Below are 110,067 nucleotides of genomic sequence, written 5' to 3'. Positions count from 1 at the left end.
GGAAGCCTGCGGCGGGGCGGACGGCGGGGACAAGGCGTCCCGGCTGTCCCGGACACCCGGACCGCGTACGGGCAGGTCAGCGCCCTGCGCGGCCAGTGTCCGGGACAGCGGCGGGTGTCGGCGCCGAGCCGCCGGTCCGGCCCCGCCGGCGGCTCGTTAGGGTCGGCCCCCACGAGGCGGGCCGTCATGTGGGCTGCGGGCGGCGAACCGGGCGCTTCACGGGCATCCGGCGATCGGTTGCCGTCGATTTCCGGCAGGCGTTTTCACGACGGTTCAAATCCCGCTCACGGGCCACCGGTTCACGCCACGCTCCGTAGACTCCTCGTCACGCTGCATCACAGTGGCGTCGCACTGCTGGGAGTTGATCCATGGCCAAAGGCAGGAACCAAGTGGAGTGGGAGTTCTTCGGGGAACTCCTGAGAGAGCGCCGCGAGGCGGCGGAGCTCTCGCGGAACGAGCTGGGCACGCTCGTCTTCGTGTCGGGTACGTACATCGGTCTCTTCGAGCAGGGCGTGCGCAAGCCGCAGCTCGATCTGGCCAAGGGGTTCGACGTGGTGCTCAAGACCGAGGGCATCTTCGAGCGGACCTGGCGCAAGCTCATCGACAAGTCGCCGTACGCGGTCTACTTCCAGGCCGCGGCGGACCTGGAGGACCAGGCGACGGCGATCTGCGAGTTCGAACCGATGGTGGTCCCGGGACTGCTACAGACCGCCGCGTACGCGCGGACCCTCACCCGCGCCAGCAATCCGTTCGCCACGGACGAGTTCGTCGAAGAGAAGGTCACCTCTCGGCTGGCCCGCCAGTCGATACTGCGGGACGCGAACCGGCCCACGTACTGGGTGATCATGCACGAGAGCACCCTGCGCATCCCCGTGGGCGGACCGGCGGTCATGGCCGAGCAGCTGAAGCACATCCTCGCGCAGGTACGGGAACACCGGGTTCTCGTCCAGGTGGTGCCGTTCGCGGCTGGCGCGCACCCCGAGATGGGTGCGTCGATCAAACTCATGGAGTTTGAGGACATGCCGCCAACTGCCTATACGGAAGCGCTGTTCTCGGGGAATCTGCTCGACGATCCGGCATTGGTGAAGCAAGTACAGGCGGCCTACGATCTGCTCAGGGCTGCCGCGCTGTCGCCGGAGGCGTCCCTGGCCCTGCTGGAGTCGGCGGCGGAGGAGTACCGGCAATGCGCGTCTACGACCTGAGCAACGCGAACTGGTTCAAGAGCTCCTACAGCGACGGGGACGGTGGCGACTGCGTCGAGGTGTCGTACGACTTCACCGGTGCCGCCTGGCGGAAGAGTTCCTACAGTGATGGCCACGGCGGGAACTGCGTCGAAGTCCTCGACGGCGTCCCCGGTGTCGTCCCCGTCCGTGACAGCAAGGTCCCGTCCGGGCCCGCGCTCGTCGTGCCGGCCGCCGCCTGGGCGGCCTTCGTCGCCGGTGTGAGGGGCTGACTCCCGGGTCCCAGTGGGCCCGCGCCCGGCCTCAGGCCGCGCAGCCCACCGGGATCCGCATGCCCTGCACGACCTCCGACCAGAGCTCGTGGACGGCCAGCGCCCACAGGGTGAGCGCCGCGTGCTGGTTCGGGCGCTCCAAGTGCCGTTCCAGGAGCCGCTGTACACGGTCCGCGCGCACCTTCCCGCCGAGCACGAGCCGGGCCGGGGACAGCAGTTCGCGCACCGTGTCGAGCAGCGGTCCGCCGGGCGCGATCATCGCGGCGAGGGGCAGGGTGAACGGCTGCTTCGGCCGGCTGAGCACCGCCCCGGGCAGCAGCTCCGCCCCCGCCTCGTACAGCGCCCGTTTCCCGTGCCGCGCCTCCGCCGGCAGCTCGCGCGCGTGCGTCACGACGGACGGCTGGCAGAACGGCATCCGGGCCTCCACCGCCCACGCCATCGACAAATGGTCGACTCGCCGCAGGTGGTACGCGGGCAGCCGCCACCGGGTCTCGAACGCGCTCATCGCCGTCGCCCGGTCCGTCCCCGCAGCCTCCGCCGAGCGCAGTTCCTGCTCGATCCGGTCGGCCGCCGAGCCGCGCTCGGCGATGTAGGCGGCATACCCGGGCGTGTACAGGTGCTCGCGCAGCACCCGGGGGGCCGCCGAGAGCGCGTCCGCGTAGGCGCTCGCCCAGTCCACGCCGGCCGGCGCGGCGAGGGCGGCGCGCATCCGGTCGTATCCGCCGAAGAGTTCGTCCGCCCCGTCGCCGGACAGCGCGACCGTGAAGCCGCTCTGCCGGACGGCCCGGAAGAGGGCGTACGTGGAGAGCGCGATCGGGTCGGCGTTCGGCTGGCCGAGGTGCCGTACGGTCCGGGTGAGGAGCGAGGGGATCTCGGACGGGTCGACGATCACCTCGTGGTGGACCGTGCGGGCCCGGCGCGCGACCGAACGGGCGTACACCGCCTCGGAGTCGGGCCACTTCCCGCGGTACGTGAGGTGGAAGGAGTGCAGTGGCGGCGCGTCGGTCTCGCGGGCGTGTTCGGCGGCGAGCGCCGTCACCAGACCGGAGTCCAGGCCGCCGCTCGTGACGACGCACACCGGTACGTCGGCGGTGGCGAGGCGGCGGACCTCGTGCCGCAGGACGTCCTGGGTGTCGCCGACCGGTCGCACGTCCGCGTGCGGGGCCCGGCGTCGTACGACGGGCGCGCGGCCGGGCCGTACCACCGCCGTCGCGCCGGGCGGCAGGACGGTGATGCCGTCGAGCGCGGTCTGGGTCGCGTACGAGGTACGGGTCGACAGGACGCCGTCGAGGGCGTCCTCGCGCGGGGCGATCCGTACGCCCTCGAAGGCGAGCAGCGCGGGGATCTCGGACGCGAAGCGGGTGGAGCCGTCCAGCGGGTCGTGGTGTACGTGGACCGGCTTCATGCCCATGTCGTCGACGGCGAGCACGAGTCGGGTGCTGCCAGGCCGCAGGTCGAGGACCGCGGCGGCGAACATGCCGTCCAGGTGCTCGGCGAACGCCGGGCCGTACTCCGCGTACAGCGCGGGCAGCAGCGTGCCGTCGCAGCGGTCCGGGAAGCGGTGGCCGCGGGCGGCGAGCCGGCGGCGCAGCTCGGCGTGGTTGTAGATCTCGCCGTTCAGGACGGCCAGGATGCCGGGGAGGTGCGGCAGCCGGTACGGCTGGCGGCCGCCGCACGGGTCGGTGACCGCGAGCCGGTCGCAGCCGAGCGACCAGCCGGGGCCGCTGAGGACGTGGTGCTCGTCGGGGCCGCCGTGTCGCTGGCGGGCCGAGACCGCCGCGAGTTCGGCCGGGTCGGGGCGGTCCGCCCCCGCGGCGAAGGAGCCGAGGATCCTGCACATGCCGGTCGCCTCCGGATCTCTGTTCCGTTCCCTTTTCACGTGTCGCGCCCAATGATTTGAATCTACCAAGCTTTTGGGTGGCGCGTAAGTGCCATGGCCGGTTCACGCCACGATGTGGCCTTGCGACGCCCCCCGCGTCCCCAACAGGCTGGCCCCATGGAGGACTTCGCGATCGACCCGACGATCCGCTGCGCACCGGAATCACTGCTGGTGGTGGCAGCGCACCCGGACGACATCGAGTTCTGTGTCAGCGGCACCGTCATGCAGTGGATCGAACGCGGCACCCAGGTCACCTACTGCATCGTCACCGACGGCGACGCGGGCGGTTACGACCCGAAGCTGCCCCGTCAGGCCATGGCGGATCTGCGCCGTGCCGAGCAGATGCACTCCGCGAAGCTCAGCGGCGTCGCCGACGTCCGCTTCCTCGGCTACCCCGACAGCTTCGTGGACGCCACCGTCGAGCTGCGCCGCGACCTGTGCCGGGTGATCCGCGAAGTACGGCCGCAACGCGTGATCATCCCCTCCCCCGAGATCAACTGGGCCCGGGTCGCCGACCTCCACCCCGACCACCGCGCCGTCGGCGACGCGTCGCTGCGCGCCATCTACCCCGAGGCCCGGAACCCCTTCGCCCACCCCGAACTGCTCAAGCGGGAAGGGCTGGAGCCGTGGATCGTCCACGAGCTGTGGCTGATGACCGGGCCGACCCCGAACCAGTACGTGGACGTCACCCCCGTCTTCGACCGCAAGGTCGACGCCCTGCGCATCCACACCTCCCAGACCGCGCACTTCGACGACCTGGCCGGGCTGCTGCGCGACTGGCTCACCGAGCACGCGGTGGCGGGCGGGCTGCCGGCGGGGCGGATGGCGGAGGCGTTCCAGATCGTGCACATCGACTGACGTCCGCTTCGGCGGAAGGGACAGGACGGGGGCAAGGGGCCGGGAAGGCCGTACGCCCCCTGCCGGACGGCCGGGCGGCACCACCCACCCGGCTGGTCGCAAGTGGGGGCCATGGTCCTCGCACCAAGGTCCGTTCGGCGCGGGAGCGCGCCGCACGCGAGGCGCATGCTGGGCACTGATCGCACCCGGACACCGATGGCAGCCGGGACGCCGTCCCCACCCGCCCTCCGGCCGGCCGCGCCGGCCCGCACCGCTGGAGCCACGACATGAGCGTGCTCACCCTCGCCTCGGACCCCCAGGACGCCCAAGCCCTCGACGACGCGGAGGCGCACCACGCCCGCCTCGCGGGCGAACTGGCCGTCCACGTCAAGACGTTGCTCGCCGCCGTGGACCGTGACCCGGACGGCGACGCCGCCAGGCCGCGCACCGCGCTCGTCTCCTTCTGCGACCGCGCGCTGCTGCCGCACGCCGGGGCCGAGGAGGCCGCGCTCTATCCCGCGGCCCGCGCCATGCCCGAGGCCCGGCTGCTCGTCGAGAGCCTGACCGGCGAACACCGGCGGCTCACCGCGCTCGTCGACGCGCTGCGCTCCACCGCGCCGGACCCGGTGCGGACGGCGGCCGACGCCGGGGCCCTGCAGGTGCTCTTCGAAGAGCACGTGGCGAAGGAGAACGGGCTGGTGCTGCCGTTGCTCGCCATGACGCCCGAGGTGTCCCTGGCGGAGTTGCTCGGACACATGCACCACGCGCTGACGGGTGCCGCGTCGGAGGACTCCGGGGAGGACGGCGAGGGCTCCGCTTCCGGGGAGGACGGCGAGGAGGCGGGGGGCTGCGGCGGGGCGTGCACCTGCGGCGGCGCGGAGGAGACGGCCGAACCCGAGCTGGACGTACGGGAGATACCGCACGCCCTGCGCCACGCCATGGTCCTCGGCGCCCTGGACGCCGTCACGGAGGGCACCGCGATGGTGCTGGTCGCGCCGCACGACCCGCTGCCGCTGCTCGCGCAGCTCGAACGGCGCCGGCCCGGCGCCTTCGCGGTGGAGTACCTGGAGCGCGGCCCCGAGACCTGGCGGCTGCGGCTGCGGCTCGGACACCGTACGGCCGACGCCTCCGACGACTCCGCCGGCCCCGCCCACCCCGACGGCCCCGCCGCCCCCGCCGACCGCTGAACCGCCCGTCGCGCCACCCGCACGAGGAAAGAAGGAAGCCCCGCCATGGACCGCCGATCACTCCGCCGGGCCCGTCTCCTGCTCGGCACGGCCGGCCTGGCCCTCGCGGCCGCCGGACCGGTCCTGATCGTCCGCGGCTGCGGGGGCAGGAAGGAGATCCGGACCGAACTCGCCGCCCAGAAGATCACCTTCCCCCACCACGGGCTGCCCGCCGGACTCGCCTCCCACGCCGGCCACGCGGTGGACTCCGGGCCCGAGGCACACGCGTACGCCCGGTTCATCCAGAGCAACGTCGACCGCGCCACCGGGGGCCGCACGTACGCCGAGATCACGGCGGAGGTGCACGCCGCCGGCGGTGACGACGAGAAGCTGGCCGAACTGCGCCAGATGGCGTTCATGGGGCAGTCGCTGCGCGCGTCGCTGATGTCCGCGTACCAGGCGTGGCACCTGACCACCCTGGTCACGGGGCTGGGCACCGCGCTGACCGGTCTGGGCGTCGCGCTGGCGGTGACGGCGGACGCGATCGCGCCGCGCGGCTCGGACGGCGCCTGAGCCGTACGGACGAGCAGGACGGACCGAGGGGGCTGACGGGCCCGGTGGGCCCGGTGGGCAGGACCATCGTCCCGGCCCGCCGCGGACCATCGGCCGTCACGGCGGCCACCGTCGCGGGTGGAAGCTGACGGCGACCGATCCGGAGGTCTCGCACACCGGCAGCGTCCACCCGAGCGGCTTCCTCCCGCTGAGCGCGGGCAACGTCCGCGAGGAGCCCCTGCCGTCGATCTACCGCACCTCGCCGCTGTTCACCGGCCTCCGCGACCCGGACCGGCTCGGTGGCCGCTGCGGGGCCTGCGAGTTCCGCCGCGTCTGCGGCGGCTCCCGCTCGCGCGCCTACGGCGTCACCGGCGACCCGTACGCCGAGGAACCGTGGTGCGCCTACGTCCCCGGCTCCTTCCCGTACCAGCGCGAACTGGCAGCGCTGGTCGGGTGAGTGGGCGGTCTCGCGGGTGTGGTTGTGTGGGCGGGGAGACCCCCGAGACGACCCTGGGAGAGCCCGCCGATGAACAGCCGCAACCCGCTCGACGTCCACGCGCCCGTGGCCGCGTACTCCCATCAGACGGAGGTCGGCCCGGGCGCGCGCTGGCTGGTGCTGTCCGGCCAGATCGGCATGCGGCCGGACGGCGGGGTGCCGTCCGACCCGGCCGAGCAGCTGGCCGTCGCGCTGGAGAACATCCGCCGTAACCTGGCCGCCGCCGGGATGACCGTGACCGACCTGGTGAAGCTCACCTTCTACCTGGTGGACGAGATCACCCCGGCCGAGCGTCGCAGCGTGATCACCGACTTCCTCGGCGCCCACCTGCCCGCCACAACCCTCCTCTACGTCAGCGGTCTGGCCTCTCCCGCCCTCCGCGTCGAGATCGACGCCTGGGCGGCGGCCGAGGACACGACGACCGCCCCGGGCCTCTGACCCCGGGGCGATCGCCACGGCTGCCGTCGGGCCGCGCCCCCTGATCAGCCGATGGGCACCCCGGCGGCGACCCGTCCCAGGTCGCGCCAGTCGCCGCGGCCGTCGCCGCCGCTCCAGGTCCAGGCGTACACGGCGTTGCTGACGGGGTCGGTGAGGACGTAGTCGGCGTGACCGTCGCCGTCGAAGTCGGCCGGGCCCACCCGGCTCTGGTCGGTGGTGAGGCCGACGGCCGTCCGGCCGAGATCCTGCCAGCCGCCGCGGCCGTCACCGCCACGGTTGAGGTACGCGTGGACGGAGCCGTCCTCGTTCAGGGCGGCGTAGTCGGCCCGGCCGTCGCCGTCGAAGTCGGCGAACCGCACCCGGCTCTGGTCCTTGGTGATGCCCGTGGCGACCTGGCCCAGGACCTGCCAGTCACCCCGGCCGTCGCCACCGCGGTTCAGGTAGACGTGAACGGAACCGTCCTCCTCGATGTGGATGTAGTCGGCCTTCCCGTCGCCGTCGTAGTCCGCGAACCGCACCCGGCTCTGATCGCTGGTGGTACCGGTGGCGACCTGCCCGATCCACTGCCAGTCACCGCGCCCGTCGCCGCCCCGGTTCAGCCACACGGACACCGCGCCGCTCTCCGAGAGGACGATGTAGTCGGCCTTGCCGTCACCGTCGAAGTCGGCGAACCGCACCCGGCTCTGATCGTTGGTGGTGCCGGTGGCGACCTGCCCGATCCCCTCCCAGTCACCACGCCCGTCGCCACCCCGGTTCAGCCACACGGACACCGCGCCGTTGCTCGCGACCGTGAGGTAGTCGGCCCGGCCGTCACCATCGAAGTCGGCGAACCGCACCCGGCCGGTCACACCCGACTCGTTCGCCGCGTTCGGAGGCTTGCCGCCCGTGGCCCAGCCGGAGGTGAACGCCTCGTCCAAGGGCGTGAAGAACGTCCGGGCCATCCGGTCGTAGCCCTTGTCGTTGGGGTGCAGCTCGTCGGCCATCTCGGAGCCGTCCAGGGCCGGGGCGTCGACGAACCGGAACTTGTTGCCGGCCTGCGCCTCGACGCTCTGCAACTGCCGGGCCTGGTCGTTGAAGACCTCCGGCGACAGTTTCAGCCCCTGAGTGGTCGGGACGACGCCCTGCATGATCACGGTGACGCCGGGCTTGTCGGCGTAGATCTGGTCGAGCAATGCCTTCAGCCGGTCTCCGGCATGGCCCGGATCGTCGCTGCGATCCAGGTCGTTGACGCCGATGTGCAGCAGTACGACGTCCGGCCGCGCCCCCGCCATCCACTGGTCGATCCCGTTCCGGATGTCGTCGATCATGTAGCCGGAGTGGCCTTCATGGCTGATGCCCGGAAGCCGGCCACCGACCTGGGACCCGACGAACCGCACGTTGTAGCGCGACTGCCCGGCGGCCAGATCCAGCAGGGGGCGGCGGTACGAGGAGGCAGTCGGGCTGCCGACGCCGGCGGTGATCGAGTCGCCCAGCGGCAGAACCCGCAGGGTCGGTCCGGTGAGGGTCGCGGCGGCGGCCGGGGAGGCGGTGGGGGCGAGCGCGGTGCCGACGCCGACGGCCGCGATGACGAGGCCGAGGCGGATACGTTTCTTCATCATGTCCCTCGTGACGGTGTGGTCGCTTCTTCCGTGGTGGCGCGAGGCTGGGTTCACCGAGAGCGGAGCCCGTCACGGACGGTGTCTCCGCTGAGCCGCGACGGAGCTTATGCCTCGTTCCGCCTCCTGTTGTGTGCACGGCGTGCAGCCTTCCTGCGCCCTGCGTGCACCGGGCCCCGCGCCGCACCGGGACACCCCGTCTCGCCCTCCCCTCGGGCCGGGCCGTCCTACGTTTCCGCTGGGGCCAGGGGCGCGACCGGCGCCCCGAGTTCGCACCACACCGTCTTCCCGCGCGGCCCCGGCTCGACCCCCACTGCAACGCGACCGCGTCGACCAGAGCCAGCCCCCGCCCCGACTCGGCCCCTGCCGCCGCCTCCCGCAGTATCGGCCAGGCGCGCGGGTCCGGATCGCTCACACCGACCCGCAGCCGGCCGGTGTGCGACGACGTCACCCGCACGGTGACCGGCGTCCCCTCCCCCACGTGCCGGATGACATTGGTCAGCAACTCGCTGACGCAGAGCCGCACATCGTCCCCCTCGACCATGTGCCGGACCTCCCCCACCGCCTTGGGCAGCGCGAGGAGTTCGAGCGCGAACGGCAGCCTCATCCGTCGGCCGCCTTCTTCAGCGCCTCGATGAGACGGCGCGCGTTCTCCACCGTGCAGTTGCCCAGCGCGACGAGCGGCGGCCGGACGGTCGCCCCGGCGAGAGTGACGACGTCCACGCCGAGGGAGGGGAGGGTGATGCCGTGCACGGCGAGGGCGGCAGCCAGTACGCCAACGTCTGCCTGGATGTCTTTGATTTCATCGAGCATGAGGGACAGGTCACTTTCGTAGCGCGGTGTGACGGACGCCTCACAGCCTGGAGTCTTGACGGCTACCTTGGAAGCGTTTCCCGCTCCACCACGCGAGGTGCGAAAGGCGGTCCCCGGTGGCTGCACGCAAAGAGATCGACGGCTCTGCCAGCGTCCCGCAGTTCTACGGGAAGGAACTCCGCTACAAGAGGGAGGAAGCGGGCCTGACCTTGGAGAAACTGGTCGACGGCAGCTTCTACAGCATCACCTACCTCAGCGAGATCGAACACGGCCAGCGCCGAATGCCGATCGACCTCGCCCGTCACGTGGACCGCAAGCTGCACACGGACGGCTTCTTCGAGCGCCGCTGCGACGACGTCCGCAAGGCAAAACAGGGCGCGCACGCCGCGTACTTCGCAGCCATCGCGGAGGCGGAGAAGCGCGCGCTGGTAATCGAACGGTGGTGCAACGCTCTCATCCCCGGTTTGCTCCAGACCGCTGCCTAAAAAACGCGAGGGCCGTCATTCGATCCACTCACCCTCTGGACACCCCCGCGGAGGCCCAAGCGAAAATCGACGCCCGGTTGGAACGAGCGCAGATCCTCGATCAGCCGAAGAAGCCCGAGTACTGGGTCATCCTTCACGAGTCGCTGCTGCGCAACAGTGCGCTCACGGCTGCCGAGATGGCCGACCAACTCGACCACATCACCGGTCTGGCACGGCAGGGCCGCATCGTTGTGCAGATCCTCCCGTGGAATGGACCGACGCAGCCCTTCATGGAGCTGTCCATGATGTTCATGGAGTTCGAGGACGAGCCGCAACTCATGTACATGGAGGGTCCGTACCACGGCCAGACGATCGACGATCCGGCCCTCGTGAAGAGGTATCGCAAGGCATACGATCGGCTGAGGGCCGCCGCTTTGCCGCCGGAGGTGTCCCTCGCCCGTATCGAAAGAGCGGCTAAGGACTACCGACATGGCCAGCAACGCCCTGGATCTGACCGCCGCCGTCTGGCGTAAGAGCAGCTACAGCAACGGCGACGGCGGGGAATGCATCGAAGTGGCCGAGGGGTATGCCGCCTGGCACAAGAGCAGCTACAGCAACTCCTCCGGCGGCAACTGCCTGGAGGTCGCCGACGACGCCCCCGGCCTCGTCCCCGTCCGCGACTCCAAGCAGCCCCACGGCCCCGTCCTCCTCGTCACCGCCGCCGCCTGGGCCCCCTTCATCGCCTCCGTGAAGGCGGTCTGAGCTACTTCACGTCGACGTAGTCGGCCGCGGAAGTCGCCGGCGTGGTGGTGGACGAGCCCGCGTAGACGTAGCGGAAGTCGCCGTCCGCCGTGGCCTTCGTCGTCGTCTTCAGGTTGCCCTTGCTGTCCGTCATGACGGTCTTGAGGGTCGTGTAGGCGCCAGCGCCCTTCTTCTTGAACTGGAGGTTGACCGGCCGGTTGCCATAACCGGCGTACTTGAACGTCTCCCAGTTGGCGCGGGTCAGGGCGCCCGTGACGGTGATCGTCTGGTTCTTCTTCACCGGTTCCGGCGACGCGTTGGCGGTCAGCTTGGCGTAGCGCAGGACCTTCACCTTGGCGGCGGAGTCCTTGGTGAAGTAGTCACCGTCGTTGGCCTGGACGTCGGCGCGCACGGCCCAGGTCCCGGCCGTGGAGTTGTCCTGGGGGTGGATGCGCGGATTCATCTTCATCGTGTACGTGCAGGTGGCCGTGGTGAAGCTCTGGCGCACGCACTTCCCGAGAACGTTCTCGGGCACCAGGAGACCGTAGTAGTCGCCGTTCTTGAGGGGCGTGTTCCACATGACCGGGTAGGTGAACTCGGTCCTGATGCCCGAGTTGTCCGTGGCGGTCACCGCGATGGTGAACGTCTTGACGTCCGTGGTCCCCAGGACGATGTCCTTGCCCCCGTTGACGACCACCTTCGTGATCTGGATGTCGCCCGAGAAGACGTCCGCGTGGGCGGCTGTCGGAATCGCGAGAACGGGCAGGACGAGGGCGCCGGCGAGGGCGGTCATCTTGGTGCGGTGGCGCATGAAGCTGTTCCCATGTTCGAGCGCCTCGGGGGCGTCCCGAAGCGCGGCCGACAAGGCCACCCGCCAGGCAGGTGGCACTGACATGACCATCGAGCTGGGCAAGTGGTTGCCCATTCGGTCGCGATGACCGGCCCGAACGCGGTGCGCACGCCACCTTCCGGCCCGACATGTCCCTGTCAGTCGCCGGTAAGATCCCCCTTCGCGACCGTGGAGATGATCATGGGGTGGGTTCCCCATGACCGGTGTCGAGGAGCAGCCCGGACGCGGACCATGGGCCGAGGTATCGGCCGTACGCCCGGCGGCACTTCAGGCCGCCGCCTCCGCGCCCGCTCCGCCGGGGCACCCCTCTCCCGGTCGTACGACGTGAACGCACGCGAGGACGCGTGCGACCGCACACGATGAAGGAGGGGATGCCATGCGTCGTCTCATCGGACTGCTGGCAGCGCTGTGCGCGCTGCTGGTCGGGATCAACACGCTGACCGTCACACCGGCCGGCGCGACGGAGATATCCGAGGACGCCGATGCCGTCGCCAAGTCGTCAGGCCAGAAGTGGGCACTGAAGTCGGTGGTGAACGGCAAGTACGTGTCCGTCGGCATGAGCGAGACCGACGACAAGTACGAGTGGAGTCTGCGGGCTCAGGGCGTCGCCCCGAAGAAGTGGGAGCTCTTCACGCTCCACACCAACCACGCCGCCAAGACGATCGGCCTGCGGTTCATCGCCACGGGCTTCTTCGCTTCCTCGGAGTTCTCGGACGCCGACCCGCGGACGGGGATGCTGCGGGCGCGCGGTGTGCGGCTGGGGCAGTGGCAGCAGTTCACCCCGCAGTACCTGACCGACGTCCCGCCGGCCGGGTCCCCCGCGGGTTCGGTCGTGGTGGCCCTCGGCGCGAAGGAGAACGCCACCGACACGGAGCTGACGTACGTCTCCGCCGACCTGAGCGCGACGGGCGACGGGCTGCTGCGTTCGCGCGCCACCCAGATCGCGTCCTGGGAGAAGTTCGTTCTGGAGCCCGTGGCGAACGAGACGGGTTCGGCCGACGAGTGGGAGGTCCCGCCGGCCGCCACCGCCGCGCCGGCCGGCCAGGTCAATGTGATGACCTGGAACGTCTGCGCCAACGCCAAGCAGTGTGCCTGGAGCGGAGGGCTGGCCGGCTACGCCGAGCTGACCGACGGGATCCAGGCCCGGCTGCACAGCCCCGGCAACGGACAGCTGCCGGACGTGATCTTCTTCCAGGAGTTCTGCGAGAAGCACGCCAAACGCGTCGAGTGGATGCTGGAGAAGCCCGTTCTGGAGGGCGGGACCGGACGCGGCTGGGACGTCCGCTTCGCGCCCATCCACCAGCAGGGGTCCGGCGGGCCGCTGGTCCAGAAGCAGTGCGCCATCACGGACAAGTACGACCAGCCGGTCGCCGACCGCGGTGCGTACGGGGTGGCCATCGCCGTCCCGGACTCCAACGCCTGGTACAAGCGGCACGACCTGCCCTCCCCGTCGTTCGAGAAGCGCACGGCGGTCTGCGCCGTCATGCCGGACCGGGGCCTCGCGGCCTGCTCGGCGCACCTCAGCTCGGGCTACGACGAGGACGACCCGAAGGGCACGTACCGCGAGGAGCAGGCGCGGAAGCTCGTCGAGATCACCCGGTCGTACGAGGACCGGGGCTACCGGGTCGTCTTCGGCGGCGACTTCAACCTCGTACCGCCGTACCCCGAGGCCGATGTGAACGCGGGCGGCCCGAGCACGGCGCTGAACGTGGTCTACGACCGGTACCAGGAATGCGGGCAGGGCGGCGATCCGAACGCGCTGCGCACCGGGAAGCCGACGGCCAACGGGGTCGACGGGCACCCCACCCGGAAGCTGGACTACATCTTCTCGCCGAGGAACGCGCCCGTCTCCGACTGCGCCGTCTCCGCCACCACGGGGAACTCGGATCACTGGACCCTGTACGGGAGCGTGCACCTGCCGAACGGCTGACCGGGCGGTCCGACCGGGCCGGGAGAGCCGCCGGAGCCGTCGGCCGGGCGGGGCGTGTGCCCCGGTCGGCCGACGGCTCCGGTGCGTCGGATCAATGGTCCCAGACGGCCGGGACGACGCGGAAGGTGTCGCCGTCGGCGCCGACGTGGCAGACGGACGGGAACGACAGGTGGCTGGCGAGCAGTTGGCCGCCGGTCTCCGACAGCTCGGTCAGCAGGCGGTGCCGGACCCGGATGGCCTCCTCGGGGTCGTGGTCGAAACCGTTGTGCCAGTCGGGCTTGTCGAACCCGGTCTGGAACACGGCGTCACCGGCGAACATCAGACGGTCGCCGCCCGACTCCAGGCGGATGATGCTGTGGCCGGGGGTGTGGCCGCCGGTGCGCTCCATCACCACGCCGGGCGCGACCTCGTACTCCTTCTCGAACGTCCGCAGCCGGCCGCGGTACACGTCCAGGAAGCGCGACGCGGTCTGCCGCAGCACGTCCGGCACCGGGCCCGGCATGACGGTCTTCGTGAAGTCGGGCGTGCCCCAGAACTCGGCCTCGGCGGCGGCCACATGGACGCGGACATCCTTTCGGAGCCGGCCCCGCAGACCCTCGACGAGCAGGCCGCCGACGTGGTCCATGTGCAGGTGGGTGAGGACCACGTCGGTCACGGACGCCGGGTCGATGCCGGCGGCGTCCAGGCGTGCGGCCAGCTGACCGGCGCGCGGGAAGCCCGGGAACTCCGTGCCCAGACCGGAGTCGACGATGATGGTGCGGTCGCCGCTGCGCACCACGGCCACGTTCAGGGGCCAGTCGCAGACCTCCTGCGGCAGGTACATGTCCTTGAGCCAGGCGTCCAGTTCGGCCCGCTCGACGTTGGCGGCCAGCGTCGAGGTGGTGATCGGCAGGACGCCGTCGCTGATCACGGTGACGTCGATGTCGCCGACCTTCAGCGCGTAGCGCGACGGAACGAGTTCGTCATGCCCCGTCGCGCCGGGGTGTGCGGTGTGGACATGGCTCATGGTGTTCTCCCCTTTGAGAGCGTTCTCGACCGGTGACGGATCGGCGCCATGGGGCACGCCGTCCGGTCGTCCCCTAGGACCGGGCAGCGGCCCGATGTGTGACAGCGGCCCCCCGCTCCCGCCGAAATGGTCGACGTCATCCCATCTATCCGCCGTTGACGTGCTGTTGAGCGCCGAACGGCCGGTGACATGCGGGCACAGGGCTGGAGCTACCACGACTACCTCGCCCCGGGCGAGTGCCTCGGGCCGGACACGTACATCGCCGGCCTCGCAGGCGTCGCTATGGATGCAGCGGGACGGCAACGTCGTGCTGTACACCCGTGGCTGGACGCCGATCTGGGCCCGGTTCGACGGTCCGCCCTCCCGCCCCCGCTGAAACGGTCCGTCCATGGCGTCGGCGGGCGGTCCGTGACGTCAGCGGGCCGTCCGTGCGCGGCGGCGCTGGACGAGGGCGAAGGCGATCAGCGCGGTCGTCGCCCCGGATCCCACGGTGAGGGCGTCGCCGAGGAAGCGGCCCAGGTCGTTCCGCAGCGGATCGAGCAGGACGAGCAGCGTGCCCACGCCGACGACGGCCGCCGCGGAGGCGGCGGCCCAGTCGCGGTGCCGCTGTCCGACCCACTGGCCCAGCGAGAGGACGAGGAGGGGCGCGAAGGGGAGACCGGGCTCGTCGAAGGCGGCGAGGAGGCCGTATCCGGCACCGGTGACCAGCCAGCTGCTTCCGGCCACGAACGCGACTTCGCCCCAGGAGACCGGCTCCTTCGACCCCTGCCTGGGCTTGGGCCCGGGACTCGGCTTCCCTCCCCGCCTCGGCCGCGTGCCCGCCGTCATCAACGGCGCGGCGGCCACCCCTGCCCCCCGCCCGTCGATCGGAGGAAGCTTCCTGCGGCGCGCGATCACGTCGTACTGCCCCTCACCCGGCTGGGGGAACACGTGCCGCAGCCAGCGCCGGGGCAGGACGGCGAACGCCGCGCACCCCGCCGCCACCGCGAACCCACCCACGAAGCCGAGGACACAGGCCCGACTCACCCAGAGGTACTGGTTCTCGTCGGCCCAGTCGCCGAGCACGGCGGAGCCGAAGGCGAACGCGGCCCCCAGGAGCGCGGCCGAAACGTAGAGAAAGCGCCGGAGCATGCGTGGATCTTCGCATGAACACGCATTCGAGAAATTCGAGGTGCCGACGCCCCGGTTCAGTCGCGCTCAGCCGCGCTCAGCCGCGCTCGGCGGCGTCGAACGCGGGCGCGAGCGGGGCCAGTGCCGCGCGGAGCCGGTCGGCCGGCGAGCCGGCGGGGACGACCAGTCCCCCGGCGGTAGGACCCTCGCCCGCCTCCGTGTCCCCGGCCGGCCGCAGCCAGCCCTCCAGCGCGATACGGACGGCCGCGGCCACGCTCGCCGCGAGCACCCGGGCCGTGGGCGCTTCGGCGTCACCGCCCAGGCGTTCACCCAGGCGTACGGCGAGGCGTTCGGCGAGGACGGCCGCGAGCGGGGGTTCGATGCCGGCGGTGGCGTCGAGGAACGCGTCGCGCAGCGCGGCGTTGGTGGTGATCAGCAGCAGGGCGCGCTGTTCGTGCTCGCCGGCGTGCGTGAACCGCTCGACCACCGCGTCGGTGACGGCGTCGGCCAGCCGTACGTCCGCGGGCCGGGCGGCGACCGCCGCCGCGATCCGCGCGTCCCGGTCGGCGGTCACGGCGGAGACGATCGCCTGCTCGCGGCTGGCGAAGTAGTTGTTGTACGTACGCGGCGACACCCCGGCCGCCTCGGCGATGTCCTCCACCCGCACCCGGTCCGGCCCGCGCTCCACGGCCAGCCGCAGGGCCGCCTCGCGCAGCGCCTCGCGGGTGGCCCGCTTCTTCCGCTCCCGCAGTCCCGGCGGTGGTGTCGTCATGCGCGTCAGCGTTCCACAGCGGACTGCGCGCACGCAAACTTGCGCGCCAGCAATCTTTCGTTCGAGAAATCTTGCGTGCGCGCATCTTTTCGTGTCAGCCTCGACCCACCCGAGACGATCGACGAGACGAGAAGAAGGGGCGGCACCATGCGCGCCAGAGGAATGACCTACGACACCGGCTTCGTCACGCACGGCCGGAACTCCCGCGAGCACTTCGACCCCGCCGTGGTACGGCGCGAACTCGCGATCATCCGCGACGACCTGCACTGCGACGCGGTCCAGATCATCGGCGGCGACCCCGGCCGGCTGGAGTCGGCCGCCGTCGCCGCCGCCGGACTCGGCCTGGAGATCTGGTTCTCGCCCTACCCGCTCGAACTCGAACCGGAGCGGATCCTCGCCCTCTTCCGCGACTGCGCCGAGCGGGCCGAACGGATCCGGCGGCGGGGAGCCGCGGTCGTGTTCGTCGCGGGGGTCGAGCTGAGCGTGATGAACCCCGGCTTCCTGCCCGGCGAGAGCCCCGAGGAGCGGGTCGAACGGCTGATGGGCCGGCCCGAGCGGCGGGCCGAGGAGATGCGGGCGCTCGGCGTCCGCGTGAACGCGTTCCTCGGCGAGGCGGCGGCCTCGATCCGCGAGCGCTTCGAGGGCGAACTCACCTACGCGGCCATCCAGTTCGAGCAGGTCGACTGGACGCCCTTCGACTTCGTCACGTACGAGCTGATCCGCTCCGCCGAGGTCGCCGACCGGTTCCGGGAGGCGGTACGCACCCTGGCCCGGGGCCCGAAGCCGCTGGCCATCACCGGCTTCGGCACGGCGGCGTACCGCGGCGCGGGCGACCGCGGCGGACGCGTCCTCGAAGTGGTCGAGCACGACCCGGAGACCAAGGACCCCGTGCGGCTGGACGGCGTCTACGAGCGCGACGAGGCCGGCCAGGCCGCATATCTGGGCGAACTGCTGGAAATCTTCGAGACCGAGGGTGTGGACAGCGCCTTCGTGTTCCTCTTCGCCCTGCCCGGCTATCCGCACCGCCCGGACGGCGACCCCCGCGACGACCTGGACCGGGCCGGCCTGGGCATCGTCAAACTCCTCGAAGGACGCCGGGGCCGCACCTACCCCGACATGGAGTGGGAGCCCAAGGAGGCCTTCGCGGCGGTGGCGGAGCGCTACCGCCGATAGCCCGGTTCCCGGCGGAGCCGCCCTCGCCGGCCCGCTCGGCGGCGCTACGTCCGCCGCCTCTTGTCCCGGGTGCGGAAGTTCCCCTCCGGCAGGCCCGGGGTGGGAGAGGATCGGGACATGGCGACGTACGTACTGATCCATGCCGCGGCGGTCGACGCGTGGCCGGACGTGCCGACCCGGTTCCCGCTGTCCTCCGGCGACCGCTTCTTCCCGGCCCCGTTCCTGCGCGCGGTGGTCGCCGAACGCCTCGGCATCGAGCCGGACGAGATGCCCGGCGACCACAGCCCCATGCTCGCCCACCCGGAGGACGTGGCCGAGCGCCTGGAGGCGTACCGCGCCGCGCTGTGACCGACGGCCCGACCGAACACGTGACCGGCCACGCGGCCGGTCAGGCCTTCAGCCGGCCGGTCGCGATCCGTCTGCCGCCCTCGAACAGCTCGACCGGATCGCCGGGCGCCGGCGCGTCCCGGTTCCCCGGCCGGAAGACCAGCTCCAGCTCGACCTCGTACTCCTGTCCCAGCAGGAACACGTCGTCCCCGATGTTGGACCGGACGATGCAGCTGGTGAAGCGGTCTCCGACCTTCAGCCGAGGCCGGATGCCGCTCATCGCCGGGGTTCTGCGGCCGCCCTCGGACATCGGCAGAAAGGTCACGCGCGCTCGCATCGGCCGCACCGGCCTCACCGCTCCAGGACGTGCAGGTGGCCGTCGTTCGGGTAGGCGGGCGGGGACGCCGGGAGGATCGCGCGCAGGGCGAAGCCGGACTTCTCGGCGACCCGGCAGGAGTTGACGTTGTCGACCTGGTGGAGGAGTTCGAGAGTCTTCAGACCGCCCCCCTCGACCGCGCCTTGGACCCCGCCCTCGCCGAAGGTCGCGAACGCCCACTCCGTCACCGCCGCCACGGCCCGCGGGGCGACCCCGCGCCCACGTGCCCGGGCCGCCGTCCAGTAGCCGACCTCGGCGGTCGACGACCCCGGGGTGACGCCCTTGAGCACCACTTGGCCCGCCAACTGCCCCGCCCCGCCGCCTTCTTCGACTTCGAGGACGGCGAACGCGAAGCGGTTGCCTTCCTGCCAGCCCCGCTCGCTGTCGCGGATCCAACGGTCGGCGTCGGCCTCGTCGTTCACCGCGAAGGTCGTACGACGGCGCAGCTCGGCGTCCTCGCCGCAGCCGACCAGGGCGGGCGCGTCCTCCGGGGACCAGGGCCGCAGGACGAGGGACGGGGCCGAGGGGGTGGCGGCGGCCGTGAGGCGCGCGGTGATCTCGTTCATGCGGCGAGCGTACGGAGCCGGTGCGGGCGGGAACAGGGGTTCGGCGCCCCCGGCCCGCCGTGCCGCCGTCGGCGGGGCTTCGCCGCCGCGGAATACGATCGGGGGGTCGACAGCTGTTGACGATGACACCATTCATTCGTAAGGAGACACCTCATGGCGCAGGTCGCGCTCAAGGGCAACCCCGTAACCGTCGACGGCACCCTGCCCACCCCGGGCAGCGAGGCGCCCGCGTTCACCCTGGTCGGCGAGGGTCTCGCGGACAAGTCGCTGAAGGACTTCGCGGGCAAGCGCAAGGTCCTCAACATCTTCCCGAGCGTGGACACCCCGACGTGTGCCGCGTCGGTACGCAAGTTCAACACGGAGGCCGCCGAGCTGGCCGACACCGTCGTGCTGTGCATCTCCGCCGACCTGCCGTTCGCCCAGGCCCGCTTCTGCGGCGCCGAGGGTCTGGACAACGTGAAGACGCTCTCCACCCTGCGCGGCCGCGAGTTCCACACCGACTACGGTGTCGCGATCGCCGACGGCCCGATGGCCGGCCTCACCGCCCGCGCCGTCGTCGTCCTCGACGAGAACGACAAGGTCCTGCACGCGGAGCTCGTCAACGAGATCGCCGAGGAGCCGAACTACGAGGCCGCGCTCTCCGCGCTGAAGTAGTCGCGCCCGGTCCGTGTACGGCACGTACGACGGGCTCCGCACGACGCACGCACGCATGTCGGCCCGCCCCTGTTCCGGGGCGGGCCGTCGTGCGTGCGTCGTGCGTGCGTGGGGCTCTCGCCCCCTCAGCGCCGGCGCCGGGGTCAGCGGCCCTGGTCGATCACGTCCTGGAGGTAGGCCACGGCCAGCTCCTCGGCGTGGTGGTGCCGCTTGACGGCCGCGCCCTCGCCGCCGCCCGACCACCGGCGGTAGAGGTCGACGGCGGCGAGCATCGCCCGTCCCGCCTCGTCGCGGTCGTAGCCGCACAGCGTCGCCTGGAGCTCGCGCGCCTCCTCGGGCGCCACGCTCTCCAGGTGCCGTACGCCCCGGGGCGGCGCGCCGGCCTGGCGGGCGGCCAGCGGGCCGAGCACGGCGTCGCGCACGAAGCCGAGGAAGCCGATGGCCTCGAAGAGCTCCCCGCGGCCGAGCTTCGTGGCGCCGTAGTGCACCCAGACCCAGAACCGGTCCTCGATCCACTGGAGGTCGAGTCCCGCGGGGGCCGGCGGGTGCCCGGCGAGCGCGGCGGCCAGGACGTCGTCCCGCTGCCAGAGGATCTCCGGGTCCTCGATCCGCTCGGCGAAGTCGGAGGCCCGGACGAACTTGAAGTCGACGTGCAGCAGCGGCGGCCCCACGAGGGTGATGATCAGGCGCGGCTCGCCGACGTGTTCCCCGGTGAAGCCGACCACCAGGGAGGTCCAGGAGCCGATCAGCGCGAGCCGCTCGCGCATGACCGCGTCGTGCGCGTCGTCGTCGACGACCACGATCAGGTCCACGTCCGAGTAGACGTCGGGGCGGCCTCCCACGAACGACCCGGTGACGGCCACACCGGCCACGCGCGCGTCCTCCCGGATCCGGGGAAGCACGTCGTCGAGGAACCGGCGGTGCAAGGAGGGAACGTCCATTCGCTTTCCTTCCGATCGGAACAAAGCGGATCAACGTAGCACTCGCTCCGGTGGTCGCCACAACCCGGATTTCCGGCCGGAACCGCCGGATGACGCCCGCCTGCGACCGAGGTTCGACCTGGGTTCGACCGGGATACGGCCGGGATACGGCCGGGGTACGGGGGACGGTCACCGTCCGCCGGAGGCCGGCGCGGGGTGCGCGGGGTGCGCGGGCTGACCGGCGGCGGCAGCCGCGTGACGCTCGGCGAGCAGCCGCTCGCGGTGGCCGCGGCGGCGGAGGGCGGTCACGACGACGATGACGACGCAGGCGACGAGTCCGAGGCCCGTGAGCAGGACGGCCACCATCAGCCTGCCCGCGAGGGAGAGGAAGCCGCCGGATTCCCCGACGGCGTACCGGGCCGGTTCCGGTGCCTGGCAGGTAAGCGCGTAGTCACCCGTTCGCGTGACCTCGATGGCGTAGCGCGGGTTCCAGGTCTGGCCGTAGGTGAGGAAGACGTCGATGCCCGGAGCGGTGACCTTCGGGTCGCCCGGCCCGGTGATGACGCAGGTCGAGTGGAACCCCGGGCCCGGATCACTGATCCAGACCGACTTGTCGCTGTCCGGTCCGAGCCGCACGGTGACGGTCTCGCCGTTGGCGAACTGATCGCCGTCGTCCACCGCGTCGGCCACGCCGGAGACCGCGTTCATTCCGAGGACCACGCCCAGCACGGTCAGGACGAGAGCGACGGCGGCCGCCGTGCCGTACCAGTGGCGGCCGGGCCGGATGTCCTTCGGCGCTATCGGCGCGGGCGGGGCAGGCTGCATCAACGCACCATGGTCCGCGCCGATTTGCCGGTGCCGCCCGGTCCGTGCGCCTCCTCGGGCAGCGGCGGCGGGGGCACCTCGTGCGACGCGCTCGCGGAGCGTACGGGACGGAGGGAGACTGGAGACGTAGCGCGGCCGTCCGACAGGGGTGCCCTGGAGGAGTCATGGGCGGTACGAGCGGCACGACCTACGAGACGCTGCGCGAACAGATGCGCGGCGAGGTGATCGCACCCGGCGACGACGCCTACGACGGCGCCCGGGAGATCTACAACGCCATGATCGACCGCCGGCCGGCGGCGATCGCCCGGTGCGCGGACACGACGGACGTACGGGCGGCGGTACGGTTCGCCCGCGACGGCGGCCTCGACCTGTCGGTGCGCGGCGGAGGGCACAGCGGCGGCGGGCTGTGTCTGGTCGACGGGGCGCTGATGGTGGACCTGTCGGCGATGCGGTGGGTACGGGTGGATCCGGCGGCCCGGACGGCGATGGTCGGCGGCGGCAGCCAACTCGGCGACCTGGACCACGAGTCGCACGGCTTCGGGCTCGCGACGCCCGCCGGGATCATGTCGACGACCGGCGTCGGCGGACTGACCCTGGGCGGCGGGCACGGCTACCTGACCCGGGCGTACGGACTCACCATCGACAACCTCCTCGCCGCGGACGTCGTCCTCGCCGACGGCTCCGTCGTGACCGCCTCGGCGGACGAACACCCGGAGCTCTACTGGGCGTTGCGGGGCGGCGGCGGGAACTACGGAGTGGTGACGTCCTTCACGTACGCCCTGCATCCGGTGGACACGGTCGGCCTCGCCGTCACGCTGTGGGATCCGGCGAACCTGGACGCCGTCCTGCGCTGGTACCGCGAGTATCTGCCGGGCGCGCCCGAGGAGTTGTACGGATTCTTCGCGCTGCTCGCCGTCCCGCCCGGGCCGCCGTTCCCGGAGGAGATCCACGGGAAGAAGATGTGCGGCGTGGTCTGGTGCTACACGGGCGTGGCGGACGAGGACAGCCTGACGAATACGTTCGCGGACGTGTCCGAACCGGCGCCGCCCGTCTTCCACTTCGCCGCCCCCGTCCCGTATCCCGCGATCCAGTCGACCTTCGACGGACTGATCCCGAAGGGACTCCAGTGGTACTGGCGCGGCGACTTCTTCGACCGGATCACGGACGGCGCGATCGACGTGCACGGCTCGTTCCTGGACAGCATGCCGACCGACCTGTCCACGATGCACCTGTATCCGGTGGACGGCGCGGCGCACCGCCCCGGGCCCATGGACACCGCCTGGGCGTACCGGGACGCGACCTGGTCCGGCGTGATCGCCGGCATCAGCCCCGAGCCGGCCGACGCGGGCGTGATCCGCGACTGGGCCGTCGGCTACTGGGACGCGCTGCACCCGCACTCGATGGGCGGCGCGTACGTCAACTTCATCGGCGCGGACGAGGGCGACGAACGCGTCCGGGCCACCTACCGCGGCCACTACGACCGGCTGGCCGCCGTGAAGGCGACGTACGACCCGGACAACGTCTTCCACCACAACCAGAACATCAGGCCCGCGGAGGGCTGATTCCCGCCGCTTCACACATACGCTCAGCCGCCGGGAATCAGCCGCCGGGACCCACCGGATAAACGTCGTTGATGTACCAGAGCCTCGCCACGCCCGCCACGAGGAAGAACACGGGCGGGACCAGCCACCCGTAGCCGAGTCTCCGCCGGCGCACCGGAATCAGCGTGATCAGCGCGGTGCCGAGACCCAGCAGAATCAGCAGCAGCGACGCGACCGAGATGCCGGTCAGATTGTGGTCGTCCCAGATGCCCGCCGGCGGGATCAGGAGCGCGTCGTAGGCGATGTAGGCGCCAAGCAGGTTCGCGAGGCCGAGGATCACCGGCCACGACCCTCGGGATGTGCTGGACGTGCTGGACACGGCTGAGATCCCCCTGATCCGTTCCCCTGGTCCGACTTCCGCCCGAGGCCGAGACTACGCCCGCGGGCCCGGCTCAGTGGACGACGTCGAAGATCTGCTTCTGGAGGCCGTTCGCGTACGCCTCGTGGGCGACCAGCTTCAGCTTCTGGGTGTCCTTGTCCGTGGTGCTGAAGAGCCGCTTGCCCGCGCCGAGAAGCAGCGGGAAGACGAGCAGGTGGTAGCGGTCGATCAGGCCGGCGTCGGAGAGGGCCTGGTTCAGGGTGGCGCTGCCGTGGACGATGATCGGGCCGCCCTCGGTCCGCTTCAGCGCGGCGACCTCGTCGAGGGAGCGCAGGATCGTGGTCTCGCCCCAGTTCGTGACGAGGTCGTCGTCGGTGAGGGTGGTGGAGACGACGTACTTCGGCATCTCCTTGTAGTCGGCGAAGTCCGCCATCTCCGGCCACACCTGGCTGAACGCCTCGTAGCTGGTTCGGCCGAGCAGCATCGCCGTGGCCTCCTTCTGCTCCTCGCCCTTGATCGCGAACGCCTCGGGAAGGAACTCGACGTCTTTGAAGGTCCACCCGGAGTTCCGGTAGCCGGGCTCGCCGCCGGGTGCCTCGACGACGCCGTCGAGCGAGACGAAGGCGGAAGTGATCAGGGTTCGCATGGCGGTTCCTCGTTCCGTGGTGTGCTGCTCGGTCGACGTGCGCGATGGTTTCAGATCCATAGACCGCCGCGGGGTGGGAAAATCATCGGTCCGACCACTGACATCGGACGAGGAGGCTCCGTGCCCAAGAACTTGGCCGCCATCGACATCGACATCGACATCGACATCGAGAACGATCGCGCGCGGGCGTTCCAGTGGCTCCAGGACAACGCCGAGGACTTCCTCGACTTCGAGTTCCTGGAGGAACTGGAACGTCTCTGATCGCCCTCTACGTCACCAGGCGCACCGCCAGGACCACGATCAGCGTGCTCGACGTCAGGGCCGTGGCCATGCGGCCGCGCGGGCCCGTCAGGGTGCGGCCGAGGAGGGTGCCGCCCATGGCCAGGAAGAGTTGCCAGGTCGCGGAGGCGAGGAAGGCCGCCAGGACGAAGGCGGTGCGGGTGGCGGGGGTGGCGGGTGCGTCGGGGCCCGTGGCGAGGACGAGGGCGGCGAAGTAGATCACCGTCATGGGGTTGAGGATCGTGATCCCCAGGAAGGTGAGGTACGCGCGGAGCGGGGTCGTCGTGCCGGAGCCGGGACCGGGACCGGGACCGGGGGCGATCCGGGGGTCCCCGCGGTACGCGCGTACCGCCGTCCAGGCCGCCCGGACCGCGAGGGCCACCAGGACCGCCGCCGACACCCGCCGCATGGGGGCCGTCACCGGCGTGAGGAGCGGGACGAGGGCGGAACCGCCCGCCACCGCCACGAGGGCGTAGACGCCGTCCGCCGTGGCGACGCCGAGGGCCGCGCCCGCGCCCGTACGCCAGCCGGCGCGGGCCGTGAGGGCGACGAGCAGGGCGCCGACCGCGCCGACCGGGATCGCGATGCCGAAGCCGGCGAGCAGGCCGGCCAGGGCCGCCGCGCTCACGGCGCGGTGGGGGTCGCTCCCGCCAGGGGGCCGGTCCGCTGCTGTCGGTGGTAGGCCGAGCCGTCCTTCGTACGGGTGAGCTGGCCGCCGGTGACGAGGTGGCGGCGCAGCGCCGGGAAGTCGTCGTGCACGGTCTTCAGGGCCTCGTTGACCTCGCGCTCCGTGTAGGCGCGGGCCGGCTCGAAGAGGGTGGCGGCCAGATGGTCGAGCAGCGCGGTGCGGCGGGCCGGCCGGCGCGGGATGGCCTTCAGACAGCCGTCGGACGCGAAGAGGTCGGCCGTGAAGCCGGTCGTCGTCGCCGTCGCCGCCGTCGACTCCGCGGAGTCGGTGGGTTCGGTGGGTTCGGTGGTCATGACGGTCACCCTGGACGCGAACCCGCCTGCCCCGCAACGCGATTACCCGCGCGGCGGGACCACCACCTCCACCGCCTCGTCGACCCTCGGAATGACCCCGCCGATCCCCATCTCCTCGTAGATCGGCCGCGCCTTCCGCTCGAACGCTTGAAACGCCTCCACCGAGTCCCAGAAGTCGATCACCCGGAAGCCGCCCGTGCCGTCCGGGCCCGCCGCGTGGGCGAGGAAGCCGGGCGTCGGGAACCACGGCGCGGCGGTGATCTTGTCGTGGGTGCGGCGGTAGAGCTCCTCGCTGCCGCCGGGGATCTCGATGGTGACGATCACGGGCATGGTGCGCTCCTGGTGGCGAGGCGTACGGACCGGAGACGTACGGATCGGATCGGATCCGGGGCGTACGGAACGGGGCGGGGTACCGGCCACCAGCACAGCAGCCGCTCCCCCGCCCCGCACCCACACCACGGCCGAACGGGTTGCCCCGGCGACCGCCCGCTACCTCCCCAACCGGTAGTGGATCTTCTTCACCAGCTCCGCCAGGTCCGGTGACCGCAGCAGGCTGTAGTGGTCGGCGTTCAGCTCCACCACCGTCGGCGGCCGCGTCGACCAGCCGCGTGTGCCCTCCAGGAAGGAGTAGTCGTCCCCGCGCGCCTTGAAGATGGTCACCGGGCAGGACACCGTCCGCTCGGTCAGCTCCTTGAAGCTGTACGTGAAGTCGAAGGTCTTCTCCACGATCGCGATGATCCGGGCCACCAAGTCCGGTTCCAGGGCCGGGAACTGCACGGTCACGTACTTCGCGAACGACTCCGCGTCCCGGGCCGGCACGTCGGCGAGTTCGCCCGCGAAGACCGAGTACAGGATCTGAGTGAAGCCCGGGTTGTCGTACGAGGCCCCGCCCGAAGCCGATTCGGCCCGCACCTTCGGCGATCCGGGCGCGATCAGGAACAGGTTCTCCACCTGCTCCCCCGCCTCCTCCAGGAGGTGCGCCGACTCGAAGGCGACGCGGGCGCCGAAGGAGTAGCCCCACAGGGTGTACGGGCCGGACGGCTGGCGGCGGCGGATGGCGGCCACGTCGGCGGCGGCCATCTCGCGGATGGTGTCGTACGGGGCCTCGCCCCGGTTGATGCCGTGCGCCTGCACCCCGTAGAACGGCCGGTCGACGCAGGCCGCCGCCGCCAGGTGGCGCAGGTTCATGGTGTAGCCGCCGAGCCCGGGCCAGCAGTAGATCGGCGAGCGGGCGCCCTCCGCGCAGAGCCGGACGAGCCGCGAGGCGGGGGCCGCGGCGGCGCCGTCGACGCGGTGGGCCAGTTTCTCGATGGTCGGGGACTCGAAGAGGATCTGCAGCGGCAGGCCGGCGCCGGTGAACTCGCGGTTGATCTTCGTGATGAGGGCGACCGCGATCAGCGAGTTGCCGCCGGACTCGAAGAAGTCGTCGAGTACGGAGACCGCCTCGACCTCCTCGTACTTCAGCGCCGCCGCCCAGATCTCGGCCAGCCGCTCCTCGGTGCGGGTGCGCGGCAGGACGTGCGGGCGGCCGTGCAGACCGGCGTTGACGACGGCGAGGTCGCCGAGCGCGCGCACGTCGACCTTGCCGTTCGCGGAGTGCGGCAGCCGGTCGAGGACCACGACCCGGTTGGGGATCATGTAGTCGGGCAGGTGCCTGGCGAGGTCGTCGCGGATCATCTCGGCGGGGCCGCGCATGTGCACGGTGTCCTCGTACATGCCCTCGCTGAGCCGCTGTTCGTCGCTGATCCTGCCGCCGACGAAGAAGTACGAGGGGCCGGTGGGCAGCCCGGCGGCGTCGAGCAGCTCGTCCATGCGGCGGGCGGCGGGCAGCGGGTGGCCGGACATCGAGCTGTAGCCGGAGGACATGAACCCGAGTCCGTGCTCACCGAGTTGGAGCCTCTGGAGAGCGCGGCCGAGATCGATGTACGCGCGCCAGCCGGCGTCGGGCGCGTCGGCGCGGGCGACGGCGGTGATGCCGAAGGAGGCCCGCTCGTACACCGCCTGGTTGATGGCGATGACGTGCTTCTTGTCCACAAGCCCGCCGGAGACCGGCGTCAACTCGCCGCTCTGGTAGGCATATTGGCCGGCCTCCAGGCCCGCGATCCGCTCCGGGTGGATCTGGACGTAGAGGTCGGTCCCGGTGTCGGCCGGCGACTCTTCGTCGTACGGGACGAGGTCGAAGAAGCCGAGGCCGGTGGGGCCCTCGCCGCCGCGCACCGGGCGGATGTCGAGGCCGAGCGGCGGCAGGATCTCCTCGAAGAGTCCGACCATGTGGCCGGTCTCGATCTCCAGGACCTCACGGATGTTGTTCTTGTACACCGGCTCGATGGCCTCCCACGAGCCCTCGAAGCCGAACCGGACCAGCGGCTCGCCCTCCTCCGCGCCGGCCTCCATCAGGTACAGCCGGTGGTGGACGGGGTGGTAGTAGTACGTGCCGGGCGCCAGGCCCGCGATGCCGCGCACCTCCACGTACAGCCGGGTCGCGTACAGCGCGCCGGGCGAGGCGTAGCCGTACTTCGGCAGCAGCCGTTCCTCGCTGTGGAACTGGCCGAACCAGCGCAGGATCTCGCCCAGGTCGGCCGCGGTCAGGGTGCCGAGCGCGCGCGAGCCGAGGCCCTCCGGGCGGCGGGCGAGCACCCGCAGCAGGTCGGCGCGGGTGACCGGGCCGCCGTCGTAGAAGCGGTAGGTCTTGCGGGCGAAGACGGCCCGCCGGGTGCGCGCGCTCGGGGTCCGTCCGGGCAGGCCGACCACGGGGCGGCCTGCGAGGGCGGCGTCGGCGAGCGCGCCGGCGTTGGAGAGCTGCGCCTTGACCTGGAGCTTGGACTCCTTGGACTGGTGGTGCGCGCCGTGATTGCCCTGGTCCATCAGGGCGGCTTCCTTCGGGGACAGCTCGACACAGGCCACGAGGTTCTGGAAGCCGGTGCGGGGCTCGTTCTTGACGATGACGGCGGCGTTGCGGACCCAGTCGTGGTCCTCGATGGCGAGGGCGATCTCGTCGAGTTCGACGCGGAAGCCGCGCAGCTTGATCTGGTTGTCGGCGCGGCCGGCGAACTGCACGGTGCCGTCGTCGTTGAGGGTGGCGAGGTCGCCGGTGCGGTAGCAGCGTTCGCCGTCGTCGCTGGTCACGAAGCGGTCTTCGGTCAGCTCGGGCCGGTCCAGGTACCCCCGCGCGACCTGGATGCCACCGATGCACAGTTCGCCGTCGCGTATGTGGAAGGTGGTGTCGCGCGCGGGTCTGCCGATCGGGATCGCGGCGGGGGCGTCGGCGACGGTGTCGCGGGTGACGGTGTAGGACGAGGCGTTGATGGTGCACTCGGTGGGGCCGTACAGGTTGACCAGTTCGGTATCCGGCAGCTCGCCGAGGAGCGCGGCGGCGAGGTTGCGGGAGAGGATCTCGCCGCCCGAGTAGACCCGGCGCAGGCTGGTGCAGGAGGCGAGACGCTCGGTGTCGACGAGGGCCTGGAGCAGGGTCGGGACGCCCTGGAGCATGGTCACGTCGTGCCGCCGGACCGTCTCGATCAGGCCCTCGGGGTCGCGGTAGACCCCGGGCGGGCCCATGGCGACGCGGGCACCGACACCGGGGGCGAGGATCTCCCACTGGGCGGCGTCGAAGCTCATGGGGGTCTTCTGGACGACGGTCTCGCCGGGGCCGAGCCGGTGCTCGGAGGCCATCCAGAGCATCTGCGAGACGATCGAGCGGTGCTCGATCATGACGCCCTTGGGCTTGCCGGTGGAGCCGGACGTGTAGATGACGTAGGCGAGCTGGGTGGGCGCCAACTCCGCGTCGTCCAGCGGCGCTTCGTCGCCGGCCGTGCGCCAGGCGTGCTGGACGGCGTCCTTGAGGGTGACGACGGTGGTGCCGGGAGGGGCGAGTTCGGTGACGCGGTCGCGGAAGGCCTCCTGGGTGAAGACGATCCGGGCGCCGCCGTCCTCGATCATGTAGCGGAGCCGCTCCTCGGGGTACTCCGGGGAGAGCGGGACGTACGCCCCGCCGGAGAGCACCACTCCCCACGCCCCGATCACCAGTTCGAGCGACGGCTCGACGTAGACCCCGACGCGCTGGTCGGCGGCGACGTCGAGAGTGCGGAGGTACGTGGCGAGGACCGCGGCTCCCTCGTGGAGTTCGCGGAAGCTCAGATGGTCGTCGCCGAAGACGACCGCGGTCTCGTCGGGCCGCGACGCCGCTTGGGCGCGCAGCAGCTGGTCAAGCGTGCTGGGCATGGAAGGGGTTCCTCTCGTGGGAAAGAACACGAGCCCCGGCCCGGCCCCCGTACAGACCCTGGACCGGGGCTCGCCGATGTGTCGGCGACCGGCGACAGGCCGGTCGGCGCTGGCTGCCCGACGACCGGCGGCTCGGCGGTCGTCGTTCGGTACACGGCCGGGCACGCGGCGACGCGCGCCCGGCACTCGGCGTACGGCGCACAGAACGCGCCGTACGACTCACGGCGAGCGGAAGCAGCACTCGCCGGACAACCCATGGCGAGCGGCACTCGCCGTACACGGCGAACGGAGCCGCCGTACCACCCGCGGCAGGCGAGACTCGCCGCACCGCACACGGCGCACAGCGCCCGCCGTACGCGACTCGCCCGCGGCGCACGGCGATCAGGCCCGCCGCGCACCGCGCACCACGTACCGGCGATGCCCGCCGGTCAGCGGTAGATGAGGAGTTCCTGCTCCGTCGCGCCGGTCAGCTCGTAGCGGGTGCGCACCAGCGGCCGGCCCGAGTAGATCCGGATCAGCGTGGCGGCGTCCCCGTTGAAGCGGGCCGGGGCGCGGCCCTCGATGGAGTTGCCGAGGGCCACCTCGCCCGGCCGGCCGGCGAGCACGCCGACCAGCCGCGGGGTCTCCCGCTTGCGGCTCGTCACCGAGAGCAGCGGCAGAGCGAGGTCGAGCGCGTCGCCGCAGTACGCGCCGGGGGCGCCGAACGCCTCCCGGACGTCCCCGGCGTGCACCCACTCGCCGAGGGCGACCGCGTCGAGCCGGCCGTCCTCGCGTTCGGCGATGACCGGGCCCGCCTCGGTCATGCCGCGTTCCAGTTCGTCGAGGATCCGGCCGAGCGGCCAGTCCTCGCGTTCGGCCACGTCGGAGGCGTTGGCGTCGGGCAGGAACACGCCCTCCTCCAGCCGGTCCTCGACGATCCGGACGAGCGCCGCCGCGCAGTGGGCGAGCACCTGCCGGGCGGTCCAGCCGGGGCAGGCGGTGCGGTTGGCGTACGCCCCCTCGGGCGTACGGCGCAGCAGCGGCATCAGCAGGTCGCGTTCCGTCTTCAGCAGACGGTCCGGGAGCCACGGGTCACGGTCGCGGTCACGCGCGCCGCCCTCGTCGTCATCGGACACTCCGGTGACGACCGGGTCCACCAGGACGTGGTGGTCGGCGGCGCCGTCGATACAGTCGCTGGGCATGGCGCCTCAGTAGCGGTAGTGGTCCGGCTTGTACGGACCCTCGACCGGGACACCGATGTACGCGGCCTGCTCCGGGCGCAGTGTGGTCAGCCGGACCCCGAGGGCGTCGAGGTGGAGGCGGGCGACCTTCTCGTCCAGGTGCTTGGGCAGCGTGTAGACGCCGACCGGGTACTCCGCGGTCTTCGTGAAGAGTTCGATCTGGGCCAGGGTCTGGTCCGCGAACGAGTTCGACATCACGAAGGAGGGGTGGCCGGTGGCGTTGCCGAGGTTCAGGAGCCGGCCCTCGGACAGCACGATGACGACCTTGCCGTCCGGGAAGGTCCAGGTGTGGACCTGCGGCTTGACCTCGTCCTTGACGATCCCGTCGATCTTGGCGAGCCCGGCCATGTCGATCTCGTTGTCGAAGTGGCCGATGTTGCCGACGATCGCCTGGTGCTTCATCCGGGCGATGTCGGACGCCATGATGATGTCCTTGTTGCCCGTGGTGGTGACGAAGATGTCGGCGGTCTCGACGACGTCGTCCAGGGTGGCGACCTGGAAGCCGTCCATGGCGGCCTGGAGCGCGCAGATCGGGTCGATCTCGGTGACGATCACGCGGGCGCCCTGGCCGCGCAGCGACTCGGCGCTGCCCTTGCCGACGTCGCCGTAACCGCAGATCACGGCCGTCTTGCCGCCGATGAGGACGTCGGTGGCGCGGTTGATGCCGTCCACGAGGGAGTGCCGGCAGCCGTACTTGTTGTCGAACTTCGACTTCGTCACGGCGTCGTTCACGTTGATCGCGGGGAAGAGGAGCGCGCCGTCGCGGTGCATCTCGTAGAGGCGGTGGACACCGGTGGTGGTCTCCTCCGTCACGCCGCGGATGCCGTCGGCGATCGTCGACCAGTCCAGGCCGGTGTCGCGCAGCAGCTCCAGGATGACCCGGAACTCCTCGTTGTCGGCGGTCGACGGGTCGGGCACGGCGCCCGCCTTCTGGTACTCCACACCCTTGTGGACGAGGAGCGTGGCGTCGCCGCCGTCGTCGAGGATCGTGTTCGGGCCGCCGGTGGGCGTGTTCGGCCAGGTCAGCGCCTGCTCGGTGCACCACCAGTACTCCTCCAGCGTCTCGCCCTTCCAGGCGAAGACCGGGATGCCGGCGGCGGCGATGGCGGCGGCCGCGTGGTCCTGGGTGGAGTAGATGTTGCAGGACACCCAGCGCACCTCGGCGCCGAGCGCGACCAGCGTCTCGATGAGGACGGCGGTCTGGACGGTCATGTGCAGCGAGCCGGTGATCCGGGCGCCCGCCAGCGGCTGCGCGGCGGCGTACTCCCGGCGGATCGCCATCAGGCCCGGCATCTCGTGCTCGGCGAGCGTGATCTCCTTGCGGCCGAAGGCGGCCAGGGAGATGTCGGCGACCTTGTAGTCGGTGAACGCCGTGTCAGACATGGACGAAGCTCCTTGACGCTAGGACGGTGCGGTGGATTTCGCGTGCCGCGGTGGACTTGTTGAGCGTGATGTAGTGCAGGCCGGGCGCCCCCTCGTCGAGCAGCCTCAGGCCCATCCGGGCCGCGTGCTCGACGCCGACGCGGTACGCCGTGGCCGGGTCGTCCTTCGCGGCCTCCAGGCGGTGCGCCAGGTCCTCGGGGAAGGCCGCGTCGGACAGTTCGGCGAAGCGCCGGATCTGCCGTACGTCGGTGGCCGGCATGATCTCCGGGATGATCGGGGTGTCGCAGCCGGCCGCCGCGACCCGGTCGCGCAGCCGCAGATAGTCCTCGGGGTCGAAGAACATCTGGGTGATCGCGTAGTCCGCGCCCGCCTTGCACTTGGCGACGAAGTGCGCGAGGTCGCTCCGCGGGTCCGGGGAGCGCGGGTGGCCCTCCGGGAAGGCTGCCACGCCGATCCGGAAGTCGCCCAACGACCGGACGAGTTCGACGAGTTCGTACGCGTACGTGAAGCCGTCCGGGTGCGGGTACCACGCGCCGCGCGGATCGCCCGGCGGGTCGCCGCGCAGCACCAGCACGTCGCGTACGCCGGCGTCGGCGTAGGCGCCGATGATCGCGCGCAGCTCGGCGACCGTGTGCCCGACGGCCGTCAGATGGGCGACCGGCCGCAGCGTGGTCTCGGTGACGATGCGCTTGGTCACCTCGATGGTGCGGTCCCGCGAGGAGCCGCCCGCGCCGTACGTCACGGAGACGAAGTCCGGCGCGAGGGCCTCCACCCGGCGGATCGCGTCCCACAGGGTCCGCTCGCCCTTGTCGGTCTTCGGCGGGAAGAACTCGAAGGAGAAGGTCGGGCCCGTGGCGGTCGGCGCCGGAGGCGCCGCCTGGGTCGTGGTCACGCTCATCGCCGGCCTCCCGCGTTGAAGTAACTCGCCTCCGGGTGATGGACGATGAGCGCGTCCGTGGACTGCTCGGGGTGCAGCTGGAACTCCTCCGACAGCTCGACCCCGATCCGCTCGGGCCGCAGCAGGGCGGCGATCTTCGCCCGGTCCTCCAGGTCGGGACAGGCCGGGTAGCCGAGCGAGTAGCGGCAGCCCTGGTACTCGGTGCGCAGCATCCCGTCGAGGCCGGCCGGGTCGCCACCCGCGATGCCCCACTCGCCGCGCACCCGGGCGTGCCAGTACTCGGCCAGGGCCTCGGCCAACTGCACGGACAGGCCGTGCAGTTCGAGGTAGTCGCGGTACGAGTCGGCGGCGAAGAGCTTCGCCGTCTCCTCCCCGATCCGGGAGCCGACCGTGACGACCTGGACGGCCAGCACGTCGATCTCCCCGGAGTCCTCGCCCCGGAAGAAGTCGGACAGGCAGAGACGGCGGCCCCGCTGCTGGCGCGGGAAGGAGAAGCGGGTCCGCTCGTCCCCGTCCTCGTCCAGGACGATCAGTACGTCACCCTTGGACACACAGGGGAAGTAGCCGTAGACCACGGCCGCTTCGAGGAGTTGATCGGTCTGCAGCCGGTCCAGCCAGCCGCGCAGCCGCGGCCGGCCCTCCGACTCCACGAGGTCCTTGTCCTTGAGCCCCCACTGCCCCTTGAACAAGGCGCTCTCGTCGAGCCATGACGCGTAGTCGGCCAGTTGGATGCCCTTGACGACCTTGGTCCCGAGGAACGGCGGTTCGGGTACGGGATTGTCCGCGGCCACGTCGCTGCGCCCGGCCGGCTCCGGCTCGCGCTCCCGTACGTCCACGAAGTCCGCCGTCTGCTCGGGACGCCGTGCCACCCGCCGCTGCTTCAGCTCCGGCAGCGTCGCGCCCGGCACCCCGCGCTTGACCGCCATGAGGGCGTCCATGAGGCGCAGGCCCTCGAAGGCGTCGCGGGCGTAGCGGACCTCGCCCTGGTAGATCTCGTGCAGGTCCTGTTCGACGTACGCCCTGGTCAGCGCGGCGCCGCCGAGGATCACCGGATAGCCGGCGGCCAGTCCGCGGCTGTTCAGCTCCTCCAGGTTCTCCTTCATGATCACGGTGGACTTCACCAGGAGACCGGACATGCCGATCACATCGGCCCTGTGCTCCTCGGCGGCTTCCAGGATCGCGGAGACCGGCTGCTTGATGCCGATGTTCACGACGTTGTAGCCGTTGTTGGAGAGGATGATGTCGACGAGGTTCTTGCCGATGTCGTGGACGTCGCCGCGCACGGTGGCGAGCACGATGGTGCCCTTGCCGACTCCCCCTTCGCCGTCGGCGGTTCTCTCCATGTGCGGCTCCAGATGCGCCACCGCGTTCTTCATGACCTCGGCGGACTGGAGCACGAACGGCAACTGCATCCGGCCGGAGCCGAAGAGTTCACCGACGGTCTTCATGCCGTCGAGCAGCGTGTCGTTGACGATGTCGAGCGCGGGCCGCGACTCCAGGGCCTCGTCGAGGTCGGCCTGAAGGCCGTTCTTCTCGCCGTCGATGATCCGCCGCTTCAGCCGCTCCTCCAGCGGCAGCGCCAGCAGCTCTTCCGTCTTGCCGGCCTTCAGCGACTTGGCCGTCGCGCCCTCGAAGAGTTCGAGGAACCGCTGCAGCGGGTCGTAGCCCTCCCGCCGCCGGTCGTGGATCAGGTCGAGGGCGACCTCGACCTGCTCCGGCGCCAGGCGGGCGATCGGCAGGATCTTGGAGGCGTGCACGATCGCCGAGTCCAGGCCCGCCTTCACGCACTCGTCCAGGAAGACCGAGTTGAGCACGATCCGCGCGGCCGGGTTGAGCCCGAAGGAGATGTTGGAGAGGCCCAGCGTGGTCTGCACGTCGGGGTGCCGGCGCTTCAGCTCCCGGATCGCCTCGATCGTGGCGATGCCGTCCTTGCGCGACTCCTCCTGGCCCGTGCAGATCGTGAAGGTCAGGGTGTCGATGAGGATGTCCGACTCGCGGATCCCCCAGTTCCCCGTGAGGTCAGCGATCAGCCGCTCGGCGATCCGGACCTTCTTCTCGACCGTCCGGGCCTGGCCCTCCTCGTCGATGGTCAGCGCCATCAGCGCCGCGCCATGCTCCCGTGCCAGGCCCGCGACCTTCGCGAACCGCGACTCGGGCCCGTCCCCGTCCTCGTAGTTCACCGAGTTGATGACGGCGCGCCCGCCCAGCTTCTCCAGGCCGGCCCGCAGCACCCCCAGCTCGGTGGAGTCGAGGACGATGGGCAGGGTCGAGGCGGTCGCGAACCGTCCGGCCAGCTCCGCCATGTCGGCGACGCCGTCCCGGCCCACGTAGTCCACGCACAGATCGAGCATGTGCGCGCCCTCGCGGATCTGATCCCGGGCCATCTCGACGCAGTCGTCCCAGCGGCCCTCCAGCATGGCCTCGCGGAACTTCTTCGACCCGTTCGCGTTCGTCCGCTCGCCGATCGCCAGGTACGCGGTGTCCTGCCGGAACGGCACATGCCCGTACAGCGACGACGCGCCCGGATCGGCCACCGGCGTGCGGGCCGGCACGGCCTCGCCCCGGACCCGCTCCACGACCGCCCGCAGGTGTTCCGGCGTCGTACCGCAGCAGCCGCCGACCAGCGCGGCCCCGTAGTCCCGTACGAACCCGGCCTGGGCGTCCGCCAGTTGGTCCGGTGACAGCGGGTAGTGCGCGCCGTCCTTCGTCAGCACCGGCAGGCCCGCGTTCGGCATCACCGACAGCGGGATCCGCGCGTGCCGCGCCAGATAGCGCAGGTGCTCGCTCATCTCGGCGGGCCCGGTCGCGCAGTTGAGGCCGATCATGTCGATGCCGAGCGGCTCCAGGGCCGTCAGCGCCGCGCCGATCTCCGAGCCGAGCAGCATCGTGCCCGTCGTCTCGACGGTCACCTGCACGATCAGCGGCACCTCGCGGCCCAGCGAGTCCAGCGCCCGGCGGGCGCCGATGACGGCCGCCTTCGTCTGGAGCAGGTCCTGCGAGGTCTCCACGAGCAGGGCGTCGGCCCCGCCGCGCAGCAGCCCCTCCGCGTTCTGTTCGTACGCGTCGCGCAGCGGCTCGTACGTCACGTGCCCGAGCGTCGGCAGCTTGGTGCCGGGGCCCATCGAGCCCAGCACCCAGCGCGGCCGGCCGTCCCCGGCCGTGTGCGCGTCGGCGGCCTCGCGGGCGATCCGCGCGCCCGCCTCGGACAGTTCGGCGACCAGGTGCTCGACGCCGTACTCGGCGAGCGCCGCGAGGTTCGCGCCGAAGGTGTTGGTCTCCACACAGTCCACGCCCACCGCGAAGTACGCGTCGTGGACCGAGCGCACGATGTCGGGCCGGGTGATGTTGAGGATCTCGTTGCAGCCCTCGAGTCCGGTGAAGTCGTCCAGCGTCGGATCGGCGGCCTGGAGCATCGTGCCCATCGCCCCGTCGGCCACCACGACCCGAGTCGTCAGCTCTTCCCGCAGCGAGGGCCTACCGCTCCCACGTTCCTGCCCGTGGCTCATGACAGCCCCCTCAGATGGGTGACCAGGGTGGCCGTGCAGCCCACCCCGTACGTCGTCCGGATCCGCTCCAGGAGCGGATCGCGCCGCAGCCGGTACTCCTGGGTACCCACGGAGTCGAGGACCGTCGCGGCGATCGCGCAGCCCAGCTCGGCCGCGCACCGCTCCGGCACGCCCCACAGCGTCCCGGCCAGGAATCCGGCCCGGAAGGCGTCCCCGACACCGGTCGGGTCCACCGCCTCGTCCACCCGCACGGCCGGCACCTCCAGCGTGGTCCGGCCCTCACCCCGGACCCGTACCCCGGCGGCGCCGTGCGTGGTGACCCAGGTGGTGACGTGCCGCAGCACCTCCGCCTCGCTCCACCCGCTCTTCTCGGTCAGCAGGGCCGTCTCGTACTCGTTGGTGAACAGGAACCGCGCCCCGTCCACCAGTTCCCGCACCTGTCCGCCGTCCAGTCGCGCCAGCTGCTGCGACGGATCGGCGGCGAACGGAACCCCCAGCTCACGGCAGGCGCGGGTGTGCCGCAGCATGGCCTCGGGGTCGTCCGGCGAGACCAGGACGAGCGCCAGCCGCCCGGACCGGGCCAGCACGTCGCGCAGCCCGATCTCCCGGGCCTCGGACATCGCCCCGGCGTAGAAGGTGGCGATCTGGTTCTGCGCCTCGTCGGTCGTACAGACGAACCGGGCGGTGTGGAGCGACTCGCTGACGCGCACCGAGTCGGTGTCCACACCGTGGTCCTTCAGCCACACCCGGTACGGCTCGAAGTCGGCGCCGACCGCGCCCACGAGGACGGGGCGCAGGCCGAGCACACCGAGCCCGAAGGCGATGTTCGCTGCCACTCCGCCGCGCCTGACCTCCAGGTTGTCGGCAAGGAACGACAGGGAGACCTGTTCGAGCCGGTCCGCGATCAGCTGTTCGCTGAACCGGCCGGGGAAGGTCATCAGGTGGTCGGTCGCGATGGATCCGGTGACAGCGATACGCATCTCCTCGGCTCCCCTCAGATCCCCGCGGCGCGCTTGAGCTGCTCCACCCGGTCCGTGCGCTCCCAGGTGAACTCCGGCAGTTCCCGGCCGAAGTGCCCGTACGCCGCCGTGGCCGCGTAGATCGGGCGCTTCAGGTCCAGGTCGCGGATGATCGCGGCCGGCCGGAGGTCGAAGACCTCGGACACGGCCTCCTGGATGCGCTCGTCCGGCAGGACGCCGGTGCCGAAGGTCTCGACGAACAGACCCACCGGCTCGGCCTTGCCGATCGCGTACGCGACCTGCGCCTCGCAGCGCTTGGCGAGACCCGCGGCCACCACGTTCTTGGCCACCCAGCGCATCGCGTACGCGGCGGACCGGTCGACCTTCGACGGGTCCTTGCCGGAGAAGGCGCCGCCGCCGTGCCGGGCCATCCCGCCGTACGTGTCGATGATGATCTTCCGGCCGGTGAGTCCGGCGTCGCCCATCGGCCCGCCGATCTCGAAGCGGCCGGTCGGGTTGACGAGCAGCCGGTAGCCGTCGGACTCCAGCGTCACGCCCTCCTCGACCAGCTCCTTGAGGACGTGCTCCACGACGTACTCGCGCACGTCGGGGGTCAGCAGGCCCTCGACGGAGATGTCGGTGGCGTGCTGCGAGGAGACGACGACCGTGTCCAGACGGACCGGGGTGTCCCCGTCGTACTCGATGGTGACCTGCGTCTTCCCGTCCGGGCGCAGGTAGGGGACGGTGCCGTTCTTGCGGACCTCGGTCAGCCGGCGGGACAGCCGGTGCGCGAGGGCGATCGGCAGCGGCATCAGCTCGGCCGTGTCGTCACACGCGTAGCCGAACATCAGGCCCTGATCGCCGGCGCCCTGCGCGGCCAGCTCGTCGCCATCGCCCTCGACCCGCGCCTCGTGCGCGGTGTCCACGCCCTGGGCGATGTCCGGCGACTGCGCGCCGATGGACACCGAGACGCCGCACGAGGCGCCGTCGAAGCCCTTGGCCGAGGAGTCGTAGCCGATGTCGAGGACGGCGTCGCGCACCAGCTGCGCGATCGGCGCGTACGCGGAGGTGGTGACCTCGCCGGCGATGTGCACCTGGCCGGTGGTGATCAGGGTCTCCACCGCGACGCGGGAGGACGGGTCCTCACGGAGGAGGGCGTCCAGGATGGTGTCGCTGATCCGGTCGGCGATCTTGTCGGGGTGCCCCTCGGTCACCGACTCCGAGGTGAAGAGGCGGCGGCTCATGCCTGTCCCACCTCGACCTTCGCGCCGAAGAAGTGCTGCTCGATGGCGGCGAGGGTGCGGATGGAGTCGACCTCCAGGGTCTCCATCTGGATCGCCGTGCCGCTCTCCTGCTCCAGGAGGAAGACGAACTCGACGAAGGACAGCGAGTCGATGAGGCGGTTCTCGATCAGGTCGAGGTCCGCGGCGACGTCGTCGCGCTCCGGGTGACGCTCCAGGATCCAGTTCTTCACCGTCTGCAGGCCGTCGGCCATGATTGCTCTCCTTTTACCTACTGCTGGTTACGGAAGGGGTGGGGGCGATGATCGGCGCGGCGACCGCGACCGCGTAGTCCACGTCGTGGCTGATGGACACGGTGATCTCGGAGATGCCGGACTCCTGGGCCATGCCGGCCGCGGGTCCGCGCAGCTCCACGAGCGGCCAGCCGCCCTCGGAGCGCCGTACGACGATGTCGGTCCAGGGCAGGAACCTGCCGCGGACCCGTAACGTCTTGAACGCCGCTTCCTTGGCCGCGATCCGGCCGCACAGGCTCAGGATGTCGAGCCCGTCGGCGGTACGGCAGTCGGCGAGTTCGCCGGGGGTGAGCATCCGCTCGAAGAACTTCTCCCCGTACTGGCCGATAAGCCTTCGCACGCGGTTGACGGACACGATGTCCATGCCGAGGTTCGCCCAGCCCAGGCCGCCCGCCGGCGGGGCGACGGGACGGGCCGGCACGTCAGATCACCGGCCCGGCCGCGAGACTCGCATCGGCGCGCATGCGGGCGTTCGCGTCGAGAACCGCTTCGGTGGCGGCCTCCCAGCTGCCGTAGCGGCGGGTCAGTGCCGACAGCCAGCGCTCCAGGCCGAAGGCGACACAGCTGGTGAAGGCCGGGCCGCCGGTCGACTCGCGCGAGATCGAGCAGCGATCGCCGAAGAAGTTCCGGTGCGTGTTGACGGAGGCGATGGCCAGGTCCTCGTACAGGAACTCGTGCTTCACCGGCGTCAGCCGCTGGAGCAGGGCCTTCGAACTCCCCTTGTCGAAGAAGGGATCGGTGGCGGCCTCCCGGTTCAGCGGCAGGTCGAGCGCGGCGGCGTACGCCCGCACCCGGGCCGTGAAGTCCACGAGGTGGGTCTCGGCGTGCTCCTGGGAGCCGATGGCCACGATCTCCCGCATACGGAAGCCGAGCTGGCGCCGCATGCCCTCGTAGTGCGTCTCCTTGCGGAAGCACCACGAACAGATCGTCACCAGCGTGTCGTCCGCGACCGACGTGCCCTGATGGGTGAGGTACACCGCGTAGCAGGACGCCGACGGCAGACCGAGGGCGGCCGGCTGCAGCGCCTCGGCCGGGAAGGTGCCGGAGTCGGGGGAGAACGGCGCGGTCGTCCGGCGCTCCAGATCGAGCGGGGCGGCGACGACGGCCTGGTGCGGGAAGTTGTCGTAGTAGTCGAGCCGGGCCAGGTCGGCGGCCGGGAGCAGCGGGGGCATGGTCATCGGGCGGGCGCCCGCGCCCACTCCCCAGCTCTCGAAGGTGTCGTCGAGGAGCCGCAGCAGGCGGGTCCCCTCCGGGCCCAGCGTGGGCAGGCCCCTGGTGGCCCCGACGTGCTCGGGGGTCGTCACGGTCATGGTCGGTGCACCTCTCAGGTGGGTTCGCGCACTCGGAGTTCGCGCCGCCGGGTCCGCGGAATCTCGGTCCGCGCACGCGGGGCTCGCGGACTGACGACTGCGCGCACTCGGGGTTCGCGGACTCGGGACCGGGTTCTCAGAGGACGGGAAGACTGTCGTCGGAGAAGATGCCGGTCTTCAGGAAGAAGGCGAGCGGCTTGCGGATCGCCTTGCGCTCGTGGGCGCGGCGGGACTCGTCGGCGATCAGCGCGTTGCGCAGACCGAGCGGGTCGGCGATGCCGGCGTCCTTGTACACATGCGGGTTGTAGAGCGAGTTGACGCTGTAGACGACGTAGCGCTTGACGTACGCCTCGACCTCGCGGACCCGTTCGGCGCTGACGGCCTCGGTCATCCGCTGGAACAGCAGCGAGACCAGCTCGCGGCCGAAGGCGATGTGGCGCGACTCGTCCTGGTGGTGGATCCGGTTGACCTCACGGATGGTGTGGCACAGCGAGGCGTCCTTCGCCATCCGGGAGTTGTAGTGGTCGACCAGCTCCTCGAAGAAGAGGATGCGGGTGAAGACGAGGAAGTTCTCGACCTCGGGCACCCAGACGGCGTCGGCGCGCATGCCGGTGGAGCCGTAGATCTTGCTGCCGTAGCGGCGGCAGAACTCCGAGAAGAACCACATGTGTTCGTTCTCTTCGCCGATGAAGTGGTGGAAGAAGTCCGAGGGGACCTCGAAGCCGGGCATGTGGATACGGCCGACGACCTCGATGAGGAGCTCGCGGATGCCGTGCACATTGAGGCTGTAGAAGTTGATGGACTCCCACCGCGACAGGCGCTGAAGCGTTTCCTCATCCAGGCGTTCGAAGTGCTCGGTGCCGTAGACGGTCAGCAGCTCCGGCGTCATCCAGTACTGCTTCTCCTCCAGGGCGTCGGGCCACTGGAAGGTCTGGTACGGGTTGTAGTAGTCCTCGACGGAACGCTCGCTCAGGCGCTCCAGGACCTCCATGAACCGGTCGGTGACGGGCAGCGGGGCGGTCACGCCCATGGCCTTACTCCCTCTTCTTCGTGGTCTGGCGGGTCGAATGGATCTACCGGGTCCGGAGGTCGGGTCAGGGGCGGACTTCGTAGACGGCGTTCACGGGCGTCTCGCTCGCGCGGCGCCAGCGGCCGAAGCCGGCCTCCTCCGCGATCGCGTGGAACGCCTTCTCGCCGGAGTGGTTGCCGAGCGCGTGCGGGCCGCGCTGGGCGACGGCGACGGGCAGGCACATCACGGCGGACAGGGCCATGAACATGCGGGCGGCCGGCGTCTGGGTGTCGATGTCGGCGGGCGACACGTTCGACTCGACCAGCATCCAGGTGCCGTCCGAATCAAGGGACTTGAGGACGTGCTGGGCGGCGGCCACCGGGTCGCCCATGTCGTGCAGGGCGTTGAAGAAGCAGACCAGGTCGTACCCGGTGCCCGGGTAGTCGTCGGCCGAGGCGACCTCGAAGACGACGCGGTCGGACAGGCCGGCCTCCTCGGCGAGCTGCCGGGCGATCGAGATGGCCTCTTCGGAGTAGTCGAAGCCGTGGATCGTGGCGTTCGGGAAGGCGCGGGCGATCAGCAGCGTGGTGTGCCCGACGCCGCAGCCGACGTCCGCGACGGTGCCGCCGTCCGCCAGCTTCTCGGTGACGTCGTGCAGCGACGGCAGCCAGTCGGCGACCAGCTTGTGCTCGTACGTCGGCTGGAAGAAGGAGCCCATGCCGGTGTCGAGGGCCGCGTCGTGCTCGGCCCAGCCGACCCCGTCACCCGTCTTGTACGCCTCGGCCAGCAGGTCCTCGGTGGCGTACAGCGCCTTCAGCGCGGTGAAGAACCCGGCGGCGAAGGTGACGGCCGTCGGATCGGCCAGCACCTCGACGTGGTCGGCGGGCAGGGTGTACGTGAGCGAGCTCGGGTGCCGCTCCACGTACCCGGCGGACAGCTGCGCGTGCAGCCACTCCTCGATGTACCGCTCGTTCGTGCCGGTCTTGCCGGCCAGCTCGGCTGCGGTCAACGGGCCGTGCTGGGCAAGGGCCTTGTAGAGGCCGAGGCGCTCGCCGAGCGCGACGGTCAGACCGCGCACGGCCGCGCCGGCGTCGGTGATGACCTTCTGGTGGAAGTCGTGGGCGGTCATGCGGCCGAGCCCTCCTCGTACGTCGGGACATCGCAGGTGAACAGGAAGGAGCGCGGCAGCCGCGGCACGGACCGGGCCGGCACCGGGTAGGGCCACCGGTCGAAGTGGGCGCCGTCCTCACCGGGCTGCTTGACCTCGCGTACGGCCCAGCCGCAGTCGGCGAGCAGCTCCTCGGGCTCCTCGGTGCCGAAGAGCCACGGGTTGCCGTCCTCCTCCAGTGCCTTCATGAAGGAGCGGGCCAGCGGGTTGCTCAGGGCGGCCTTGGAGATGACGTCGCCGAGCAGCACGGAGCCGGGCGCCGCGTGCGCGGACAGCGTCGAGATGAGGGTCCGGACGGCCTGCTCGGGCAGGAAGAACAGCAGTCCTTCCACCACCCACAGGACGGGCTCGTCGCTCTTCCATCCCGCCTCCTTGAGGGGGCCGGTCCAGTCCTGGGTGAGGTCGACCGGGACGGTGACGCGCGTGCGTCCGGCCGGCTGCGGCTCGTCCTTCAGCATGCCGGCCTTGGCCGCGAGAAGGGCGGGGCGGTCGAGCTCGTAGACGGTGACGCCGTCCGGCCAGGGCAGCCGGAAGAACCGGGTGTCCATGCCGGCGGCGAGGAAGACCACCTGGCGGATGCCGCGCTCCCGCACCGTCTTCACGATGGCGCGGTCCAGGTAGGTGGTGCGGATGGCGAGGAACGGCACGGTGCCGCCCCCGGCGTAGCGCTCGAGCAGATCGAAGCCGATCTGGTCGGCGACGGTGCGCGCGTAGGGATCGGCGAACAGCCGGTCCTCGCGCTCGGTCTCCAGGGCGCGCGCTGCGGCGGTCCACTGGGCGGTGCGGGATACGGCCTCCACAGGAGGGCCCCCTTCGCTGGTGGGTGAGTGGTGCGATCGACCGTGCTCAGGTGCCGTGCTCAGGTGACGTTCAGGTGCCGTGTTCAGATGTGCGGGGGGCGACCCGGACCAGGGGCGGACCCGGTCCGGGCCGCACGCCGGGGCGTGCGGGACGTGCGAGACGTCCGGGGTGTCGCTCGTACGGGGTGTCGCTCGCGCGTGGGCGCGAGTGCGGGCGGGTGTGTGCCGCGCCGCGTGGATCAGGCGCTCATCGCGGGGCTGCGGGTCTCCGCCGTGACGGCACGGTCGGACGTACGGCCGGACCCGCGGGCCGCGGTGTCCTTCGGCCCGCAGCCGCAGCAGCCCGCCGGGTCCTCGGACGCGGGCATCGACGACAGACGGCCGGCCTCGGACCCGGCGGGACGTCGCCGGAAGATGCTGTGCAGGATCATGCTGAACACGGGGGCGCCGTCGGCGCCGACCAGCGTGCACCGCGGCTTGACGGTGCCGGTGGCCCGGTTGAACGGCGACGGCGTGACGCCGAGGACCTCGACGCGTGCCGTGAGGACGTCCCCGGGGCGGACCGGGCGCAGGTAGCGGACCTCGTCGATGCCGGGCGAGCCCATGCACTCGCTGTAGGCGAGCAGGCCGTCCACGTACCGGCGCATGAACATCGACTGGGTGTGGAATCCGCTGGCGATCAGTCCGCCGAACTGGGAGTCCTTGGCGAGCTCGGGGTCCGTGTGGAAGGGCTGCGGATCGAAGCGCCTGCCGAACTCCAGCACCTCCTCCGCCGTGACGGTGACGGTGCCCAGCTCGTGGACGTCGCCGGGCCGGAAGTCCTCGAAGTAGCGCATTCCGCGCCCCCCTTGACCTAGGAGTGGTCGTTTCCTGGTATCCCCTAATCTACGAATCAACCATTTATTTTGTCAAGCCAAAAGAAGGCTGGAAGACCCCTGAACCGGAACCCGAACAGCCCTTACGGCGCCGTTCACTTGAGGGCCTGCACGATGTCGTCCCACAGGTCCTCCACCGCCTCGATGCCGACCGACATCCGCACCAGGCCGGCGCCTATCCCCGCGGCCGCCAGCGCGTCCGCGTCCAGCTCCCGGTGCGAGGTGGACGCGGGGTGGGTGACCAGGGATTCCACGCCGCCGAGCGAGAGCGCGAGCCGGGCCACCCGGACCCGCTCGATGAAGGCCCGGCCCGCCTCCCGGCCGCCCGCCAGCTCGAACGACAACAGCCCGCCACCGCCGGCGAGGACGGCGCGGGCGGTGTCGTACGAGGGGTGGCCCGCCAGCCACGGGTAGTGGACGGCCACGACGTCGTCGCGGGCCGCCAGCCGCTCGGCGAGCACGGCCGCGTTGGCGCAGTGCTGCCGCATCCGCAGCGGCAGCGTCGGGATGCCGCGCAGGGTCAGCCAGGCGGCGAACGGGTCGGCGCACGCGCCGAGTTCGACCGTACGGGGCCACACGGCCCGACGCAGGGCGTCGTCGGCGAAGACGGCGGCGCCGCCGAGGACGTCGGAGTGGCCGGAGAGGTACTTGGTGGTGGAGTGCACGACGATGTCCGCGCCGAGCTCGATCGGACGGCACAGCACGGGCGAGGCGAGCGAGCTGTCGACCATGCTGGTGACGCCGAGCCGGCGGGCGGCGGCGAGCAGTCCGGGCAGGTCGGCGACCTGCCCGGTGGGGTTGGCGATGGTCTCCAGGACCAGCAGCCTCGGGGCCGGCTCGGCCTCCGCCACGGCCCGCTCGAACTCCGCCACGCTGTCGCCGGAGATGTACGTGACGTGGACGCCGTAGCGGGCGGCGAGGTCGGACAGGACGGCGTACGTCCCCCCGTACAGGCAGCGCTGCGCCACCACCCGGTCCCCCGGCTTGAGCCGGGAGAGCAGCACCCCGCTGATGGCCCCCATGCCGCTGGCGAAGGCGATGGCGCCGGAGCCGCCCTCCAGCCCGGCCAGGGTGGTCTCCAGGGCCCGTACGGTCGGGTTGCCGCGGCGGCTGTACACGTACGGGCCGTCGGGACCCGCCATCGCCCCGGCCAGCTCGTCGGCGGAGGCGAACGCGAAGGCGGAGGACTGCACGAGGGGCACGGAGAGCGGCGAACTCCCCTGCTCCAGCGGCGGATTGGCGACGTGCACGGCGCGGGTTCCGAGTTCCATGACCGGTTCCTTCCGAGTGGCGGGACTGACGGGTGCGTGGAGGGCATGCGAAAGGGGCCGCACGACGTCCGGGGAGGAACGTCGGGCGGCCCCTGAGGGGAGGGTGATCAGGCGTTGACCTTGTCACCCTGCTGCTGCGGCGCGGCGTCGCCCGCGTCGGCCGGAGCACCGGCGGCCAGGGCCTTGTCGCCCTTCATCACGAGGAGCGTGATCACACCGCCGACGGCGGCGATGATCGCGGCGCCGATGAAGGCGGACGAGAAGCCGTCCGTCAGCTTCGGCAGGTTGTCGATCTGGGCGGCACCCTGCGACATCGCGACCGCGGTGAGGGCGGCGAGGCCCAGCGCGGAACCGACGTTGTAGGTGGTGTTGACGATGCCGGAGGCGAGACCCGCCTGCTCCTGCGGAGCGTTGGCCATCGCGGACATCATCGCCGGGATGTAGGCGAGGGACATGCCGAGCGCGGCGACCAGCGAGGCCGGCAGGACGTCGACCAGGAAGGTGCCGGTGGGCTCGACCGTGGCCAGCCAGACCAGGCCGGCGGCCAGGACCAGCAGACCGATGCCGATGAGCGGCTTGGCACCGAACTTCATCATGAGGCGGGCGGTGATGGCCGTCATGAAGATCATGAGGAGGACGGTCATCGGGAGCAGCGCGGCACCGGACTCGAACGCCCCGTAGCCCAGGACCTGCTGGAGGTACAGGTTGAGGAAGTACCACATCGGGATCCAGGCGGCGCCGAGCAGCGTCATCGCCAGGTTGGCCGAGCCGAGACGCGGGACCCGCCAGACGCTGAGCGGCATGAGCGGCTCGCGCAGGGACTTCTGGATCACGAAGAACAGGATGAGCAGGACGACGGCGCCGGCCAGCTCCAGGATGGTGGCGGTGGAGCCCCAGCCGACCTCGGGGGCGCGGACGACGGCGAACACGGCGAGCGCGAGACCGGCGGTCACGGAGATGGCGCCGAGGATGTCGACGGAACCGCGGCGGGACTCGACGTTCGGGAGGATCTTGGTGGCGGCGAGGGTGATCAGACCGATCGGGACGTAGATGATGAAGCACCACTGCCAGGCGGCCCACTCGGTGAAGACACCACCGAGGAAGACACCCGCGGTACCGCCGGCCGGGGCCGCGGCGCCGTAGAGGGCCATCGCCTTGCCCAGCTCACGCGGGTCGTGCATGAACAGCATCATGAGCAGGGTCATGGCGGACGGCGCGATGAGCGCGCCACCGACACCCTGGACGGCACGGCCGACGATCTCGACCCAGGCCGTCTGCGCGGCGGCGGCGACGATCGAACCGGCGATCATCACGACCCAGCCGGACACGAAGATCTTGCGGGCTCCGATGAGGTCGGAGAGGCGCCCGCCGAGGAGCAGCAGACCGCCGAAGACGATCACGTAGGCGTTGAAGACCCACTGCAGCTCGCTCTGCGAGAAGCCGAGGTCCTTCTGCATTTCCGGAAGCGCCACGCCGATGATCGACGTGTCCATGATGACCATGAACTGTGCGGCGGCGAGCACGACAAGTGCCCACCAGCGCCGGGGATTGACGGTTGACATTGCCCTGACCCTTCGCTCGCGTTGGAGAGTTGAAGTAGCGAACACATACCCCTGGGGGGTACCTGTGCGCTGCACCGTAGCATACCCATGGGGGGTATGTAAGGGCCCGGTTAAGAGCCGAGTTCAGAGCACGTCCGGCCGGTGGTCACGGCCTGGTTTCGACCCGGTCAAGGCCCGGTGTCGCCGGGCGTGGAGCGGCCCCGGGGCGGGAAGAGGAGCGCGCGCCTCCGCGCGTGACGCGCGTACGGGGGCGGCAGAATGCGTACATGACCGCCGAGCTGACACCCCTCCAGGAACAGGAACTCCTGGCCCGCTGGACCTCGACCCTGCTCGCCGCCCGCACCGGCCGCGCGGGCCCGGACCCGATCCCGTACGGCCGGAACCTGCTGTCCCGCTGGTCCGAGCCGCAGCGCCGCTACCACACCGTGTCGCACCTGCGGGCGGTCCTCGACCGCATCGACGAACTCGCCGATCAGGGCGGCGAGGGCGGGGAGTTGGAGCTGGTACGGCTGGCCGCCTGGTTCCACGACGCGGTCTACCGGCCGGACCGCTCGGAGAACGAGGAGCGTTCGGCGGCCCTGGCCGAGAAGGCCCTCACCGAGGCCGGCCTGACCCGGCACGAGGTCGCCGAGGTCGCCCGCCTCGTCCGCCTCACCGTCACCCACGACCCGGCCCCCGGCGACCTCGACGGCGAGACCCTGTGCGACGCGGACCTCGCCGTCCTGGCGAGCGACCCGGATACCTATACGGGGTATACGAGCGCGGTCCGCGAGGAGTACGCCTTCGTCCCGGACCCCGACTTCCGCGAGGGCCGAGCGGCCGTACTCCGTCACCTTCTCGCCCTCCCCCGCCTCTTCCGCACCCCGTACGGAGCGGCGGCCTGGGAGTCACGGGCCCGCGCCAACATGGAACGCGAGCTGAAGGAACTGACGAACGAGGCGAGTTGAGGCCCCCTGGGGGCGGGCAGGCGCCCACCGACGGTGGCACCGAGCGCGGTCGCCCTCCCGCCCGACGACCTCAGCCGGCGTCCGAGACGAGCTGAATGTTCTCCGCCGCCGCAGTCCACTCGACGCCGGACGTGGGGCGGATGTGCGCGACCCGAACAGTCCGGCCTGCGGTCACCTCGTGCACGATCGCGGTGAGTTCCCCCTCACCGCGACTCGCGATGTCCCGGACGGTCCGATGCAGCCAGGGATGGTCGTCCTCATGGAAGAGCGACCTTGCGTCGGCATCGGTCACGACGTGACGGCCGCCCTCCGCCACGTCTTCCTGACCGCTGCGGTCAAGAAACCTCTCGAACCCGGCAGCGGCTCGGACGACGAGCGCGGGACTTGGCACACCGAACTCCAGAGGCTCGTCGGTGGCGTGGGAGGAACCCGTGGTCATGTGCACACTCCTGCCGGGAATACAGCGGGGTCGCCCGGAGAGTCCTCTACCTCCGGATACATGTGATCAGCCAAGGGCCTCGCGGCACCCGTGAACAGGAAGGGATGCCGCCGAGACGTTCGCGACAACCGGAAGACTTTGCGCTCCCATTACCTGACAACTGGTCGAGGGTTCGCGGCCCAGCTACCTTTCCAAGCATGGGAGCGAACGTCATCCTCAAGCGTCGCATGCTCGAACTCGGTCTCACTCAAGACGAATTGGCGCATCGGATGAATCTCGCCCTCGAAGCGCTCAGCGGAAAGCCCGGTGACGTGTCCGCGCGAACGGTGCGGAATCTGGTCAATGGCAGCACCCGCAGGCCGATCGGCCGGACCTGCGCCGCGCTGCAAGCGGTGTTCGGATGCCCGGTCTCGGCATTAGGGTTCGATCCACCACGTACCGCCGCACCAGCGGAGGACCCAGTGCGTCGTCGTTCCTTCCTTGCCGCAGCGACCGGAACCGCCGTCTTCGCCACCCATCCGGTGCGAGGTGCCCGCCCGGGCCGGTCCGACCTAGACCGGCTGCGACTGGAGTACCTCGCCCTGCTGCGGGACGACCAGCGACTCGGCGGAGCGAAGGAACACGAGAACCGGGTAGTCGAGCTGGCAGCACGTATCCAGCTGTTCCTCGCCGGAGGCGGTGCCTCGGACAGCGTCCGACGTCAGCTGTACCGCATCGCATCCGACGTCAGGTGCCTGGCAGGCTTCGCGGCCATCGACGCCAGCGCACCACGGCGAGCTCGCGAACATTTGCACCAGGCCCTCGCTCTCGCGGGTCTGGCTCGTGACAGCACGGCCCTCTACCGGGTTTGGGACCATCTGACGCTTGCTTCCAGCCAAAGGGAGAACCATGCCGAGGCGGCAGCCGGCGCGGAGGTGATGAAGCACTCCTCGGTGGCACGACGCGACCCGCTGTACGCGTCACTGGGGCACATGCGCCACGCCAATTCCTTGGCCAGGATTCATCGGCCCGCGGAGTCGCAGCGGGCCATCACTCTCGCGGAGAAGGCATTCGAACGAGCCCGTGGTGGCCAGCCATCGGCATGGATCGCCTTCTATAGTCAGGCCGAATTCAACGCCCTCTCGTCGTACGCCTGGACGGCGCTCGGCGAACACGAGCGGGCCGAATCCTGCCTTCACCGCACGCTCGCCACGCTCCCCGGCGACATGGTGCGCGACAGAGCCCTCTACACGGCACATCTCTCGCTGTGCCAGGCACGTCAAGGTGAAGTCGAACTGGCTTGCGCAACCGGCAAGCAGGCGCGCGATGTGCTTCCCCCGGGCTCCGGTTCACAGCGCACCGCGAACACGCTGGCCAGAACTCGCCAAGTGGTCGAGGCCACGGGGACGAACATGCCCGAAGTCACAAGCTGGATCGAGGAGTCACGCCAATGGATCTGAAGTGGTACGCGCACACCGACGCGCCGCGCGTCCGGTCCACACTGCTCGACATTCACGACGAGGTGTACGCGCACGACCCGAACCCGTTTCACACTCGCGAACGGTTCGCGTACTTCGTCGACTTGTGGTCGGGGCGGGAGAACTGGTCGTGCGTGTCGGGGTGGGAAGGGGACGGGCCGGTCGGGTACGCGTACGGGGCGGCGTTCAAGCCCGGGGGCTGGTGGAAGGGGGCGCGGCGCCCCCGGGACGTACGGGGGCGGATCTTCGCCCTGTCCGAACTGATGGTGCTGCCTCGGTGGCAGGGCACCGGGCGGGCGCGGCCGCTGCATGACGCGCTCGTCAGGTCGTCGGAGGCGGACTTCGTGACGCTGCTCGTCGACGCCACCCATCCCAAGGTGCGGGCCCTGTACGAGAAGTGGGGCTACGAGCAGCGGGAGGAGGTCCAGCCGGCGGACGACTCCCCGCGGTTCGCGGTCATGGTGCGTGCGCTGCGGAGCGAGTGAGGGGCTGGGGTCACGCTGCTGCGGGGTCGTGGGCCTGGTCGCGGGCATCGGCGCGGCAGTCCGCGCAGACGGGGTGCGGGTCGTGGGTGCGGATGGCACGGTCGCAGACCTCGCAGTTCCCGAACGGCGGGGGCCCGGCGGGCTGTTGTGGTGCCGCCGGGAGCGGAGGCGGGAGATGGGCGGCCAGGCGGTACGCGAGGAAGCGGGCCGGGGAGTGGATCGGCACGTGCAGCGGCGGCAGGCCGGCGGTGAGGGTACGGGTGATCTGGTCGGCGGTCGCGTGCCGCTCCAGCCAGGTGTCGACGGCGGGCGCCAGCTGGTGGATGTCGCGCAGCGAGAGCAGCAGGCGGGGATCGGCCGTGCGCAGCCGGGACAGCAGGTCGGCGGCCGGGCCGGAGAGCGGCGGCAGCGGGGGCGGCGGGGGTGTCTTCGGCGGGGCGGACTGGGCCGACCGGGGCGGCGGCGCGACGGGAGGCTGCGTCTCGGCCGGAGGAGGAGGCATCTCGGCCGGGGGCGGCGGCGGCGTCGGCTCCTGCCTGCGGGGCGGCCGCGGCGGCTCGGGGGCGGCCGGGGGCTCCGGTGGGCAAGGCGGTGCGGGCCAGCGGCAGGCGGGATCGTCGTACGAGATCACGCGGGTGGCGAACCGGCCCATGCCCAGCGGGATCCGGCGGCGCTCCAAGTAGCCCTGCTCCACCAGCTCGTTGACCGCCCGGCGGATCGTGATCTCGCCTTCACGGAAACGCAGGGTCAGGCGCTTGACCGAGATGTCGGCGCCGTCGGGCAGCGACTGGATGTACACCGCGACGCCGATCGCGGCGGCCGACAGGTCGGGGTGCTGGGCGAGGTGGTTGCCGACGACCGTGAAGTGGTCGCGGTACCGGGTTCGTACACGGATCACCCCTGAGCGTGGCGCGTCGGCGGGGATCTCGAACGTTCCGGGAAACGCGGGCATCGCCGCGTTAGACTGCGGATCAACCATTGGGAAGTTCTGTTCTTCCTGAACGGTAGGCCCTCGTCGGGATGCCAGTCCCGGCGGGGGCCGCGTTTGCTTTTGCGGGGTCGTTTGTGGCGACCGTACCGCATCCGCGGGTACTCGCCCGCCTTCCAAACCCTTTGTCACCCGATCGTGGAATCGGGGTAGTTGGTGTAGGTAGGGAGAGGTAGGGGAGGGTGAGGTAGGTAGTTCTTTCCCCCAGTACTTACCAAGGGCGTCAAGCGGGCCGGGGCGTGGCCGGCCACGCCCCGGCCCGTCGCCTCCCGGCGGGCCGATGCCCGGTCAGCGGGCCAGGCCCTCGATATGGGCGCGCAGCACGGCGTGGCAGAGGTCCGGGTCGAGGACCTCGGGGTGCAGGACGCCGTTGAGCCCCAGGCCGTCGATGAGGGATGCCAGCTTCTCCGTCTCGACGGCCCGGTCGAGGCCGGGGCGCAGGGTGCCCGCGTCGTCGAGGCGGCCGAGGACGCGGCGTACGAGATCCCGTACCCCCTCGGCGGTCTGCCGGGACAGGTCCGCGAGCGAAGGGTCCGTGCGGGCGGCGGTGTTGAAGTCGAGGAAGACGGTGACCTCGGCCCGGCGGTGGGCGTCGAGCGGCAGGAGCTCGGCCAACAGTTCGACGCAGAGGGTCAGTTGTTCGCGCCGGGAGTAGTCGACCAGTTCGCCTATCTCGTCGACGCGGTCGACCAGGCGGACCGCCACCCGTTCGAGCATCGACCGCATCGCGAACCGCATCAGCTCCTGCTGCCCGGAGAAGTAGTGGCGCAGTGAGCCGATGTTCAGTCCGGCCTCGTCGGCGACGGCCCGCAGCGAGGTGCGCTGGAGGCCTTCCCGGACGACGACACGGAACAGCGCGTCGACGACGTGTCGACGGCGGGCTTCCGGATCCACCTGCTTGGGCATGGAGCCTTTTTATCACGCCTGTGATACAAAGGATTTATCACAGGCGTGATAAATAAAGCTGGAGGCCCCTCATGGACACCGTGCTCACGCTGCTGCTCGTCCGATTCGGCCTGGTCGCGGCCGGTATCGTCGTCCTCGCCCTGGTGGTCTTCGCCGTGGCCCTGCACTTCAGGCGCACGGGCCGGCTCGACGAGGTCCGCCGCTACGCGACCCCCGCCGTGAAGGCCGCCGCCCGCGCCGCCGCCCGCCGCCTGGAGGACCGCCGATGACCGCGCCCGCCCTCGTCCCGCCCGCGTCCCGGTCGGCGCAGCTGATGGAGTCCTCGGAATTCGTCCACCACATCCTCGTGGACCTCGTGATCAAGGCCGGAATCGTCGTCGCGGCCCTCGTCGCCCTGGCCCTCGGCCTGCGCACGATCTGGCGCAGGTCGACCCGCCGCCGCTCCTAGGCCGATTCTTCCCCGAACAGGCGCGACGCGAGGATCATCCCGGTCGCGTACGGGAGCAAGGTGCAGACCACACGGGGGTCCTCAAGCACGCGCTCGGGGGCACCCGCGTACCGGGGCCGTCGGGTCGCTCCCTGGTCCCAGTACGGGTTCATGTCGTCGATGAGGAGCTGCCCGCCGGGCTTCAGGGCGGTGAGAGTGTCATCGAGCAAGGAAGCCTTCAGCTGGCCGGGGACGTCCAGGAAGATCAGGTCGTAGCGTCCCAGGGAGGGCAGGAGGTTCCTGGCGTCGCCGACCACCAGGGTGACGCCCTCGGGCCAGGGCGCGTCCGCCGCCGCGGCGGACTTGCGCGGGTCGATCTCGACGCTGACGACCTCGACGTCGGTACGGCCGCGCAGCCCGTGCACGATCCACGCGAGACCGACGCCGGCTCCCGTGCCGAGTTCGAGAATCCGTCCGCCGCCGGGAACCGCCGCCGCGAGGACGGACATCAGCGCACCCACCTCGGGGCAGCACGACTGTGCGAATCCGATCCGCCGGGCCCGGGCGAAGGCGGCGCCGACCCCGGGCGGCACGTGCAGGGCGGTTCGCGCGCCCAGGCTTCGCCGCAGGCTTTCAACCTCGGCCGTCGACATCTCATGGTCGAACGTCAGGCTGACCGAGGATCGCGTGTCCGACTCCCCCGAGGTGGCCGTTCGCTCCATGGCATGCCTCCTTGGCCGGGACCCCGCCGCACAGTCGGCCATGACAATCGGCCATGCGCCCGCTTCCGACGCGCCTGTTTCCGTCACCTCGGGCGCCCGCGCGGAGCGCGCGCCGCCGTTCAGGTGGTTCTCCGGCGCACGGCCGCATACCCGCGAGTAGTGCGGCATGAATGATGCTCGCACGGCGGGTGTCGTCTCGCAATTTCGAACCGCATTCAAACGCCGGAGTCGGCAGTTCGTGCCCCTCCGGGGAAAGGCGCTGCGTCATGACAGATTCCGGCAATTCCGGGAACCGTGAGCCGGGATCCCGGGTGATCCTCGAATTCGATCGCGAAGTGACCGACGAGGAGGTCAAGCAGATGCAGGCCCAGCACAACGCGACCTCCGCGTTCCAGGAACCCAGGAGCCAAGACGATCCCGATGTCATCGACATGGGCGAGGTCGACGATGTCATCGACATGGGGGAAGTCGACGATGTCATCGATATGGGAGAGGTCGACGAGTAGCAGCCGCCTCGCTCGTGCCAGCCCCGGGGACGGTGCGGCACGAGAGGCAACGGCGAACCACCACAGGGCGACACACCAACGGCGCGCGGGAGCGCCGGGACGGCACAGACAGAAAGGCGAAAGATGGAATGGGACGCATTCGACACGGTGCTCTCACGCAGGCCGTTCGGCGACAGTCGCTATGTGCGTGGACAAATGCACCTCGCGTTCACGCGCCGTCTCGAAAGCCTCGGCAATTCGGTGCCGTCCGCCCGCCATCTGCTGACCGTACTTCAGCAGGCCGACCCCCCTACCGGATACCGCACGCTCGGGGATCCGCTTCTCCGCCGGGCCGTCCAGCAACTGCTGACGCGGCGGGAGGGCGCCAAGCCCGGGCGGAACCCGCTGACTCCACACGTGTCCGCCCAAGTGATCGAAGCCGTCGCGCGGCACGTGGAATCCGGCGCCGCCAACGGACCGCTGCAGGGCGAGTCCACCGCCGCGCAATGGCTCGGCGACCCGTCGCGTACTCCCTGGGTCTGGTCGCCTGAACAGGATCACGGCTTTCTCGGAGAGACGTTCACGCGCTTCGTGGAGCACCGGTTCGGGGCCGCGCCGGCCCAACCCGGCGAGAACGATCTCGCGATGCTGCGCCAGGGCTACCGGCTCCTCGACGAACTGCTGCCACTGACGTCCCGCGGCGCCCTGAGCCACACCCACCTGATCGGGATCACCCCGGGAACCGGCGTGTGGGAGGGGAAGGCATCGGCCTCGCAGTTCACCGTGACCGGCATCATCTTCCTGAACCGCGAGCTCCTCCAGAACCCCTGGTGGGTCGCCGAGCACCTGCTCCACGAGGCGCTTCACCAGAAGCTGTACGACTTCCGCCACGCCCACTCCATGCTGGTCCGCGACCTCGACGACTCCCCGAACGCTCCCGCCGAGGCCCGTCGCCTCGTGTCCCTGTGGAACATCCCGGGCCTCGACGGCGCGAACAACCGCTGGAACGCCCATCGCTCCATGGCGGCCTTCCACGTCTACGTCCACCTGGCACTGCTGTGCTCCCTCGCGGAACAGAACGCTCCACGGCTGCGGGACACCTACGGCCCGCTGGACGCCCCGAGTCCCATGACCCCCGGCCGTAAAGCCTTCGAGCGGGCCCGTTATCTGGCCGAGAACCTGCGGACCGAGTGCTGGGACGATCTCGGCCTCGCGGGCCGGCGCCTGGCCGACTGGCTCAGCGCCGTCCTGGACGCCATGGACCCGACTCCGCCCCCGGCCGGTTCGTACCTCCATCTCGTCCTCGACCGCTACCTCAAGGAAGCACGCAGGGTTCGCGTGGCACCGGCCTCCGACGATCTGGCGACGACACTGGCGGCTCTCGGGCGGTCCGAAGCCGAGACCTTCCGCCAGGTCCTGTCCGCCGTCGGGGCGAAGGACCACCCCGGCAGCCCCACGACCGAGCCAGCGCCACGGCCCGCCGACGACCACGACGCCGGACACCCCGCCGACCACCACGCGGCCTTCTCGGACCAGCGGCACCACATCGCCGACACCCTCCTGCGCCTCGCGCCGAACGGCTACAGCCTCGACTCCCTGTGCCCTCCCCCCGGGCCGTCCGCGGACGAGATGGTGCGCGCCATGGTGGAGACCTCCAGCCGAGAGCTGGCCGCACGCGAGGCGACCACCCCCACCGCCACGAAGGAATCGCCCTAGCCGCCCGCGCCCGGGGCACCGAGGACGGCCGCCACACACAGGGCCACGGGCACGGTGGCCTCCAAGTCCTTCTGGCGGCAAGGGAGTTCGTCGAGCACAGGCGGGGTGCCCTTCCTCACGAGCCCGATCGGGCGGGTGCCGCCGAACCCTACGGAAGCCCGTGGGCGCGCTCGGCGATCCAGCCGGCCATCGCCCGTACGCCGACACCGATGGCGCGCTCGTCCGGCGAGAAGTCGGGGTAGTGCGGAAAGCTCGTCATGATGGGTGCTCCGGGAGCGCGGACGCCGAGGAAGGTGTACGTACCGGGGATCCGGTCCAGGTAGAGGGCGAAGTCCTCGCCGTTGAAGGGGAAGGCGGCATGCAGCTCGATGACCGCCTTCCCGCCGACGGTACGGCGCAGGTGGCGGGCGAGCTGGTCGCCCTCGCGCTCCGGGCAGACCATGGCCGGGAACGGCTCGGCGGGGAAGCGGGTCGCGGCCCCCGCGTACCGCAGGCTCATGCGGCGGATGTCCGCACGGACCTCCGTGTACCGCTCCGGCGGCCAGCAGCGGTACGACGCACTCACCGTGGCCTCCTGGGCTCTGGCGCGCAGGGCCACGAACCGGGCCAGCGGACCGTCGGGCGTCTCGACGTCGGCGACGAGGCGTTCCAGGTCCGCCGGGGTCTGCGGGACCGCCACCGTGGCGAGCGCGCCGAGGTCGGCGGCCAGGCGCCGCGCGGCATCGGGCGCGTCCGGCCCGGAGAAGGTCACCTCCGCCCTGTCCTGCCCCGGCAGCCCGTAGCCCGAGGTCACGGCGAACCGGCCGACCGGGAACGGCCCGCAGTGCAGCGCGTGGATCTCCTCGACACCCAGGCGCTCCAGCACCCCCGTGTCGATCAGGGCGCGGGCGCCTGACAGGGCCTCCTCGGCGGGCTGGAAGAGAAAGACCACCGTTCCGCTCAGCCGGTGCCGCAGCCGTGCCAGGACCTGGGCGACGCCGACACCCACCGTGGTGTGGACGTCGTGGCCGCAGACGTGGGCCGGCGCGGGACCCGTCCCGACGATGTCCGTGGGCGGGACCGCGTCCATGTCCGCCCGGTAGGCGACGGTCCGGCCCGGACGCGTACCCCGCAGGACACCGACGACACCGTGGCCGCCCACCCCGGTGGTCACCGTCAGCCCCGCCGCCCGCAGCTTCCTGGCCACCACGGCGGCCGTGCGCCGCTCCTGCCCCGGGACTTCGGGGTGCCGGTGGAGGTCCCGCCGCAGCTCGATCAACGCGCTCTCCAGCCGCGCCGCCTCGGCTGCCACGGCCGCCTGGCTCACCGGTCCTCCGCGCCCACCGGCCACGGCCTCCCCCGCACCGGCGAGCACCGCTCCCACACCGGCCGCTCCCACACCGGCCGCCGCCGCGCCCGCCAGTAACGTGCGGCGCGCGAAGGCGCGTTCCCTGGGACCACTCACGAGACGACTCACTGTTTCCCCTTCGGCTCACGTTGCCTTCCGGGACATACGATCGCCGATCACCGGTGCCGCTGCCCATCCAGCCGGCCACCATGGGAGGGGTGGGGGCAACCACACCACGGGAATGTGCCGCGTTGCCGAGGCCGAGCACCTGTCAGCGGGGGGCTGCTCAACGGATCACCCTGGCAAGCCCCTCGTTGAGCGGGTCATGGAGCGGATCACCGGCACGACCGTCTGGGCGCCGGAGCTGGCCCGCCGCCCGCCCAGCAGGGCCGTTGTCGCAGGCAGCGGCTACCTTGCAGGTCAGCACAGAACCAGGGCAGGTTGCAGGAAGAGGAGCGGCAATGGTCGTCGAGGTGGGGTACGCGCAGGCCTGGGACCTGGAGGCTTGTGCGCCCTGGCGGCCGATAGCCGCCGAGGAGGCCCGGGAGCGGGACGCCGCCGGGCTTCCGTACGTGGTGGTGTACCGGGAGCCGGGCCGGGAGGCTCCGCTGGAAGTCCGACTCGTCTCTTGGCGGGACAACTACGTCGGCCTGTGGGTCTACGACGCCCAAGGCCGCCGTACCTACGACCTGGACATGCGGCTGCTGGACGACCCCGCGCGGCTGCTGCGGCGGTACTCCGTCGGCTGGTACTACACAGGCCCAGAGATGGCGGAGTTCGACGAGGCGTGCCCACGCATCAGCGTGGACCTCTTCCCGGACGGGAGGGGCCGACGGACGGAGGAGCGGCAGGGGCGGGGCGGGGGCTCCTACGCCACCTCGCCCGGACTCCGGGACGACGAGCGCTGGATGGACCGCCCCGCCTTCGGGGAGTGGCCGCTGCTCTCGGCCCAGGTACACGGGCTCAGTGAGCCGCCGGCCTTCGAGGCGGCTGAGGTGGCCGAGGCAGCCGAGCCAGGTGACGGAGACGCCCCCGCCACCTGCTGGCGTCCGCCGCGCCCCGCGCAGCCCGGGCCGATCAACGAGTTGTTCCGGCCCGGGGTGCGTGTGACCGACGGGTACCACCCCGTGATGACCGTCGTGGAGCCGCGTAGGGTCGGCACCCTGCGCGTACCCAGCGGGCTGCTGGCCGTCTCCGGCCCGGACATCGACCACGGCGACGGGCCGCGCATCACGGTCCCCGTCCCGCCTGGGGAGTACGTACTCGACGAGGCGCGGGTCCGCTTCGACTACCGCTGTGAGTGGCGGGACGCCGCGGTCACGACCACGGAGCCCACGGCCGTCCGCCTGCTCGTCAGCGATGCCCCCGCCGCGACCTGGGAGACGGCCCTCGGTCCGGACGACGATCCCCGGCTGTTCATCGAGCAGCAGATAGCCGGCTTCGACACCGACGGCGCCACCGGCTGCTTCGCCGACGCCGGGGCCTGGGAGCCGCTCATCGCGCTCTTCGAGCGGGGGCTGATCCGGGGGGAGTCGGACCTGGATGGGTACGAGGACATCGACGACGGTTCCATGTTCATGCAGCGCACCTGGGACGAGGCTTCCGGCGGCGAGCTCATGTCCTTCGCGACGACCGGGGACGGTACCTACCCGGTGTGGGTCGGCCGTTCCGAGGCCGGTGAGGTAAGCGGCGTCGTGGTGCTGGTGGAGGGGATGCCCGAGCTGCTCCCGGAGCAGGACGGAACCCCCAGCGATGCGGCTGTGTAGACAGGGGCCTGCCTGCGGCCGCAGTCGCCAGCCTGGTTGCAGATGGTGACGATCTCGCACGGTTCACAACGCTCGCCCGCCTGGAGTCCGGGGTACATGTACACATCAGGTCAGCGGCGGGTGCCTCCCGAACTCGTGAACATCGACTTGGCCGCCTTCGGGGTGCCTCCCGCGCTCATCGACAAACGACTCCCGCTCTCGTGGACAAAGCCACGAGGCCACCGCCCCGGCGGGCGACATGTCGTCATCCGGATCCTGAGAAATTCCCGTACGGCGGAATGACAGGACTGAACGGCGGGTTGCCCGTGTCATGCCGTCTTCCTCGCCCTCTTCCGGCGCGCCACCGGCCGCTGCCCGGATGCCCCTCGCCGTCTACATCCTCGGCCTGTCCGTCTTCGCCCTCGGCACCAGCGAATTCATGCTCTCCGGCATCCTGCCGCCGCTCGCGGAGGACATGAACGTCTCCATCCCCCGCGCCGGACTGCTCATCTCCGCCTTCGCCATCGGCATGGTCGTCGGCGCCCCGCTCCTCGCCGCCGCCACCCAGCGGCTGCCGCGCAAGACCACGCTCATCGCGCTGATCAGCGTCTTCGGCCTCGGGCAGGTCGCCGGCGCGCTCGCGCCGAACTACTCCGTGCTCTTCGCCTCCCGTGTCGTGAGCGCCCTCGCCTGCGCCGGGTTCTGGGCGGTCGGGTCCGCCGTCGCCATCGCCATGGTGCCCTTCAACGCGCGGGCCAAGGCCATGGCCGTCATGATCGGCGGCCTGTCCGTCGCCAACGTCCTCGGCGTCCCCGCCGGCGCCTTCCTCGGCGAGCACCTCGGCTGGCGTTCCGCCTTCTGGGCCGTCGCCGTCGCCTCCGCCATCGCTCTCGTGGGTGTCGTCACCCGTATCCCGCGCATACCCCTGCCCGAGAAGCTCCCCCGCCTCAAGGGCGAGCTGGTCATCTACCGCGACCGCCAGGTCCTGCTGTCGATCGTCGTCACCGCGCTCGCCGCGGGCGGCGTCTTCTGCGCCTTCTCGTACCTCGCCCCGCTGCTCACCGACGTCTCCGGCCTCGACGCGGGCTGGGTCTCGCCCGTCCTCGGGCTCTTCGGCATCGGCGCGCTGATCGGTACGTACATCGGCGGCCGGGTCGCCGACGCCCGCCTCTTCGGCGTCCTGCTCAGCGGCATCACCGCCTCGACCGTCTTCCTCGTGGGGCTGGCGCTGTTCGCCGGCAGCCCGGCCGTCACGATCGTGCTGACCTTCCTGCTCGGCGTGTCCGCCTTCTACACGGCGCCCGCGCTCAACGCCCGGATGTTCAACGTCTCCGGCGCCGCCCCCACCCTCGGTGCCGCCACCACCACCGCCGCCTTCAACCTCGGCAACACCAGCGGCCCCTGGCTCGGCGGCGCCGTCATCGACGCCGACTTCGGCTACGCCTCCCCGGCCTGGGCGGGCGCCGCGATGACCCTCGTCGGCCTCGCCGCCGTCGCCCTCGCCCTGCGCCTGAGCCGTACGCCCGCCGCCGCCGGAAGCCGCGTGGTGGCCCGGGGCGAGACCGGCGCCGAGACCGTCTCCGCGCACCAGACGAACGCCGCCGACCGCGCCTGAGGCCCGCGCCGCGGGAGTCGGCCGGGACGTTCCCGCCGGCTCCCACCGGCTCCCACCGCCTGCGCGTCACGACGCGTCGGCTCCGTAGAGCGGGGAGGTTCCGGGCGCGCGAAAGCCCCGGACCGCCGTCCTCCGACGCGATCCGGGGCCACGGCCACCGGTCAGGAGCCGCCGCGTGACGTGGCGGCCTCGCTCAGACGCGGCGGGCGCGCCAGAGCCACACCGCCGTGCCGACGATGAGGGCAAGGCTTCCCAAGTTGCCCACGAGGGCCTGGACTTCGCCCGCCGACCAGCCGCTGATCACGTTCCAGGTGACGATGACGGTGGTCGGCACGACGACGGTGAGGAGCACGCCGCTCGTCTTCTGGACGGCGGTCCAGTGCACCGAGGTGCACAGAAGCACCGCACCGGTGATCCGGAACAGGAAGCCGAACACCGAGCCGGGGTCGAACGCCGCGTCCGGGCCGAGGGAGAAGACCATCGTGAAGGGCAGCGAGAGGCTGAGCATCAGGAGCGGGACCAGAGGGTGCACCTTGCCGCGCCGTACGGGCGCGTCCGCGTCGCCCTGGGGCGTGGCGCCGCCGGCCCCGTTCCCCGCCTCGGCCAGCGCCGTCGACGCGATCGTGCGGGGGTCCCCCAGCTCCGCGAGGATCTCTCCGACCGGGACGTCGGGCCGTTCGGTGCGCGTCACCTCTATGTGTTCGGCGAGGTCGGCCAGGAGTTCCTGGCGACGGTCGGCGGGAAGCGAGGAGCCCTCGCGTTCGACGGCGGAGAGGTAGTCGCGAACGGGGTCGGCAGAGGTCTTCACGTGAGGTCTCCGGTGGAGGGGGGCGAGGTGGCCAGGAAGGCGTCGACGGCATCGCGGAAGCCGGGCCAGACGCGGGTGAACTCGTCGAGCGCGGCCCGGCCGGCATCGGTGAGCGCGTAGTAGCGGCGGGGCGGCCCGGAGGCGGACTCCTGCCAGGTGGTGGTGACCAGGTCCTCACGGCGGAGCCGGGAGAGCAGCGGGTAGACCGTGCCCTGACTGGTGGCCAGGGCCCCGGAGTCCTCCAGGGCGCGGAGGAGCTCCACACCGTAGACGGGGCGGTCCCGCATCAGGGCGAGCACGCAGTACTCCAGAACCCCCTTGCGCAGCTGGGCCGCCGCCCGCGCCTGCTTGGTCGAATCACCTGGTTCCATGCGATGCAAGATACCTGGTGGGGCAAGTCCTTGGGAAGGAGTTTCTTCCTCGCGTGTCGCCGCCGGCTCGATGCCGAGGTCGCGCCCGGTGCGGCCGGCTCGGGTCGGCCGGCTCGGCATGCCCGGCTCGGCGCGCCCGGTTCGCTCAGCCCTTCCGGCCAGGCCCGCTCCGCGACGGGCGTACGGCGAGGAACCCGCACAGCGCCGCGAGGGGCAGTTCCGCCAGGACGGCCATGGCTGCGGCGACGGCCAGCTCCTGGCCGGGGGCGGAGGTCGCGAGGTCGACGCAGGCGTCGGCGAGGAGGAGCACCGCCGCGGCCGCCGCCGGCATGCGGTGCCGGGCGTCGCCGCGCGACAGGCGGCTGCCGGCGGTGAGTAACGCGGCGGCCTCCAGGGCGTCGAGGGCGACCCAGGCGGCGGCCTCTGCCGGCGGAAGGGTGCCGGCGAGGTAGCCGAGCCAGGGCAGCAGGGCGAGGCCCGCGCCCGTGAGGACGCGGCCCTGCCATCGACGGGCGCGGACATCCAAACGGGCGGCGGCGCGGGCGGCGGCTGCCGTCGCGTGACCGCGGTCGTCCACAGGGGTGTTGAAGGCGATGAGGGCCACGTCGGAGGTCTCTTCCGGTGTCTCGGGAACCCGGCCGTCGGGCTCCCGGTCAACCCTCCGGTCCGCGCCGCCCCGAGTCAGTAACGTTGTTGGCCGTCTTGGGGTGGCACCAGGTACACCCTCGGCAGGGCAGCCGGGTCCATGGCAGGCGGCGGCGACCCCCGCCTACGGTGGAGAAATGAAGATCCCGCCCCGGCTGCGGCGGGCGTGCACCCGCCTGACGCGCGACCTGTCGTTCCTCGCCCTCGGGGCGCCGCTCCATCTCCTCATGGGATTCCTGCTGTTCATGGCCTTCGGCCTGGTCTGGGAGACCGTCGCGGGGAACGACAGCAGCGCCCCGGTGATGCTGGGCTTCCTCCTGGTCCTGGCGGCGCTCTGCGTACCGGCGCTGACCGTGGCCCACGTCTGGCGCTTCCGGCGGCTGCTCGGGATCGGCATACCCCGCCCCGGGTGGCGGCGCCCGGGGCGCCAGTTCGGCTACCACTGCCTGGCAGGCGCCCTGTTCGGCACGCTCGAAGCACTGGCGGTGGGACTGCCGGCCGCCGGCCTGACCGCCGCCCTGACCTGCGTGTGGGTGTACGCGCTGCCGTGGCAGTGGCGGATCTCCCACCTCGGCTACTCCACACAGGCGGCGTATCTCTCGGCGGCGGGCCTGATCGCGCTGGCCGGCGTCCCGAGCCTGGCCGCCGCCGTCGTACGCCTGGAGAGCCATCTGACCCCCGCCCTGCTCGGCCACAGCCGGGAAGAGGACCTGGTGCGGCGGGTCGAGGACCTCACCGAGAGCCGGGCCGGCGCGCTGGACGCCGCGCACGCCGAACGGCGGCGCATCGAACGCGATCTGCACGACGGCGCCCAGCAACGGCTGGTGTCGCTGGCGCTGAACCTGGGCCTGGCCAAGGCCACCCTGGTGGATCTGCCGCCGGAGGCACACGAGGTGATCGACACCGCCCACCGGGAGGCGAAGGAGGCCATCGAGGAACTGAACAGTCTCGTCCGGGGCCTGCACCCCGCCGTCCTGGACGAACTCGGCCTGGACGCCGCCCTGTCCGGACTCGCCGCCCGCGCCCCGCTGCCCGTACGGCTGCGGGTCGACCTGCCCCGGCGGCCCGCGCCGGCGGTGGAGGCCGTCGCCTACTTCGTGGTCTCCGAGGCGCTGACGAACGTCGCCAAGCACGCGCCCGACGCGACCCGGGCGGAGGTGACGGTCACCCGGCTGGGCGGGATACTGCGGGTAGTGATCACGGACGACGGCCTGGGCGGGGCCGACTCCGCCCAGGGGAGCGGCCTCCCGGGGCTCGCCCAGCGGGTGCGGTCCGTCGACGGAACATTCCGGATGAGCAGTCCCGTGGGGGGACCGACCATGATGAGCGTGGAGCTGCCGTGCCAGAGCTGAGGGACGCCATCCCTGACCCGAGGGGTGCCGCCGCCGATCCGACGGACGCCACTCCCGGCCCGCGGCGGGAGGAGCCCGGCCCGAGGCGGGAGGAGCCCGGCCCGAGGCGGGAGGAGCCCGGCCCGAGGCGCGCGGTGATCGCCGAGGACTCCGTGCTGCTGCGGATGGGGCTGGTCAAGGTCGTGGAGATGGCCGGCTTCGAGGTCGCCGCCGAGGTGGGCGACGCGCAGGCGCTGCTGGCCGCGGTCGAGGAGCACCGGCCCGACTTGGCGCTGGTCGACGTCCGGATGCCCCCGGGCTTCACGGACGAGGGAGTCCGCGCCGCCCTGTCGATCCGCCGCAGCCGGCCGTCGACCGCCCTGCTGCTGCTCTCCCAGTACGTCGAGGAGCGCTACGCGGCCGACCTGCTCGCCGCCAACACCAGCGGCGTGGGCTACCTCCTCAAGCAACGGGTCGCGGACGTCGAGGAGTTCATCGAGGCGCTGCGCCGGGTGGCGGACGGCGGGACCGCGCTCGATCCGCAGGTCGTCGCCCAGTTGCTGGTACGACGGTCGAGCGACCCGCTGGACCGGCTGACCGCCCGCGAACGGGACGTCCTCGCCCTCATGGCCGAGGGCCGCTCCAACGCGGGCATCGCCGCCCAGCTGGTGGTCAGCGAGAGCGCCGTCGCCAAGCACATCAACAGCATCCTCTCCAAGCTCGACCTCCCCAGGGCGGACGCCGACCACCGCCGGGTGCTCGCGGTGCTGCGGTTCCTGGGCGTGGGCGCCCAGTAACCCGGTCCCACGGTGGGCGGCGGTCCCGCACAGGCTGTGGACGGCCGGCGCGCGACTACGCGTCGCAGCTCTGATCGCGTGCGGGAAGCCGCCCCGTACGCAGGTAGGTGTTGACGCTGTCGTCGACGCAGGTGTTGCCGTACTCGCCGTACAGGCCGTGCTGGCGGGCGCCCTTCACGGTGAGCAGCCGGGAGCTCGGCCACTGCGCGCGCAGGTCCCGGGCGCCGGCGTAACCGGTGCGGGGGTCGTCGGTGGCGTTGACCAGCAGGGCCGGGACGTCGTTGTCGAGGACGGTCGGCGCCTCGGCGGGCCGCTTCCAGAACTCGCACGGGTTGATGTCGTTCGCCAGCGGTCCGACGAGGGGGTACCGCTCGCGGGACTTCTCGACGTCCCGCCAGTAGGTGCCGACGCCGCGCCGCTCGGCCACGTCGCCGCAGAGGATCGCGGTCATCTGGCTGGACGGGGCCGATCCCGCCCCGGTCAGCAGGAACTCCAGCTGGCCGGCGAGGGCTTCGGACGGCGGGGCCGGCTTCCGGTCGGCGGCGCGCGCCAGGACCCGTACGGTCTCGGCCACGCCGGCCCGCCGCTCGTCGCGGTCGCTGCCGAGGCCGGCGACGATGAGCCCGGGGGCCATGTGCTCGTCCACCTGGTACGCGCCTATGCGCAGCGGCCGGTCCGAGGCGGCGTCCACGATGTGCCGCACCGTCGCGAGGACCTTCGCGCGGGTGTCGCCCAGCCCGTACGTGGTGTGCCGGGCCGCGGCCCACGACGCCCACGCGCCCAGCGCCGCCTCGTTGGACTCCTCGGCGCCGCGCAGCAGGTTCTGGTCGATGTACTTCGGGGAGGCGACGCCGTCGAGCACCATACGGTCGGTGCGGCCGGGGAAGAGCTGCGAGTAGACCTGGCCGAGGTAACTGCCGTAGGAGTAAGCGAAATAGGAGAGCTTCTTCTCGCCGAGGGCGGCGCGGATGACGTCCATGTCGCGGGCGGTGTTGCGGGTGGTGACGTACGGCAGCACGTCCCCGTTGGTGCGCTCGCACCGCGCGGCCATGTCGCGCGCGAGGGCGACTTCCTCGCGGTACGCGGCCCGGTCGGCGCCCGCCGAGCGGAGGAAGGCGGAACCGGTGTCCCAGCCGCAGTCCAGCGGGGTGCTGCGGCCGACGAAGCGCGGGTCCATGCCGATCAGGTCGTAGCGGCCGGCGACCTCGCCCATCACCGGCGCGGCGCCGAGCGGCATGTCGAGGCTCGGGCCGGCCGGTCCCCCGTTGTTGAGCAGCAGCGCGCCGACGTGGTGGGCCGTGTCGCCGCCCTTCAGACGGGAGACGGCGACGGTGAGCGTGCGGCCGCCGGGGCGGGTGTAGTCGAGCGGCACGGTGATGTCTGCGCAGTCGGCTCCGGCGGCGTCCAGCGCCTTCCCGGCCTCATCTCCGGCGCCCTGGGCGCAGGCGTGCCAGTCGACCCGCTGGTCGTGGAAACGGGCCAGCGGGTCCGGGGCGGTCGCGGCCGTCGCCGTGACCGTCGTCGTGGCCGTGGCCGTGCCCGCGAGCAGCACCGCGCACGCCGCGAACGTCCTGATACGTCGAGAGATTGCCATGCCCGAAGCCTAGGAACGGCGGGCACCCCGGCGACTCCGGGAAGTCCCTGAAAACGCGTCAGGGTCGACCCTGAAAGATCTCCGAGGTGCCGCGCTCAACCACCGCGCGGGCACCGCCCGACGGATCGGGCGGACCGACGGCTCATACGGCCTGACGGCTCAGGCGGCGGGGCCGCCGAGGTGCCGTACGAAGAAGTCCGCGGCCTCCCCGCCGACCCGTACCCGGGCCGTGGGGTCGGCCGGTTCCGGCGCGAAGAAGTCGTCGTGGCGGACGTCCGGACCGGCCGAGTGGCCGCTCGCCGTGGGGATGTGCTCCAGGTAGGGCCGGGTGTCGGCCTCGTACGGATTGACGGTGTCCGCCCCGCCCCAGCGGATGCCCACCGGCACCCGCACGGCCGCCAGGCTCTCCCGGGTCACCAGGGCGCCGACCCCCGGCGCCACCTGGAACACCGCCCGTACCCGGGGATCGGAGAGGTCGCCCGCCGCGGCCTCCACCATCCGCCGCGCCGCCGCGTCCAGCGGGTACGTCCGCCGCCAGGCGTCCAGCGCGTCCGGGAACTCGGGGATCTCGGGCAGCGGTATCTCGCCGGCCAGCACCGCCCACAGGATGCCCGGATCGACCCGGGCCCCGGCGAGGGCCGCGACCGAGGGGCCGCGCAAGGTTCCGTTCAAGGTGCCGCGCAAGGTTCCGTGCAAGGTGCCGCGCAAGGTTCCGTGCAAGGTTCCGTGCAAGGTTCCGTGCAAGGTTCCGTGCAAGGCCCTTCCCGAGGGCTCGTGTACGGGTCCCTCGTGCGGGTCGTCGGGTGGTGCGCCGGGCGCGTCGGCGGGCCCGGCCCGGTGGCCTACGCGCCATGCTGGCCGGGACCCGAGGGAGTACCGCATGGCGTCCATGCCCCCGCCCTGTCCCCAGTGCCCGCCGCCCGCGCCCATGCTCTGGAAGGACACCACCGACACGCGGCCCGACGCGCCCGGCCTCTGGAAGTGGTACTGCACCGCCTGCGACCGGCACTGGGACCCCGCCCCCGCGCGCGTACCGGGGCGCCGGACCTGACGCCCGGCGGAACCACACCCTCGCGTGGCACCCTCGCGTACGACGACTACCGCGCCTCGTAGGGGGTCAGGCAGCCGCCGCCCGGGAGCCCCGGGGCCGGACGGCCCTTGGGACGGCGCAGGCCCGCGGCGGTGAGGCGGAGGAGGAGTTCCTTCGAACCGACCTCGATCGCGCCCGCCGCGACGGCGGAGGCGTAGTAGTCGGACGGGACGTCGTAGTGGTCGCGCTCGAAGGCGCGGGCCGGGCAGCCGATGCCGGCGGCGAAGGTATGGAGCTCGGCGAAGGAGACGTCGCTGACCAGGTGCGACCACATGCGGCCGTGGCCCGGCCAGGTGGGCGGGTCGATGTAGAGGGTCATGCCCGGGCCCCTGTCGCCGTCGTGGTCCTCGTTCCCGTCCCCGTTCCCGCGACCGTTCCCGCGACCGTTCCCGTAACCGCCGTCCCCGTGACCGCCGCCGTCCCCGCCGCCGTCACGTCAGGCCGCCCACCGGCGCGACCACCACTCCCTGCTTGCCACAGACCCAGTGCGGGTCGGGGCCCAGCTCGGGTTCGACGTCAAGGGCGTGCGGGTCGCCCGAGGAGCAGACGGGGCACAGCGGCCAGCGGCCGTACCGTTCGAGAAGGGAGTCCTGCACGTCCTGCGCGACCAGGCCGGCGACGAAGGAGCGGCCCTCGGGCCACTGCTCGACCCACCAGCGGCGGTGCGTCACGGCGTCCTCGACCATCGAGACGACCTCGGCCATGGCGACGTCGCGCGCCGCCAGGTCGGCGAGAACCAGGGCGCGGGCGGCGTGGAGCGACTGCTCCACGGGGTCGATCTCGTCCATGTTCACATTGTCACCCCGGTGGGGCCAAGGGGACCAACGGCCTCGGGGTACACATCGCGCCCCCACGCCCTATTGACGCCCCTCACGGCCGAAAATATCTTTCAGCTGTGACCTATGACGTGAAGGAAAGTTTCACCAGCGTTCCGGAGCAGCCCTCCGCGGCCACGTCCCCCGCCACCGCTGCCGCCGCCACACCGGCCCCGCCCGCCCCCGCCGCGCTCGCGGCGAAGGTCCGCACCCTCGCGCCGTCCATGACCCGCTCCATGCAGCGGGTCGCCGAAGCCGTCGCCGCGGACCCGGCCGGCTGCGCCGCCCTCACGGTCACCGGCCTCGCCGAACTCACCGGCACCAGCGAGGCCACCGTCGTCCGCACCGCCCGCCTGCTCGGCTATCCCGGCTACCGCGATCTGCGCCTCGCCCTCGCCGGGCTCGCCGCCCAGCAGCAGTCGGGCCGCGCGCCGGCCGTCACCGCCGACATCGCGGTCGACGACCCGGTCGCGGACGTCGTCGCCAAGCTCGCGTACGACGAGCAGCAGACCCTCGCCGACACCGCCGCCGGGCTCGACACCGTCCAGCTAGGCGCCGCCGTCGCCGCCCTCGCCACCGCTCGCCGGATCGACATCTACGGCATCGGCGCCTCCGGCCTCGTCGCCCAGGACCTGGGCCAGAAGCTGCTCCGGATCGGCCTCGTCGCGCACGCCCACAGCGACCCGCACCTCGCCGTCACCAACGCCGTACAGCTCCGCTCCGGCGACGTCGCCATCGCCATCACGCACTCCGGCTCCACCGGCGACGTCATAGAACCGCTGCGCGTCGCCTTCGACCACGGCGCCACCACCGTCGCCATCACGGGCCGCCCGGACGGTCCGGTGGCGCAGTACGCCGACCACGTCCTGACCACCTCCACGGCCCGCGAGAGCGAACTGCGCCCCGCCGCCATGTCGTCCAGAACCAGTCAACTCCTGGTCGTGGACTGTCTGTTCACCTGTGTCACGCAGCGTACGTACGAGACGGCCGCCCCGGCCCTCGCGGCCTCGTACGAGGCCCTGGCGCACCGCCACACCCCACGCAACCGCTGACCGCCGACCGCCGACCGCCGACCGCCGACCGCCCACCCCTGTCGAAGTCCTCGACCCCGCTCCACCCCTCCCACCGCTCCACCGCACCTCCCAACCCCCCAACCCGCTCGAACCGCTGAGAGAGCACCGTGTCCACGACACCCACGTACTCCGAGCTGCGCGCCCAGCTGGCCACCCTCACCACCGAGGCGTTCCGCCCCGAACTCGCCGACATCGACCGGCTTCCCACCCTCGACATCGCCCGGATCATGAACGGCGAGGACCGGACCGTCCCCGCCGCCGTCGCCGGGCAGCTGCCCGCCCTCGCCGCCGCCATCGACGCCACCGCCGCGCGCATGGCCCGCGGCGGCCGTCTCCTCTACCTGGGCGCCGGCACCGCCGGGCGGCTCGGGGTGCTCGACGCCAGCGAGTGCCCGCCCACCTTCAACACCGACCCGGCGCAGGTCGTCGGCCTCATCGCGGGCGGCCCAGGCGCCATGGTCCAGGCGGTGGAGGGCGCCGAGGACTCCAAGGAACTCGCCGCCGCCGACCTGGACGCGCTGAAGCTGACCGCCGACGACACGGTGGTCGGCATCTCCGCCTCCGGCCGTACGCCGTACGCCATCGGCGCCGTCGAACACGCCCGCGCGCGGGGGGCGCTCACCATCGGCCTGTCGTGCAACGCCGACAGCCCGCTCGCGGCGGCGGCCGAGCACGGCATCGAGATCGTCACCGGGCCCGAACTCATCACCGGATCCACCCGGTTGAAGGCGGGCACGGCCCAGAAGCTCGTCCTCAACATGATCTCGACGATCACCATGATCCGGCTCGGCAAGACGTACGGGAACCTGATGGTCGACGTCCGCGCCTCCAACGACAAGCTCCAGGCGCGCTCGCGCCGCATCGTGGCCCTCGCCACCGGAGCGCCGGACGAGCGGATCGAGAGCGCGCTCGCCGCCGCGGACGGAGAGGTGAAGACCGCCGTCCTGATGATCCTCGCCGGTGTCGACGACGCCGCCGAGGCGGAACGGCGGCTGGCCAGGACCCGCGGCCATCTGCGGGCGGCCCTCGACCAGCCCTGACCTGCCCTCGGCCGGACGGGTGGTCCGGCGGCCCGGGGCGCGTACCACCCCCACGCGGCATGGCACCACCGCACCATGAGCACCGACGACCGACACCACGACTCCGACGACTCCCACGCCGCCCACAGCGCCCACCACGCCCTCGCCGCCGCGATCCTCCCGCTCGTCGGCGGCACCGCGAACATCGAGTCCGTGGCCCACTGCATGACCCGGCTCCGGCTGGGGCTGCGGGATCGCACGCGCGTACGGGAGGCGGAGCTGAGGGCCCTGCCGGCCGTGCTGGGGGTGGTGGAGGACGACACGTACCAGATCGTGCTCGGGCCGGGCGTCGTCGCACGGGTCGCACCCGAGGTCGAGGCACTGGTGGCGCGAGCCGCCGCGGCCGGAGCCGACAGCCACGACGCCGAAGCCCTCGCCGGCAAGGGCGCGGCGATCAAGGCGGACCGGAAGGCCCGGAACGCCACCCCCGCCAAACTCCTCCTCCGGCGGATCGCGAACATCTTCGTCCCGCTCATCCCCGCCCTCATCGGCTGCGGCATCATCGCCGGCCTCAACGGCCTGCTCGTCAACCTCGGTTGGCTGCCCGGCCTCACCCCGGCCCTCACCGCGCTCGCCAACGGCTTCATGGCCCTCCTCGCGGTCTTCGTCGGCTATAACACCGCCAAGGAGTTCGGTGGCACGCCCATCCTCGGCGGCGCGGTCGCGGCGATCATCGTGTACGCGGGCGTGGCCAAGGTCGAGGTCTTCGGCCGGCCCCTCTCCCCCGGCCAGGGCGGGGTGCTCGGCGCGCTCGGCGCGGCGGTGCTCGCGGTGTACGTGGAGAAGTGGTGCCGCCGCCGGGTGCCGGAGGCCCTGGACGTGCTGGTCACCCCGACGGTCACCGTGCTCGTCGCCGGCCTGGCCACCCTCTACGGCCTGATGTTCGTGGCCGGTGAAGTCGCCAGCCTCATCGGCGAGTTCGCGCACTGGCTGCTCGCCCACGCGGGCCCCGGCGCCGGGTTCGTCCTCGGCGGACTGTTCCTGCCCCTGGTGATGCTCGGCCTGCACCAGGCCCTCATCCCGATCCACACCACCCTCATCGAGCAGGAGGGCTACACGGTGCTGCTCCCCATCCTCGCGATGGCGGGCGCGGGCCAGGTCGGCGCGGCCCTGGCCGTCTATCTGCGCCTCTCCCGCAACGGCTCGATCCGCCGCACCATCCGCTCGGCCCTCCCGACCGGCCTCCTCGGCGTCGGCGAACCCCTCATCTACGGCGTCTCGTTGCCCCTGGGCCGCCCGTTCGTCACGGCCTGCGTCGGCGGCGCGTTCGGCGGCGCCTTCATCGGACTCTTCGACATGCTCGGCCACACGATCGGTTCGACCGCCATCGGCCCCTCGGGCTGGGCCCTCTTCCCGCTCCTCGCCGGCAGCGGCGGCCTCGGCCCGACGGCCGCGATCTACGCGGGCGGCCTGCTGGTCGGCTACACGACGGGCTTCCTCGCCACGTACTTCTTCGGCCTCGGCAAGAACCTGCTCGAAGAGTTCAACGTGAGCCCGGCCCAGGACCCGGCCCCGGAACCGGAGAAGAGCCGACAGGATTCCCCCACCCCGACCTCCGGAACCCCTGGCTCCCCCGAAACCCCCGAAGCCTCCGACCCCGACGCCCCACCCCGCCCCGAACCGGCCGGCCTCTGACCGCCGGCCTCTGACCACTGACCGCCGCACCCCAGGGGAGCGTGGGAGCTGTCTAGACTCCGGGGCATGTCCATGGAGCCGAAGAGCGAGCCGACGGCAGAGACCGGGATCGATCCGCGGGTCGTCGCCGACCTCGCCCCGACCGGGGTGCTGCGCGCGTCGATCAATCTCGGCAATCCCGTGCTGGCGCGGGGGACTTCGGAGGATCCGGGCGGGATCACCGTGGATCTCGCGCGGGAGATCGGGGCGCGGCTCGGGGTGCCGGTGGAGCTGGTGTGCTTCGACGCGGCGCGCAAATCGTACGAGGCGATGGCGAGCGGACGGGCCGATCTGTGTTTTCTCGCCGTCGAGCCGGCGCGGGAGGCGGAGGTGGCGTTCACGGCTCCGTACGTCGTCATCGAGGGCGTGTACGCCGTGCCGCGCGGCTCCGCGCTGCGCACCCCGGCGGACGTGGACGCGCCCGGCGTGCGGATCGGGGTGAAGGAGGGGTCCGCGTACGACCTGTTCCTCACGCGTACGCTGCGGCACGCGACGCTGGTCCGGGGCGCGGAGGGCGTCGACACCTTCGCGGAACGGGAGTTGGAGGCGGGCGCCGGGATCCGACAGCCGATGACGACGTACGCGGCGGCGCATCCGGAGGTGCGGCTCGTCGAGGAGCGCTTCATGGAGATCCGGCAGGCGGTCGGCACGACGATCGGGCGGGCGCCGGAGACGGTCGCGTATCTGAGGGCGACAGTCGAGGAGTTGAAGACGAACGGCTTCGTCGCCGCATCTCTTCGTCGCTCCGGACAGGATGCGAACGTGGCGGCCGCTCCGGCGAGTTGACGGCTTCAGGGCGATCCGAAACGGACCCTGGGCGGCCCCTCGCGCCCCCTCCCGGACCACCCGCCGGGGCACGGGACACCAGCCCCCGCACCCATGCGCGTACGCCCGCCCACACCCCGTCCAGCGCCTCGCCGCCAACCCGCCACACCCGCTCCGACCTGGTCTTTTATCATCCCGGACCCTAGCGTTCAGCCATGGAAACGGACCTGGATCGCACCACCCGTACCACCGACGACACCCTCCGCCTCCTGGACGGGCTCTTCGCCGACGACCACACCAAATGGCAGGGTTTCTACGAGGACCGGGACCGTCCCGTCCCCTTCTTCGCCGACAAGCCCGACGAGAGCCTGGCCGGCCATCTCGACCAGGGGCCGCCGCCCTCCTCCGGCCGTGCCCTCGACCTGGGCTGCGGACCCGGCCGCAACTCCCTCCACCTCGCCCGGCACGGCTACGAGGTCGACGCCGTCGACCTCTCCGCCGACGCGCTCGCCTGGGCCCGCGAGCGTGTCCGGGAGGCGGGCCCCGAGGTCGGCGACCGCGTCCGCTTCCTGCACGGCGACGTGTTCGGACCGGACCTGCCCGAGGTCGGCGACGCCGGCCCGTACGACCTGATCCACGACTCCGGCTGCTTCCACCACCTCGCGCCCCACCGGCGCGCCACCTACCGGGAGTTCGTGGCCCGGCACCTCGCCCCCGGCGGCCACTTCTCCCTCGTCTGCTTCGCCTCCGGCCCCGGCGGGATGGGGTCCGAACTCCCCGACGCCGCCTTCTACCGCGACCGCAGCCTCCACGGCGGTCTCGCCTACACCCCCGCCGCCCTGCGCGCCCTCTTCTCGGGTCCGCAGCCCGCCGACCTGACAGAGATCGCCCTGCGCCGCATGCGCGACGAACCCGCCGACTCCCCGCGCTTCGGCGAGTCGTTCCTGTGGACCGGGCTATGGCGTCGTGGCGGTACGCGGTGACAGACAGAACGGATGACCCGCCGGGTCCGTGAGGACGAGGAAGCGCCCGGCGTCCGGCTGGTGCTTCGGGCGTACGGCGCCCAGGGCGAGCAGCCGGGCCTCGGTCTCCGCGAGGTCGTCGACGTCGAAGTCCAGGTGGAGTTGCTGCGGGACGTCCTGGGCCGGCCAGTTCGGGGCGCGGTAGCCGGCCACGCGCTGGAAGCCGATGAGCAGGCCGCCCGCGGGCTGCACGACCCCGGCGAACTCGGCGTGGTTGCGGGGGTGCAGCGGCAGACCGGTGGCCCGGTGGTAGAAGTCGGCGAGCGCCAGCGGGTCGGCGCAGTCGAGGGTGATCGCGGAAAGCTGCATGATCCTCACCCTAGGGACGCCCCGCCGCCCGCCTGCGCGTTTGCCTCTCCCCCGCGTGTTCCCGCCCCGGGCCTCCCCGCCCACCGCGCGGTATTTCCCTGGCCGGGCCGCGGGGCCGGTGCCTACCTTGGTCCGCATGCCACCCGCGAAGAGCTCGTACGTCTGTCTGCCGTGCCGCGCCTCGTACAAGCTGCCGTTCTCCTTCCATCCCCTCAAAGGGCCACGAGAGTACGGGCGGCGCTGTCCGCGCTGCACGCGGGAGCTGATCCACGTCGGAGCCGCCTTCGCGCCGCCGCCGCGCCGGGACACGAACGCCTGGCGGGCCCTGTCCGTCGTCCTGCACGCCGGGATCCGCTTCCACATGGGGTGCTGCGACGGTCCCGGCTGGCGCCCGCGCACGCTCCGCGAGGTCAAGGAGCGCGCGGCGTACGCCCGGCGCACCGGCGAACCCCTCCGCCAGGCCCTCCTCCGCCGGGACCTGTAACCCTCCGCACGGCCCCCGCACGGCCTCCGCCCCCACACCAGTCGTTCACAGGTCCGCCCCTCTACGGGGAATCAGGTGAACATGTTCAACGCGCGGGCGCTATCGTGCTACCACGCGGCCCGTCCGCCTCATCGGGCACGTGCGCCGCGTTCATAACCTGTGGGGGGTTACTTTGACGCGCTCAACGCGCACGCTGCCGCATGCCCTCGTGCGTGCGGCCACCGTGTTCACCCTGTCGGCGGGGCTCGCCCTGCCGGCCCTGGCGACCGCGCCCGCGGCCTACGCCATCGACACCATCACCCGTGTGACGACCTCCGACGACGGCCGGCCCGTCGTCGAGCTGACGTCGAACGCACTGTGGGTGAAGGTCTCCGTCCTCGCCTCCACGGCGCCGGACGCCGCCGTCCTCGCTTCCACCGACGACCTCAGCTGGCAGTCCGCCGACGAGGCCACCGACCGTTCCTACGGCTGGACGACCGCGGAGGGCCTGAAGCTGCCCGAGGGCACGCGGCTGGGCGACTACCCGGTCGTCGTCGAGTACCGGCTGTCCTCCGGCACCGTGCAGAAGTGGACCGGCGGCACCTACAGCCACAAGCTGCACACCGGTGTCAGCAAGCTGTCCTTCGACCACAAGAAGACCAGTTACGACGACCGGAACGTCGTCCTGTCGGGTCAGGCGACCACGTGGGACCCGTCCACCGGGGAGCGGACGCCGGCCCGTGAGGGCACCAAGATCAAGGTGTCGCTCGAACTGTTCGACTTCGATTGGCGCTACGTCGACCTGACCGCCACCACGGGCGCCGACGGCACCTTCTCGCTGCCGTTCACGCCGAACGCGAGCATCCGGCGCGGCAAGGCCACCGTCGTCGAGCCCGCCGCCGACACCGACCCGGACGCCGGACGCCCGGTGCCCGAGGTCGGCGTCGAGACGACCACGTACCGGGTCAACGCCGGCCAGAACAAGTACCGCGTCGCCAAGAACACCGACGTCACCATGAGCGGCATGGTGCAGCGGCTCACCCCGGACGGCTGGAAGCCGTTCTCGGGCATCCCGGTCGTCACGGCGAACACCGAGCCCAACCGGTCGACCACCGTCACCGGCCAGATGGGCACCGGGACGACGGCCGCCGACGGCTCCTTCAAGTACGGCGCCCGGGCCACGTACGCCACGCAGATCTACACCTTCCCGCGGCCCTCGGTCTACTTCTCCGACACCGCCTACGACCAGGGCGAGATCGCGGTCCCGCAGCCGATCACGTACAGCGGCGTCAACATCACCATGGACGAGTTCGGCAAGGTCCGCGCCACCGCCCGGGTCAACGGCGGCGACTGCCGGGACGAGCCGGTCCACCTCCAGGTGTCGTTCGACAGCGGCCGTACCTGGAGCAAGCTGAAGTACGGCACCATGCAGTGGGACAACAGCTTCAGCTACTGCAAGATCGACGTCTCCACCTGGGGCTACGTCAGCGCCATGTACCGGCTGCACCACTACGAGACCGACCGCTTCGCGCTGAAGGACTCCGGCGCGGTCAAGCTCGCCCGGATCGAGACCCGCTTCTCCGCGTTCTCGGTCAGCCCCAGCCGGCCCCGCGTGAACAGCTACATGACCGTCACCGGCACCGTCCAGAAGAAGACCGGCGGCACCTGGAAGGCGCTCTCCGGCGCCAAGGTCACGCTGCTGTTCCGGCCGAAGGGCGACTCCAACTGGTACTGGGTCACCCGCAACGTTCCCACCGACTCCGCCGGCCGGTTCAGCTTCAAGGCCAAGAACTACGGCGACGGCACCTGGGGCATGGTGAAGCAGACGCAGACCGGTTACTTCTACAGCGAGTCCAAGGAGAAGTACATCGATGCGATCTGACCTCCGCCCCTCCAGCGTCTCCACGCTCGCCGCGCTGACCGTGCTCGCCCTCGCGGCGGGCGCTGCCCCGGCCCTCGCGGAGGACCCGGCCACGCCCGCCACCGTCGGCATCGGCCGCGCCACCACCGACACCTACGACCGCGGCTCCTTCTCGGTCAGCGCGTGGACGGACGCGGCACAGGCCAAGGTGACCACCGTCTCGGCGAAGATCCGCAAGGGCGACACCGTCGTCACCGAGATCCCCGAGCTGCCCCCGCTCAGCTACAACCCCAGCGTCTTCAGGCTGCCGGCCGCCACACCGCTGAAGCTCACCGAGGACGGCGGCGCGATCCCGGAGCTGGGCACGTACGCCATCGACATCACGGCGACCGACTCGCTCGGCAACACCCTCACCCGCACCGACGCCGGCACGCTCGACTTCACCCTGAAGCCGCAGCTCGACTTCGGTCTCACGGCGCCCGACTGGAAGAGCCGCAGCTCCGTTCCCTCGGGGACGCTCCTCGGCATCCAGCCCGGCTCCGGCGACATCGTCCCGATCACCGGCCGCGACATCACCCTCCGGCGCCTGGCCGACGACACGGCCCCGGCGCGGACCGCGACCACGGACGACCAGGGCACCTACACCGGCGAGGCGTACACCGACGTCAAGCTCGGCGAGGAGTTCCGCGTCTCGTACAGCGAGAACAGCGCACAGGTGCACGGGTCCGTCGGCTACACCCGGTCGGTCTACACCCTGACGCCGCGCACCCTCAAGGTGTCCGCCAAGGCCGACCGGACCCGCGTCCTGCCCGGCCAGAAGGTGACCGTCACCGGAACGCTGACCGACCCGAACGCCCCCGACCAGCCGGCCGAGGGCACGCCGCGGGTCGACACCTCGCTCGCCGGCCAGCAGGTCCGGGTGAGCCTCGGCATCGACGGGCGGACGGACGGGTTCGTCGGACAGACCGTCACGACCGGCGCGGACGGCACCTTCACCGCGCAGCTGCCGCACGTCCCCGGCCTCTGTCTGAACACCTGGGTGGTCACCCCGGTCGACCCGTACCTGACGTTCGGGGACGTCAGCGGTCCGCTGGCGATCCCCGAGGAAGGCCGCATCAGCCTCGCCTCCGCCACCCTCGGCGCGGACGGCAAGGCCACCCTGACCGGCAGCTTCCGTTCCTGGTACAACCCGTGGAAGTCCCGCTGGGACACCAGCGGGCAGAAGCTCGTCCTGGAGTACTCGGCCGACGGGCGCACCGGCTGGCGCACCCTCGCCTCCGGCACCTCGGCGACCTACCCGGGCTTCTACGTCCTCAGCGGCAAGAGCACGAGCGGCTACTACCGGGTGCGGCACCCGCTGAGCGACCGGTTCCTGGAGAGCTCCACCATCATCTGGGGCATGGGCCGCAGCGCCACCAAGATCCTCGCGGTGAACGCGTCGCCGGAGCCGGTCCGCAAGGGCGCGACCGTGACGGTCACCGGCCGGCTGCAGCACCAGATCGGGACCACCTGGAAGAACTACGGGAACGCTCCCGTGACCGTGTGGTTCAAGGCCAAGGGCTCGAACACCTGGAAGCAGCTGGGCTCCGCCCGTACCGACTCCACCGGCGTCGCGACCTTCAAGAAGGCGTCGACGGTCGACGGCTGGTACACCATGCGGCACAGCGGTGACGGCACGCACTTCAACTCCTCGTACGCGTACGAGGACTACGTAGACGTGCGCTGACCTGTGCTGACGTGCGCTGACGTGCACGCACGTATCTGACACCGCGCAAAAGCCCGAGGGCGGCACCCCCACTGGGGATGCCGCCCTCGGTCGCGTTCAGCGATGAACTGCCGATCCGTCAGGATCAGAAGTCCATGTCACCGCCCGGCATGCCGCCGCCGGCCGGCGCGGCGGCCTTCTCCGGCTTGTCGGCGATGACGGCCTCGGTGGTGAGGAACAGGGCCGCGATGGAGGCCGCGTTCTGCAGCGCGGAACGGGTCACCTTGGCCGGGTCGATGATGCCCTCGGCGATCATGTCGACGTACTCACCGGACGCGGCGTTCAGGCCGTGACCGACGGGCAGGTTGCGGACCTTCTCCACCACGACGCCACCCTCAAGGCCGGCGTTCACGGAGATCTGGGTCAGCGGGGCGGCCAGCGCCTTGCGGACGATCTCGGCACCGGTGGCCTCGTCGCCGTCCAGCTCCAGCTTCTCGAAGACCGAACCGGCCTGCAGCAGCGCCACGCCACCACCGGCGACGATGCCCTCCTCGACGGCCGCCTTCGCGTTGCGAACGGCGTCCTCGATGCGGTGCTTGCGCTCCTTGAGCTCGACCTCGGTCGCGGCACCGGCCTTGATGACGGCGACGCCACCGGCGAGCTTCGCCAGGCGCTCCTGGAGCTTCTCGCGGTCGTAGTCCGAGTCGCTGTTCTCGATCTCGGCGCGGATCTGGTTCACGCGACCGGCGACCTGCTCGCTGTCACCGGCACCGTCGACGATGGTGGTCTCGTCCTTGGTGATGACGACCTTGCGGGCGCGGCCCAGCAGGTCCAGGCCGGCGTTCTCGAGCTTGAGACCGACCTCCTCGGAGATGACCGTGCCACCGGTGAGGATGGCGATGTCGTTCAGCATGGCCTTGCGGCGGTCGCCGAAGCCCGGGGCCTTGACGGCGACGGACTTGAAGGTGCCGCGGATCTTGTTGACGACCAGGGTCGACAGGGCCTCGCCCTCGACGTCCTCGGCGATGATCAGCAGCGGCTTGCCGGACTGCATGACCTTCTCGAGGAGCGGGAGCAGGTCCTTCACCGAGGAGATCTTGGAGTTGACGATGAGGATGTAGGGGTCCTCAAGCGCGGCCTCCATGCGCTCCATGTCGGTCGCGAAGTACGCCGAGATGTAGCCCTTGTCGAAGCGCATACCCTCGGTGAGCTCCAGCTCCAGACCGAAGGTCTGGGACTCCTCGACGGTGATGACGCCTTCCTTGCCGACCTTGTCCATGGCCTCGGCGATGAGCTCGCCGATCTGGGTGTCGGCGGCGGAGATGGAGGCGGTGGAGGCGATCTGCTCCTTCGTCTCGACCTCCTTCGCCTGGTCGAGCAGCGCACCGGAGACGGCCTCGACGGCCTTCTCGATGCCGCGCTTCAGGGCCATCGGGTTGGCACCGGCGGCCACGTTGCGCAGGCCCTCGCGGACCAGGGCCTGGGCGAGAACGGTGGCGGTGGTCGTACCGTCGCCGGCGACGTCGTCCGTCTTCTTGGCGACTTCCTTGACCAGCTCGGCGCCGATCTTCTCGTACGGGTCCTCGAGCTCGATCTCCTTGGCGATGGAGACACCATCGTTGGTGATCGTGGGGGCGCCCCACTTCTTCTCGAGGACGACGTTGCGGCCCTTGGGGCCGAGGGTGACCTTGACGGCGTCAGCGAGCTGGTTCATGCCGCGCTCGAGACCGCGCCGGGCCTCCTCGTCGAACGCGATGATCTTGGCCATGTGAAGTGGTCCTCCCGGACATGGGGTGGATAACGCTCCAGGACCGCGCCGACGCCCGCGACGGACGGCCGGCGCATGCCCCGTGGTTCCTTGCCCCACGCGGTTCGGCGGCCTCATCTGCCCGATCCTCGTAGCACTCTCACCTTCAGAGTGCTAACGCCAATGATTAGCACTCGACCCATGCGAGTGCAAGCGACTCTCGGCGATCGGGCGGCTCTCGGTCACCTCCGCCGCACCCTCGGTGCACCCCCGCCAGGCCTCCGCGGAGCCGCTGTGGAGCCGCTGCGGAGCCTCTACGGAGCCCCCACCGGGCCCCCGCCGGCCCCGCCGTCGCACCTTTCCACGAGGCGCACGCGCCCGTACCCCTGCGCGCGTGTACGGGCGCGCGTGCGCCCCCCACCCGCACAGGCACCCGCCCCCGTATACGCGCGAGGGGCCCGCATCCCGGTCAGGAATGCGGGCCCCTCGACGGAAGTGCGTCGGTGGCCGATCGCGCCGCGGTCAGACGGCGAGTTTGACCATGTCCGCCTGCGGGCCCTTCTGGCCCTGCGAGATCTCGAACTCGACCCGCTGACCTTCTTCGAGGGTGCGGTAGCCGTCCATCTGGATCGCGCTGTAGTGGACGAATACATCCGCACCACCGTCGACCGCGATGAAGCCGTAGCCCTTCTCCGCGTTGAACCACTTGACGGTGCCCTGAGCCATGCCTAACTCCCCTATTACTGGCCCTTGCGCGGGACCACACTTCGCGGACCCGGGTCAGACCCTGCGCCGGAACGCGTCGACCGCCGCTGAATGTATCTGCCCAACTGCCCTCTGCAACAGGTCAGTCGGACGAGAATTCTGGGTGCGACGGAATAGGGAATCGGTGCGAATACGCCGAATTACCGGGCAAGTCGGGCCCGGCAAATCAGTGCAGAAGGTGCAGAAGCCACGGCCTCTTTGGTCATATCTTGTCGCGGCGCCGCGCATTCTCATATGCGTCTGGCATGGGCGACGGAGGGGGCTTCCCCAACTCTATCGCGCTCAACCATGCAGAATTGCCCCTTCCGCTTGTTGATGCGGAAGGGGCAATTCCGTATTGCACTGGGTGAGCCGGGCGAGAGAAATGGGGCCGGTGAGACGAACCCCTAAGGGGCGGTCAGCTCACCTCAGCAGCCGCCGGCGACCGCCGGAATGATCGAGATTCCGGCGCCGTCCGGCGTCGCCGTCTCCAGGCCCTGCTCGAAGCGCACGTCGTCGTCGTTCACGTACACGTTGACGAAGCGGCGCAGCTTGCCCTGGTCGTCCAGGACGCGGGCGGCGATGCCGGTGTGGTTCTTCTCCAGGTCGGCGATGACCTCGGCGAGGGTGGTGCCCTCCGCCGGGACCTGGGACTCGCCACCGGTGTAGGTGCGGAGGATGGTGGGGATGCGGACGTTCACGGCCATGGGTTCACGGACCTTTCGGCGGGGAAGGCGGGAAGGCGGGAAGACAGAGGAGAGGTACGGGGGAATCCGGTAGGGACGGGACGCGGTACGGGGCTCAGTGAGCCAGGCCGGCGGCCCGGAAGGCGTCGAGGCTCGGCCGGATGGTAGCCGTCGCCTGCGAGGTCTCGGCCACCGCGTCCAGCGTCTTGAGCCCGTCCCCCGTGTTGAGGACGACGGTCGTCAGGCTCGGGTCGATGAGCCCGCTCTCCACCAACTTCCGCGCCACGCCCACGGTCACGCCTCCCGCCGTCTCGGCGAAGATGCCCTCGGTACGGGCGAGCAGCCGGATGGCGTCGACGATCTGCTCGTCGGTCACGTCCTCCACGGCGCCGCCGGTGCGGCGGGCGATGTCGAGGACGTACGGGCCGTCGGCCGGGTTGCCGATGGCCAGGGACTTGGCGATGGTGTCCGGCTTCTGCGGGCGGACCACGTCGTGCCCGGCCTTGAAGGCGGTGGAGACCGGGGAGCAGCCCTCGGCCTGGGCGCCGAAGATCTTGTACGGCTTGTCCTCGACCAGACCGAGCTTGATCAGCTCGCGCAGCCCCTTGTCGATCTTCGTGAGCTGCGAGCCGGACGCGATCGGGACGACGAGCTGGTCCGGGAGCACCCAGCCGAGCTGCTCGCAGATCTCGTACGCCAGGGTCTTGGAGCCCTCGCCGTAGTACGGGCGGAGGTTGACGTTCACGAAGCCCCAGCCCTCGCCGAGCGGGTCGCCGATGAGCTCCGAACAGAAGCGGTTGACGTCGTCGTAGTTGCCCTCGATGGCGACGAGGTCGCCCCCGTAGACACCGGCCATGACGACCTTGCCCTGCTCCAGGTCGTGCGGGATGAACACGCAGGAGCGGAAGCCGGCCCGGGCGGCCGCGGCGCCGACGGCGCCGGCCAGGTTGCCGGTGGAGGAGCAGGACAGGGTGGTGAAGCCGAAGGCGCGGGCGGCCTCGATGGCCTGGGCGACGACGCGGTCCTTGAAGGAGTGGGTCGGGTTGCCGGAGTCGTCCTTCACGAACAGCTTGCCGGGCTCGACGCCGAGTTCGCGGGCCAGGTTGTCGGCCTTGACGAGCGGGGTCCAGCCGGGGTTCAGATTGGGCTTCCCGGCCACGTCGGCGGGGACGGGCAGCAGCGGGGCGTAGCGCCAGATGTTGGCGGGACCGGCCTCGATACGGGCGCGCAGCGCCTCGGGGTCCCCGGCCGGCAGGTCGTAGGCGACTTCGAGGGGGCCGAAACAGAGTTCGCAGGCGAAGACCGGGCCGAGCGGGACGGTCTGGCCGCATTCCCGGCAGGAAAGGCCGGACGCGGGACCGAGGTCGACCGGGCCGCCGGCGGCGGAAGCGGGGGCGGAACCAGAGGCGCCGGCGGAAGCGGAATGGGTGGTGGGTGCAACCGTCTGTGAAGCCATGGCAGGCGAGGCCCTTTCTCCTCATCTTCCTCACGACGCATTTCGCCATGAGACGGATTTGGCACCTTCCCAAGCCGGGGACCTCGCGCGAACGAGAACCGACTGGAGGGTTGCCGGGGCTTCAACGGGCCGTGTCCCTCTGCCCCTCTGGATGAGCGGTATTCGATTGTGAAACGCGGCCGGCACCCCGACATGCACCGGGCGGCTGCGTTGTTCAAGACTGTAACCGAAGCCTTCGAAGCCGGAGACGGGCGTCCGATCCGCGAGATGGAGATCATGTTGCTGGAAGAAGTGGAACGCTGGCTGGCCCGGCGGTCCTGGTCGGTGGCCGACCGCCCGCTGGAGCGGATCCTCGCGGCCAAGCGGGGCACGAAGGTCAGTGTCGTGCTGCCCGCGCTGAACGAGGAGGCGACGGTCGGCGCGATCGTCTCGGTGATCCGCCGCGAGCTGATGTCCGAGGCGGTGCCGCTGGTGGACGAGCTGGTGGTGATCGACTCGGGCTCCACCGACCGTACGGCGGAGGTGGCCGCGGCGGCCGGGGCGCGGGTGGTGGCGCGCGACGCGATACTGCCGCGCATACCGGCGGTGCCCGGCAAGGGCGAGGTCCTGTGGCGGTCACTGATGGTGACGAGCGGCGACGTGATCTGCTTCGTGGACGCCGACCTGAAGGACTTCTCGGCGGACTTCGTCTCGGGGATCGTGGGGCCGCTGCTCACCGACGCCGACGTGGCGTTCGTGAAGGCGATGTACGACCGTCCGCTCGGCGACGCCCCGGGCCAGGGCGGCCGGGTGACGGAGCTGGTGGCACGGCCGTTGCTGAACCTGCACTGGCCGCGGCTGGCCGGGGTCGTGCAGCCGCTGGGCGGCGAGTACGCGGCGCGGCGGTCGCTGCTCGAACGGCTGCCGTTCCCGGTCGGTTACGGGGTGGAGCTGGGCCTGCTGGTGGACGCGCTGCACACGGTGGGCCTGGACGCGCTCGCGCAGGTCGACGTGGGCGTGCGCAAGCACCGGCACCAGGACGGGCGGGCCCTCGGCCGGATGGCCGCGGCGATCTACCGGACCGCTCAACTCAGGCTCTCCCGGGGCCACTTGGTTCGGCCGCGGCTCACGCAGTTCGAGCGCGGCGAGGACGGGTTCGTACCGCGGACGTACGCGGTGGACACGGAGGAGCGGCCGCCGATGGCGGAGATCGAGGAGTACGCGGAGCGGCGCGACGTGGCCTGACCGGGGAAGGTGACCGAACGTGACGATCCCGGCCCCGAATCCGTACGTTTGAGCGTTTAGCGGACGGGCTAGGTTCGCCATATGGCTTCCGTACTCGTGGCATCGAACCGCGGCCCGGTCTCGTACACCGTGCGGGAGGACGGATCGCTGGCCGCCCGGCGGGGCGGCGGGGGGCTCGTGTCGGGACTTTCCGCGCTGTCCGGCGGCTCCGGCGGGGATTCCCGGGCCGTGGACAGCCTGTGGGTGTGCGCGGCGCTCGGTGACGGCGACCGCGAGGCGGTGCGGCGCGGGGGCGCGGAGCCGGGCGTACGGATGCTGGACATCGACCCGGACGTGTACGACGACGCGTACAACGGGATCGCGAACTCGGTGCTGTGGTTCCTCCACCACCACCTCTACGACATCCCGCGCGAGCCCGTCTTCGACGCCGCCTTCCGCCGCCGCTGGGCCGCGTACCGCGCCTACAACCGGGCCTTCGCCGAGGCCCTGGCGGAGGCCGCCGACGAGGGCGCCGCGGTGCTCGTACAGGACTACCATCTCGCCCTGGTTCCCGGGCAGTTGAGGGCGCTGCGCCCTGATCTGCGGATCGGGCACTTCACGCACACGCCATGGGCGGCGCCGGAGTATCTGCGGATGCTGCCGGAGGACGCCCACGAGGAGCTGGTGGAGGGCCTGCTCGGCGCGGACGAGGTGGGCTTCCACACCCGGGCGTGGGCCGCCGCGTTCCTGGCCGATCCGCTGGTGGAGCGCACGATCGGGGAGACCCGGGTACGGGTGCACCCGCTCGGCGTGGACGGCGACGAACTGCGCGCGCTCGCGCACCGGCCGGAGGTGGACGCGCGGCTCGCCCGGCTGCGGGAGGAGGCCGGCGCGGACCGGAAGACCATCGTCCGGGTGGACCGCACCGAACTCTCCAAGAACATCCTGCGCGGCCTGCTCGCCTACCGCGAACTGCTCACCGCCCACCCCGAATGGCGCGGCCGGGTGGTCCACCTCGCCTCCGCCTACCCCTCCCGCCAGGACCTGGAGGTCTACCGCGCGTACACCGCCGCCGTCGCCGAACTCGCGGACCGGATCAACGAGGAGTTCGGCACCCCGGACTGGCGGCCGGTCCTGGTCTCCGTCGAGGACGACTTCACCCGCTCCCTCGCCGCCTACCGGCTCGCGGACGTGGCCCTGGTCAACCCGGTGCGGGACGGCATGAACCTGGTCGCCAAGGAGATCCCGGTGGTCTCCGACGAGGGCTGCGCGCTGGTGCTGTCCACGGAGGCGGGCGCGTACGAGGAGCTGCGCGCCGACGCGTTGGCCGTCAACCCGTACGACGTGACTGCGACCGCCGAGGCCCTCCACGAGGCCCTCTCGATGCCGGCGGCGGAACGCGCCGACCGCACCAAGCACCTCGCCGACGCCGCCACGAACCACCCGCCCCAGCGCTGGTTCCGTGCCCAACTGGACGCGCTGCGAGGCTAGTCGCCCTTCCCGCTCGCCGCTCGTCTCCCTCGTGCCGGGACCGGAGTGATCCACCGTGACCGGAAGGCGGCTCAGGGGGACGAGCGCACCCGAATCGGCTGGTATCACTGAGGCATGCATGAAGAGACCGCACGCTCCGCGATCGACACATTCATCTCCGCGTTCAACGCCTCGGACGACACCTATGTGACCGTCCTGCTCTCCGAGGCCCTGACCTCGGACGTGGTCTTCTGGGGACCGTTGGGTCGCAGCGAGGGAATCGCGGCGGTCGAGCGGTTCGTGCGGGACATCCGGAGCCACCCGGCGGGGACGGGCACGATGGTGCGCTGCTCGGCGGTGGACATGCCCGACGAATGGGCCCGGTACCAGTGGGTCTTCACCACGCCCGCCGGCGGCCCCCGCCTGGCGGGAACGGACGTCGTCCATCTGCGGCGGAGCCTCATCGACCAGATCATCGTCTTCGCCGGGGAGATCGAGCCGTCCGCCTCCTGAGTCGTCCTGGGACTTCCTAGTCGCTCTGCTCCTCGGCCTTCTCCTCGATCGCGCGGGCCAGGGCCGCGAGGAAGTCGACCAGGGCGGCCGGACCCGCGACCGTGAGGTCGGCGCGTTCGGCGAGGTCGGGGACGGCGGCGGATTCGGCGGCCGAGCAGACCAGGACGCCGGGCAGGCCCTCGGAGCGGAGCTTCTCGACGGCGGTGTACGCGGGGATGTCGCCCAGGTCGTCGCCCGCGTACAGGACGGAGGCGGCGCCGGTCTCGTGGAGGTACGCGGCGAGGGCGAGGCCCTTGTCCATGCCCGGCGGGCGCAGTTCCAGGACCAGCCGGCCCGGTTCGAGAACGAGGCCGTGGGCGGCGGCGAGGTCGCCGAGCGGGCCCTTCAGGGCCTCGAACGCGCCCTCCGGGTCGTCGGCGCGGCGGGTGTGGACGGCCAGCGCGCGGCCCTTCTCCTCGATCCAGGTGCCGGGCCAGGCACCGATCCGGTCGAGGAAGCCGGGCAGCTCGGCCCGGACGGTCGCGACACCCGGGTGCGGGGCGGCGGCCCGCACGGTGCCGGTGACGGCGTCCCAGCGCTCGGCGCCGTAGTGGCCGAGGACGACGAGGTGTTCCAGGCCGGGGACGCCGGCGAAGCCGCCGTACCGGACCGCCACGCCCGCGGGCCGGCCGGTGACGACGGCGACGGAGGCGACGTGCGGGGCGAGGGCGGCGAGCGCGGGGACGGCGCCGGGGTGCGCGCGGGCCCGTTCGGGGTCGGGCACGATCTCGGCGAGGGTGCCGTCGAAGTCGAGGGCCACGACGGCCTTCCCGGGGCGGGCGAGGAGCGCGGCGAGTCCGTCGCGGCCGGCGGCGGTGGTCGGATGCGGAAGGCTGCTGACCATGCGCACGACCCTACCGAGCCGCGGCCGTCCCGTCAGCGGCTGGGAACCGGACGATCCGCGGCGTGCGGCCGGACGTCACCCGGCGGACGCGGGGCCGCACCGGCCGGACGCGGGCACCGCGGCCGTCGCCACGCTCGCCGCCAGGGCCGCCGCCAGGGCCGTCGCGGGGGCCGTCACCAGGTCCGTCCGTCACCTGCGGGATTCGCGTGCGGCGCGGACCCGGCGGAGCCGGTTGACGGTCACCGGGTCGTGGGCGAGGGCGCGCGGGTCGTCGAGGAGGGCGTTGAGCAGCTGGTAGTAGCGGGTGGCGGAGAGGCCGAGCTGCTCGCGGACGGCGCGTTCCTTGGCGCCGGGGCCGGGCCAGGAGCGGCGTTCCAGGGCGAGGACGGCCTGCTCGCGCTCGCCCAGCTCGCCGAAATCGGTGGTCATAGAGACCAACTTATTCCGCCCCGGGGCCGGCGTCCGCCCCGCCCGTCGCCGCGGTGGCACATTGCCCCGCGGCGCGGGGCGCTGCTATGCACGGGGTGCCGGTCACCGACCGGCACCGCAGCAGGACCGGAACCGAGGAGTCGCCCCGCATGTCCCGTACCCCCGCCGCCCGCACCTCCGTCGAGATAGCCACCCAGCCCGCCTCCTGGCGCCGAGCCGCCGAGGCCGCGGCCGGTTTCGAGGGGCTGCCGAAGCCCGGTGAACGGGTCGCCGTCACCGGCTGCGGCACCTCCTGGTTCATGGCGCAGGCCTACGCCGCGCTGCGCGAGGCCGCCGGACAGGGCGAGACGGACGCCTTCGCCTCCTCGGAGTTCCCGGCGGGCCGCACGTACGACCGGGTGGTGGCCATCACCCGGTCCGGCACCACCACCGAGGTCCTCGACCTGCTGGAGCGGCTGCGCGGCCGGGTGCCGGCCACGGTGCTCACCGCCGACCCGAAGACCCCGGTCATGGACGCGGCCGACGCCGTCGCGGTGCTGGACTGGGCGGACGAGGAGTCCGTGGTCCAGACCCGGTTCGCCACCACGGCGCTCGCCTTCCTGCGCGCCGGGCTCGGTTCGCTGACCGGTCTGAAGTCAGTGGAGGAGGCCGCCGTCGACGCCGAGCTGGCGCTCACCGAGCCGCTGCCGGAGGCGGCGCCGGCCGCCGAGCAGTGGACGTTCCTGGGACGCGGCTGGACGTACGGCCTCGCGCTGGAGGCCGCGCTGAAGATGCGCGAGGCGGCCGGGGCGTGGACCGAGGCGTACCCGGCGATGGAGTACCGCCACGGCCCCATCGCGATCACCGGCCCCGGCCGGGTGACCTGGGTCTTCGGCGAGCTGCCGGAGGGCCTCGCGGGCGATGTCGCCCGGGTCGGCGGCACCCTGGTCTCCCGGCCCGGCACCGATCCGCTGGCCGACCTGGTGCGCGCCCAGCGGCTCGCGGTCGCCCTCGCCGAGTCCCGCGGCCTGGACCCGGACCGCCCGCGCAACCTCTCGCGCAGCGTGATCCTCGCGCCGTAAGGTCCCGGACTCCCTGTGTACGGGCGGTGGGGCGGGGGTGATCCCCCGCCCCACCGCCGTACTCGCCCGGAATCACGGCCCGGAATCGAATTTGTATCCGACCGCAACAATCCTCTGGAGTGGACTAGACCTTTCGGGTCATCACGCGCGAGACTGTTCCACGTGAAACACGTCATCGCCCTCGATGTGGGCGGCACCGGGATGAAGGCCGCCCTCGTCGGGGCGGACGGCACGCTGCTCCACGAGGCCCGCCGCGCCACCGCGCGCGAGCGCGGACCCGAGGCCGTCGTCGAGACGATCCTCGGTTTCGCCGCGGACCTGCGCGCGCTGGGCCGGGAGCGGTACGGCGAGCCCGCCGCGGCCGCCGGAGTCGCCGTCCCCGGCATCGTCGACGCCACGGACGGCATCGCCGTCTACGCCGCCAACCTCGGCTGGCGCGACGTCCCGCTGCGCGCCCTGCTCAGCGAACGCCTCGACGGCATCCCGGTCGCCCTCGGCCACGACGTGCGCACCGGCGGCCTCGCCGAGGGCCGGATCGGCGCCGGCCACGGCGCGGACCGCTTCCTCTTCGTCCCGCTCGGCACCGGCATCGCGGGCGCCATCGGCATCGGCGACGCCATCGAGGCGGGCGCCCACGGCTACGCCGGCGAGATCGGCCACATCGTCGTCCGCCCGGGCGGTACGGAGTGCGGCTGCGGCCAGCGCGGCTGCCTGGAGCGGTACGCCTCCGCCTCCGCCGTCTCGCTCGCCTGGGCCCAGGCCTCCGGCGACCCGGACGCGGACGCCGCCGACTGCGCCAAGGCCGTCGAGTCCGGCGACCCCGCCGCCGCCCGCGTCTGGCAGGACGCCGTCGACGCGCTCGCGGACGGTCTGGTCACCGCGCTCACCCTGCTGGACCCCCGCACGCTCATCATCGGTGGCGGTCTGGCGGAGGCCGGGGAAACGTTGTTCACACCCCTGCGGGCCGCGGTGGAGAAGCGGGTCACCTTCCAGAAGCTGCCCGCCATCGTCCCGGCGGCCCTCGGGGACACCGCCGGCTGCCTGGGCGCGGGTCTCCTCGCCTGGGACCTGCTGGCCAGGACCACCGGCCCCGCCGAAGGGCACCCGACCGGCGCCCGGCCCACCGACCCGCAGTCCACCGCCCCGCAGTCCACCGCCCCACAGCCCACCGACCCGCAGTCCGCCCACTCCCAGCCCGCCGCCCCGGAGGTATCCGCCTGATGGCCGTTTCCACAGTTCTCGCCGGGGCCCGTGTGGTGCTGCCGACCGGGATCGTCGAGAACGGGCGAGTAATCGTCGAGAACGGCCGCATCGCGGGCAGCGTCCCCGACGACGCCACCGTGCCCCCGCTCGACCTCTCCGGCCACTGGCTCGTGCCCGGCTTCGTCGACATGCACAACCACGGCGGCGGCGGCGCGTCCTTCACCTCCGGCACCACCGACGAGATCCTCACCGGCGTCCGCACCCACCGGCTGCACGGCACCACCACCGTCGTCGCCTCCTTCGTCACCGGCGACATGGACTTCCTCGGCCGGCGCGCGGGCCTGCTGTCCGAACTCGCCGAGCAGGGCGAGATCGCCGGCATCCACTTCGAGGGCCCGTTCATCTCCCCGTGCCGCAAGGGCGCCCACGACGAGACGCTGCTGCGCGACCCCGAGCCGGCCGAGGTGCGCAAGCTGATCGAGGCGGCGCGCGGCCAGGCCCGGATGGTCACGCTCGCCACCGAACTGCCCGGCGGCATCGACTCCGTACGGCTGCTCGCCGAGCACGGCGTGATCGCGGCCATCGGCCACACCGACGCCACGTACGAGCAGACCGTGGCCGCCATCGACGCGGGCGCCACCGTCGCCACCCACCTCTACAACGCGATGCCCGGCCTCGGGCACCGCGCGCCCGGCCCGATCGCGGCGCTCCTGGAGGACGAGCGGGTCACCGTCGAGCTCATCAACGACGGCACCCACCTGCACCCGGCCGCGCTGGAGCTGGCGTTCCGTCACGCGGGGCCGGAGCGCGTCGCGTTCATCACCGACGCCATGGACGCGGCGGGCTTCGGCGACGGCCGCTACATGCTCGGCACGCTGGAGGTCGAGGTGAAGGACAGCGTGGCGCGGCTCGTCGAGGGTGGCTCCATCGCGGGTTCGACGCTGACCCTCGACCGGGCGTTCAAGCGGGCCGCGACGATCGACCGGCTGCCGGTCGAGGCGATCGTCCAGGCCATCTCCGCCAACCCGGCGCGGCTGCTCGGCGTCTACGACCGGGTCGGCTCGCTGGAGCCGGGAAAGGACGCGGACGTCGTGGTGCTCGACGCGGACTTCGAGGTCAAGGGCGTGATGCGCAAGGGCGAGTGGCTGGTCGAGCCCGAACTGGGCTGACGCCCCGCCACCACCGGGACCCCGGACCCGTACGGGAACCTACCTACCCCTCGTACGGGTCCGGCCCCCCGCCCCGCCCGCCCCGCGAGGCGGGCGGGGCCGACCGACCCCACCCGCCGGGCCGACCGACCCCATCCGAGCCGGTTTCACCCCGACTTGCCCCTGCTCGTCCTGCGGTTTTCGGTCGGGGGGCTGGGCCAGGCGCCGTCTCTTTGGCATGATCGGGGCAGCCGGAAGCCGAGGGCGAACGACGACGGGGGTGGCTCAGGTGATCCTCACGGTCACCCTCAACACCGCGCTGGACCTCACCTACCACGTCCCCGCGCTCGTGCCACACGCCTCACACCGCGTCAGCCAGGTCATCGAACGCCCCGGCGGCAAGGGCCTCAACGTCGCCCGCGTCCTCGGCGCGCTCGGCCACGAGACCGTGGTCACCGGCTTCGCCGGCGGACCCACCGGCGCGATGCTGCGCGACCTGCTCGCCACCGGCACGGCCGGACTGCCCGGCACGGTCCACGACGCGCTCGTCCCGACCGCCGGCGCCACCCGCCGCACCGTCGCCGTCGTCGACGCCGCGAACGGCGACACCACCCAGCTCAACGAGCCCGGCCCGGACATCGCCCCGGCCGAATGGGCCGCCTTCACCACGCGCTTCACCGGCCTGCTCGACGGGGCCCGGGCCGTGGCGCTGTGCGGCAGCCTGCCGCCGGGCATCCACGTCGGCGCGTACGCGGAACTCGTCCGGCTCGCCCGCGCCGCCGGCCTACCGGTCCTGCTCGACACCAGCGGCGAACCGCTGCGCCGCGGCATCGCCGCCCGCCCCGACGTCATCAAGCCCAACGCCGAGGAACTGGCCCGGCTCACCGGCGCCCGCGAACCCCACCGCGCCACCCTCGACGCCCGCCGCCGCGGCGCGCACGCGGTCGTCACCTCCCTCGGCCCCGAGGGCCTGCTCGCCGCCACCCCGGACGGCCTCTGGCAGGCCGCCCCGCCCGCCCCCGTCCGCGGAAACCCCACCGGCGCGGGCGACTCGGCGGTCGCCGCCCTCCTCGCGGGCCTGGTCGACGGCACCGACTGGCCCACCCGCCTCACCCACGCCACGGCCCTCTCGGCGGCGACGGTCCTCTCCCCGGTGGCGGGCGAGTTCGACGAGGAGGCCTACGAGGCCCTGCTCCCCCGCATCACCCTGACCACCCCCTCCCCCGCCCTCTAGCCCCGGCTTCCCTGGAGCGCGGGGCGCCACGACAAGGACCCCGCATGCCCCTCGCCCGCACCGCCGACCTCGTCGCCACCGCCCGTACCACCGGCCACGCCCTCGCCGCCTTCAACGTCATCACCCTGGAGCACGCCGAAGCCATCGCCGCCGGCGCCGAACGGGCCGGCGCCCCCGCGATCCTCCAGATCTCCGAGAACGCCGTGAAGTTCCACGGCGGCCGGCTCTCGGCGATCGCCGCCGCCACCGCCGCCGTCGCCCGCGCCTCCTCCGCTCCGCTCGCGCTGCACCTGGACCACGTCGAGTCCGTGGACCTGCTGTACCAGGCGCACGCGGAGGGCTTCGGGAGCGTCATGTTCGACGCCTCGCGGCTCGGTTACGGCGACAACGTGAAGGCGACGGCCGAGGCGGTCCGCTGGGGCCACGAGCGCGGGATCTGGATCGAGGCGGAGCTGGGCCGGGTCGGCGGCAAGGCGGGCGAGCCGCCGCTGGACGCGCACGCGCCGGGGGTGCGCACGGACCCGGCGGAGGCCGCCGCGTACGTCGCCGACACCGGGGTGGACGCGCTCGCCGTGGCCGTGGGCTCCTCGCACGCGATGACGGAGCGCACCGCCGCGCTCGACCACACCCTGATCGCCGCGCTGAAGGAGGCCGTGCCGGTGCCACTGGTGCTGCACGGTTCGTCCGGCGTCCCGGACGACGAGATCCGGGCGGCGGTCGCGGCCGGCATGGTCAAGATCAATGTCGGTACGGCCCTGAACACGGCGTTCACCGGGGCGGTCCGCGCGTATCTCGCCGCGCATCCGACGGGTGTCGACCCGCGCGCGTATCTGCGTCCGGCGCGCGAGGCGATGGCGGAGACGGTGACGTCGTTCCTGCGCCTGCTGTAGGCGGCGGCGCGGGGAGGCATCACGGGAAGGCCACACCACGCCGGACGAGCCGACACAGCATCAGCCGACGGAGCCGACATTCATCCTTACGAGTGAAGGCTCCGGCGGTGCGCGGTCGTTACGACCGCGGCACGGTGACTTCGAGCCAGTCCAGCAGCACGTTGCACTGGTTGCCGGCCTCGCACGAGATCTTGATCTCGTTCTCGCCCTCCTTGAGGTCGACCGGCGCCCAGGTGGTCTGCCAGTTCTTCTCAAGGTTCGGGTCGGAGGACTTGACGAAGTTCTTCAGGCCTATCGGCTGGGAGTTCGCGGTCCCGTTGACCGTCAGGGTGGCGTTGGCGTCGACGGCCGGGATCGCGTAGCGCACGGTCAGGTGGTACTGGCCGCCCTTCGGCATCTTCGCCTTCCAGGTGACCGAGGCGCCGGGCTGGTTGAAGCCCGACACGTACGCGCCGTCGCCGCCCTCGGCGCCCTTGACGTCCTTGGCGAGGACCGCGGAGCCGCCGAGCTTCAGGGTGGCCGCGTCCTGCTTGGGGAGTTCGGTCTCGGGCGTGGTGTCGGTGCCGGGAACGGCCGTCGGGGCCTCGCTGGCGTCCTGCGAGGGGGCGCTGGTCGGGGTGGTGGTCTCGCCGTCGCCCGCCTGGTCGGTCTTGTCGCCCATGTTGGAGAGGACCGCGGCGGTGATGGCGATGACGACGGTGGCGACGACCGCCACCGCGCCGATGAGCAGGCCGCGGGTGTTGGGGCCGCGCCCCGAACCGCCGCCGTGCCCGCCGGGCTGCTGCGGCGGGACGCCGGGCCGCTGCGCGCCGGGGCCGCCAGGGCCGCCGGGGTAGGTCTCGGGCGCCGCGTACTGCGGGTGCGGCTGGCCGTAGCCCTGCTGCTGCGGTACGGGCGACTGCTGGGCCTGGGCACCGTACTGGCGCTCGCCGACCGTGCGGACCTGGTGGTACGAGGTACGGGGAACGCCTGGCTGCGACGTCGGACCCGGGTAGCCGTAACCACCGCCCTGGGGCGGCTGCGCCCCGGCGGCCTGGCCGTCCGCGTACAGGTAGCCGAACGGATCGTCGTCCTCGGGCGTCTTCGCGCCGTCGTTACCGGCAGCCATCCGGTCTCACTCCCTTTGCCTGCTCGTCAGCCGTCGCCGACCGGCCGAGCCTACCTCGAACGGCCTTGCGCCGGTTTGAGGCCATGGGGCGAAGCGGTGAACGATCAACTAACCCGCTCTGCGGTGCACCTTCGCGCGCGACCGCTTCTCGATGTACATCCGCTGGTCCGCGCTGTTCAGGACCTCTTCGACGGTCATGCCGCACTCGGCCCAGCCGATGCCGAAACTCGCCCCGACCCGGACGGCCCGCCCGTCGACCCGGATCGGCGGGATGATCGCGTTCCGCAGCCGTACGGCGAGATCGGCGGCGTCGGCCGCGCCGAGGCCGTCGGCGAGGACGACGAACTCGTCGCCGCCAAGCCGGGCGACGGTGTCCCCGTCGCGGACGCCGGTGGTGAGGCGGCGGGCGACCTCGATGAGCACGGCGTCACCGGTGTGGTGGCCGAAGCGGTCGTTGATCGACTTGAAGCCGTCGAGGTCGCAGAAGAGGACGGCGAGGCCCTTGGTGCCGTCGTCGGTCTCGCCGCCGGTGGGGGCGACGAGGTGCACGTGGTGGTCGTACGGGCCGGCGACGCCGCCGGCCGGCGAGAAGCCGAAACCGTGCTCGTGGTCGTAGTCGTACCCGTACTCGCGCGTCCCGTACTCGGACGATCCGTACTCGGACGATCCGTACTCGGACGATCCGTACTCGGACGATCCGTACTCGGGCGTCCCGTACTCGGGCGTCCCGTACTCGGACTCGTACGGCGGCTGGTACGGGGGCTCGTGCGCGGAGCCGGGCGGGGAGGCGGGCGCGGGCAGCGCGGGGGCCCCGGACCCCTGCGCGGGTATGTGCCCCGGGGCGTACCCGGGCGCGTAGCCCGGCGCGTGACCGGACCCGTATCCCGGCCCGTATCCGGCCGCGGGGTAGCCGGGCGCGGGGGCGCGGGAGGGCTCGCCGGTGCCGGCGGAGGGGCGGGCGCAGATCCGGGCGGACAGCCGGGCGCGGAGTTCGGCGCTGTTGGGGAGGCCGGTGAGGGCGTCGTGCGAGGCGCGGTGGGCGAGCTGGAGCTCGTGCCGTTTGCGCTCCTCGATGTCCTCGACGTGGGTGAGGAGGAAGCGGGGCCCGTCGGCGGCGTCGGCGACGACCGAGTTGCGCAGGCTGACCCAGACGTACGTGCCGTCGCGGCGGCCGAGGCGCAGCTCGGTGCGGCCGCCTTCGGGGGAGGTGCGCAGCAGGGTGCCTATGTCCTCGGGGTGGACGAGGTCGGCGAAGGAGTAGCGGCGCATGACGGAGGCGGGGCGGCCGAGCAGCCGGCACAGGGCGTCGTTGGTGCGCAGCAGGCGGCCGTGCTGGTCGCCGCCCATCTCGGCGATGGCCATGCCGGAGGGCGCGTACTCGAACGCCTGCCGGAAGGACTCCTCGCTGGCGCGCAGCGCCTGCTGCTCGCGCTCCAGGCGGACCAGGGCGCGCTGCATGTTGGAGCGGAGCCGGGCGTTGCTGATCGCGATGGCGGCCTGCGAGGCGTACACCTGGAGGGCTTCGCGGCCCCAGGGGCCGGGGTGGCGGCCGTTGCGCGGGCGGTCGACGGAGATGACGCCGAGCAGCTCGCGGGCGGCGCCCGGGGCCGCGCCCTGGGCGCCGGAGCCGGCCCGGGGCGCGTACATGGGCGCGTAGAGCCGGTCGTGCGGGTGCCACTCGTCCTCGAAGCGGGGGGCGGGGCCCTCGGTGTGCCACTGCGGGACGTCGTCCTCGATCAGCACCCAGCCCTCGGTGTGCGGGATGAAGCGCAGATCGCCCCAGGACTCGCCCATGGAGAGGCGCCGCTCCCAGGAGGCGCGGGAGCCGACCCGGCCGGTGATCAGGGCCTCGGCGGCGGGGCTGCCGGCGAAGGCGGCGACGACGAGATCGCCGTCGGGCCGGACGAGGTTGACGGCGGCCAGTTCATAGTTGAGGCCGGTGACGACGCCGTCGGCGACGGCCTGCATGGTGTCCGCGAGACTGCGCGCGGTGTTGAGGTCCGTCACGACCCGGTGAAGCTGCCGCAGGGTCGCAAGACGGACGTACGGCTCCGACTCGGTCTCCATCGCTCGCTCTCCCCGAGACCTCGACAGCTGACTCCAGGATTCTCATCGGCTACGTAATGCACTGTCCCTGCCACTGAATCACAGCGAGCTGCGCACTCGGTACACAGGGTCAACAATTACCCGCCTCTGTGACTCAAGTCACAACAACCCCGGAATGTCCGCCTCCGCCCTGGGTCCTAGGACCCACGGGGGAATCGCCGCTGGTCCCCGCGCCCGATGCGGCGTGCGGCGGCCGCGGACTAACGTGCGAGCGTGCTCCAGACGACCCCCACCCAGCCCGCGCACCCGCTCGCGCGGCCCGCCGTCCACGACCTCGCGATCCCCACGACCCCCGGGACCGGGCCGATCCCTCATGCTGAGGAAGTGAGCGACGACGAGTTCCGCGCGGCCATGTCCCGCCTGGCGGCGGGCGTGGTCCTGGTGACGGCGCACGACCCGGAGGACGGTCCGCGCGGCGAGGACGTCGGCATGACGGCCACCGCGTTCCTCTCCGTCTCGCTCGACCCGCCGCTGGTCCTGGTCAGCCTGCGCAACGGCTCCCGGATGGACGACGTGCTCACGGAGGTGCCGGTCTGGGCGGTGTCGCTGCTCGCCGAGAGCCAGCGGCACGTCGCCGGGCGCTTCGCGATGCGCGGCCGGGTCAGCGACCGGCTGCTCTTCGCGGACCTTCCGTACCGGCGCGGCGAGCACAGTGGCGCGCCCCTGATCGGCGGCGCGCTGGCCACCCTCGAATGCCGTACGGAGAGCCGGGTGGTGGCGGGCGACCACACCCTGGTCGTCGGCCGCGTCCTCGCGACGGAGCTGCCGTCGGCGGAGGGCAGCCCCCTGACGTACTTCCGCGGGCGCTACCGCGCGCTGGGCTGAGCGGGAGCCGGACCCCAGGAGCCGGACCCCGGGACCCGTACGGGTCCCGGCCGTACGCGTGCGGCTGTACGGGCTCAGCGGTACGGGCTCGGCTGTACGGGGCGTCATCGGCCGGGCGTCACCAGCGCGCGCCGGTCGCCGCCGTCAGGCGCCACCGGGCACCGCCGCGCACCGCAGGGAACCGCCGGGTGCCGCCGGGTGCCGCCGGGTGCCGCCGGGTGCCGCCGGGCGGCCTCAGTTCCAGTCGCGGCCCTGCCGGCCGCGCTTGGTGTCCGCGCGCTGCTTCTTCTCCCGCAGCCGCCGCTCGTTGATCCCGCGCGGGATCTTCGTCGGCCGGCGCGGCTTCGGCGGCGGCGCGGTGGCCTCGGCGAGCAGGGCGGCCAGCCGTACGGCCGCGGTCTCGCGGTTGCGCCACTGGGAGCGGTGCTCCGAGGCGCGGACGACCAGGACGCCGCCCACCAGGCGGCTCGCGAGCCGTTCGAGGGCCCGCTGCTTCCACACCTCCGGCAGAGCCTCGGTCGCCGCCAGGTCGAAGCGGAGCTCCACCTGCGAGTCGCTGGTGTTGACGTGCTGGCCGCCCGGCCCGGACGACCGCGAGAAACGCCAGACCAGCTCGGCCTCGGGAAGCGAGACGGAGCCGCGGATCGGATAGGGACCGGACATGTGTCCATGTTCCCCGGCCGCGCGCCCGCGCGTCACGCCCTTTTCCCCAGGTTGCCCGGCTCCCCCGGTTCTCGGGTCGGTCTCAGGGTCTCAGGGTCGGCCTCAGGGTTTACCCGGATTCCGCCGGACCGCGGCCGCGTGCCGGAACCATCACGCTGCGTCGCGCGTTATCGCCTTCGACGACCCGTCAGCACGCCGGTACGCCAGTACCGCACTCCGTACCGCAGAAAGGGACTTCCCATGGCTGTAAGCCTGTCCAAGGGTGGCAACGTCTCCCTGACCAAGGAGGCCCCGGGCCTCACCGCCGTCACCGTGGGCCTGGGCTGGGACGTCCGCACGACCACGGGCACGGACTTCGACCTCGACGCGTCCGCCATCGGCGTCGACGCCATGGGCAAGGTCGTCTCCGACGGTCACTTCGTCTTCTTCAACAACAAGTCGACGCCGGACCAGACCATCGTCCACACCGGTGACAACCGCACCGGCGAGGGCGGTGGCGACGACGAGCAGATCAACGTCAACCTGGCGGGCCTCGCCGCCGGCGTCGACAAGATCGTCTTCCCGGTCTCCATCTACGACGCGGTCACCCGCTCGCAGAACTTCGGCCAGGTCCGCAACGCGTACATCCGCATCGTCAACCAGGCCGGCGGCGCCGAGATCGCCCGCTACGACCTGTCGGAGGACGCGGCCGTCGAGACCGCCATGGTCTTCGGCGAGCTGTACCGCAACGGCGCCGAGTGGAAGTTCCGCGCCGTCGGCCAGGGCTACGCCTCGGGCCTGGAGGGCATCGCCCGCGACTTCGGCGTCAACCTCTGACGGACATCCGTAGCGCAGCGGTCCCCTAGGGACATCCGCGCGGCCCGTCGCCCTCTGTGGAGGGTGGCGGGCCGCGCGTCGTAAGAAAGCAGGGCAGTCAAGGGCCGCTCAGGGGGTGGCGGGCTTCCCGTTCCCGTACAGCCAGACGTCCCACAGCCCGGACAGGTCCTTGTCCGTCATCGAGTCGGCGTAGTCCGTGAAGTCCCGCGTGGTGGCAGTGCCGTGCCGGCGCTCCTTCGGCCAGCCCCTGAGGATCGCGAAGAACTCCTCGTCCCCGACCCGCTGCCGCAGTTTGTGCAGCACCATCGCGCCCCGCTGGTACACGGGCGGCGAGAACAGGTCCTCCGAGGTCGGCGGCTCGGCCGGCGGGAAGGCCCAGGCGGCGGCGTTCCCGAAGGCCTGGTCGAACGACCGCTGCGCCGGGACGTGCGCGTACTTCTCCTCGTACAGCCACTCCCCGTACGTCGCGAAGCCCTCGTTCAGCCAGACGTCCTTCCAGGTCGCCGGCGAGACGGAGTTCCCGAACCACTGGTGGGCCAGCTCGTGCACGAGCGTGGGCCGGTCGAAGGAGTCGGCGGGGAAGACCGGCCGGGTCTGGGTCTCCAGCGCGTAGCCGAGGTCCTCGGGGTGCTCGACGATCGCGCCGGCGGCGCCGAAGGGGTACGGGCCGAAGAGCCGCTCCTGGTTCGCGAGCACCTCGGGGATCCGCGCCAGCAGCGCGGAGCTCTCCGCGGCGACCTCCGGATCGGTGGCGTTGAGCACGGGGATCCGGTCGGCGAGGGCGGTCGTGGTCGACGTGTCGAAGCGGCCGATCGCGAGGGTCGCGAGATAGCTCGCCATCGGCTCGGACGCGTGCCAGACGGAGGTGACGCCGCGGCCGTCGGCGCTCTTGCGCTCGGCGGTGCGCACCCCGTTGGACAGCGCCTTCAGGCCGGCCGGGACGGTGACGGTGATGTCGTACGCGGCCTTGTCGGAGGGGTGGTGGTTGCCGGGGAACCAGGCCATGGAGCCGGTCGGTTCGCCGACGGCGATCGCCCCGTCGTCCGTCGGCAGCCAGCCCTCCTCGGAGCCGTCCGCGTCGGTGATCGTCTTCGGGACGCCGTCGTACGTGACGACCGTGACGAACCGCGCCCCGTCGCGGATGTCCTCGCGCGGGCGCAGGGTCAGCTCGTTCCCGGCCCGGTTGACGGCGGCGGGCGCGCCGTCGACGGTCGCGGAACGCACGGTCAGACCGCTGAAGTCCAGGTTGAAGGCGCTGAGCCCCTGGGTGGCGGTCGCGGTGATCTCGGCGCGGCCGGTGAGCCGGCCGCTGTCGGGCTCGTACGACAGGGTGAGGCCGTAGTGGCCCACGTCGTAGCCGCCGTTGCCGAGCTTGGGGAAGTACGGGTCGCGCAGCCCGGCCGCGCCGGGGGTGCCCTCGACCCCGCCGCCGCTCCGGCCCGCTCCCGCGGCACAGCCGGCGGCGAGCAGGGCGAGGGCGACGGCCGCGGCTCCGGCCCGGACTCGGGTACGCGTCGACTTCACGAACCGATCCTAAACAGGCGTACGAAACCAGGTGCCGGAAAAGGGACCGATGGGATCACTGCCGAGGGCGGCCGGAGAGGCCGGAGAGTCCGGAGAGGCCGGTGACCGGGACGACCGAGGCGGCCGGAGCTGCCCGGAATCACCGGGCAGCCGGCCGGGCAGCCGGGGTGACCGCGGGTCAGCGGTTGAGGCTGGCGACGCCGGCCTGGGCGAACTTCTCGTCGAGGTCGCCGGAGGGCGCGCCCGCCACACCGATGGCGGCGATCGGGGCGCCGTCCGCGGTCACGGGGGCGCCGCCGGCCAGGAAGAGGGTGCCGGGGATGTCCTTCAGGGTCGGCGCGTTGGTGAGGCGCTTGGCCAGCTCGGAGGTCGGCGCGTTCCAGGAGACGGCGGTGTACGCCTTCTTCACGGCCGACTCGTAGGACTGCGGTCCGGCGCCGTCGCCGCGCAGGGTCAGGATGGTGTTGCCGTTGCGGTCGACGACCGCCACGGAGACCTTCTGGTTCTCGCTCTCGGCCGCCTTCAGCGTCGCCTGGGCCGCCTTGGTGGCCGCGGCGATGGTGAGGTGCGTGGACTTCTGCAGGTTGCGGCTGCCCGCGTCGGCCTTGGCCACGGCGGCGGCCGGGGCAGCCGCGGGAGCGGTGGCGTTGGCGGCGACGGCGCCGAAGGTGCCGGCGGCGAGAACGGCGGCGGCGGTGGCGCCGAGCAGGTACTTCTTCTTCATGGCGGGCTCCTGGGATGCGTGTCCTGGACGGACGTGCCTGGGCCGTCCCGGGCGGATCCGGGCGGATGGTCCGAGCGGGTGTTCCGTTCGCTCTGTGACCGATCCTCGGCCCGGATCCGGGCCCGGCCGGTCCGCGTACCGGCTGCCCCCGCCGCGCATGATGGAGGACGACGGGGTCAGCCGATCGGCTGATGCCGCCCTGGCCCGGCCGGGTCAGGATGGACACGTATCCCCAGGTCGGATGGGGGATACGAGGTACGGGACACGGATGCGGGACACGGGATACGCGACCGTCACCGCCGCCTCGGCGGACACGGCGGCCCGGGCGGCCGCCGCCCCGGCCGGGAACGACGGAGCAGGACGACGGAGCAGGTGGATCATGGACGACCGGGACCCGGACGCCCGCTGGCCGGTATGGGTCATGCACGTCGCCTTCTTCCTGCTCCTCGGCGCGTCCCTGGCTCGTTTCCTGCTGCGCCACCCCTGGGAGGCGCGCAGCCCCTGGATCATCGCCCTGTCCGGCGCGCTCGCCGCGCTGTACCTCCTCGGCCCGGTCCTCGGCACCCTCGCCACCCCGCGCCGGATCGCCTGGCTCGGCACGGTCGTCGCCGTGTGGATGGTGCTCGTGGTCCTCGCGCCGAGCTTCGCCTGGTGCGCGGTGCCGCTCTTCTACACGGGCCTGCGCACCCTCCGGCCGCGCGCCGCGCTCGGCCTGGTCGCCCTGCTCACCGCGTTCGTCGTGATCGCGCAGGTGCAGCTCTCGGAGGGCGGCTTCGACCCGAACCTGGTGATCGCCCCGCCCGCCGTCGCCGCCCTCGCGACCGCCGTCTTCGTCCAGGCCGAACGGCAGGCCGAGCGGCAGCGCGCGCTCATCGACGACCTGCTGCGCACCCGCCGCGAACTGGCCGCGACCGAACGCCGCGAGGGCACCCTCGCCGAACGGCAGCGGCTCTCCATGGAGATCCACGACACCCTCGCGCAGGGCCTGTCCAGCCAGCGGATGCTGCTCCAGGCCGCCGGCCGCACCTGGGACAGCGACCCGTCGACCGCCCGCCGGCACGTCCGTACGGCCGAGTCGATCGCCGAACGCAACCTCGCCGAGGCCCGCCGCTTCGTCCACGACCTGGCGCCCGCCGACCTCGCCGACGGCGGCGGTCTGGAGGAGGCGCTGCGCGGGCTCGCGTCGCGCGAGTCGGCCGCGTTCCGGGTCGACGGGACGGCGGTGCCGCTGCCGGACCGGGTCCAGTCGGCGCTCCTGCGGATCGCGCAGGGCGCCCTCGCCAACATCCGTGAGCACGCCGGCGCCACCTCCGCCGCGCTCACCCTGACCTACCTCGGCGACCAGGTCGTCCTCGATGTCGCCGACGACGGCCGCGGCTTCGACCCGGCGGCGGCCCGGGGCGGCGCCGGCCGGGAGGGCGTACGGGGCCACGGGCTGCCCGCGATGCGGGTGCGGGCCCAGCAGCTGGGCGGCACGCTGACCGTCGAGTCCACCCCCGGCGAGGGCACCGTGCTCTCCGCCGCGATCCCGCTGGAGGTACGCGAGTGAGGCCACAGGCACAGCCGGAGGAGCCTGGGACGGGTGCGTCGGGTACGGGCGCGGCGGGTACGGGCGCGGCGGGTACGGGCGCGGCGGGTACGGGCGCGGCGGGTACGGGCGCGGCGGGTACGGCAGGTGCCGGCGGCGCGGGCGCGCGCCCCGAGCACGTCCGCATCCTCCTCTGCGACGACCACGCCGTCGTCCGCGCCGGTCTGCTCGCCCTGCTCGGCAGCGCCCCCGGCATCGAGGTCGTGGGCGAGGCGGGCAGCGGCGAGGAGGCGGTGGCGATGGCCTCGCACCTCCGCCCCGACGTCGTCCTCATGGACCTCCAGCTCGGCCCCGGCATCGACGGCGTCGAGGCCACCCGCCGGATCGCCCCGGCCGGCGTCCACGTCCTCGTCCTCACCACGTACGACACGGACGCCGACATCACCCGCGCCATCGAGGCGGGCGCCACCGGCTACCTGCTGAAGGCCGAACGCCCCGAGGAGCTGTTCGCCGCGATCCACGCCGCCGCCCAGGGCCGTACGACGCTCTCGCCGCCCGTCGCCAGCCGGGTCATGGACCGGATGCGGGGCGCGGCCGGGCCGACCCTCACCGACCGCGAGCGCGACATCCTCGGCCAGCTCGCGCACGGCCTCGGCAACCGCGAGATCGCCCGCGCGCTGTTCATCAGCGAGGCGACGGTCAAGACGCACCTGGGCCGGATCTACGCGAAGCTCGGCGTCGACACCCGGGCGGGCGCGGTGGCGGTGGCGAAGGAACAGCGCCTGCTTCCGTAGAGCCGTGGGGGTCGTCCCCGCGGGCCGACCGGGCCCGTCTGCCCCACGCACCCACCTTCCCACTGCTACTGTGCGTTGCCTTCCGGACGCACTATGTCATGCACTCGTGGGACCCGTGGGAGCGCACATGAAGATCACCGTCGTCGGCGGCGGGCCCGGCGGGCTGTACTTCGCCATCCTGATGAAGCGCCAGGACCCCTCCCACGAGATCACCGTCTACGAGCGCAACCCGGCCGGCTCGACCTACGGCTGGGGCGTCACCTACTGGGCCGGACTCCTCGACAAACTGCGCGCGGGCGACCCCGAGTCCGCCGAGGCGATCGCCGCCGCCTCCGTGACCTGGACCGACGGCACCGCGATCGTCCGCGACCGGCACACCACCCACCACGGCGACGCGGGCTTCGGCATCGGCCGCCGCCGCATGCTGGCCCTGCTCGCCGACCGGGCCCGGGAACTCGGCGTCCGGGTCGCGCACGAGCACGCGATCGACGGCCCCGGCGCCCCCGAGCTGGCCGAGGCCGACCTGGTCGTGGCCGCCGACGGCGTCCACAGCGCGCTGCGCGAGGCGCACGCCGGCCACTTCGGCGCCGAGTTCACCGGCGGCCGCAACCGCTACGTCTGGCTCGGCACCACGAAGGTCTTCGACTCCTTCAGCTTCGCCTTCAAGGAGACCGCGCACGGCTGGATCTGGGCCTACGCGTACGGCTTCAGCGGCGAGCGGTCGACCTGCGTGGTCGAGTGCGCGCCGGAGACCTGGACCGGCCTCGGGCTCGACCGGATGAGCGAGGCGGACACCCTGCGCCTGCTGGAGAAACTCTTCGCCGACCTGCTCGACGGCGAGGAGCTGATCGGCCGCGCCCAGGAGGACGGCGATCCCGCCGCGCCCGCCCAGTGGCTCACCTTCCGCACCCTCACCAGCCGCGTCTGGCACCGCGGCCACACCGTCCTGCTCGGCGACGCCGCCCACACCACCCACTACTCGATCGGCGCCGGCACCACCCTCGCCCTGGAGGACGCCCTGGTGCTCGCCGCCGCGCTGCGCCGGCGCGGCCCGGACGGTTTCGGTTCGCTGGACCGGGCGCTCACCGCGTACGGGCGGCGGCGGCGCGCCGAGATCGTCCCGGCGCAGAGCGCGGCCCGGCTCAGCGCCCAGTGGTACGAGAACCTGCCCCGCTACATGCGGCTTGAGCCGGACCGGATGTTCGCCCTGCTCGGCCAGCGTCACTCGCCGCTGCTGCCCTACGTACCGCCGCAGCTCTACTACCGCCTCGACCGCGCCGCCGACCAGCTGGAGCCGCTGCGCCGCCTCAAGCGCTGGCTCGGCCCGCGGCTGGCCCGGGCCGTCCACCGGGTCTGACCCCGGGGGGCTGCCCCCCAGGGGCGTAAGGGCGCGGACCGGCCCCCGAGGCCGTACCGGCAAACCGAGGCCCAAGGCCGTACCGGCGGACCGGGACCCGGGCCGCCCGCCGGACGTGACACCATCGGGGCGTGCTCGACATCGGCTACTCGCTCTCCCGCCGCTTCCCCGACCCTCCGCAGACGGACTACCGCGCCGCGGACGTCCACGCGCTGCGCCACGACCTGTTCTGCGGCGACGTGTACGTCGCGGACACCGAGAAGGACGAGGAAGTATCCACAGCCTGGGGATGGGTGCCGGTACTCGACTTCGCGTGGGCGCTGTGCGACATCGTCGAGCAGCTCGACCGCGACCCGCGCGGCAGCCGCGCCGCCCAGCCGCAGTACGCCGAACTCGACTTCACCGAGTCCTCCGACCGCATGCTGTTCGAACGCCGTTTCGGCTGGGTCGACGTCGAGGCCGACTGGATGCCCGGCGACCAGCCGCCGCTCACCTTCAACCACGCCGCCCTGCGCCGTGAGGCCCGCGACTTCCTGCACGACCTGATCGCCGACCTCACCGACATGCACGAGGGCCTCGCCGACAACCCGGCGATCTGGGACCTCCAGGCCCGCTTCCCCCGCCTTCCCTAGTCTCCTCAGTCTCCTCTCAGTCGGTGACGCGCACCCCCAGGTGCGCGGCGAACACCGGTGCCAGATCCAGCAGTTGCGTCGGGGAGATCACCGCGCCGGCCAGCGCGTCCACCCCGCGCGCGATCTCCAGGCGCCGGACCGTCCGCAGGTCGACGTCTTTCATCCGCACCCCGCTGAAGTCGGCCCCGATCAGCACGCAGTCCCGGAACTCCACCCGTTCGAGCACGGCGCCCGCGAAGTCCGGCTCGTTCAGCACGCAGCCGTCGAAGACGACGTCCTTCAGCCGCGCCGCCCGCAGATTCGGGAAGTCCGCCTTCCCGCCCCGTATCCACACCCGCTCGAACACCGCCCCGTGCAGCTGCGTGCCGCCGAGCCGCGCCTCCGCGATCTCCACGTCCCGCAGCTGCGCCCCGGCCAGATCGGTGCCGACCCCCCGTACGCCGTCGAGCACCGAGTCGAGGAACCGCGCCGCCGGCAGCCGCGCCCCGTCGAGCGCGCAGCCGCGCAGCGCGCAGTCCAGGAACCGGGCCCCCGCCCCGTCCTGCCCGGTCAGATCGACGCCGGCCAGCTCCAGACCGTCGTAGTCCCCGTCCGGCTCCAGACCGCCCTCGTACGGCGCGAGCGGCGGCAGCCGGACCTCCGGCAGCCGCGCCGGGGCCACCGGCTTCGGCTTCGCCCCCCTGCCGCCGCCCCTGCCGCCCCTCGTACCCTTCGCGTCACTCGTCCCTGTCACGCCCCCATCGTGACGCACGCCACTGACAACCACCGCGCCCGCGATGTCACGGACCCGGCCCCGCCATCCGTCCCCCGAGTGAGACCCCACATGAGGGAGCGGGAGAGATGCGGACCAACCGGAACATCACCATCGTCGGCGGCGGCTTCGCCGGACTCACCGCGGCCGTGACCGCCGCCGAGGCGGGCGCCGACGTCGTCCTGTACGAGGCCCACCACACGCTCGGCGGCCGGGCCCGTACCGCCGAGGGCCCGTATCTGACCAACGAGGGTCCGCACGCGATCTACCGCGGCGGCCCGCACTGGACCTGGCTCCGGCAGCGCGGACTGCTCGGCCCGCTCGCGCCGCTGCGCGCCCTCGACGCGGCGGGGCTCCGCTTCCATCACAAGGGCGCGCTCCGCCGGACGCCGCCGCTCGGTTTCCTGCGGCAGAGCTTCCGCAAGGCCGAGACGGCCCCGGTCGACGTCGACTTCCGCACCTGGGCGACCGGGCTCTCCGGGCCGGCCGCGGCCGAGGCGGCGGCCGCGTACAGCGGGGTCGCGGTCTACCACCACGACCCCGGCGCGCTGTCGGCCCGCTTCGTACAGGAGCGGCTGCACCGGGGCTCGTCGGTCCCCGCCGAGGCGCACTTCATCCAGGGCGGCTGGGGACGGCTCGTCGACCGGATGGCGGCACGGGCGCGGGAGCTGGGGGTACGCGTCGAGACCTCGGCCCGCGTCGATGCCCTGCCCACCGGCCCCGGCACGGGACCCGTGATCGTGGCCACCACCCTGCCCGCCGCCGCCCGGCTGCTCGGCGACCCCACCCTGACCTGGGAATCGGGGCGGACCGTGCTGTTCGACCTGGCCCTGCGCACCCGTAAGGGCGACCCGTTCGCGATCTCCGACCTCGACGCGCCGGGCTGGCTGGAGCGCTTCACCACCCAGGACCCGACCCTCGCGCCCGCCGGCGAACAGCTCGTCCAGGCGCAGCTGCCGATCGGCCCGGAGCAGACCAGGGCCGACGGCGTCGCGCACGCCGAACGCCTCCTCGACCTGGGCTTCCCCGGCTGGCGCGAGCGCGCGGTGTGGCGGCGCGAGGCGGTGTCGAACGGCCGTACGGGCGCGGTCGACCGCCCCGGCACCACCTGGCGCGACCGGCCGGCCATCGACCGGGGCGACGGGGTGTACCTGGTGGGCGACCAGGTCGCGGCCCCGGGCGTGCTCGCGGAGGTGTCGTTCACGAGCGCGGTGGAGGCGGTGTCCCTGGCACTGCGCACTCGCGCCTCCGTCGCCACCGCCACCGCCACCGCCACCTCCACCTCCACTGCCACCTCCACCGCTGCCGTGCTCCGGCCGCCGCTTGACCTCAAGCGCGGTTGAGATCGGAGGCTGATGCGGGGTCCTGCCGCACCAGGCCCACGCCCGTCCGTCCGTCCACCAGGGGAGCTGTCCGCCATGCACGCCATCCGCCTCCACGCCTTCGGCCCGGCCGGGAACCTGACGTACGAGGAGGTCCCGGACCCCGTGCCCGGCCCCGGCCAGGCACGCGTCAGGGTCGCGGCCGCCGGCGTCCACCTCATCGACACCGCGCTGCGCGAGGGCAAGCGGGGCCCCTTCCCGGCCCTGCCGGAGCTGCCCACCGTGCCCGGCCGCGAGGTCGCCGGCACCGTCGACGCGCTCGGCGCCGGCACCGATCCGTCCTGGCTCGGCCGGCGGGTCGTCGCCCATCTCGGGACGGCACCCGGGGGGTACGCGGAACTCGCCGTCGCCGACGCCGACCGGCTGCACGACCTGCCCGGCCACCTGGGCGAGGCGGAGGCCATCGCCATGGTCGGCACGGGCCGCACCACCCTCGGCATCCTGCGGTTCACCACGCTCGGCCCGGACTCGGTCGTGCTCGTCACGGCCGCGGCGGGCGGCATCGGCACGCTGCTCGTGCAGTACGCGAAGAACGCCGGCGCCACCGTCGTCGGCCTCGCCGGCGGCCCGGACAAGACCGCCCGGGTACGCGCCAACGGCGCCGACCTCGCCGTCGACTACCTGCGCGCCGGCTGGGCGGAGGAGGTCCGTACGTACCTCGACGACCGCGTCGGACGGCGGGCCACCGTCGTCTTCGACTCGGTCGGCGGCGCCACCGGCCGCGCCGCCGTCGGCCTCCTCGCGCGGGGCGGGCAGCACCTCGTCTTCGGCTGGTCCTCCGCGGGCGCGGACGACGGCGAACCGCTCGTCTTCACCGAGGACGAACTCGCCGAGCGCGGCATCACCTCGGAGGTCGTCGTCGGCCCGGCCATGCTCCAGAGGGCCGGCGGCGACTTCCGCCGCCTCGAACTCGCCGCGCTCGCCGCGGCCGCCGACGGCACCCTCCGGCCCGCCGTCCACTCCTTCCCCCTCAAGGACGCGGCGGCCGCCCACCACGCCCTCGAGACCCGCGGCACGACCGGCAAAGTCGTCCTCGTCCCGTGACCGCGCGCGCGTGACGCGGGGGAGGGCAAAGCGGGGAGGGTGACGCGGGGATCAGATCCCCAGCACGTCCCAGGAGTGCCCCTTGAACTCCTTCAGGAAGTCGGGGTGGTCCTCCCACATCCGGGCGATGGAGCGCAGCACGTCCCAGTTGTGCTCCAGCGCCTGGTCCACGACCTGCCGCAGCTCCGGCGCCGACTCGCGCTTCTCCAGCAGCCCGCTCACCGCCGACGCCGCCTGCACCGTGTAGCGCAGCGCCCGCAGCGAACGCGAGGTGTCGTCCATCCCGAACCCGTGGTCGCTGCCGTTCTCGGGGTCGAACAGCGGGGTGAGCCGCGCCTCGACGAAAGCGGTGATGCGCTCGAACCGCTGCTGAATGTCCTTGTCCATGCCCTCTTTCCTACACCCCGAGGGTCACCGGCCCCAGATCGGGCGGCATATGCCGCTTCGAACAGCTCTTGGCGACGCGCATTCCGCTCCCCGGCTCCTCGGCCGTCCGGACAACTCCATGAACGGCGCCCCCCTCCCGCGGCCGTGGTCGTGGCCACGCTGATGCGGGGAGGGAGCCGCGGGCGAAACCCACCGCGACCGCGCTCAGTTGGTGACGCGGCCGCCCGCGACGTCGACCGTCAGCCCGGTGAGCCAGGAGGCGGAGTCGGACGCCAGGAACAGGGCGGCGGCGACGACGTCCTCCGGCACGCCCATGCGGTTCAGCGGGTGCAGGGCGGCGATCTTGTCCCGGACGCCGGCGGGCATCCGGGCTTCCGTGGTCTCGGTCAGGATGGCCGAGGGCGCGAGGCAGTTGACGCGGACCCCGCGCGGTCCGGCCTCCGTGGCCAGATGGCGGGTGAGCATCACCACGCCCGCGTTGGCGACGCCGTAGGCGAGATTGGCCTGGCTGGGCTGGCGGCCGGCGGCCGAGGACATCGTGATGACCGAACCGCTGCCGCGTTCGACCATGCCGGGCAGGAAGGCCCGGACTGTGAGGAACACCGACGTGAGGTCCGAGTCGAGGACCTCGCGCCAGCGCCGCTCGGTCAGTTCGACGGTCGGGACGGGGAGTCCCTGGCCTCCGGCGAAGGCGGCGAGGACGTCGACCGGGCCGAGCAGGGACTCGGTGTGCCGGCGCGCCTCCTCCACCGCCGCGGCGTCGGTGACGTCGGCGACCGCGCGGGTCGCCGTACCGCCGTCGCCGGTGATGCGCTCGACGACGCCGTCCAGGGCTTTCGCGTCCCGTCCGACGACGCAGACCTTGGCGCCCTGGGCCGCGAAGGCGGCCGCGGTCCGGGCGCCGATGCCGCGCGACCCGCCGGTGACGAGGACGACCTTGCCGTTCAGATCGGGATAGGTACCGGACATCTGTGGTGACTCCTTGGTCGATGGCAACGCGTGGGGAGGTCGAGAGGTCGGGAAAGCCGGGCGGTCAGGCCCGGGCCGTCAGGACACGGCGGGGTCCGGCTCCTGCCCGTACGACTGCGGCGTACGGCGGCGGGTGCGCGGCAGGAGCGCCGCGACGCACACCAGCCAGACGGCGCCGCCGAAGCGGACGACGGGCAGCAGATAGGCGAAGCCGTCGGCCAGCAGGGTCAGCGAGGAGAGCATCCCGGCGGCGGCGATCAGCAGCCCGCCCCAGCTCAGCGCCTTCGGCAGCAGGCCGGCCAGCAGGCCCGTGACCGACACGCCGGCGGCCAGCAGCGCGAACATCACCGCGTAGCCGGGGCCGCCGGACAGGAACGACAGGTCGGCGAGCGCGCGGGCGAGGGAGACCGGGGCGTCCGCCGGCAGCCGTCCGCCGCTCCAGGTGAACAGCGCGCTCGTGACCAGCGCGCCGCCGGCGAGCACGCCCCCGGCCAGCGTGATCGCCGAGCCGGGGGCGGTGATGCCGAGGGCCCGCAGCCGCCGGTAGAGCACGGCGGCGCACAGCACCAGCGGCACGGCGGAGGCGAGCAGCAGGAAGGCTCCCAGCCTGATCGCGGTGCCGTGGCCGTCGGCGTAGCGCAGGACGTCGAGGCCGGAGGCGTCGGGATGCGGGGTGGAACGGTTCACGACCACGTACGCGACGGTCAGCGCCACGAACGCCAGGACGGGGGCCAGCAGCGGCGGCCCGGACTGAGGGCGGCGCGCGCTCGCCGCGGGGAGGTGAGGTGCGGGGGCAACAGCCATGACTTCTCCCGGGTTATCGATGTACCCAAGATAATGATTACAAGTTGGAACGATTGTCAAACGTGTACGATGTCCGCCATGAGCAGCAGCCCCGAGGACAAGAGCCCCGCGTTCCGCGGCGGCGCGGCCTTCCTGCTGGCCCAGCTGGGAGCCCACGCGGCCCAGCGGTTCGCCGAGCGGATCGCCGCCCTCGACCTGACTCCCGCGCAGGCGGGGCTCCTGCGCCTGCTCGCTCAGACCCCCGGCCGCAGCCAGCGCGAACTCGCCGACGCCCTCGGCATGCCGCCGAGCCGCTTCGTGGCCTTCGCCGACGGCCTGGAGGAACGCGGCCTCATCGAGCGCCACCGGAACCCCGACGACCGGCGCCTGTACGCGCTCGACCTGAGCGACGCCGGCCGGGAGATGCTGGCCCGGCTGCGCGAGGCGGGAGCGGCGCACGAGCAGCAGATCTGCCAGGCGCTCTCCCCCGACGAACACCGGCAGCTGACCACGCTGCTCGGACGCCTGGCCGAACAGCAGGGGCTCGCTCCGGGCGTCCACCCCGGCTATCGGTCGGTACGCGCCGACCGCCCCGCCCGCAAGCCGTAGGCGGCGCCGCACCGCGCCGTCCGGGCTCCGGATCCCCCGCGCCCGGGAACGCGAAAGGAGCCCGTCCGCGTCATGTGAACGAGCTCCTGGGAACGGCCGGCGGCCGGCAGACCAGCCTAGTGCCGCATCAGGCAACGTTTGCCCTGGTGACGACTTCGCGTAGGCGTTGGTCGGTGGCGTGCTTGTTCCGCCAGATGAGGTAGCGGCGGATCATGCTGCCCTGGGCCTTGTGGCTGGGGTGGTCGGTGCCGT

The 110,067-nt window shown here is 72.1% G+C and carries 110 protein-coding genes, 3 pseudogenes and 1 riboswitch; of the genes and pseudogenes, 51 read left to right on the top strand and 62 right to left on the bottom strand.

All coding sequences use genetic code 11. From position 1 onward, the window contains the following. Window positions 1-368: 368 nt before the first annotated feature. Window positions 369-1,202 (top strand): helix-turn-helix domain-containing protein, encoded by an 834-nt coding sequence (locus ABZ693_RS06940; protein WP_359874190.1) that lies wholly within the window; start codon window positions 369-371, stop codon window positions 1,200-1,202. Continuing rightward, window positions 1,184-1,453 carry a DUF397 domain-containing protein gene (locus tag ABZ693_RS06935; protein WP_359874188.1) on the top strand — a complete coding sequence of 90 codons (270 nt, stop codon included), beginning with the start codon at window positions 1,184-1,186 and terminating at the stop codon, window positions 1,451-1,453. The genes ABZ693_RS06940 and ABZ693_RS06935 overlap by 19 nt, the downstream gene beginning before the upstream one ends. A 31-nt stretch (window positions 1,454-1,484) precedes the next feature. On the opposite strand, the gene asnB is transcribed toward ABZ693_RS06935, so the two are convergent. Then, window positions 1,485-3,293 (bottom strand): asparagine synthase (glutamine-hydrolyzing), encoded by a 1,809-nt coding sequence (asnB, locus tag ABZ693_RS06930; RefSeq protein WP_359874187.1) that lies wholly within the window; start codon window positions 3,291-3,293, stop codon window positions 1,485-1,487. A gap of 156 nt (window positions 3,294-3,449) precedes the next feature. On the opposite strand from asnB, the gene ABZ693_RS06925 reads away from it, so the two are divergent. From ABZ693_RS06925 to ABZ693_RS06910, 4 genes are all read left to right on the top strand, one after another. Beyond that, on the top strand, window positions 3,450-4,190 hold the full coding sequence (locus ABZ693_RS06925) for a PIG-L deacetylase family protein (RefSeq protein ID WP_359874185.1): 741 nt from the start codon (window positions 3,450-3,452) through the stop codon (window positions 4,188-4,190). A 266-nt stretch (window positions 4,191-4,456) separates the two neighbouring features. Then, window positions 4,457-5,356, top strand: a complete 900-nt coding sequence (locus ABZ693_RS06920) for a DUF2249 domain-containing protein (RefSeq protein ID WP_359874183.1) — start codon at window positions 4,457-4,459, stop codon at window positions 5,354-5,356. A 45-nt stretch (window positions 5,357-5,401) separates the two neighbouring features. After that, window positions 5,402-5,908, top strand: coding sequence for a hypothetical protein (locus tag ABZ693_RS06915; RefSeq protein WP_359874181.1), 507 nt, complete (start codon window positions 5,402-5,404; stop codon window positions 5,906-5,908). Between the two features lie 505 nt (window positions 5,909-6,413). Next, window positions 6,414-6,821, top strand: a complete 408-nt coding sequence (locus ABZ693_RS06910; RefSeq protein ID WP_359874179.1) for a RidA family protein — start codon at window positions 6,414-6,416, stop codon at window positions 6,819-6,821. Window positions 6,822-6,865: 44 nt separating this feature from the next. On the opposite strand, the gene ABZ693_RS06905 is transcribed toward ABZ693_RS06910, so the two are convergent. The 3 genes and pseudogenes from ABZ693_RS06905 to ABZ693_RS06895 form a co-directional block, all read right to left on the bottom strand. Next, on the bottom strand, window positions 6,866-8,419 hold the full coding sequence (locus ABZ693_RS06905) for an FG-GAP-like repeat-containing protein (protein ID WP_359874177.1): 1,554 nt from the start codon (window positions 8,417-8,419) through the stop codon (window positions 6,866-6,868). Window positions 8,420-8,798: 379 nt separating this feature from the next. Further along, window positions 8,799-8,960 (bottom strand): annotated as a pseudogene (locus ABZ693_RS06900) (ATP-binding protein); the annotation flags it as partial. 59 nt (window positions 8,961-9,019) lie between these two features. Continuing rightward, window positions 9,020-9,229, bottom strand: coding sequence for a hypothetical protein (locus ABZ693_RS06895; RefSeq protein ID WP_359874176.1), 210 nt, complete (start codon window positions 9,227-9,229; stop codon window positions 9,020-9,022). 116 nt (window positions 9,230-9,345) lie between these two features. On the opposite strand from ABZ693_RS06895, the pseudogene ABZ693_RS06890 reads away from it, so the two are divergent. Both ABZ693_RS06890 and ABZ693_RS06885 read left to right on the top strand, forming a co-directional pair. Beyond that, a pseudogene (locus ABZ693_RS06890) lies at window positions 9,346-10,226 on the top strand (helix-turn-helix domain-containing protein). Continuing rightward, complete coding sequence (locus tag ABZ693_RS06885) at window positions 10,183-10,455, top strand: DUF397 domain-containing protein (RefSeq protein WP_359874174.1); 273 nt, start codon at window positions 10,183-10,185, stop codon at window positions 10,453-10,455. The pseudogene ABZ693_RS06890 and the gene ABZ693_RS06885 overlap by 44 nt, the downstream one beginning before the upstream one ends. 1 nt (window position 10,456) lies before the next feature. Here ABZ693_RS06885 and ABZ693_RS06880 read toward each other — a convergent pair whose 3' ends face one another. Continuing rightward, window positions 10,457-11,245 carry a calcium-binding protein gene (locus ABZ693_RS06880; protein ID WP_359874357.1) on the bottom strand — a complete coding sequence of 263 codons (789 nt, stop codon included), beginning with the start codon at window positions 11,243-11,245 and terminating at the stop codon, window positions 10,457-10,459. 415 nt (window positions 11,246-11,660) lie between these two features. Between ABZ693_RS06880 and ABZ693_RS06875 the strand changes: the two genes are divergently transcribed. Next, window positions 11,661-13,214 (top strand): endonuclease/exonuclease/phosphatase family protein, encoded by a 1,554-nt coding sequence (locus tag ABZ693_RS06875; RefSeq protein WP_359874171.1) that lies wholly within the window; start codon window positions 11,661-11,663, stop codon window positions 13,212-13,214. Between the two features lie 91 nt (window positions 13,215-13,305). Here the strand turns inward: ABZ693_RS06875 and ABZ693_RS06870 are convergent, their stop codons facing one another. From ABZ693_RS06870 to ABZ693_RS06860, 3 genes are all read right to left on the bottom strand, one after another. Then, entirely contained in the window at window positions 13,306-14,220 is a 915-nt protein-coding gene (locus ABZ693_RS06870) for an MBL fold metallo-hydrolase (protein WP_359874169.1), read from the bottom strand. A 414-nt stretch (window positions 14,221-14,634) separates the two neighbouring features. Next, window positions 14,635-15,351: a hypothetical protein gene (locus ABZ693_RS06865; RefSeq protein ID WP_359874167.1), complete on the bottom strand. Its 717-nt coding sequence runs from the start codon at window positions 15,349-15,351 to the stop codon at window positions 14,635-14,637. 76 nt (window positions 15,352-15,427) lie between these two features. Next, window positions 15,428-16,102 (bottom strand): TetR/AcrR family transcriptional regulator, encoded by a 675-nt coding sequence (locus tag ABZ693_RS06860; protein WP_359874165.1) that lies wholly within the window; start codon window positions 16,100-16,102, stop codon window positions 15,428-15,430. 147 nt (window positions 16,103-16,249) lie between these two features. On the opposite strand from ABZ693_RS06860, the gene ABZ693_RS06855 reads away from it, so the two are divergent. Next, complete coding sequence (locus ABZ693_RS06855; protein ID WP_359874163.1) at window positions 16,250-17,275, top strand: hypothetical protein; 1,026 nt, start codon at window positions 16,250-16,252, stop codon at window positions 17,273-17,275. A 117-nt stretch (window positions 17,276-17,392) separates the two neighbouring features. After that, window positions 17,393-17,623: a hypothetical protein gene (locus tag ABZ693_RS06850; RefSeq protein ID WP_359874161.1), complete on the top strand. Its 231-nt coding sequence runs from the start codon at window positions 17,393-17,395 to the stop codon at window positions 17,621-17,623. 40 nt (window positions 17,624-17,663) lie between these two features. Here ABZ693_RS06850 and ABZ693_RS06845 read toward each other — a convergent pair whose 3' ends face one another. After that, window positions 17,664-17,927 carry a hypothetical protein gene (locus tag ABZ693_RS06845; protein ID WP_359874159.1) on the bottom strand — a complete coding sequence of 88 codons (264 nt, stop codon included), beginning with the start codon at window positions 17,925-17,927 and terminating at the stop codon, window positions 17,664-17,666. Window positions 17,928-17,953: 26 nt separating this feature from the next. After that, window positions 17,954-18,544 (bottom strand): GNAT family N-acetyltransferase, encoded by a 591-nt coding sequence (locus ABZ693_RS06840; protein WP_359874157.1) that lies wholly within the window; start codon window positions 18,542-18,544, stop codon window positions 17,954-17,956. A gap of 153 nt (window positions 18,545-18,697) precedes the next feature. Here ABZ693_RS06840 and tpx point away from each other — a divergent pair, with 153 nt between their 5' ends. After that, complete coding sequence (tpx, locus tag ABZ693_RS06835) at window positions 18,698-19,198, top strand: thiol peroxidase (protein ID WP_359874154.1); 501 nt, start codon at window positions 18,698-18,700, stop codon at window positions 19,196-19,198. A 143-nt stretch (window positions 19,199-19,341) separates the two neighbouring features. Here tpx and ABZ693_RS06830 read toward each other — a convergent pair whose 3' ends face one another. Together ABZ693_RS06830 and ABZ693_RS06825 are read right to left on the bottom strand one after the other, a co-directional pair. Then, window positions 19,342-20,139 (bottom strand): nucleotidyltransferase domain-containing protein, encoded by a 798-nt coding sequence (locus ABZ693_RS06830; RefSeq protein ID WP_359874153.1) that lies wholly within the window; start codon window positions 20,137-20,139, stop codon window positions 19,342-19,344. 168 nt (window positions 20,140-20,307) lie between these two features. Continuing rightward, window positions 20,308-20,943, bottom strand: coding sequence for a hypothetical protein (locus ABZ693_RS06825; RefSeq protein ID WP_359874151.1), 636 nt, complete (start codon window positions 20,941-20,943; stop codon window positions 20,308-20,310). 164 nt (window positions 20,944-21,107) lie between these two features. On the opposite strand from ABZ693_RS06825, the gene ABZ693_RS06820 reads away from it, so the two are divergent. Next, complete coding sequence (locus tag ABZ693_RS06820; protein WP_359874149.1) at window positions 21,108-22,505, top strand: FAD-binding oxidoreductase; 1,398 nt, start codon at window positions 21,108-21,110, stop codon at window positions 22,503-22,505. 37 nt (window positions 22,506-22,542) lie between these two features. Here ABZ693_RS06820 and ABZ693_RS06815 read toward each other — a convergent pair whose 3' ends face one another. Next, window positions 22,543-22,863 (bottom strand): hypothetical protein, encoded by a 321-nt coding sequence (locus ABZ693_RS06815; protein ID WP_359874147.1) that lies wholly within the window; start codon window positions 22,861-22,863, stop codon window positions 22,543-22,545. A gap of 73 nt (window positions 22,864-22,936) precedes the next feature. Beyond that, window positions 22,937-23,509 (bottom strand): dihydrofolate reductase family protein, encoded by a 573-nt coding sequence (locus ABZ693_RS06810; protein ID WP_359874145.1) that lies wholly within the window; start codon window positions 23,507-23,509, stop codon window positions 22,937-22,939. Between the two features lie 120 nt (window positions 23,510-23,629). Between ABZ693_RS06810 and ABZ693_RS06805 the strand changes: the two genes are divergently transcribed. Further along, window positions 23,630-23,770 (top strand): hypothetical protein, encoded by a 141-nt coding sequence (locus tag ABZ693_RS06805; protein ID WP_359874143.1) that lies wholly within the window; start codon window positions 23,630-23,632, stop codon window positions 23,768-23,770. A gap of 7 nt (window positions 23,771-23,777) precedes the next feature. On the opposite strand, the gene ABZ693_RS06800 is transcribed toward ABZ693_RS06805, so the two are convergent. The 19 genes from ABZ693_RS06800 to ABZ693_RS06710 all read right to left on the bottom strand — a co-directional run bounded on the left by ABZ693_RS06800 (window position 23,778) and on the right by ABZ693_RS06710 (window position 46,485). Then, the gene (locus ABZ693_RS06800) at window positions 23,778-24,416 is read right to left on the bottom strand and encodes a LysE family transporter (protein WP_359874141.1); all 639 of its coding nucleotides are present in this window, start codon (window positions 24,414-24,416) and stop codon (window positions 23,778-23,780) included. Next, window positions 24,413-24,769: a DUF2087 domain-containing protein gene (locus ABZ693_RS06795; protein WP_359874139.1), complete on the bottom strand. Its 357-nt coding sequence runs from the start codon at window positions 24,767-24,769 to the stop codon at window positions 24,413-24,415. Before ABZ693_RS06795 ends, ABZ693_RS06800 begins: the two co-directional genes overlap by 4 nt. 42 nt (window positions 24,770-24,811) lie before the next feature. Then, entirely contained in the window at window positions 24,812-25,099 is a 288-nt protein-coding gene (locus ABZ693_RS06790; protein ID WP_359874137.1) for a hypothetical protein, read from the bottom strand. A gap of 159 nt (window positions 25,100-25,258) precedes the next feature. Continuing rightward, window positions 25,259-28,990, bottom strand: coding sequence for a non-ribosomal peptide synthetase family protein (locus ABZ693_RS06785; RefSeq protein ID WP_359874135.1), 3,732 nt, complete (start codon window positions 28,988-28,990; stop codon window positions 25,259-25,261). A 428-nt stretch (window positions 28,991-29,418) separates the two neighbouring features. Then, window positions 29,419-30,171 (bottom strand): maleylpyruvate isomerase family mycothiol-dependent enzyme, encoded by a 753-nt coding sequence (locus ABZ693_RS06780; RefSeq protein WP_359874133.1) that lies wholly within the window; start codon window positions 30,169-30,171, stop codon window positions 29,419-29,421. A gap of 6 nt (window positions 30,172-30,177) precedes the next feature. Further along, entirely contained in the window at window positions 30,178-31,593 is a 1,416-nt protein-coding gene (gene ahcY, locus ABZ693_RS06775; protein WP_359874131.1) for an adenosylhomocysteinase, read from the bottom strand. Beyond that, on the bottom strand, window positions 31,586-32,491 hold the full coding sequence (gene metF, locus ABZ693_RS06770; RefSeq protein WP_359874128.1) for a methylenetetrahydrofolate reductase [NAD(P)H]: 906 nt from the start codon (window positions 32,489-32,491) through the stop codon (window positions 31,586-31,588). Before metF ends, ahcY begins: the two co-directional genes overlap by 8 nt. Next, the gene (metH, locus tag ABZ693_RS06765) at window positions 32,488-35,997 is read right to left on the bottom strand and encodes a methionine synthase (protein ID WP_359874126.1); all 3,510 of its coding nucleotides are present in this window, start codon (window positions 35,995-35,997) and stop codon (window positions 32,488-32,490) included. The genes metF and metH overlap by 4 nt, the downstream gene beginning before the upstream one ends. Continuing rightward, on the bottom strand, window positions 35,994-36,977 hold the full coding sequence (locus ABZ693_RS06760) for a carbohydrate kinase family protein (RefSeq protein ID WP_359874124.1): 984 nt from the start codon (window positions 36,975-36,977) through the stop codon (window positions 35,994-35,996). Before ABZ693_RS06760 ends, metH begins: the two co-directional genes overlap by 4 nt. Before the next feature lie 14 nt (window positions 36,978-36,991). Then, window positions 36,992-38,200: a methionine adenosyltransferase gene (gene metK, locus ABZ693_RS06755; protein WP_359874122.1), complete on the bottom strand. Its 1,209-nt coding sequence runs from the start codon at window positions 38,198-38,200 to the stop codon at window positions 36,992-36,994. Then, complete coding sequence (locus ABZ693_RS06750; RefSeq protein WP_359874120.1) at window positions 38,197-38,451, bottom strand: acyl carrier protein; 255 nt, start codon at window positions 38,449-38,451, stop codon at window positions 38,197-38,199. Before ABZ693_RS06750 ends, metK begins: the two co-directional genes overlap by 4 nt. Window positions 38,452-38,464: 13 nt before the next feature. After that, the gene (gene acpS / locus ABZ693_RS06745; RefSeq protein WP_359874118.1) at window positions 38,465-38,911 is read right to left on the bottom strand and encodes a holo-ACP synthase; all 447 of its coding nucleotides are present in this window, start codon (window positions 38,909-38,911) and stop codon (window positions 38,465-38,467) included. A 1-nt stretch (window position 38,912) separates the two neighbouring features. Further along, entirely contained in the window at window positions 38,913-39,800 is an 888-nt protein-coding gene (locus ABZ693_RS06740; RefSeq protein WP_359874116.1) for a class-II aminoacyl-tRNA synthetase family protein, read from the bottom strand. A gap of 136 nt (window positions 39,801-39,936) precedes the next feature. Continuing rightward, entirely contained in the window at window positions 39,937-40,830 is an 894-nt protein-coding gene (locus ABZ693_RS06735; RefSeq protein ID WP_359874114.1) for a diiron oxygenase, read from the bottom strand. Window positions 40,831-40,894: 64 nt separating this feature from the next. Further along, window positions 40,895-41,938: a class I SAM-dependent methyltransferase gene (locus tag ABZ693_RS06730; protein ID WP_359874112.1), complete on the bottom strand. Its 1,044-nt coding sequence runs from the start codon at window positions 41,936-41,938 to the stop codon at window positions 40,895-40,897. Next, window positions 41,935-42,777, bottom strand: coding sequence for a class I SAM-dependent methyltransferase (locus tag ABZ693_RS06725; RefSeq protein WP_359874110.1), 843 nt, complete (start codon window positions 42,775-42,777; stop codon window positions 41,935-41,937). The genes ABZ693_RS06730 and ABZ693_RS06725 overlap by 4 nt, the downstream gene beginning before the upstream one ends. A gap of 239 nt (window positions 42,778-43,016) precedes the next feature. Next, the gene (locus tag ABZ693_RS06720; protein WP_359874108.1) at window positions 43,017-43,613 is read right to left on the bottom strand and encodes a MaoC family dehydratase; all 597 of its coding nucleotides are present in this window, start codon (window positions 43,611-43,613) and stop codon (window positions 43,017-43,019) included. A gap of 134 nt (window positions 43,614-43,747) precedes the next feature. Then, on the bottom strand, window positions 43,748-44,923 hold the full coding sequence (locus ABZ693_RS06715) for a trans-sulfuration enzyme family protein (protein WP_359874106.1): 1,176 nt from the start codon (window positions 44,921-44,923) through the stop codon (window positions 43,748-43,750). A 107-nt stretch (window positions 44,924-45,030) separates the two neighbouring features. After that, window positions 45,031-46,485: an MFS transporter gene (locus ABZ693_RS06710; RefSeq protein WP_359874104.1), complete on the bottom strand. Its 1,455-nt coding sequence runs from the start codon at window positions 46,483-46,485 to the stop codon at window positions 45,031-45,033. A gap of 266 nt (window positions 46,486-46,751) precedes the next feature. Between ABZ693_RS06710 and ABZ693_RS06705 the strand changes: the two genes are divergently transcribed. Next, window positions 46,752-47,432, top strand: coding sequence for an HD domain-containing protein (locus ABZ693_RS06705; protein WP_359874102.1), 681 nt, complete (start codon window positions 46,752-46,754; stop codon window positions 47,430-47,432). A gap of 70 nt (window positions 47,433-47,502) precedes the next feature. Here ABZ693_RS06705 and ABZ693_RS06700 read toward each other — a convergent pair whose 3' ends face one another. Next, window positions 47,503-47,871: a hypothetical protein gene (locus ABZ693_RS06700; RefSeq protein WP_359874100.1), complete on the bottom strand. Its 369-nt coding sequence runs from the start codon at window positions 47,869-47,871 to the stop codon at window positions 47,503-47,505. A 197-nt stretch (window positions 47,872-48,068) separates the two neighbouring features. Here ABZ693_RS06700 and ABZ693_RS06695 point away from each other — a divergent pair, with 197 nt between their 5' ends. After that, entirely contained in the window at window positions 48,069-49,310 is a 1,242-nt protein-coding gene (locus ABZ693_RS06695; RefSeq protein ID WP_359874098.1) for a helix-turn-helix domain-containing protein, read from the top strand. Next, window positions 49,301-49,813, top strand: coding sequence for a GNAT family N-acetyltransferase (locus tag ABZ693_RS06690; RefSeq protein WP_359874096.1), 513 nt, complete (start codon window positions 49,301-49,303; stop codon window positions 49,811-49,813). The genes ABZ693_RS06695 and ABZ693_RS06690 overlap by 10 nt, the downstream gene beginning before the upstream one ends. Window positions 49,814-49,823: 10 nt before the next feature. Here ABZ693_RS06690 and ABZ693_RS06685 read toward each other — a convergent pair whose 3' ends face one another. Continuing rightward, window positions 49,824-50,711: a hypothetical protein gene (locus ABZ693_RS06685; protein WP_359874094.1), complete on the bottom strand. Its 888-nt coding sequence runs from the start codon at window positions 50,709-50,711 to the stop codon at window positions 49,824-49,826. A gap of 378 nt (window positions 50,712-51,089) precedes the next feature. Next, window positions 51,090-51,707 carry a TetR/AcrR family transcriptional regulator gene (locus ABZ693_RS06680; RefSeq protein WP_359874091.1) on the bottom strand — a complete coding sequence of 206 codons (618 nt, stop codon included), beginning with the start codon at window positions 51,705-51,707 and terminating at the stop codon, window positions 51,090-51,092. Window positions 51,708-51,778: 71 nt separating this feature from the next. On the opposite strand from ABZ693_RS06680, the gene ABZ693_RS06675 reads away from it, so the two are divergent. Then, the gene (locus ABZ693_RS06675; protein WP_359874089.1) at window positions 51,779-51,976 is read left to right on the top strand and encodes a hypothetical protein; all 198 of its coding nucleotides are present in this window, start codon (window positions 51,779-51,781) and stop codon (window positions 51,974-51,976) included. Further along, complete coding sequence (locus tag ABZ693_RS06670; RefSeq protein ID WP_359874087.1) at window positions 51,973-52,155, top strand: hypothetical protein; 183 nt, start codon at window positions 51,973-51,975, stop codon at window positions 52,153-52,155. Before ABZ693_RS06675 ends, ABZ693_RS06670 begins: the two co-directional genes overlap by 4 nt. Here ABZ693_RS06670 and ABZ693_RS06665 read toward each other — a convergent pair. After that, window positions 52,152-52,856, bottom strand: a complete 705-nt coding sequence (locus ABZ693_RS06665; RefSeq protein ID WP_359874084.1) for an O-methyltransferase — start codon at window positions 52,854-52,856, stop codon at window positions 52,152-52,154. The genes ABZ693_RS06670 and ABZ693_RS06665 overlap by 4 nt on opposite strands. A 266-nt stretch (window positions 52,857-53,122) precedes the next feature. Between ABZ693_RS06665 and ABZ693_RS06660 the strand changes: the two genes are divergently transcribed. Both ABZ693_RS06660 and ABZ693_RS06655 read left to right on the top strand, forming a co-directional pair. Continuing rightward, on the top strand, window positions 53,123-53,362 hold the full coding sequence (locus ABZ693_RS06660) for a hypothetical protein (RefSeq protein ID WP_359874082.1): 240 nt from the start codon (window positions 53,123-53,125) through the stop codon (window positions 53,360-53,362). A 123-nt stretch (window positions 53,363-53,485) separates the two neighbouring features. Continuing rightward, window positions 53,486-55,057 (top strand): hypothetical protein, encoded by a 1,572-nt coding sequence (locus ABZ693_RS06655; RefSeq protein ID WP_359874080.1) that lies wholly within the window; start codon window positions 53,486-53,488, stop codon window positions 55,055-55,057. A gap of 148 nt (window positions 55,058-55,205) precedes the next feature. Here the strand turns inward: ABZ693_RS06655 and ABZ693_RS06650 are convergent, their stop codons facing one another. After that, complete coding sequence (locus tag ABZ693_RS06650; RefSeq protein WP_359874078.1) at window positions 55,206-56,501, bottom strand: M20 metallopeptidase family protein; 1,296 nt, start codon at window positions 56,499-56,501, stop codon at window positions 55,206-55,208. Window positions 56,502-56,845: 344 nt separating this feature from the next. On the opposite strand from ABZ693_RS06650, the gene ABZ693_RS06645 reads away from it, so the two are divergent. Then, window positions 56,846-58,150, top strand: a complete 1,305-nt coding sequence (locus tag ABZ693_RS06645) for a DUF4241 domain-containing protein (protein WP_359874075.1) — start codon at window positions 56,846-56,848, stop codon at window positions 58,148-58,150. Window positions 58,151-58,508: 358 nt separating this feature from the next. Further along, window positions 58,509-59,744, top strand: coding sequence for a Cmx/CmrA family chloramphenicol efflux MFS transporter (locus ABZ693_RS06640; RefSeq protein ID WP_359874072.1), 1,236 nt, complete (start codon window positions 58,509-58,511; stop codon window positions 59,742-59,744). Between the two features lie 193 nt (window positions 59,745-59,937). On the opposite strand, the gene ABZ693_RS06635 is transcribed toward ABZ693_RS06640, so the two are convergent. The 3 genes from ABZ693_RS06635 to ABZ693_RS06625 form a co-directional block, all read right to left on the bottom strand. Beyond that, window positions 59,938-60,552 carry an HAAS signaling domain-containing protein gene (locus ABZ693_RS06635; RefSeq protein ID WP_359874070.1) on the bottom strand — a complete coding sequence of 205 codons (615 nt, stop codon included), beginning with the start codon at window positions 60,550-60,552 and terminating at the stop codon, window positions 59,938-59,940. Continuing rightward, a complete protein-coding gene (locus ABZ693_RS06630) occupies window positions 60,549-60,923 on the bottom strand; it encodes a PadR family transcriptional regulator (protein ID WP_359874068.1) in 375 nt (124 codons plus the stop codon). The genes ABZ693_RS06635 and ABZ693_RS06630 overlap by 4 nt, the downstream gene beginning before the upstream one ends. Window positions 60,924-61,068: 145 nt before the next feature. After that, the gene (locus ABZ693_RS06625; protein WP_359874066.1) at window positions 61,069-61,527 is read right to left on the bottom strand and encodes a hypothetical protein; all 459 of its coding nucleotides are present in this window, start codon (window positions 61,525-61,527) and stop codon (window positions 61,069-61,071) included. A gap of 178 nt (window positions 61,528-61,705) precedes the next feature. On the opposite strand from ABZ693_RS06625, the gene ABZ693_RS06620 reads away from it, so the two are divergent. Next, window positions 61,706-62,920: a sensor histidine kinase gene (locus tag ABZ693_RS06620; protein ID WP_359874064.1), complete on the top strand. Its 1,215-nt coding sequence runs from the start codon at window positions 61,706-61,708 to the stop codon at window positions 62,918-62,920. 134 nt (window positions 62,921-63,054) lie between these two features. Then, the gene (locus ABZ693_RS06615) at window positions 63,055-63,696 is read left to right on the top strand and encodes a response regulator (protein WP_359874355.1); all 642 of its coding nucleotides are present in this window, start codon (window positions 63,055-63,057) and stop codon (window positions 63,694-63,696) included. Between the two features lie 55 nt (window positions 63,697-63,751). Here the strand turns inward: ABZ693_RS06615 and ABZ693_RS06610 are convergent, their stop codons facing one another. Together ABZ693_RS06610 and ABZ693_RS06605 are read right to left on the bottom strand one after the other, a co-directional pair. Next, window positions 63,752-65,290, bottom strand: coding sequence for an alpha/beta hydrolase (locus tag ABZ693_RS06610; RefSeq protein ID WP_359874062.1), 1,539 nt, complete (start codon window positions 65,288-65,290; stop codon window positions 63,752-63,754). 159 nt (window positions 65,291-65,449) lie between these two features. Further along, the gene (locus ABZ693_RS06605) at window positions 65,450-65,962 is read right to left on the bottom strand and encodes an alpha/beta hydrolase (RefSeq protein WP_359874060.1); all 513 of its coding nucleotides are present in this window, start codon (window positions 65,960-65,962) and stop codon (window positions 65,450-65,452) included. 208 nt (window positions 65,963-66,170) lie between these two features. On the opposite strand from ABZ693_RS06605, the gene ABZ693_RS06600 reads away from it, so the two are divergent. After that, the gene (locus ABZ693_RS06600) at window positions 66,171-66,341 is read left to right on the top strand and encodes a hypothetical protein (protein ID WP_359874058.1); all 171 of its coding nucleotides are present in this window, start codon (window positions 66,171-66,173) and stop codon (window positions 66,339-66,341) included. 46 nt (window positions 66,342-66,387) lie between these two features. Here the strand turns inward: ABZ693_RS06600 and ABZ693_RS06595 are convergent, their stop codons facing one another. Together ABZ693_RS06595 and ABZ693_RS06590 are read right to left on the bottom strand one after the other, a co-directional pair. After that, the gene (locus ABZ693_RS06595) at window positions 66,388-66,699 is read right to left on the bottom strand and encodes a DUF4031 domain-containing protein (protein WP_359874056.1); all 312 of its coding nucleotides are present in this window, start codon (window positions 66,697-66,699) and stop codon (window positions 66,388-66,390) included. Between the two features lie 112 nt (window positions 66,700-66,811). Continuing rightward, on the bottom strand, window positions 66,812-67,168 hold the full coding sequence (locus tag ABZ693_RS06590) for a DUF8819 family protein (protein ID WP_359874054.1): 357 nt from the start codon (window positions 67,166-67,168) through the stop codon (window positions 66,812-66,814). Between the two features lie 107 nt (window positions 67,169-67,275). Here ABZ693_RS06590 and ABZ693_RS06585 point away from each other — a divergent pair, with 107 nt between their 5' ends. The 5 genes from ABZ693_RS06585 (at window position 67,276) to ABZ693_RS06565 (ending at window position 72,769) form a co-directional block, all read left to right on the top strand. Beyond that, on the top strand, window positions 67,276-68,247 hold the full coding sequence (locus ABZ693_RS06585) for a MurR/RpiR family transcriptional regulator (protein WP_359874052.1): 972 nt from the start codon (window positions 67,276-67,278) through the stop codon (window positions 68,245-68,247). Window positions 68,248-68,375: 128 nt separating this feature from the next. Further along, entirely contained in the window at window positions 68,376-69,308 is a 933-nt protein-coding gene (gene murQ, locus ABZ693_RS06580) for an N-acetylmuramic acid 6-phosphate etherase (RefSeq protein ID WP_359874050.1), read from the top strand. 75 nt (window positions 69,309-69,383) lie between these two features. Beyond that, complete coding sequence (locus ABZ693_RS06575; RefSeq protein WP_359874048.1) at window positions 69,384-70,982, top strand: PTS transporter subunit EIIC; 1,599 nt, start codon at window positions 69,384-69,386, stop codon at window positions 70,980-70,982. A 72-nt stretch (window positions 70,983-71,054) separates the two neighbouring features. Continuing rightward, window positions 71,055-71,807 (top strand): transporter substrate-binding domain-containing protein, encoded by a 753-nt coding sequence (locus ABZ693_RS06570; RefSeq protein WP_359874353.1) that lies wholly within the window; start codon window positions 71,055-71,057, stop codon window positions 71,805-71,807. Window positions 71,808-72,013: 206 nt separating this feature from the next. Continuing rightward, a complete protein-coding gene (locus tag ABZ693_RS06565; RefSeq protein WP_359874352.1) occupies window positions 72,014-72,769 on the top strand; it encodes a class I SAM-dependent methyltransferase in 756 nt (251 codons plus the stop codon). On the opposite strand, the gene ABZ693_RS06560 is transcribed toward ABZ693_RS06565, so the two are convergent. Further along, entirely contained in the window at window positions 72,743-73,117 is a 375-nt protein-coding gene (locus tag ABZ693_RS06560; RefSeq protein ID WP_359874046.1) for a VOC family protein, read from the bottom strand. The genes ABZ693_RS06565 and ABZ693_RS06560 overlap by 27 nt on opposite strands. Window positions 73,118-73,253: 136 nt before the next feature. Here ABZ693_RS06560 and ABZ693_RS06555 point away from each other — a divergent pair, with 136 nt between their 5' ends. The 3 genes from ABZ693_RS06555 (at window position 73,254) to ABZ693_RS06545 (ending at window position 77,167) form a co-directional block, all read left to right on the top strand. Continuing rightward, complete coding sequence (locus ABZ693_RS06555; RefSeq protein ID WP_359874044.1) at window positions 73,254-73,601, top strand: deoxyxylulose-5-phosphate synthase; 348 nt, start codon at window positions 73,254-73,256, stop codon at window positions 73,599-73,601. A 208-nt stretch (window positions 73,602-73,809) separates the two neighbouring features. After that, window positions 73,810-75,462: a hypothetical protein gene (locus ABZ693_RS06550; protein WP_359874042.1), complete on the top strand. Its 1,653-nt coding sequence runs from the start codon at window positions 73,810-73,812 to the stop codon at window positions 75,460-75,462. After that, the gene (locus ABZ693_RS06545; protein ID WP_359874040.1) at window positions 75,452-77,167 is read left to right on the top strand and encodes a hypothetical protein; all 1,716 of its coding nucleotides are present in this window, start codon (window positions 75,452-75,454) and stop codon (window positions 77,165-77,167) included. Before ABZ693_RS06550 ends, ABZ693_RS06545 begins: the two co-directional genes overlap by 11 nt. A 124-nt stretch (window positions 77,168-77,291) precedes the next feature. On the opposite strand, the gene groL is transcribed toward ABZ693_RS06545, so the two are convergent. The 4 genes from groL to thrC all read right to left on the bottom strand — a co-directional run bounded on the left by groL (window position 77,292) and on the right by thrC (window position 81,779). Further along, the gene (groL, locus tag ABZ693_RS06540; protein ID WP_356061409.1) at window positions 77,292-78,914 is read right to left on the bottom strand and encodes a chaperonin GroEL; all 1,623 of its coding nucleotides are present in this window, start codon (window positions 78,912-78,914) and stop codon (window positions 77,292-77,294) included. 501 nt (window positions 78,915-79,415) lie between these two features. Next, window positions 79,416-79,619, bottom strand: a complete 204-nt coding sequence (locus ABZ693_RS06535) for a cold-shock protein (RefSeq protein ID WP_005315736.1) — start codon at window positions 79,617-79,619, stop codon at window positions 79,416-79,418. A gap of 446 nt (window positions 79,620-80,065) precedes the next feature. Beyond that, window positions 80,066-80,344 (bottom strand): MoaD/ThiS family protein, encoded by a 279-nt coding sequence (locus ABZ693_RS06530; protein WP_359874038.1) that lies wholly within the window; start codon window positions 80,342-80,344, stop codon window positions 80,066-80,068. Between the two features lie 94 nt (window positions 80,345-80,438). Beyond that, window positions 80,439-81,779, bottom strand: coding sequence for a threonine synthase (gene thrC, locus ABZ693_RS06525; RefSeq protein ID WP_359874036.1), 1,341 nt, complete (start codon window positions 81,777-81,779; stop codon window positions 80,439-80,441). Between the two features lie 18 nt (window positions 81,780-81,797). Then, a riboswitch (SAM riboswitch) is annotated at window positions 81,798-81,937 on the bottom strand. A gap of 121 nt (window positions 81,938-82,058) precedes the next feature. Between thrC and ABZ693_RS06520 the strand changes: the two genes are divergently transcribed. The 3 genes from ABZ693_RS06520 (at window position 82,059) to ABZ693_RS06510 (ending at window position 84,965) form a co-directional block, all read left to right on the top strand. Next, window positions 82,059-83,003 carry a glucosyl-3-phosphoglycerate synthase gene (locus ABZ693_RS06520; RefSeq protein WP_359874351.1) on the top strand — a complete coding sequence of 315 codons (945 nt, stop codon included), beginning with the start codon at window positions 82,059-82,061 and terminating at the stop codon, window positions 83,001-83,003. Window positions 83,004-83,084: 81 nt separating this feature from the next. Beyond that, the gene (locus ABZ693_RS06515) at window positions 83,085-84,473 is read left to right on the top strand and encodes an alpha,alpha-trehalose-phosphate synthase (UDP-forming) (RefSeq protein WP_359874034.1); all 1,389 of its coding nucleotides are present in this window, start codon (window positions 83,085-83,087) and stop codon (window positions 84,471-84,473) included. A gap of 114 nt (window positions 84,474-84,587) precedes the next feature. After that, window positions 84,588-84,965, top strand: a complete 378-nt coding sequence (locus tag ABZ693_RS06510; protein ID WP_359874032.1) for a nuclear transport factor 2 family protein — start codon at window positions 84,588-84,590, stop codon at window positions 84,963-84,965. A gap of 16 nt (window positions 84,966-84,981) precedes the next feature. Here the strand turns inward: ABZ693_RS06510 and otsB are convergent, their stop codons facing one another. Both otsB and ABZ693_RS06500 read right to left on the bottom strand, forming a co-directional pair. Next, window positions 84,982-85,848 (bottom strand): trehalose-phosphatase, encoded by an 867-nt coding sequence (gene otsB / locus ABZ693_RS06505; RefSeq protein ID WP_359874030.1) that lies wholly within the window; start codon window positions 85,846-85,848, stop codon window positions 84,982-84,984. Between the two features lie 189 nt (window positions 85,849-86,037). Further along, the gene (locus ABZ693_RS06500; protein ID WP_359874028.1) at window positions 86,038-86,277 is read right to left on the bottom strand and encodes a DUF3263 domain-containing protein; all 240 of its coding nucleotides are present in this window, start codon (window positions 86,275-86,277) and stop codon (window positions 86,038-86,040) included. 149 nt (window positions 86,278-86,426) lie between these two features. Here ABZ693_RS06500 and ABZ693_RS06495 point away from each other — a divergent pair, with 149 nt between their 5' ends. The 5 genes from ABZ693_RS06495 to ABZ693_RS06475 all read left to right on the top strand — a co-directional run bounded on the left by ABZ693_RS06495 (window position 86,427) and on the right by ABZ693_RS06475 (window position 91,813). Continuing rightward, window positions 86,427-87,338 carry an SIS domain-containing protein gene (locus ABZ693_RS06495; RefSeq protein ID WP_359874026.1) on the top strand — a complete coding sequence of 304 codons (912 nt, stop codon included), beginning with the start codon at window positions 86,427-86,429 and terminating at the stop codon, window positions 87,336-87,338. Window positions 87,339-87,500: 162 nt separating this feature from the next. Next, window positions 87,501-88,559: an ROK family protein gene (locus ABZ693_RS06490; RefSeq protein WP_359874024.1), complete on the top strand. Its 1,059-nt coding sequence runs from the start codon at window positions 87,501-87,503 to the stop codon at window positions 88,557-88,559. Next, window positions 88,559-89,710, top strand: coding sequence for an N-acetylglucosamine-6-phosphate deacetylase (gene nagA, locus ABZ693_RS06485; protein ID WP_359874022.1), 1,152 nt, complete (start codon window positions 88,559-88,561; stop codon window positions 89,708-89,710). Before ABZ693_RS06490 ends, nagA begins: the two co-directional genes overlap by 1 nt. Window positions 89,711-89,978: 268 nt before the next feature. Then, a complete protein-coding gene (locus ABZ693_RS06480) occupies window positions 89,979-90,923 on the top strand; it encodes a 1-phosphofructokinase family hexose kinase (RefSeq protein ID WP_359874349.1) in 945 nt (314 codons plus the stop codon). A gap of 44 nt (window positions 90,924-90,967) precedes the next feature. Then, on the top strand, window positions 90,968-91,813 hold the full coding sequence (locus ABZ693_RS06475; protein WP_359874020.1) for a class II fructose-bisphosphate aldolase: 846 nt from the start codon (window positions 90,968-90,970) through the stop codon (window positions 91,811-91,813). 118 nt (window positions 91,814-91,931) lie between these two features. On the opposite strand, the gene ABZ693_RS06470 is transcribed toward ABZ693_RS06475, so the two are convergent. Continuing rightward, window positions 91,932-92,921, bottom strand: coding sequence for a CBM35 domain-containing protein (locus ABZ693_RS06470; RefSeq protein ID WP_359874018.1), 990 nt, complete (start codon window positions 92,919-92,921; stop codon window positions 91,932-91,934). A gap of 108 nt (window positions 92,922-93,029) precedes the next feature. Further along, window positions 93,030-94,988, bottom strand: coding sequence for a diguanylate cyclase CdgB (cdgB, locus tag ABZ693_RS06465; protein ID WP_359874016.1), 1,959 nt, complete (start codon window positions 94,986-94,988; stop codon window positions 93,030-93,032). A 252-nt stretch (window positions 94,989-95,240) separates the two neighbouring features. Between cdgB and ABZ693_RS06460 the strand changes: the two genes are divergently transcribed. After that, the gene (locus tag ABZ693_RS06460; RefSeq protein ID WP_435842358.1) at window positions 95,241-95,852 is read left to right on the top strand and encodes a flavin reductase family protein; all 612 of its coding nucleotides are present in this window, start codon (window positions 95,241-95,243) and stop codon (window positions 95,850-95,852) included. 234 nt (window positions 95,853-96,086) lie between these two features. Here ABZ693_RS06460 and arfB read toward each other — a convergent pair whose 3' ends face one another. Next, window positions 96,087-96,515 (bottom strand): alternative ribosome rescue aminoacyl-tRNA hydrolase ArfB, encoded by a 429-nt coding sequence (gene arfB, locus ABZ693_RS06455; protein ID WP_359874014.1) that lies wholly within the window; start codon window positions 96,513-96,515, stop codon window positions 96,087-96,089. A 240-nt stretch (window positions 96,516-96,755) separates the two neighbouring features. Here arfB and ABZ693_RS06450 point away from each other — a divergent pair, with 240 nt between their 5' ends. Further along, the gene (locus ABZ693_RS06450) at window positions 96,756-97,331 is read left to right on the top strand and encodes a TerD family protein (RefSeq protein WP_359874012.1); all 576 of its coding nucleotides are present in this window, start codon (window positions 96,756-96,758) and stop codon (window positions 97,329-97,331) included. Window positions 97,332-97,439: 108 nt separating this feature from the next. Here the strand turns inward: ABZ693_RS06450 and ABZ693_RS06445 are convergent, their stop codons facing one another. Together ABZ693_RS06445 and ABZ693_RS06440 are read right to left on the bottom strand one after the other, a co-directional pair. Further along, complete coding sequence (locus ABZ693_RS06445; RefSeq protein WP_359874010.1) at window positions 97,440-98,855, bottom strand: M1 family metallopeptidase; 1,416 nt, start codon at window positions 98,853-98,855, stop codon at window positions 97,440-97,442. Between the two features lie 178 nt (window positions 98,856-99,033). Then, a complete protein-coding gene (locus tag ABZ693_RS06440) occupies window positions 99,034-99,579 on the bottom strand; it encodes a GlcG/HbpS family heme-binding protein (protein ID WP_359874008.1) in 546 nt (181 codons plus the stop codon). 379 nt (window positions 99,580-99,958) lie between these two features. Here ABZ693_RS06440 and ABZ693_RS06435 point away from each other — a divergent pair, with 379 nt between their 5' ends. The 4 genes from ABZ693_RS06435 to ABZ693_RS06420 all read left to right on the top strand — a co-directional run bounded on the left by ABZ693_RS06435 (window position 99,959) and on the right by ABZ693_RS06420 (window position 103,890). After that, window positions 99,959-101,128, top strand: a complete 1,170-nt coding sequence (locus tag ABZ693_RS06435; RefSeq protein ID WP_359874346.1) for a histidine kinase — start codon at window positions 99,959-99,961, stop codon at window positions 101,126-101,128. Between the two features lie 164 nt (window positions 101,129-101,292). Further along, a complete protein-coding gene (locus ABZ693_RS06430) occupies window positions 101,293-101,901 on the top strand; it encodes a response regulator (protein WP_359874344.1) in 609 nt (202 codons plus the stop codon). Window positions 101,902-102,028: 127 nt separating this feature from the next. After that, on the top strand, window positions 102,029-103,258 hold the full coding sequence (locus ABZ693_RS06425) for an FAD-dependent monooxygenase (RefSeq protein ID WP_359874006.1): 1,230 nt from the start codon (window positions 102,029-102,031) through the stop codon (window positions 103,256-103,258). 131 nt (window positions 103,259-103,389) lie between these two features. Further along, a complete protein-coding gene (locus ABZ693_RS06420) occupies window positions 103,390-103,890 on the top strand; it encodes a hypothetical protein (protein WP_359874004.1) in 501 nt (166 codons plus the stop codon). 16 nt (window positions 103,891-103,906) lie between these two features. Here ABZ693_RS06420 and ABZ693_RS06415 read toward each other — a convergent pair whose 3' ends face one another. Then, window positions 103,907-104,623, bottom strand: a complete 717-nt coding sequence (locus tag ABZ693_RS06415; protein WP_435842357.1) for a pentapeptide repeat-containing protein — start codon at window positions 104,621-104,623, stop codon at window positions 103,907-103,909. A gap of 107 nt (window positions 104,624-104,730) precedes the next feature. On the opposite strand from ABZ693_RS06415, the gene ABZ693_RS06410 reads away from it, so the two are divergent. Further along, on the top strand, window positions 104,731-105,984 hold the full coding sequence (locus tag ABZ693_RS06410; protein WP_359874002.1) for an FAD-dependent oxidoreductase: 1,254 nt from the start codon (window positions 104,731-104,733) through the stop codon (window positions 105,982-105,984). Between the two features lie 75 nt (window positions 105,985-106,059). Then, window positions 106,060-107,067: a zinc-binding dehydrogenase gene (locus ABZ693_RS06405; protein ID WP_359874000.1), complete on the top strand. Its 1,008-nt coding sequence runs from the start codon at window positions 106,060-106,062 to the stop codon at window positions 107,065-107,067. Window positions 107,068-107,118: 51 nt separating this feature from the next. Here ABZ693_RS06405 and ABZ693_RS06400 read toward each other — a convergent pair whose 3' ends face one another. The 3 genes from ABZ693_RS06400 to ABZ693_RS06390 form a co-directional block, all read right to left on the bottom strand. Then, entirely contained in the window at window positions 107,119-107,454 is a 336-nt protein-coding gene (locus ABZ693_RS06400) for a hypothetical protein (RefSeq protein WP_359873998.1), read from the bottom strand. A 204-nt stretch (window positions 107,455-107,658) separates the two neighbouring features. Then, window positions 107,659-108,423, bottom strand: coding sequence for an SDR family NAD(P)-dependent oxidoreductase (locus ABZ693_RS06395; protein ID WP_359873996.1), 765 nt, complete (start codon window positions 108,421-108,423; stop codon window positions 107,659-107,661). Between the two features lie 78 nt (window positions 108,424-108,501). Beyond that, a complete protein-coding gene (locus tag ABZ693_RS06390) occupies window positions 108,502-109,227 on the bottom strand; it encodes a DUF4386 domain-containing protein (protein WP_359873994.1) in 726 nt (241 codons plus the stop codon). A 78-nt stretch (window positions 109,228-109,305) separates the two neighbouring features. Here ABZ693_RS06390 and ABZ693_RS06385 point away from each other — a divergent pair, with 78 nt between their 5' ends. Further along, on the top strand, window positions 109,306-109,815 hold the full coding sequence (locus ABZ693_RS06385) for a MarR family winged helix-turn-helix transcriptional regulator (RefSeq protein ID WP_359873992.1): 510 nt from the start codon (window positions 109,306-109,308) through the stop codon (window positions 109,813-109,815). Window positions 109,816-109,942: 127 nt separating this feature from the next. Here the strand turns inward: ABZ693_RS06385 and ABZ693_RS06380 are convergent. Next, window positions 109,943-110,067, bottom strand: a pseudogene (locus tag ABZ693_RS06380) (transposase); the annotation flags it as partial.

The sequence above is a fragment of the Streptomyces laurentii genome (genome assembly GCF_040635425.1).
Taxonomy (GTDB): Bacteria; Actinomycetota; Actinomycetes; order Streptomycetales; family Streptomycetaceae; genus Streptomyces; species Streptomyces laurentii.
This window is presented reverse-complemented; position numbering and strand designations above follow the sequence as displayed.

What these genes read in the sequence shown, in the direction of transcription:
- ABZ693_RS06940 (WP_359874190.1), top strand. Translation starts at nt 369, where the DNA reads ATGGCCAAAGGCAGGAACCAAGTGGAGTGGGAGTTCTTCGGGGAACTC.
- ABZ693_RS06935 (WP_359874188.1), top strand. Translation starts at nt 1,184, where the DNA reads ATGCGCGTCTACGACCTGAGCAACGCGAACTGGTTCAAGAGCTCCTAC.
- asnB (WP_359874187.1), bottom strand. Translation starts at nt 3,293, where the DNA reads ATGTGCAGGATCCTCGGCTCCTTCGCCGCGGGGGCGGACCGCCCCGAC.
- ABZ693_RS06925 (WP_359874185.1), top strand. Translation starts at nt 3,450, where the DNA reads ATGGAGGACTTCGCGATCGACCCGACGATCCGCTGCGCACCGGAATCA.
- ABZ693_RS06920 (WP_359874183.1), top strand. Translation starts at nt 4,457, where the DNA reads ATGAGCGTGCTCACCCTCGCCTCGGACCCCCAGGACGCCCAAGCCCTC.
- ABZ693_RS06915 (WP_359874181.1), top strand. Translation starts at nt 5,402, where the DNA reads ATGGACCGCCGATCACTCCGCCGGGCCCGTCTCCTGCTCGGCACGGCC.
- ABZ693_RS06910 (WP_359874179.1), top strand. Translation starts at nt 6,414, where the DNA reads ATGAACAGCCGCAACCCGCTCGACGTCCACGCGCCCGTGGCCGCGTAC.
- ABZ693_RS06905 (WP_359874177.1), bottom strand. Translation starts at nt 8,419, where the DNA reads ATGATGAAGAAACGTATCCGCCTCGGCCTCGTCATCGCGGCCGTCGGC.
- ABZ693_RS06895 (WP_359874176.1), bottom strand. Translation starts at nt 9,229, where the DNA reads ATGCTCGATGAAATCAAAGACATCCAGGCAGACGTTGGCGTACTGGCT.
- ABZ693_RS06885 (WP_359874174.1), top strand. Translation starts at nt 10,183, where the DNA reads ATGGCCAGCAACGCCCTGGATCTGACCGCCGCCGTCTGGCGTAAGAGC.
- ABZ693_RS06880 (WP_359874357.1), bottom strand. Translation starts at nt 11,245, where the DNA reads ATGCGCCACCGCACCAAGATGACCGCCCTCGCCGGCGCCCTCGTCCTG.
- ABZ693_RS06875 (WP_359874171.1), top strand. Translation starts at nt 11,661, where the DNA reads ATGCGTCGTCTCATCGGACTGCTGGCAGCGCTGTGCGCGCTGCTGGTC.
- ABZ693_RS06870 (WP_359874169.1), bottom strand. Translation starts at nt 14,220, where the DNA reads ATGAGCCATGTCCACACCGCACACCCCGGCGCGACGGGGCATGACGAA.
- ABZ693_RS06865 (WP_359874167.1), bottom strand. Translation starts at nt 15,351, where the DNA reads ATGCTCCGGCGCTTTCTCTACGTTTCGGCCGCGCTCCTGGGGGCCGCG.
- ABZ693_RS06860 (WP_359874165.1), bottom strand. Translation starts at nt 16,102, where the DNA reads ATGACGACACCACCGCCGGGACTGCGGGAGCGGAAGAAGCGGGCCACC.
- ABZ693_RS06855 (WP_359874163.1), top strand. Translation starts at nt 16,250, where the DNA reads ATGCGCGCCAGAGGAATGACCTACGACACCGGCTTCGTCACGCACGGC.
- ABZ693_RS06850 (WP_359874161.1), top strand. Translation starts at nt 17,393, where the DNA reads ATGGCGACGTACGTACTGATCCATGCCGCGGCGGTCGACGCGTGGCCG.
- ABZ693_RS06840 (WP_359874157.1), bottom strand. Translation starts at nt 18,544, where the DNA reads ATGAACGAGATCACCGCGCGCCTCACGGCCGCCGCCACCCCCTCGGCC.
- tpx (WP_359874154.1), top strand. Translation starts at nt 18,698, where the DNA reads ATGGCGCAGGTCGCGCTCAAGGGCAACCCCGTAACCGTCGACGGCACC.
- ABZ693_RS06830 (WP_359874153.1), bottom strand. Translation starts at nt 20,139, where the DNA reads ATGGACGTTCCCTCCTTGCACCGCCGGTTCCTCGACGACGTGCTTCCC.
- ABZ693_RS06825 (WP_359874151.1), bottom strand. Translation starts at nt 20,943, where the DNA reads ATGCAGCCTGCCCCGCCCGCGCCGATAGCGCCGAAGGACATCCGGCCC.
- ABZ693_RS06820 (WP_359874149.1), top strand. Translation starts at nt 21,108, where the DNA reads ATGGGCGGTACGAGCGGCACGACCTACGAGACGCTGCGCGAACAGATG.
- ABZ693_RS06810 (WP_359874145.1), bottom strand. Translation starts at nt 23,509, where the DNA reads ATGCGAACCCTGATCACTTCCGCCTTCGTCTCGCTCGACGGCGTCGTC.
- ABZ693_RS06795 (WP_359874139.1), bottom strand. Translation starts at nt 24,769, where the DNA reads ATGACCACCGAACCCACCGAACCCACCGACTCCGCGGAGTCGACGGCG.
- ABZ693_RS06790 (WP_359874137.1), bottom strand. Translation starts at nt 25,099, where the DNA reads ATGCCCGTGATCGTCACCATCGAGATCCCCGGCGGCAGCGAGGAGCTC.
- ABZ693_RS06785 (WP_359874135.1), bottom strand. Translation starts at nt 28,990, where the DNA reads ATGCCCAGCACGCTTGACCAGCTGCTGCGCGCCCAAGCGGCGTCGCGG.
- ABZ693_RS06780 (WP_359874133.1), bottom strand. Translation starts at nt 30,171, where the DNA reads ATGCCCAGCGACTGTATCGACGGCGCCGCCGACCACCACGTCCTGGTG.
- ahcY (WP_359874131.1), bottom strand. Translation starts at nt 31,593, where the DNA reads ATGTCTGACACGGCGTTCACCGACTACAAGGTCGCCGACATCTCCCTG.
- metF (WP_359874128.1), bottom strand. Translation starts at nt 32,491, where the DNA reads ATGAGCGTGACCACGACCCAGGCGGCGCCTCCGGCGCCGACCGCCACG.
- metH (WP_359874126.1), bottom strand. Translation starts at nt 35,997, where the DNA reads ATGAGCCACGGGCAGGAACGTGGGAGCGGTAGGCCCTCGCTGCGGGAA.
- ABZ693_RS06760 (WP_359874124.1), bottom strand. Translation starts at nt 36,977, where the DNA reads ATGCGTATCGCTGTCACCGGATCCATCGCGACCGACCACCTGATGACC.
- metK (WP_359874122.1), bottom strand. Translation starts at nt 38,200, where the DNA reads ATGAGCCGCCGCCTCTTCACCTCGGAGTCGGTGACCGAGGGGCACCCC.
- ABZ693_RS06750 (WP_359874120.1), bottom strand. Translation starts at nt 38,451, where the DNA reads ATGGCCGACGGCCTGCAGACGGTGAAGAACTGGATCCTGGAGCGTCAC.
- ABZ693_RS06740 (WP_359874116.1), bottom strand. Translation starts at nt 39,800, where the DNA reads ATGACCGTGACGACCCCCGAGCACGTCGGGGCCACCAGGGGCCTGCCC.
- ABZ693_RS06735 (WP_359874114.1), bottom strand. Translation starts at nt 40,830, where the DNA reads ATGGGCGTGACCGCCCCGCTGCCCGTCACCGACCGGTTCATGGAGGTC.
- ABZ693_RS06730 (WP_359874112.1), bottom strand. Translation starts at nt 41,938, where the DNA reads ATGACCGCCCACGACTTCCACCAGAAGGTCATCACCGACGCCGGCGCG.
- ABZ693_RS06720 (WP_359874108.1), bottom strand. Translation starts at nt 43,613, where the DNA reads ATGCGCTACTTCGAGGACTTCCGGCCCGGCGACGTCCACGAGCTGGGC.
- ABZ693_RS06715 (WP_359874106.1), bottom strand. Translation starts at nt 44,923, where the DNA reads ATGGAACTCGGAACCCGCGCCGTGCACGTCGCCAATCCGCCGCTGGAG.
- ABZ693_RS06710 (WP_359874104.1), bottom strand. Translation starts at nt 46,485, where the DNA reads ATGTCAACCGTCAATCCCCGGCGCTGGTGGGCACTTGTCGTGCTCGCC.
- ABZ693_RS06705 (WP_359874102.1), top strand. Translation starts at nt 46,752, where the DNA reads ATGACCGCCGAGCTGACACCCCTCCAGGAACAGGAACTCCTGGCCCGC.
- ABZ693_RS06700 (WP_359874100.1), bottom strand. Translation starts at nt 47,871, where the DNA reads ATGACCACGGGTTCCTCCCACGCCACCGACGAGCCTCTGGAGTTCGGT.
- ABZ693_RS06695 (WP_359874098.1), top strand. Translation starts at nt 48,069, where the DNA reads ATGGGAGCGAACGTCATCCTCAAGCGTCGCATGCTCGAACTCGGTCTC.
- ABZ693_RS06690 (WP_359874096.1), top strand. Translation starts at nt 49,301, where the DNA reads ATGGATCTGAAGTGGTACGCGCACACCGACGCGCCGCGCGTCCGGTCC.
- ABZ693_RS06680 (WP_359874091.1), bottom strand. Translation starts at nt 51,707, where the DNA reads ATGCCCAAGCAGGTGGATCCGGAAGCCCGCCGTCGACACGTCGTCGAC.
- ABZ693_RS06675 (WP_359874089.1), top strand. Translation starts at nt 51,779, where the DNA reads ATGGACACCGTGCTCACGCTGCTGCTCGTCCGATTCGGCCTGGTCGCG.
- ABZ693_RS06670 (WP_359874087.1), top strand. Translation starts at nt 51,973, where the DNA reads ATGACCGCGCCCGCCCTCGTCCCGCCCGCGTCCCGGTCGGCGCAGCTG.
- ABZ693_RS06665 (WP_359874084.1), bottom strand. Translation starts at nt 52,856, where the DNA reads ATGGAGCGAACGGCCACCTCGGGGGAGTCGGACACGCGATCCTCGGTC.
- ABZ693_RS06660 (WP_359874082.1), top strand. Translation starts at nt 53,123, where the DNA reads ATGACAGATTCCGGCAATTCCGGGAACCGTGAGCCGGGATCCCGGGTG.
- ABZ693_RS06655 (WP_359874080.1), top strand. Translation starts at nt 53,486, where the DNA reads ATGGAATGGGACGCATTCGACACGGTGCTCTCACGCAGGCCGTTCGGC.
- ABZ693_RS06645 (WP_359874075.1), top strand. Translation starts at nt 56,846, where the DNA reads ATGGTCGTCGAGGTGGGGTACGCGCAGGCCTGGGACCTGGAGGCTTGT.
- ABZ693_RS06640 (WP_359874072.1), top strand. Translation starts at nt 58,509, where the DNA reads ATGCCCCTCGCCGTCTACATCCTCGGCCTGTCCGTCTTCGCCCTCGGC.
- ABZ693_RS06630 (WP_359874068.1), bottom strand. Translation starts at nt 60,923, where the DNA reads ATGGAACCAGGTGATTCGACCAAGCAGGCGCGGGCGGCGGCCCAGCTG.
- ABZ693_RS06620 (WP_359874064.1), top strand. Translation starts at nt 61,706, where the DNA reads ATGAAGATCCCGCCCCGGCTGCGGCGGGCGTGCACCCGCCTGACGCGC.
- ABZ693_RS06610 (WP_359874062.1), bottom strand. Translation starts at nt 65,290, where the DNA reads ATGGCAATCTCTCGACGTATCAGGACGTTCGCGGCGTGCGCGGTGCTG.
- ABZ693_RS06600 (WP_359874058.1), top strand. Translation starts at nt 66,171, where the DNA reads ATGGCGTCCATGCCCCCGCCCTGTCCCCAGTGCCCGCCGCCCGCGCCC.
- ABZ693_RS06595 (WP_359874056.1), bottom strand. Translation starts at nt 66,699, where the DNA reads ATGACCCTCTACATCGACCCGCCCACCTGGCCGGGCCACGGCCGCATG.
- ABZ693_RS06590 (WP_359874054.1), bottom strand. Translation starts at nt 67,168, where the DNA reads ATGGACGAGATCGACCCCGTGGAGCAGTCGCTCCACGCCGCCCGCGCC.
- ABZ693_RS06575 (WP_359874048.1), top strand. Translation starts at nt 69,384, where the DNA reads ATGAGCACCGACGACCGACACCACGACTCCGACGACTCCCACGCCGCC.
- ABZ693_RS06570 (WP_359874353.1), top strand. Translation starts at nt 71,055, where the DNA reads ATGGAGCCGAAGAGCGAGCCGACGGCAGAGACCGGGATCGATCCGCGG.
- ABZ693_RS06560 (WP_359874046.1), bottom strand. Translation starts at nt 73,117, where the DNA reads ATGCAGCTTTCCGCGATCACCCTCGACTGCGCCGACCCGCTGGCGCTC.
- ABZ693_RS06555 (WP_359874044.1), top strand. Translation starts at nt 73,254, where the DNA reads ATGCCACCCGCGAAGAGCTCGTACGTCTGTCTGCCGTGCCGCGCCTCG.
- ABZ693_RS06545 (WP_359874040.1), top strand. Translation starts at nt 75,452, where the DNA reads ATGCGATCTGACCTCCGCCCCTCCAGCGTCTCCACGCTCGCCGCGCTG.
- groL (WP_356061409.1), bottom strand. Translation starts at nt 78,914, where the DNA reads ATGGCCAAGATCATCGCGTTCGACGAGGAGGCCCGGCGCGGTCTCGAG.
- ABZ693_RS06535 (WP_005315736.1), bottom strand. Translation starts at nt 79,619, where the DNA reads ATGGCTCAGGGCACCGTCAAGTGGTTCAACGCGGAGAAGGGCTACGGC.
- ABZ693_RS06530 (WP_359874038.1), bottom strand. Translation starts at nt 80,344, where the DNA reads ATGGCCGTGAACGTCCGCATCCCCACCATCCTCCGCACCTACACCGGT.
- thrC (WP_359874036.1), bottom strand. Translation starts at nt 81,779, where the DNA reads ATGGCTTCACAGACGGTTGCACCCACCACCCATTCCGCTTCCGCCGGC.
- ABZ693_RS06515 (WP_359874034.1), top strand. Translation starts at nt 83,085, where the DNA reads ATGGCTTCCGTACTCGTGGCATCGAACCGCGGCCCGGTCTCGTACACC.
- ABZ693_RS06510 (WP_359874032.1), top strand. Translation starts at nt 84,588, where the DNA reads ATGCATGAAGAGACCGCACGCTCCGCGATCGACACATTCATCTCCGCG.
- otsB (WP_359874030.1), bottom strand. Translation starts at nt 85,848, where the DNA reads ATGGTCAGCAGCCTTCCGCATCCGACCACCGCCGCCGGCCGCGACGGA.
- ABZ693_RS06500 (WP_359874028.1), bottom strand. Translation starts at nt 86,277, where the DNA reads ATGACCACCGATTTCGGCGAGCTGGGCGAGCGCGAGCAGGCCGTCCTC.
- ABZ693_RS06495 (WP_359874026.1), top strand. Translation starts at nt 86,427, where the DNA reads ATGTCCCGTACCCCCGCCGCCCGCACCTCCGTCGAGATAGCCACCCAG.
- nagA (WP_359874022.1), top strand. Translation starts at nt 88,559, where the DNA reads ATGGCCGTTTCCACAGTTCTCGCCGGGGCCCGTGTGGTGCTGCCGACC.
- ABZ693_RS06475 (WP_359874020.1), top strand. Translation starts at nt 90,968, where the DNA reads ATGCCCCTCGCCCGCACCGCCGACCTCGTCGCCACCGCCCGTACCACC.
- ABZ693_RS06470 (WP_359874018.1), bottom strand. Translation starts at nt 92,921, where the DNA reads ATGGCTGCCGGTAACGACGGCGCGAAGACGCCCGAGGACGACGATCCG.
- cdgB (WP_359874016.1), bottom strand. Translation starts at nt 94,988, where the DNA reads ATGGAGACCGAGTCGGAGCCGTACGTCCGTCTTGCGACCCTGCGGCAG.
- arfB (WP_359874014.1), bottom strand. Translation starts at nt 96,515, where the DNA reads ATGTCCGGTCCCTATCCGATCCGCGGCTCCGTCTCGCTTCCCGAGGCC.
- ABZ693_RS06450 (WP_359874012.1), top strand. Translation starts at nt 96,756, where the DNA reads ATGGCTGTAAGCCTGTCCAAGGGTGGCAACGTCTCCCTGACCAAGGAG.
- ABZ693_RS06440 (WP_359874008.1), bottom strand. Translation starts at nt 99,579, where the DNA reads ATGAAGAAGAAGTACCTGCTCGGCGCCACCGCCGCCGCCGTTCTCGCC.
- ABZ693_RS06435 (WP_359874346.1), top strand. Translation starts at nt 99,959, where the DNA reads ATGGACGACCGGGACCCGGACGCCCGCTGGCCGGTATGGGTCATGCAC.
- ABZ693_RS06425 (WP_359874006.1), top strand. Translation starts at nt 102,029, where the DNA reads ATGAAGATCACCGTCGTCGGCGGCGGGCCCGGCGGGCTGTACTTCGCC.
- ABZ693_RS06410 (WP_359874002.1), top strand. Translation starts at nt 104,731, where the DNA reads ATGCGGACCAACCGGAACATCACCATCGTCGGCGGCGGCTTCGCCGGA.
- ABZ693_RS06405 (WP_359874000.1), top strand. Translation starts at nt 106,060, where the DNA reads ATGCACGCCATCCGCCTCCACGCCTTCGGCCCGGCCGGGAACCTGACG.
- ABZ693_RS06400 (WP_359873998.1), bottom strand. Translation starts at nt 107,454, where the DNA reads ATGGACAAGGACATTCAGCAGCGGTTCGAGCGCATCACCGCTTTCGTC.
- ABZ693_RS06395 (WP_359873996.1), bottom strand. Translation starts at nt 108,423, where the DNA reads ATGTCCGGTACCTATCCCGATCTGAACGGCAAGGTCGTCCTCGTCACC.
- ABZ693_RS06390 (WP_359873994.1), bottom strand. Translation starts at nt 109,227, where the DNA reads ATGGCTGTTGCCCCCGCACCTCACCTCCCCGCGGCGAGCGCGCGCCGC.
- ABZ693_RS06385 (WP_359873992.1), top strand. Translation starts at nt 109,306, where the DNA reads ATGAGCAGCAGCCCCGAGGACAAGAGCCCCGCGTTCCGCGGCGGCGCG.